At 53.3% G+C, this 115,343-nt stretch carries 107 protein-coding genes (1 of these 107 running past the window's edge); 24 read left to right on the top strand and 83 right to left on the bottom strand.

The window, feature by feature from the left end:
• On the top strand, window positions 1-1,010 hold the 3' portion of the coding sequence (locus tag NTU47_01195) for a putative Ig domain-containing protein (GenBank protein MCX6132401.1). 1,765 nt of this gene lie to the left of the window's left edge; the window shows 1,010 of its 2,775 coding nt (coding positions 1,766-2,775); the start codon falls outside the window, past its left edge; its stop codon occupies window positions 1,008-1,010.
• A 185-nt stretch (window positions 1,011-1,195) separates the two neighbouring features.
• On the opposite strand, the gene NTU47_01190 is transcribed toward NTU47_01195, so the two are convergent.
• Entirely contained in the window at window positions 1,196-2,032 is an 837-nt protein-coding gene (locus NTU47_01190; protein ID MCX6132400.1) for a hypothetical protein, read from the bottom strand.
• Between the two features lie 370 nt (window positions 2,033-2,402).
• Here NTU47_01190 and NTU47_01185 point away from each other — a divergent pair, with 370 nt between their 5' ends.
• Entirely contained in the window at window positions 2,403-2,639 is a 237-nt protein-coding gene (locus NTU47_01185; protein MCX6132399.1) for a VF530 family protein, read from the top strand.
• A gap of 158 nt (window positions 2,640-2,797) precedes the next feature.
• Here the strand turns inward: NTU47_01185 and NTU47_01180 are convergent, their stop codons facing one another.
• From NTU47_01180 to NTU47_01160, 5 genes are all read right to left on the bottom strand, one after another.
• Complete coding sequence (locus tag NTU47_01180; GenBank protein ID MCX6132398.1) at window positions 2,798-5,020, bottom strand: alpha-L-fucosidase; 2,223 nt, start codon at window positions 5,018-5,020, stop codon at window positions 2,798-2,800.
• A 112-nt stretch (window positions 5,021-5,132) separates the two neighbouring features.
• Window positions 5,133-7,859 carry a chitobiase/beta-hexosaminidase C-terminal domain-containing protein gene (locus NTU47_01175; GenBank protein ID MCX6132397.1) on the bottom strand — a complete coding sequence of 909 codons (2,727 nt, stop codon included), beginning with the start codon at window positions 7,857-7,859 and terminating at the stop codon, window positions 5,133-5,135.
• Between the two features lie 148 nt (window positions 7,860-8,007).
• A complete protein-coding gene (locus tag NTU47_01170) occupies window positions 8,008-10,602 on the bottom strand; it encodes a GH116 family glycosyl-hydrolase (GenBank protein ID MCX6132396.1) in 2,595 nt (864 codons plus the stop codon).
• Between the two features lie 155 nt (window positions 10,603-10,757).
• Window positions 10,758-10,937, bottom strand: coding sequence for a hypothetical protein (locus tag NTU47_01165; protein MCX6132395.1), 180 nt, complete (start codon window positions 10,935-10,937; stop codon window positions 10,758-10,760).
• Window positions 10,938-11,009: 72 nt separating this feature from the next.
• Window positions 11,010-14,591 (bottom strand): glycosyl hydrolase-related protein, encoded by a 3,582-nt coding sequence (locus NTU47_01160; protein ID MCX6132394.1) that lies wholly within the window; start codon window positions 14,589-14,591, stop codon window positions 11,010-11,012.
• Between the two features lie 249 nt (window positions 14,592-14,840).
• On the opposite strand from NTU47_01160, the gene NTU47_01155 reads away from it, so the two are divergent.
• Together NTU47_01155 and NTU47_01150 are read left to right on the top strand one after the other, a co-directional pair.
• Complete coding sequence (locus tag NTU47_01155; GenBank protein MCX6132393.1) at window positions 14,841-15,377, top strand: hypothetical protein; 537 nt, start codon at window positions 14,841-14,843, stop codon at window positions 15,375-15,377.
• 82 nt (window positions 15,378-15,459) lie between these two features.
• Window positions 15,460-17,607 (top strand): TonB-dependent receptor, encoded by a 2,148-nt coding sequence (locus NTU47_01150; protein MCX6132392.1) that lies wholly within the window; start codon window positions 15,460-15,462, stop codon window positions 17,605-17,607.
• 93 nt (window positions 17,608-17,700) lie between these two features.
• Here NTU47_01150 and NTU47_01145 read toward each other — a convergent pair whose 3' ends face one another.
• Window positions 17,701-18,063, bottom strand: coding sequence for a cupin domain-containing protein (locus NTU47_01145; GenBank protein ID MCX6132391.1), 363 nt, complete (start codon window positions 18,061-18,063; stop codon window positions 17,701-17,703).
• Window positions 18,064-18,417: 354 nt separating this feature from the next.
• Here NTU47_01145 and NTU47_01140 point away from each other — a divergent pair, with 354 nt between their 5' ends.
• From NTU47_01140 to NTU47_01130, 3 genes are all read left to right on the top strand, one after another.
• Window positions 18,418-18,717 carry an NIPSNAP family protein gene (locus NTU47_01140; protein MCX6132390.1) on the top strand — a complete coding sequence of 100 codons (300 nt, stop codon included), beginning with the start codon at window positions 18,418-18,420 and terminating at the stop codon, window positions 18,715-18,717.
• A 36-nt stretch (window positions 18,718-18,753) separates the two neighbouring features.
• Window positions 18,754-19,029 carry a hypothetical protein gene (locus NTU47_01135; protein MCX6132389.1) on the top strand — a complete coding sequence of 92 codons (276 nt, stop codon included), beginning with the start codon at window positions 18,754-18,756 and terminating at the stop codon, window positions 19,027-19,029.
• Between the two features lie 81 nt (window positions 19,030-19,110).
• Entirely contained in the window at window positions 19,111-20,136 is a 1,026-nt protein-coding gene (locus tag NTU47_01130; protein MCX6132388.1) for an acyl-ACP desaturase, read from the top strand.
• A 225-nt stretch (window positions 20,137-20,361) separates the two neighbouring features.
• On the opposite strand, the gene NTU47_01125 is transcribed toward NTU47_01130, so the two are convergent.
• From NTU47_01125 to NTU47_01080, 10 genes are all read right to left on the bottom strand, one after another.
• Window positions 20,362-20,667, bottom strand: coding sequence for a hypothetical protein (locus NTU47_01125; protein MCX6132387.1), 306 nt, complete (start codon window positions 20,665-20,667; stop codon window positions 20,362-20,364).
• A gap of 24 nt (window positions 20,668-20,691) precedes the next feature.
• Complete coding sequence (locus NTU47_01120) at window positions 20,692-23,379, bottom strand: glycoside hydrolase family 3 C-terminal domain-containing protein (GenBank protein ID MCX6132386.1); 2,688 nt, start codon at window positions 23,377-23,379, stop codon at window positions 20,692-20,694.
• Window positions 23,380-23,416: 37 nt separating this feature from the next.
• Complete coding sequence (locus tag NTU47_01115) at window positions 23,417-26,245, bottom strand: PD-(D/E)XK nuclease family protein (GenBank protein MCX6132385.1); 2,829 nt, start codon at window positions 26,243-26,245, stop codon at window positions 23,417-23,419.
• Window positions 26,242-29,394 carry a UvrD-helicase domain-containing protein gene (locus tag NTU47_01110; protein ID MCX6132384.1) on the bottom strand — a complete coding sequence of 1,051 codons (3,153 nt, stop codon included), beginning with the start codon at window positions 29,392-29,394 and terminating at the stop codon, window positions 26,242-26,244. The genes NTU47_01115 and NTU47_01110 overlap by 4 nt, the downstream gene beginning before the upstream one ends.
• 151 nt (window positions 29,395-29,545) lie before the next feature.
• Window positions 29,546-30,118, bottom strand: a complete 573-nt coding sequence (gene msrA / locus NTU47_01105; protein ID MCX6132383.1) for a peptide-methionine (S)-S-oxide reductase MsrA — start codon at window positions 30,116-30,118, stop codon at window positions 29,546-29,548.
• Window positions 30,119-30,281: 163 nt separating this feature from the next.
• Window positions 30,282-30,899 (bottom strand): TonB family protein, encoded by a 618-nt coding sequence (locus NTU47_01100; GenBank protein ID MCX6132382.1) that lies wholly within the window; start codon window positions 30,897-30,899, stop codon window positions 30,282-30,284.
• A gap of 161 nt (window positions 30,900-31,060) precedes the next feature.
• Window positions 31,061-31,948, bottom strand: coding sequence for a hypothetical protein (locus NTU47_01095; GenBank protein MCX6132381.1), 888 nt, complete (start codon window positions 31,946-31,948; stop codon window positions 31,061-31,063).
• Window positions 31,945-32,943: a hypothetical protein gene (locus tag NTU47_01090; GenBank protein ID MCX6132380.1), complete on the bottom strand. Its 999-nt coding sequence runs from the start codon at window positions 32,941-32,943 to the stop codon at window positions 31,945-31,947. The genes NTU47_01095 and NTU47_01090 overlap by 4 nt, the downstream gene beginning before the upstream one ends.
• A gap of 17 nt (window positions 32,944-32,960) precedes the next feature.
• On the bottom strand, window positions 32,961-34,244 hold the full coding sequence (locus tag NTU47_01085) for a hypothetical protein (protein ID MCX6132379.1): 1,284 nt from the start codon (window positions 34,242-34,244) through the stop codon (window positions 32,961-32,963).
• A 253-nt stretch (window positions 34,245-34,497) separates the two neighbouring features.
• Window positions 34,498-34,836, bottom strand: a complete 339-nt coding sequence (locus NTU47_01080; protein ID MCX6132378.1) for an STAS domain-containing protein — start codon at window positions 34,834-34,836, stop codon at window positions 34,498-34,500.
• Between the two features lie 225 nt (window positions 34,837-35,061).
• Here NTU47_01080 and NTU47_01075 point away from each other — a divergent pair, with 225 nt between their 5' ends.
• Entirely contained in the window at window positions 35,062-35,898 is an 837-nt protein-coding gene (locus NTU47_01075) for an RNA methyltransferase (GenBank protein MCX6132377.1), read from the top strand.
• On the opposite strand, the gene NTU47_01070 is transcribed toward NTU47_01075, so the two are convergent.
• The 23 genes from NTU47_01070 to NTU47_00960 form a co-directional block, all read right to left on the bottom strand.
• Entirely contained in the window at window positions 35,872-36,102 is a 231-nt protein-coding gene (locus tag NTU47_01070) for a CDGSH iron-sulfur domain-containing protein (protein MCX6132376.1), read from the bottom strand. The genes NTU47_01075 and NTU47_01070 overlap by 27 nt on opposite strands.
• A gap of 40 nt (window positions 36,103-36,142) precedes the next feature.
• Window positions 36,143-37,138: a DUF2911 domain-containing protein gene (locus NTU47_01065; GenBank protein MCX6132375.1), complete on the bottom strand. Its 996-nt coding sequence runs from the start codon at window positions 37,136-37,138 to the stop codon at window positions 36,143-36,145.
• Between the two features lie 88 nt (window positions 37,139-37,226).
• Complete coding sequence (locus NTU47_01060) at window positions 37,227-38,102, bottom strand: DUF1460 domain-containing protein (protein MCX6132374.1); 876 nt, start codon at window positions 38,100-38,102, stop codon at window positions 37,227-37,229.
• A 44-nt stretch (window positions 38,103-38,146) separates the two neighbouring features.
• On the bottom strand, window positions 38,147-38,932 hold the full coding sequence (locus NTU47_01055; GenBank protein ID MCX6132373.1) for a hypothetical protein: 786 nt from the start codon (window positions 38,930-38,932) through the stop codon (window positions 38,147-38,149).
• Window positions 38,916-40,346 carry a replicative DNA helicase gene (dnaB, locus tag NTU47_01050; protein MCX6132372.1) on the bottom strand — a complete coding sequence of 477 codons (1,431 nt, stop codon included), beginning with the start codon at window positions 40,344-40,346 and terminating at the stop codon, window positions 38,916-38,918. Before dnaB ends, NTU47_01055 begins: the two co-directional genes overlap by 17 nt.
• Window positions 40,347-40,379: 33 nt before the next feature.
• The gene (locus NTU47_01045; protein MCX6132371.1) at window positions 40,380-41,243 is read right to left on the bottom strand and encodes a DUF1684 domain-containing protein; all 864 of its coding nucleotides are present in this window, start codon (window positions 41,241-41,243) and stop codon (window positions 40,380-40,382) included.
• 67 nt (window positions 41,244-41,310) lie between these two features.
• Entirely contained in the window at window positions 41,311-41,685 is a 375-nt protein-coding gene (locus NTU47_01040) for a hypothetical protein (GenBank protein MCX6132370.1), read from the bottom strand.
• Between the two features lie 59 nt (window positions 41,686-41,744).
• Window positions 41,745-43,160: a M20/M25/M40 family metallo-hydrolase gene (locus NTU47_01035; GenBank protein ID MCX6132369.1), complete on the bottom strand. Its 1,416-nt coding sequence runs from the start codon at window positions 43,158-43,160 to the stop codon at window positions 41,745-41,747.
• 28 nt (window positions 43,161-43,188) lie between these two features.
• The gene (locus NTU47_01030; protein MCX6132368.1) at window positions 43,189-44,037 is read right to left on the bottom strand and encodes a hypothetical protein; all 849 of its coding nucleotides are present in this window, start codon (window positions 44,035-44,037) and stop codon (window positions 43,189-43,191) included.
• A 16-nt stretch (window positions 44,038-44,053) separates the two neighbouring features.
• Complete coding sequence (locus NTU47_01025; protein MCX6132367.1) at window positions 44,054-44,620, bottom strand: isoprenylcysteine carboxylmethyltransferase family protein; 567 nt, start codon at window positions 44,618-44,620, stop codon at window positions 44,054-44,056.
• Between the two features lie 24 nt (window positions 44,621-44,644).
• A complete protein-coding gene (gene sulP / locus NTU47_01020) occupies window positions 44,645-46,333 on the bottom strand; it encodes a sulfate permease (protein ID MCX6132366.1) in 1,689 nt (562 codons plus the stop codon).
• A gap of 45 nt (window positions 46,334-46,378) precedes the next feature.
• Window positions 46,379-46,996 carry a LysE family transporter gene (locus tag NTU47_01015; GenBank protein ID MCX6132365.1) on the bottom strand — a complete coding sequence of 206 codons (618 nt, stop codon included), beginning with the start codon at window positions 46,994-46,996 and terminating at the stop codon, window positions 46,379-46,381.
• 29 nt (window positions 46,997-47,025) lie between these two features.
• Entirely contained in the window at window positions 47,026-47,865 is an 840-nt protein-coding gene (locus NTU47_01010; GenBank protein ID MCX6132364.1) for a maleylpyruvate isomerase N-terminal domain-containing protein, read from the bottom strand.
• A gap of 28 nt (window positions 47,866-47,893) precedes the next feature.
• The gene (locus tag NTU47_01005; GenBank protein MCX6132363.1) at window positions 47,894-48,271 is read right to left on the bottom strand and encodes a nuclear transport factor 2 family protein; all 378 of its coding nucleotides are present in this window, start codon (window positions 48,269-48,271) and stop codon (window positions 47,894-47,896) included.
• 54 nt (window positions 48,272-48,325) lie between these two features.
• Window positions 48,326-48,760, bottom strand: coding sequence for a hypothetical protein (locus NTU47_01000; GenBank protein ID MCX6132362.1), 435 nt, complete (start codon window positions 48,758-48,760; stop codon window positions 48,326-48,328).
• Window positions 48,761-48,912: 152 nt separating this feature from the next.
• Complete coding sequence (locus NTU47_00995; GenBank protein MCX6132361.1) at window positions 48,913-49,170, bottom strand: zinc ribbon domain-containing protein; 258 nt, start codon at window positions 49,168-49,170, stop codon at window positions 48,913-48,915.
• Between the two features lie 24 nt (window positions 49,171-49,194).
• On the bottom strand, window positions 49,195-49,713 hold the full coding sequence (locus tag NTU47_00990; GenBank protein MCX6132360.1) for a YdeI/OmpD-associated family protein: 519 nt from the start codon (window positions 49,711-49,713) through the stop codon (window positions 49,195-49,197).
• A 44-nt stretch (window positions 49,714-49,757) separates the two neighbouring features.
• Window positions 49,758-50,912, bottom strand: coding sequence for a VIT1/CCC1 transporter family protein (locus NTU47_00985; protein MCX6132359.1), 1,155 nt, complete (start codon window positions 50,910-50,912; stop codon window positions 49,758-49,760).
• Window positions 50,913-51,000: 88 nt separating this feature from the next.
• On the bottom strand, window positions 51,001-51,822 hold the full coding sequence (locus NTU47_00980) for a uracil-DNA glycosylase (GenBank protein MCX6132358.1): 822 nt from the start codon (window positions 51,820-51,822) through the stop codon (window positions 51,001-51,003).
• 94 nt (window positions 51,823-51,916) lie between these two features.
• The gene (gene coaBC, locus NTU47_00975) at window positions 51,917-53,131 is read right to left on the bottom strand and encodes a bifunctional phosphopantothenoylcysteine decarboxylase/phosphopantothenate--cysteine ligase CoaBC (protein MCX6132357.1); all 1,215 of its coding nucleotides are present in this window, start codon (window positions 53,129-53,131) and stop codon (window positions 51,917-51,919) included.
• 8 nt (window positions 53,132-53,139) lie between these two features.
• A complete protein-coding gene (locus tag NTU47_00970) occupies window positions 53,140-53,487 on the bottom strand; it encodes a DNA-directed RNA polymerase subunit omega (protein MCX6132356.1) in 348 nt (115 codons plus the stop codon).
• 39 nt (window positions 53,488-53,526) lie between these two features.
• Window positions 53,527-54,105: a guanylate kinase gene (gmk, locus tag NTU47_00965; GenBank protein ID MCX6132355.1), complete on the bottom strand. Its 579-nt coding sequence runs from the start codon at window positions 54,103-54,105 to the stop codon at window positions 53,527-53,529.
• 92 nt (window positions 54,106-54,197) lie between these two features.
• Window positions 54,198-55,067: a YicC family protein gene (locus tag NTU47_00960; protein ID MCX6132354.1), complete on the bottom strand. Its 870-nt coding sequence runs from the start codon at window positions 55,065-55,067 to the stop codon at window positions 54,198-54,200.
• A gap of 238 nt (window positions 55,068-55,305) precedes the next feature.
• On the opposite strand from NTU47_00960, the gene NTU47_00955 reads away from it, so the two are divergent.
• The 4 genes from NTU47_00955 (at window position 55,306) to NTU47_00940 (ending at window position 59,494) form a co-directional block, all read left to right on the top strand.
• Window positions 55,306-57,009: an NFACT RNA binding domain-containing protein gene (locus NTU47_00955; GenBank protein ID MCX6132353.1), complete on the top strand. Its 1,704-nt coding sequence runs from the start codon at window positions 55,306-55,308 to the stop codon at window positions 57,007-57,009.
• 90 nt (window positions 57,010-57,099) lie between these two features.
• A complete protein-coding gene (locus NTU47_00950) occupies window positions 57,100-57,807 on the top strand; it encodes a hypothetical protein (protein ID MCX6132352.1) in 708 nt (235 codons plus the stop codon).
• Between the two features lie 122 nt (window positions 57,808-57,929).
• Window positions 57,930-58,529 (top strand): sigma-70 family RNA polymerase sigma factor, encoded by a 600-nt coding sequence (locus NTU47_00945; protein ID MCX6132351.1) that lies wholly within the window; start codon window positions 57,930-57,932, stop codon window positions 58,527-58,529.
• Window positions 58,526-59,494, top strand: coding sequence for an anti-sigma factor (locus NTU47_00940; GenBank protein ID MCX6132350.1), 969 nt, complete (start codon window positions 58,526-58,528; stop codon window positions 59,492-59,494). Before NTU47_00945 ends, NTU47_00940 begins: the two co-directional genes overlap by 4 nt.
• 114 nt (window positions 59,495-59,608) lie before the next feature.
• Here NTU47_00940 and NTU47_00935 read toward each other — a convergent pair whose 3' ends face one another.
• The 3 genes from NTU47_00935 to NTU47_00925 all read right to left on the bottom strand — a co-directional run bounded on the left by NTU47_00935 (window position 59,609) and on the right by NTU47_00925 (window position 64,787).
• Window positions 59,609-60,835: a PLP-dependent aspartate aminotransferase family protein gene (locus NTU47_00935; protein MCX6132349.1), complete on the bottom strand. Its 1,227-nt coding sequence runs from the start codon at window positions 60,833-60,835 to the stop codon at window positions 59,609-59,611.
• 158 nt (window positions 60,836-60,993) lie between these two features.
• Window positions 60,994-63,462, bottom strand: coding sequence for a prolyl oligopeptidase family serine peptidase (locus NTU47_00930; protein ID MCX6132348.1), 2,469 nt, complete (start codon window positions 63,460-63,462; stop codon window positions 60,994-60,996).
• A gap of 89 nt (window positions 63,463-63,551) precedes the next feature.
• On the bottom strand, window positions 63,552-64,787 hold the full coding sequence (locus NTU47_00925) for a M48 family metalloprotease (GenBank protein MCX6132347.1): 1,236 nt from the start codon (window positions 64,785-64,787) through the stop codon (window positions 63,552-63,554).
• A 280-nt stretch (window positions 64,788-65,067) separates the two neighbouring features.
• On the opposite strand from NTU47_00925, the gene NTU47_00920 reads away from it, so the two are divergent.
• Window positions 65,068-65,724 carry a TMEM175 family protein gene (locus NTU47_00920; GenBank protein ID MCX6132346.1) on the top strand — a complete coding sequence of 219 codons (657 nt, stop codon included), beginning with the start codon at window positions 65,068-65,070 and terminating at the stop codon, window positions 65,722-65,724.
• A 125-nt stretch (window positions 65,725-65,849) separates the two neighbouring features.
• On the opposite strand, the gene NTU47_00915 is transcribed toward NTU47_00920, so the two are convergent.
• Window positions 65,850-67,157 (bottom strand): TrpB-like pyridoxal phosphate-dependent enzyme, encoded by a 1,308-nt coding sequence (locus NTU47_00915; GenBank protein MCX6132345.1) that lies wholly within the window; start codon window positions 67,155-67,157, stop codon window positions 65,850-65,852.
• A gap of 911 nt (window positions 67,158-68,068) precedes the next feature.
• Between NTU47_00915 and NTU47_00910 the strand changes: the two genes are divergently transcribed.
• Window positions 68,069-68,521, top strand: a complete 453-nt coding sequence (locus NTU47_00910; protein MCX6132344.1) for an NfeD family protein — start codon at window positions 68,069-68,071, stop codon at window positions 68,519-68,521.
• A 15-nt stretch (window positions 68,522-68,536) separates the two neighbouring features.
• Window positions 68,537-69,445 (top strand): paraslipin, encoded by a 909-nt coding sequence (locus tag NTU47_00905; protein ID MCX6132343.1) that lies wholly within the window; start codon window positions 68,537-68,539, stop codon window positions 69,443-69,445.
• 55 nt (window positions 69,446-69,500) lie between these two features.
• Here the strand turns inward: NTU47_00905 and NTU47_00900 are convergent, their stop codons facing one another.
• From NTU47_00900 to NTU47_00795, 22 genes are all read right to left on the bottom strand, one after another.
• Window positions 69,501-70,481, bottom strand: coding sequence for a hypothetical protein (locus NTU47_00900; GenBank protein MCX6132342.1), 981 nt, complete (start codon window positions 70,479-70,481; stop codon window positions 69,501-69,503).
• Between the two features lie 182 nt (window positions 70,482-70,663).
• The gene (locus NTU47_00895) at window positions 70,664-71,686 is read right to left on the bottom strand and encodes a uroporphyrinogen decarboxylase family protein (GenBank protein ID MCX6132341.1); all 1,023 of its coding nucleotides are present in this window, start codon (window positions 71,684-71,686) and stop codon (window positions 70,664-70,666) included.
• Window positions 71,683-72,663, bottom strand: coding sequence for an ABC transporter permease (locus NTU47_00890; protein ID MCX6132340.1), 981 nt, complete (start codon window positions 72,661-72,663; stop codon window positions 71,683-71,685). The genes NTU47_00895 and NTU47_00890 overlap by 4 nt, the downstream gene beginning before the upstream one ends.
• Window positions 72,660-74,168 carry a sugar ABC transporter ATP-binding protein gene (locus NTU47_00885; protein ID MCX6132339.1) on the bottom strand — a complete coding sequence of 503 codons (1,509 nt, stop codon included), beginning with the start codon at window positions 74,166-74,168 and terminating at the stop codon, window positions 72,660-72,662. Before NTU47_00885 ends, NTU47_00890 begins: the two co-directional genes overlap by 4 nt.
• Before the next feature lie 16 nt (window positions 74,169-74,184).
• Window positions 74,185-75,150, bottom strand: coding sequence for a substrate-binding domain-containing protein (locus NTU47_00880; GenBank protein MCX6132338.1), 966 nt, complete (start codon window positions 75,148-75,150; stop codon window positions 74,185-74,187).
• A gap of 31 nt (window positions 75,151-75,181) precedes the next feature.
• Window positions 75,182-76,156, bottom strand: coding sequence for a substrate-binding domain-containing protein (locus tag NTU47_00875; protein ID MCX6132337.1), 975 nt, complete (start codon window positions 76,154-76,156; stop codon window positions 75,182-75,184).
• 107 nt (window positions 76,157-76,263) lie between these two features.
• Complete coding sequence (locus tag NTU47_00870; protein MCX6132336.1) at window positions 76,264-76,764, bottom strand: pyridoxamine 5'-phosphate oxidase family protein; 501 nt, start codon at window positions 76,762-76,764, stop codon at window positions 76,264-76,266.
• Window positions 76,765-76,818: 54 nt separating this feature from the next.
• Entirely contained in the window at window positions 76,819-79,086 is a 2,268-nt protein-coding gene (locus NTU47_00865) for a right-handed parallel beta-helix repeat-containing protein (protein MCX6132335.1), read from the bottom strand.
• A 271-nt stretch (window positions 79,087-79,357) separates the two neighbouring features.
• The gene (locus NTU47_00860) at window positions 79,358-80,056 is read right to left on the bottom strand and encodes an aspartate/glutamate racemase family protein (GenBank protein ID MCX6132334.1); all 699 of its coding nucleotides are present in this window, start codon (window positions 80,054-80,056) and stop codon (window positions 79,358-79,360) included.
• A gap of 13 nt (window positions 80,057-80,069) precedes the next feature.
• Complete coding sequence (locus NTU47_00855) at window positions 80,070-80,516, bottom strand: CGGC domain-containing protein (GenBank protein MCX6132333.1); 447 nt, start codon at window positions 80,514-80,516, stop codon at window positions 80,070-80,072.
• Window positions 80,517-80,649: 133 nt separating this feature from the next.
• Complete coding sequence (locus NTU47_00850) at window positions 80,650-81,063, bottom strand: NifB/NifX family molybdenum-iron cluster-binding protein (protein ID MCX6132332.1); 414 nt, start codon at window positions 81,061-81,063, stop codon at window positions 80,650-80,652.
• Between the two features lie 150 nt (window positions 81,064-81,213).
• The gene (locus NTU47_00845) at window positions 81,214-81,930 is read right to left on the bottom strand and encodes a peroxiredoxin (protein ID MCX6132331.1); all 717 of its coding nucleotides are present in this window, start codon (window positions 81,928-81,930) and stop codon (window positions 81,214-81,216) included.
• A 174-nt stretch (window positions 81,931-82,104) separates the two neighbouring features.
• Entirely contained in the window at window positions 82,105-82,575 is a 471-nt protein-coding gene (locus tag NTU47_00840) for a PaaI family thioesterase (protein MCX6132330.1), read from the bottom strand.
• A gap of 2 nt (window positions 82,576-82,577) precedes the next feature.
• Window positions 82,578-83,420, bottom strand: coding sequence for an arsenic efflux protein (locus tag NTU47_00835; protein ID MCX6132329.1), 843 nt, complete (start codon window positions 83,418-83,420; stop codon window positions 82,578-82,580).
• On the bottom strand, window positions 83,417-83,818 hold the full coding sequence (locus tag NTU47_00830; GenBank protein ID MCX6132328.1) for a DUF134 domain-containing protein: 402 nt from the start codon (window positions 83,816-83,818) through the stop codon (window positions 83,417-83,419). Before NTU47_00830 ends, NTU47_00835 begins: the two co-directional genes overlap by 4 nt.
• Before the next feature lie 129 nt (window positions 83,819-83,947).
• On the bottom strand, window positions 83,948-84,595 hold the full coding sequence (locus tag NTU47_00825; GenBank protein ID MCX6132327.1) for a class I SAM-dependent methyltransferase: 648 nt from the start codon (window positions 84,593-84,595) through the stop codon (window positions 83,948-83,950).
• A 45-nt stretch (window positions 84,596-84,640) separates the two neighbouring features.
• A complete protein-coding gene (locus tag NTU47_00820; protein MCX6132326.1) occupies window positions 84,641-85,837 on the bottom strand; it encodes a YeeE/YedE thiosulfate transporter family protein in 1,197 nt (398 codons plus the stop codon).
• 22 nt (window positions 85,838-85,859) lie between these two features.
• Window positions 85,860-86,372: a YeeE/YedE thiosulfate transporter family protein gene (locus tag NTU47_00815; protein MCX6132325.1), complete on the bottom strand. Its 513-nt coding sequence runs from the start codon at window positions 86,370-86,372 to the stop codon at window positions 85,860-85,862.
• 9 nt (window positions 86,373-86,381) lie between these two features.
• Window positions 86,382-87,041 (bottom strand): cytochrome b/b6 domain-containing protein, encoded by a 660-nt coding sequence (locus NTU47_00810; protein ID MCX6132324.1) that lies wholly within the window; start codon window positions 87,039-87,041, stop codon window positions 86,382-86,384.
• A 1-nt stretch (window position 87,042) separates the two neighbouring features.
• Window positions 87,043-88,611 (bottom strand): tetrathionate reductase family octaheme c-type cytochrome, encoded by a 1,569-nt coding sequence (locus NTU47_00805; protein MCX6132323.1) that lies wholly within the window; start codon window positions 88,609-88,611, stop codon window positions 87,043-87,045.
• A 723-nt stretch (window positions 88,612-89,334) separates the two neighbouring features.
• Window positions 89,335-90,315: an FAD-dependent oxidoreductase gene (locus tag NTU47_00800; GenBank protein MCX6132322.1), complete on the bottom strand. Its 981-nt coding sequence runs from the start codon at window positions 90,313-90,315 to the stop codon at window positions 89,335-89,337.
• Window positions 90,316-90,317: 2 nt separating this feature from the next.
• Window positions 90,318-90,674, bottom strand: coding sequence for a thioredoxin (locus tag NTU47_00795; GenBank protein MCX6132321.1), 357 nt, complete (start codon window positions 90,672-90,674; stop codon window positions 90,318-90,320).
• A gap of 241 nt (window positions 90,675-90,915) precedes the next feature.
• Between NTU47_00795 and NTU47_00790 the strand changes: the two genes are divergently transcribed.
• Window positions 90,916-91,476, top strand: coding sequence for a TlpA disulfide reductase family protein (locus tag NTU47_00790; GenBank protein MCX6132320.1), 561 nt, complete (start codon window positions 90,916-90,918; stop codon window positions 91,474-91,476).
• A gap of 101 nt (window positions 91,477-91,577) precedes the next feature.
• Here NTU47_00790 and NTU47_00785 read toward each other — a convergent pair whose 3' ends face one another.
• The 17 genes from NTU47_00785 to NTU47_00705 all read right to left on the bottom strand — a co-directional run bounded on the left by NTU47_00785 (window position 91,578) and on the right by NTU47_00705 (window position 109,979).
• Window positions 91,578-92,855, bottom strand: a complete 1,278-nt coding sequence (locus NTU47_00785; protein ID MCX6132319.1) for a hypothetical protein — start codon at window positions 92,853-92,855, stop codon at window positions 91,578-91,580.
• Window positions 92,855-93,583 carry an outer membrane lipoprotein-sorting protein gene (locus NTU47_00780; protein MCX6132318.1) on the bottom strand — a complete coding sequence of 243 codons (729 nt, stop codon included), beginning with the start codon at window positions 93,581-93,583 and terminating at the stop codon, window positions 92,855-92,857. Before NTU47_00780 ends, NTU47_00785 begins: the two co-directional genes overlap by 1 nt.
• A gap of 46 nt (window positions 93,584-93,629) precedes the next feature.
• Window positions 93,630-94,862 (bottom strand): FtsX-like permease family protein, encoded by a 1,233-nt coding sequence (locus tag NTU47_00775; protein ID MCX6132317.1) that lies wholly within the window; start codon window positions 94,860-94,862, stop codon window positions 93,630-93,632.
• Window positions 94,859-95,560: an ABC transporter ATP-binding protein gene (locus NTU47_00770; GenBank protein ID MCX6132316.1), complete on the bottom strand. Its 702-nt coding sequence runs from the start codon at window positions 95,558-95,560 to the stop codon at window positions 94,859-94,861. Before NTU47_00770 ends, NTU47_00775 begins: the two co-directional genes overlap by 4 nt.
• Before the next feature lie 53 nt (window positions 95,561-95,613).
• Window positions 95,614-97,893, bottom strand: a complete 2,280-nt coding sequence (locus NTU47_00765; GenBank protein MCX6132315.1) for a TonB-dependent receptor — start codon at window positions 97,891-97,893, stop codon at window positions 95,614-95,616.
• Window positions 97,894-98,029: 136 nt separating this feature from the next.
• On the bottom strand, window positions 98,030-98,641 hold the full coding sequence (locus NTU47_00760; protein MCX6132314.1) for a DUF2202 domain-containing protein: 612 nt from the start codon (window positions 98,639-98,641) through the stop codon (window positions 98,030-98,032).
• A gap of 398 nt (window positions 98,642-99,039) precedes the next feature.
• Complete coding sequence (locus NTU47_00755) at window positions 99,040-99,582, bottom strand: class I SAM-dependent methyltransferase (protein MCX6132313.1); 543 nt, start codon at window positions 99,580-99,582, stop codon at window positions 99,040-99,042.
• A gap of 367 nt (window positions 99,583-99,949) precedes the next feature.
• Window positions 99,950-101,965: an ATP-binding protein gene (locus tag NTU47_00750; protein MCX6132312.1), complete on the bottom strand. Its 2,016-nt coding sequence runs from the start codon at window positions 101,963-101,965 to the stop codon at window positions 99,950-99,952.
• Between the two features lie 107 nt (window positions 101,966-102,072).
• Window positions 102,073-103,200: a hypothetical protein gene (locus tag NTU47_00745; protein ID MCX6132311.1), complete on the bottom strand. Its 1,128-nt coding sequence runs from the start codon at window positions 103,198-103,200 to the stop codon at window positions 102,073-102,075.
• Window positions 103,197-103,508: a hypothetical protein gene (locus NTU47_00740; GenBank protein MCX6132310.1), complete on the bottom strand. Its 312-nt coding sequence runs from the start codon at window positions 103,506-103,508 to the stop codon at window positions 103,197-103,199. The genes NTU47_00745 and NTU47_00740 overlap by 4 nt, the downstream gene beginning before the upstream one ends.
• Window positions 103,509-103,630: 122 nt before the next feature.
• A complete protein-coding gene (locus NTU47_00735) occupies window positions 103,631-103,984 on the bottom strand; it encodes a hypothetical protein (protein MCX6132309.1) in 354 nt (117 codons plus the stop codon).
• A gap of 236 nt (window positions 103,985-104,220) precedes the next feature.
• Window positions 104,221-105,576 carry a sigma-54 dependent transcriptional regulator gene (locus tag NTU47_00730; protein MCX6132308.1) on the bottom strand — a complete coding sequence of 452 codons (1,356 nt, stop codon included), beginning with the start codon at window positions 105,574-105,576 and terminating at the stop codon, window positions 104,221-104,223.
• A 20-nt stretch (window positions 105,577-105,596) separates the two neighbouring features.
• On the bottom strand, window positions 105,597-105,959 hold the full coding sequence (locus NTU47_00725; GenBank protein ID MCX6132307.1) for a TSUP family transporter: 363 nt from the start codon (window positions 105,957-105,959) through the stop codon (window positions 105,597-105,599).
• Between the two features lie 252 nt (window positions 105,960-106,211).
• A complete protein-coding gene (locus tag NTU47_00720; GenBank protein MCX6132306.1) occupies window positions 106,212-106,487 on the bottom strand; it encodes a hypothetical protein in 276 nt (91 codons plus the stop codon).
• Between the two features lie 66 nt (window positions 106,488-106,553).
• Window positions 106,554-107,843, bottom strand: coding sequence for an FAD-dependent oxidoreductase (locus NTU47_00715; protein ID MCX6132305.1), 1,290 nt, complete (start codon window positions 107,841-107,843; stop codon window positions 106,554-106,556).
• Entirely contained in the window at window positions 107,840-109,159 is a 1,320-nt protein-coding gene (locus tag NTU47_00710) for a radical SAM protein (protein MCX6132304.1), read from the bottom strand. The genes NTU47_00715 and NTU47_00710 overlap by 4 nt, the downstream gene beginning before the upstream one ends.
• Window positions 109,160-109,334: 175 nt before the next feature.
• A complete protein-coding gene (locus NTU47_00705; protein ID MCX6132303.1) occupies window positions 109,335-109,979 on the bottom strand; it encodes a methyltransferase domain-containing protein in 645 nt (214 codons plus the stop codon).
• A 257-nt stretch (window positions 109,980-110,236) separates the two neighbouring features.
• Between NTU47_00705 and NTU47_00700 the strand changes: the two genes are divergently transcribed.
• From NTU47_00700 to NTU47_00665, 8 genes are all read left to right on the top strand, one after another.
• On the top strand, window positions 110,237-110,716 hold the full coding sequence (locus NTU47_00700; protein MCX6132302.1) for a MarR family transcriptional regulator: 480 nt from the start codon (window positions 110,237-110,239) through the stop codon (window positions 110,714-110,716).
• Window positions 110,717-110,727: 11 nt separating this feature from the next.
• The gene (locus NTU47_00695; protein ID MCX6132301.1) at window positions 110,728-111,831 is read left to right on the top strand and encodes a C-GCAxxG-C-C family protein; all 1,104 of its coding nucleotides are present in this window, start codon (window positions 110,728-110,730) and stop codon (window positions 111,829-111,831) included.
• Between the two features lie 288 nt (window positions 111,832-112,119).
• The gene (locus NTU47_00690) at window positions 112,120-112,431 is read left to right on the top strand and encodes a metalloregulator ArsR/SmtB family transcription factor (GenBank protein ID MCX6132300.1); all 312 of its coding nucleotides are present in this window, start codon (window positions 112,120-112,122) and stop codon (window positions 112,429-112,431) included.
• 28 nt (window positions 112,432-112,459) lie between these two features.
• Window positions 112,460-112,708, top strand: a complete 249-nt coding sequence (locus NTU47_00685) for a thioredoxin family protein (protein ID MCX6132299.1) — start codon at window positions 112,460-112,462, stop codon at window positions 112,706-112,708.
• On the top strand, window positions 112,705-113,727 hold the full coding sequence (locus NTU47_00680; protein MCX6132298.1) for a permease: 1,023 nt from the start codon (window positions 112,705-112,707) through the stop codon (window positions 113,725-113,727). The genes NTU47_00685 and NTU47_00680 overlap by 4 nt, the downstream gene beginning before the upstream one ends.
• 35 nt (window positions 113,728-113,762) lie before the next feature.
• Entirely contained in the window at window positions 113,763-113,999 is a 237-nt protein-coding gene (locus NTU47_00675; protein ID MCX6132297.1) for a thioredoxin family protein, read from the top strand.
• Between the two features lie 2 nt (window positions 114,000-114,001).
• Window positions 114,002-114,394, top strand: a complete 393-nt coding sequence (locus NTU47_00670; protein MCX6132296.1) for a thioredoxin family protein — start codon at window positions 114,002-114,004, stop codon at window positions 114,392-114,394.
• Window positions 114,395-114,397: 3 nt separating this feature from the next.
• Window positions 114,398-115,099 carry a cytochrome C biogenesis protein gene (locus NTU47_00665; GenBank protein ID MCX6132295.1) on the top strand — a complete coding sequence of 234 codons (702 nt, stop codon included), beginning with the start codon at window positions 114,398-114,400 and terminating at the stop codon, window positions 115,097-115,099.
• Window positions 115,100-115,343: the final 244 nt, after the last annotated feature.

Here is a 115,343-nt window from a genome sequence, read left to right as displayed (position 1 = left end):
AACTCAGCCGGGATACTTCTGGTATCAATTTCACACTGAAATCCATCAGTTCGATTGCGACAGGGAAGATCAGCGGGAGTGTCATAGACTCAGCCACCAAAGCCGGACTCCGTTCCAAGGTCATTGCCTATCGCGTTCAAGGGGCAAAGATCTATTTGGATGGACTAGGAGTGTATCCCGCCGAGGCGGATTCAACAGGGAAGTACACCATCGCCAATTTGCTGCCGGGGGACTACATCGTTCTTGCCCTGCCGTTGGGACCGTACGCACCGACGTACTACAGCCTGAACGGATCAACCACGAATTGGGAACGAGCCACAAAAATCGGCATCAACGGCAACTCTGTCACGGGTATCACAATCAGCGCGAAGCCGTTGGTGAGAAGGGTCCCGGGATACAATTCCATTTCCGGCTTGGTTTCAATAAGCGGAATGCCCGGGGATGGGGTGCAATCGGGCAATGCGGCAGGAGCAATTGTGTATGCCCTTCTAAACCCGGATGATGTTGCGGGATTTGGCATCACGGACGAAACGGGGAAGTTCTTCATCGAAGAACTGGCACCGGGTTCGTACACGTTGGTGGTGGACAAAGTGAATTTTGTTTCGGGCGCTTCAGCGAAAGCAAATTCGGTTTTCAATACCGTTGTCGGTGAAGCCTCTCCCTCTGCGACAGCATCCTTAACGCTGTCGCCCTTATTGCTGACGGCCGTTGAGGAGAAAACAAGCCACCCGGAAGAATTCGTCCTGGAGCAGAATTATCCCAACCCGTTCAATCCGTCGACAGCTATTAAATATCAGCTCGCAGCAAGCAGCTTCGTGACCCTCAGAGTTTATGACATGCTCGGCCGCGACGTTGCCACAGTTATCAACAGAATGGAAACATCGGGAATCCACACCGCGATGTGGGATGGGAAGGACGATCGCGGAGAATCGGTCGCATCCGGGATCTATTTGTATCAGCTTCGGGTTGGGCATTCGGTGATGACGAGAAAGATGCTTCTTCTCAGATAAGACCGGATGTTGCGATCGCGCCCAACGACGATTCATGAATACGTCGATCTGGCGTGTTTTCTGATCGGGTACATAAAAATCCCCTTTGTCCAAAGGGGATTTTTTGTTTTCGGATGGCCACGCGAACGATGGCCGCCAATACAATTAACGTTCTTTGAGAGGGGTGCAACGAGGTCAACAGCCTGCTACTGAACCTTCGCACCCTCCGTGACGGCATTCTTCACAAATTCATCTCCTGGCGGCGCCTCGCCGAGCGTGAGTGCTTTGTAAAACGCGTTCATCAGCTGCGTTGTGATTGCAGCCCCGGCAATATTCATTTGCGCATCAGGCTCCGATGATGCCACAAAAACAAATATGAGCGTTACCCTCCCTTTCAAAGAATCGGCAATTGCATAGTTTGTTCCATCAAGTGCTTTGAGTGGGATGGCAGGCACCTGCTTTCCCAGAAGCGTATAAAACTTGTCTTCGCTGCTGCCAAAACTGATGAGCGCTTTGGGCTTCTTTGCTTCATTGTCGCGTCCGAGATCAGTTTGCCATGGACTGGATTTGTCAACCGTAATAGCCTCCTTGCCGTCCAGATTGAGCAAAACCTCTTCTACGACCTTCGAGAAGAGCCGTGGGTCGATCATCATCGCCTGGTTGATGGCCCGGATAGTTCCTTTCCTGTCGACAAGGAGCATGCTGAAGGGGTTGGCGTTCAATTCCAGAAGTGAATCGGCACAGGTGAAGAACTTCTTACCGGTCGTGCTCTTGCCGTTCAGCGCGATGTCGAACATGCTCTGTTCCTTTAGCTTCTTGTACGTAGGATCGGCGATCACGGGGAAGAGGAGTTCGATTTTCATCTTCTCTTTGAAAACCTCTTTCAGCACGTTGTTCGCGGTTGCCAGATCCTCTGACTGAGCGATGCCGAGCACGTTGAGCTTCGGAATAGGATTGCTGCTGAAGCGTTCGACCGATTGCGCTGGCAGCAGTGATGAGAGGCAGCAAATCAGACAGGTAATGCACATGAAACGTGATTTCATGGGAAGATCTCCTTTCGGTAATGTGACGAAGGGCTCAATTCCGGGCTTCAGGATGATTGTGAATATTCGATGGAGCGCGCGGTGCGAGGTTGGATACACTGTAAACTTAGTTCAACGTCAGGTCATAATCAACCGAACGGGGCCCGGGGGGCTGCGCCAAGGTGCACACTTTGGCCGGAAGGTTCCCGTGTCTTCAGACGGAGAGGAGGGACGAGAATAGAGAAGCACCACGATCAGTAAAAATTGATTATTTTGTCATTCAGAAGCTCAGATGTGTTGCCCCGAGGGTTCGTTCTCGAATAGACACCAAACACAGAGCTCTTGCAGCGGCGATCAATCGTACATCAAAGGCGCTCTTCCATAAGACACGATGGACACAGGACAAGCGACCAAAGACCAGCCGAACAATCCTCTCCACGGCAAAACACTGGAGATGATCCTGCATCATCTGGTTGATCAATACGGCTGGAAAGAACTGGGACTGAGAATCAAGATCCGATGCTTCATTGAAAATCCGAGCATCCGGTCAAGCCTGAAGTTTCTTCGCAAGACACCATGGGCGAGAAAAAAGGTTGAGAGCCTCTATCTTGAGAGCATTGAGAAGTGATTCTCTTCCAACATGTTGACAGTCGTGCTGAGCGGGTGAGCAATGATTCCATCGCCACCCCCATCACGCCCTCCTGAGCATTGTCAAGTCTCCATTTCGCCAATCGAAAATTGGTCGGGACACGGCAAGCCGTGCCCCGACCGAACCTACAAAAGCAATTATTCCACCACGATCTCATCAACAAATAGCCACGCCTTATCTCCGGCGCCGGAATGCCACGATGGGCACACACCGACGTTCTTCGCAGTAACCCTCACAAATCTTGCCGACGCGTTCCTAACGGCCCGGGAATAATCTTCCACACGAACACTCTCTGTTTGTTTCACCGCATTGCTTTGGGCCCCCAGCGTTTTCCAGTTAGTTCCATCCTCAGATACAAGAAAAGTAACCTCCGTTGGTAAGAAAATCCACGAGCCCTGTTGCTGCAAGAAACCAATTGTGATCTTGTGAACGGGCTTTGATGTTCCGAGGTCAAGCGTCGCAACCACATCGTCTCCGCTGAACCCCAGCCATGCCTTGTCCTGAAAATCGATTGAACCGCGACGACCGTCAATAATCGTTGAATCACCCCGGCCCGGGTACTTTGCGTTGCACGGTTTGTCGAAGACCACCGATCGTACCTTTAAACACTTTGTGAACCGCGCTTCGGTGGACTCGACGGCCGGTTCATCGCCGATGGAGGCAGCGGCTCTGACCAGAGTGGAACGGGTCAGCCTGATTGGTCCCGCGTAGCGCGGCGATTGCAGCGTCGGTTCGCTGCCGTCGAGCGTATAGAAAATCGATGAGTTCTTCGCGTCGGACAAGAGCCGAACGCGGAGATCGCGCTCAAAGGTGCCGCCGTTGGGCTCGATAACCACCGACGGGGGTGATTTGTACAGGGCAAAAGCGGAGAGGGTCGGATTTGTACGTGATGAGTCGATTACGAGTCTCACGTTGCGGGACGTCACAGCGGGAAAACGGAGCAGTCGCTTGTAGCCAACCGTCGTTCCCCCCGCAATCGTCTTCCAGGCTTTGTCGGTCCAGGCATCAAGACGGAAAGACTCTATCCTCTGTCCGACAGCGATGTTCTCCTGCAGCATCAATCGATCGAACGTTTGTTCTTCCGGAAATCGGAATTCAAGCGTCGCGGATTCAACACCATCATCAGTAGTCCAGTAACCTGTCGGATGATGGTCAATGATTGCGGCAGCTTTGTGTCCGAGCTTTTCATTAGAAGCGATGATCGTTGCGCCAGCCGCAAGGTTGGATTTGAAAGTCTGATCGAGAATCTTGCGCATTCCCTGAAGGCTCTTGATATCGTGCTCCGTGATCCGCCCGCGCTTGTCAGGAGGAATATTGAGGAGGAGAACTGAATTGCGTCCGACGGAGCTGTAGAAAATGTCCACCAGCTTCGCGGGGGATTTGACCAGGTTGTCCTGGTTTGAGTGATAGAACCAACCGGGACGAATTGAAACATCTGTTTCAGAAGGATACCAGACCAACGCGGATGCGTTCTTGATTTTCTGCCTCCCTCCGAGGTCATCATCCATCAGATCCCGCGGCGTGAAAGCCCCGTCAACGGGAAACTGCTGTGAAGAAGCAGCGATAGATTCCAGGTTCTGTGTGATGTTCGGAACGACGCTCCACTCGGTTTCCCTCCCGTACCCCGATTCAGTGCCGACCCACCGAACGTCGGGTCCCATAATGGCGATGACTGCATTCGGCGCCAGGTCGCGGATCACCTTGTAATATGAAGACCAGTCGTAGATCTGCTTTTTCCCGTTCGGTCCCTCGGCGTTTGCGCCGTCGAACCAGACTTCAGAAATTTCACCATAGCTCGTGAGGAGCTCGCGCAGTTGATTGCGGAAATACTCGTTGTAGCGAAGAGAATCTCCGAATGTCGGCTCGTGCCGGTCCCACGGGGAGAGATACACACCAAATTTGAGCCCCACTTCTTTGCAGGCAAGAGCAACCTCACCCACAACGTCTCCTTTGCCGCCTTTCCACGGGCTGGTTTTGACGCTGTGAAGCGTGTACTTGCTCTGCCAAAGGCAAAAACCGTCGTGATGCTTTGCGGTGATGATGAGCAGTTTCATCCCGGCGTCTTTGATTACTGTAACCCATTGCCGTGCGTCGAAATCGCCCGGATTGAAAACGGAAGGGCTTTCGGTTCCTTTTCCCCACTCCTGATCCATGAAGGTGTTCATACCGAAGTGGGCGAAGGCAATGAATTCCTGTTGCTGCCACGCCAGTTGGCGTGGAGAGGGGGTGACGTTGGCGGCCTTGCGTACGATACCCGGAAGGGATTCGCCGGATTTGATGATGGCGAAGTTCCTTTCCTGCCGGCTGAGGGTGGTGGATACAAACAGTACAGTTATAGCCAGTAGTATATGGACTCGCATAGAAAAGGTTATCATCAGAGTGTTCATTCCCCGGGATGGCACATTGATGCCACAGATGGTGCGTGATTTACACGGATTTGTCTCTCTGGTTCTTCAGTGACATCAGTGTGCACTACTCAACGATAATCTCATCCGCGAAGATGTACGATTCGCTTCCTGCAGACTGATGCCACGAGGGAAGCTTCCCGGGATTCCTGGCGACGACCCTGATGTAGCGAGCGACAAGCTGCGGAAAACCCGCACTGAAGTCTTTGATGATCGCTCCATCCTCCTTCGGATCGACGTTGTTGAGAATCTCTTTCGCCAGGACAAACTTGTCCTGGTCGTCCGAAACAAATATCTGAACGCGATCGGGCATCAGGATCCAGGAAAAGCTATTCTGCAAAAACCCCACGCTGATGTTCTTGATGCTTGTGGGCTTCTGCAGATCGATGATGATGTCAAGATCCTGCCCCTGGTACCCCTGCCAGCGCCCGTCCGCGAAATTCTCCGAGCCCCGTACACCATCGAGTAAACCCATCTCGCCACCCGCAGAGTATGCACGATTGTACCGACTGTATGTGGAATTGAGTTTGAACAATCTCCCGATGGCTCTATGAATCAACACGAATTTCTCCGACGGTGGATACGGCTGTCGATCGATAAACACCCTCGCGCGAATGAGCGCGCTGCGTTCGATCTCAAATGCTGCGGTGTATTTCCTTGAGCGAAGCGTCGGCTCAGAGCCGTCTGTCGTATAGTAGATCGCCTGGTCATTGAACGCCGTCTTGAGTGCGATCGTCCTCTTTTCCCCGGCAATTGATACCGCTGGTTCGATGATCACGGTTTTGTCGAGATCGACGAACTGATTGCCAAGCCGGTCGTATTTGTCCAAAACCCTGTCCAGCCACCATGATCGGTTTTCCTGCTGCCACAATCCCACGTACTCAGCTTTGAGTGTATGCAGCGTGCGGAGCAGGCGGTTGAGTTCGGTTCTTTGAGACGCCGCCCCGTCGCCATTGCCGGACCTCATTGACCGTGCAAGGGCAATGCGGGCGAGATTCTTCTCTCCCGTAAAAAGTACACGTTTCGCAGCGAATGAGGCAAAATCCAGCACGCGGGCATTCCGCTTTGCGTTGTCTCGGAGAGCGCTCAATCGCCCGATGAGCATGTTCGCATCGCTCACGATATGCTCGTTTGCAGCCTTCGCCTGCTCACCCGTGGTTTCGGCATCAGTATCGAACATGCTGCTCCAGACACCGTAATCCCTTACAATTCCCTGAACCGGGTAACGCCGAATAGAATCGAATTGGAACAAGGCGTCTGCAACGCCGCTTGTTCCGAAGAACAGTTCATCAAAGGCCCGATTGAACCCGGCCAACCGCAATTCCCGGTCCTTCCGGGCCTCCTCGCCTGCAAGCGATAAAGCCGGATGCCACGAACACTCTGCACCCCAGAGAAGACCGTGCCAGTTGTACGAGAACAAGTTCTCACCGTCGTCGTCCCACGCGGTGTTCATCATTCCCATCGCGCCCAGCTTCACACCGTCGCGCACATAATTGGAGATATTGACAACAGCGGTGGACATGTTGGGCCACACTTCCGTCCAGCAGCTCACGCCGGGCGCAACCATGAAATCGAATCCCGTCTTCTTGAACGGAAGAATCGCCGGCTCAAAACTCTCTTCAGCGTCATATCCCCACGAAATCACAATGAGATCCTTCGGAAGTTTTTCGATGATGTCAGGGTTCTGAGCGGTGATGTCCCCCCACATCAAAATCCGCTTGCCATACGGCTTGATGAGATTGTTGATCCGGTTGATATGATACGCATAGACTGCGGGCATGCCCATCGAGTCGACCATCCGTTTGCTCGGGCCGCGTCCAAGACCATATACTTCGTCACAGTTGATGTGAAACATCATGCTTTGATAGGAAGGCACAATTTCGTCGTACTCCTCCTTGAGAAATCGATAGGTTTCCTCAACTGCAGGCGTGACGACGGAGGGGTTCTCTCTGATATCATTATAGAACGGGGACCGGAGCTGGTTTTCCATGTGCCCGAACGATTGCGCGTTGCCGACGAGTTCAATGTGGTACTTCCTCGCAAAGGATGTCAGCTCTGCAACCTCCTCTGATGTGATTCCGTCGGCGGGAGCGATTTCGGGATGAGATTTCAGCCGGAAGACATGCTCTGTGTAGAGGGTGAAGAAATTCTGCTTGTGCTCTGCCATCTTCCTGATGACTTCTTTGAGAAATGCGATCGTCGGTATGGGACCGCGGCTGATGTCATCCATCCAACCCCTGTATCGAAGGGCAGGCCAGTCGGTGATGGTGAGACATGGAAGGGCATTGCCCTCTCTGTTGGATCGGATGAGCTGCTTGAGCGTCTGCACGCCATAGAATACTCCGGCTCCTGAATTGGCGGCGATGAGGATTTGAGAGGGAGCAATATGGATGACGTATCCTTCATCGCCCAGCTCCGGCGGCATGGCAATTCCGGCCGCTTTCAACGCACCCTGAAGAACCCTATCTCTCGCGGGCCGACCGATGACGATGGCCTTTCCCTTCAACATCTTCGTGAGGGACGGATGAATATTCAGTTCTGACTGCAATTCATCAGACAGGTCCAACGCAGCAAAGATGTCTTGTTCATCCTTCTGATTGCCGAGGAGTATCCTGGTATCGGAAGTCAATATAAAGCGGCCGGGGCCGAAAATCACCTTCTGAGGGGTAGGGATCAACTGAAGCGTAGCCCGCAAGGAGGAAGACTCTTGCAGGGGGCTGGCATGAGAAGATTGCACCGACAAGAGCAGTACGGCACAGAGCATTCCAACAAAAGAGCGTGACCGAGTATCCATACGTGGAATCCTTAAGAGTTCAATTCAAAATGTCGTTTGCAAAGATCTGGTAACTCAGCGTGAGCACGCAGATGACACAGAAACAACACACGATCGGCACACATAGTCACATCAGCGTCGATCTTGTAACGTCTATGTGATCAGTGTGCTATTGTTTTCCCGACGGGGAGTACACCGGCAAGCCCGCTTTTGAATCGTTAGCGGTGACATCAAACCCGAACGTCTTCCCCGGCTCAACCCGAACAGGGACAGCGAAAACTTTCTTTCCGTACGCATTCAAAGTGAATGTTCTGAATGACGCTTGCCCTTTGATTACAGAGAGTGTAACAGACTTCTTTGATCCGGCCCTCTTCACAGAAACCATCCCGTACGCATATCCATTGGACCACAAATAGTTGCCGTCTTTCGCTGTCAACGACATTTCCTGATTGACTGCAGAGTAATGAAAGCCGGTAAGCGCCAGTATCTCCGCCCAGCTGATCATCGCCCTGCCGTAATGATGACCGCACTCGGCTTCGTCATACGGGTTGCGCTTCAAGCCGTCGTACCGGTTGCGCAAGCTCGTGATGCAGGTCAGTCCGTCCTCGCGCCGACCGTCGTACAGCATTCCAATTGCTGCCGTATATTCAAACCCCGTCATCACTTCCGTAAAATACGGGAAGGGGTTCTTCGGACGGTCTTTCGGATAGCTTGCCATCAAAAGCGCCGCTTCGTCTCCGAGCGCGAACGTCCGGAGGCAATTGAAATGATCATGCAGGGATTTCTTGTAGTTGTATTTCATGATGCTGGCGAGCGTGGTTTGAACATGTTTCGGATCCGTCAGATATCCGAGTCCGCTTACGTGAGCCATCATCTGGCCGATCAGCTGATCGACGAGACACGCGTTGCCAAGCTGATAGTCCGGATTGGCATAGTCGCTCGAGCCCATGCCGACGAGGAGGCTGGGCGCGATATTCGACTTGTCGCCTGGCGGCAGAATCTTGTGGATATAGTACTCGCCATTGAAGAGCGCACTGTCTATCCAACGGCTTCCATGTGAGAAGAGTGATTGGCAGGTTGAGGCAAATTCGGTGTCGTGCATGAAGAGCGCCATCTGTTCGGCTGATTTCAGTGCGCCGAGATACCAGATTCCCATCTGGGGATTGGGACCGTAGTATTCAACGTCCATCGTGTTATGCTGGCATCCTTCCATTACCCCATCCTTGTTGGCGTCCCATCCCCCTTTGATCCAGCAGAATTCAAGCGCTTTCTTGACGTTCGGCCAGAGAGAGGTCAGCATAGCGTTGTCGCCGGAGAGTTGCCAGTCTCGATACATTTTCATGATGCATCCCATCTGCCCGTCGGCAGCAGCTTTGCCCCACTGGCCGCTGTCAATGGGCAACTTCACCCGGAAACTCATCAACCCGGCATCGTCAGTCTCCTTGCCGAACTCGACCCCTCGCATCGATTTTGCGATGGATCCAAAAAGAAACGCCACAGCTTGTTCATAGTTCCAGACGTGGGTGCACGTTCCGAAACAACACCCATCCTTGTCGCCGCACCCCTCCCAGGCGAAGAACCGGCCATCCTCGCTCCTGAAGCAGGTCTGAGTTCTCAGCGTGCTGAGGTTGAACAGCGCGGACTCCATCACGACCCGCGGCAAATCACTTCCGGTGAGAGAGGACACGAACTGAACCGTCTCATTCTCCAGGCGAGCGAGTTCAGGAAGTGTTTTCTCGATGACATTCCATGCGTCTTTGTACTGAGTTGTATAATAGTTGCCGATCCGTGTCGGAGACCACGCATACCGGTTCGGGAAATGCCATGTCATGAAAAAAGTAAACTCCTTCATTCCTCGTGCAGGTAATGTTGCCTGAATCGCCAGCGAAGCCTTTGGTGTGTTCGCTCCGGGAGATCTGCTTTCAAGGCGTCCGTCATCGCTGAAATCGTCCCAGAAATCAAGTATCGACGTGCCCCATCCGGCATTCAGCCAGGAAGTGCGATAGCTTACACCATCGCTCGCCGTTGTCGTCAGAGCCATGGTTCCCCATCGCTCGTCATCAGGCTTCACGCTGTCCGACGACATGAAGATCCCCTGAAACCCCGTTCCCTTCCTGAAATCATTCCGGTTTTTCGACGAGACGTTCTTGACGCCGTCGTTTCCGACAAAATTCTCCATCGTTCCGCACACAGCGACGTCCAGCTCGGAGGCAGTCAGGTTTGTGACCTCGTATGTGACCGAGACGATCGGGATTCCGCTCGCGTCGGGATCTGTCGGTACCAACGGATTAAATGCTTTGATCCTGATCTTGACGGGCATATCAGGATCCGCGAGGTTGACGATCCCGAATGGATAGCCGGCATCGAAACTGCAGTTTCTGAAGCAGGGGAGGGCAGAATTTGTCGCGTCCTTGACCCCGAACGCACCGGAGTACTGATGTTCATCAACCGGTCCCTGCGCGGCGCGAACCTTCACCTTACCATCAACGGATGTTGTGCGAATTGCGAAGAACGGCGCTCCCGGATTGAATCCTTTCGCCGGTCGGTTTACGATTTCCCAATCCCTCCAATCTCCTCTGCCGCCAAGCGAGATTGTCCCTGTTCCAATTCCTCCGATGGGCAGAGCGATTTGACCCAGATGCTTCTGATCATAGTGTTTGATCATAGGCCAGGATTTGACGGGGTTTCCGGCGAATGCGGCGGAAACCAGGAGGAGCATCGCGAAACACAGACTGCGGGCGGAGGAGAAAAGGAGAAGAGTCATGGTGCACCTCGTTTTGATGTCGAAGGAGGATCGATACCGAGAGCAGCAGAAGAGGCGAACAGTGAAAACAGAGACGTTGTCCGGTTATCATGGCTGGTCGTTCTGTGGTCATCACGTAGACATTCAGTGCTATCTGTGTGCGCCACTGAAACAAACTAGGCTCTCGGGACCAGGCACTTGTTGTTCTTGTTGTTATACTTTTTCAGAATCGCACAGTACACCGCCTGCTCGCGTCGGCAGGCACCGGAGACATCCCGCTTACCGAATGACGCATACGTGCAGCTGTAATCGCAAAACATCGGAACATCTTTTGGCGTCTCTTTCGTTCTCTTCATTTGAACATCTCTTCAGCAATCAGCGCGCGGACAAACTCAAAACTTGAAACCAACACAGTTCAACCATGAACCTCACAGGCCATATTTTGGTGTAACCTTAAACGTTTGAATCGACCAATGCATCAGCGGGAACTGGAGTTCGTCGATCTTGAACGACGCCGGAAGGCCTTCCTCTTCTATGATGTTGGTGCTCTGCGCCCGCTGCAGCGGCGTGGGGAATCGCAGCCGAACGAGACCATTCTTTCCCGCATCTTCATAAAGCCGGATAATCACGGCATCGTCATCTTCACATTTCTTCATGGTGCTCAACACGGCGTTGTCAACGCCGATTGAAAAGAACCCCCGCTGCTCGGGAAGCGTTGGCTTCGCTGAGGGAGTCGGATTGAACACGACACCCAGCGGATTATTTGCCGCAACGCCAAAGCGTCTCCCATTTCGCCATCCGGGCCGGTGTGATGTCAGCGAGAACCGGAAGACATGATCCCCCTCCTGCAGATACCAGGGGCCAAGTCCGTGACAGCTCCGTCGTGAAGCAAGCAGCACCGGCTGCAGCATCGGGACGCCAATCGGCTGGTCGGTCGGGTCCTGATAGTCCCACACGGCTACGCTCGAACTCATTGTAACACCGATATCGTTGTCCGAAACGCCGATCCAGTTCTGTATCGACCTTGGGCGAATGACCGCTGCGTCAGTTTTATACCGCTCGCCGGCCGCGCCTTTCATCTCGTCCTTTCCCACTTCGACTGCAGCAAACGGGGTTTCATACGTCACCTGGCCGTTCATCATTTTCATGGGAAACGCGAGCCTGAATTCGCGGTATTTTGTTCCGTCCCACTTCAACAGCGACGTTTCAAAATCAATTTGCTTCAAGGTGCTGTACACCATGATCCGCTGCACGACGGTTGCGCGGCCAATATCCTGACGGAGTTCAACAACCTGCCGCACGGGCCCTGATTCCACAAGCTGCCACACGGGCTTGTAGTTGCTCACCTTGTCGAATCCTTCCATCGTGGGTTGCTGTGGCTCGGACCACTCTCCCGCATCCTGTCCGACGGATTGCATCGTGAACAGCTCACCGCCAAGAAACTTCTCTGTGCTGAGAAGATCCTTCCGCAGCTCAACATCGGTAATTTGCCGCACGCCGCCTGGAGCGAGCAAAACCCTGTAGTACCTGCTCTGCAGATCTTCTCTGGGCAACGATGTCGTGTCGGGTCTCAATGGAGCCGTGGATTGGCGGATGTAAAACGTGGCGTAGCCAACCGGAGGAATCTCTTCGGCAATGAACACAAGGGAAGCGGATTTCGCGCTTCCATCAGGGTGCTTCTCAACGGAAAGCACCTGGCAGGGGAGTGTCCTGCCGGTGGCATCGTGAAGCGTGAGCCCTCTCTGGAACGATCCCTGCGGAAAGGCCGCCGTGAACTGAACCGGCGCTGTTCGGCGCCAGGAGAGATTGTTAAACACCACGAGGGGAAGACCTTTGTTCTTTGTTGTTTTCACCTGTCCGGCAATAGCGCTGGTTGCGCGGGAATACACGTTTCTTGCAACGTCGCGCGCGTATTCAAACTTTGCACGGAATGTGCTGTCGGTGATTTCTCCATTCTTTCCTCCCCACCCATGATCGGGGTATAGCTGCGACTCCCAGGCGGCGGTGAGCTCGCTCTGCGGATAGCGACCGAACGATTTCGCGAGCAAAGAACCTACAGTCGAGAAGATTTCTGCGGCCGGCAGATACACGTCGGCCTCACGTTTGGCTGAGACCGCCCGATGGTGCGTTGGCCCATGGATATAGAGCCAGATATTTGGCCGTTCTCCATGGACCGTAGGGAGCTGGAGGTTTTCCGCTGCAACGGAATCGAAAAATTGCTGGACCGAGGAATAGTGAATCGTTGGTATGGTGAGCGGCCGGGAAGTGCCCCGGGTATCGAAAAGAGATGTTACGCCATTCCACTTGTTCATGATATTGTCGTATCGGACAGGAGTGCTCATGTCGCTCATCGAGACAATGGGGACGTTACGGCTCCCATTCTTGATGCGGCTGCTCCAGTCAGTAGAAAATGACGCGATGTATCCGGCGATCTCGGGAAACCCCTTCTTCCCGACACGTTCAGCGAAATCGCCATAGTGGCCCGGGCTCAGTGTGAGAACCTCCGAGCCATCGGGGCTTAGCCAGTTATAGAGGCCTTTCTCAAACCGGCTGATGAAAAGGTATTTGACGCCGGCCTTGCGCATGACCTGCGGCATCTGCGCGGATCGTCCCGGAATATCGGGGTTCCAATACGTGCGCGTATCACACCCGGGGAAATTCTTCTTCAGCCACTTCCGACCGGCGTAGAATTGACGAATAAGCATCTCGCCCGAGCACAAATCTTCGTAGGGCTGATTGTAGGAAGCGCCGATGCCAAGTCGTCCTTCCAGCATGAACTTATGGAGATCGTCCTTTCGATCTGGATGACGCTCAAGATACTCACGGAGGAAAAGGACATCTTCAAGGTCGAAGCGGTACTGCGGGTCTTCTTTCATGATCGCGAGTGTCGGGGTGAGAATCTTCTCGTCCCGGTCCTTGATGCACTGCTCGGGAGAATCCATCCACGCAATGTCCTGGTGCGTGGAGAGAATAAAATGAACTCGACCGTGCCCCTTCGTGCTATCAGAAAGCTGCGCAATCGACTTACCGACGTAGGGGGCGTAAATCGATTCATACTCCAATCCCCAGGCTCCTGACGGCGTGGTCCGGCTCTTCAAGGAAACGAGTTTTTCGTCGAACACCCTGGTCTCGTTGACATCGCGGAACAACCCTTTGACGTCAATGATGGGATTCCCCTCGACGAACAATTGAAGACGATCGTTCTTGTTTGCCTCAACAGAAAAAATTGATTCAAGTGTGTCGTTTCGACCTGTGAACACAATAGGCCGCAGAGGTGCGTCGTTGATACCATAGGACACGCGCTTCCCGATCCAGGGGGCCGGAGCGATGAGCGCGGCGGTCAACCGCTTGCCGGTTGGCTCGAGAGTGATGGCGCAATACCCTTCATGAGCGACGCGGTTTCTCAGGTAGGAGAGAACCTCATTGTCTTTGAAAACCATACACCAACCGTTGGATCCGGCCTTTTCGCCTACAACCTTGAACCGCACCGCTTCGCCGGGAACAATGAAGTTGGACGGGACGTGGATGCGCAGGTAGCCAAACGCATCGGTGTGCTGGTCGCGCATGACGCCGTCGAATGTCAACCGCACGCCGCCGGGTTCACCCGCCTGCCACGACGAAGTGTCGCACGAGGAGAACACAACACGCGGAATATCGTTCACAGAAAGCTCGAACTTCAGTGTAATTCCCGGCCGGGTCAATATTCCCGCACTGACGACAAAAGTGACTTCGTTGCCGCTAAGACTGGAGGGGACTCTGGCGGACTTCCATTCAATAGCCATCGTGCCGGTCGTGGCTCTCGCGATCAGCGCGTCGGCGCGATCCTCTCTGAGGCGCGGATAATTGATTGCGTCGCCGCTGATCGGCCCCTCATATCCCTCGATGCATCCTTCGAGCATCCGAAGAAGGAGGGTGTTCCGCTCTATGGACTCTTTGAGCTGAGCATCCGAACTGGAAATCAGCAATAATGATGCAAGAAGCGGGAGAAAAAGACGGCAATAGGGTTTCATAGAGTCTCTTCGGGGGATCGATAGCATGGACCGCCTTGGGATGAACGTTGTGTTTTGCGGGACTACGACTGTCGGTAAGATAGCAAAGTGTTGGGAATAATGGAGCGTGAAGTGGGCGTTCCAGACTGCAGAGAAATACGGAAAACGGTCAAGGAAACCGTGAACGGTGTTCGGTAAATATTCTTGACCGGTTCAGCGAACGTCTTGCATCATACCCCGGCCCCTCCTATCTTGAGTTTGACAGACCCCATGAGACGAACCATCGCCATATTCTTCCTTTTTTTGTATCTCCACAACTTCGCAGGATATCTGGCGGTGTTCTTCATTCTCCAGCATCGCACACAGAACGAGATGAGGAACAGAATTGCGGCTGAAATTCCTGACGGTCAGCTCACATTGCTTGTCTTTCATGTTGATCTCCTGAAGCAGGAGTCGGATCTCTTTCAGTGGATTGAAGAAAACGAGTTCCGCCACGATGGGGCGATGTACGATGTCGTTCGCACACGGGTGGCTGGGGACTCGGCCTATTTTCTCTGCATCAGGGACACGGACGAAGAGCGTCTCGTGTCAGGCCTCCATCAGCACACACAGCGCGAAATGAATCATTCAGGTGTGTTCAACAATATCGATTCCTTCAAGGATGTTTTCAAGAATTCCTTCAGCAATCCGGCAGCAGGCCATGGACTTCTGGCTGATTTCGGATATTGTGCCGTTCCCGACCTGACTCTCCCCTTGTTTAGCATTTCTGACGCCCCCTTTCACCCTCCGAAATCCATAGAATCATAGCGTACTGAATCTCAACACGCACAATCAATGTGTGTGTGCACCCATCGTGATCAACCATTTGCTTTCGATGAAAGGAATTCACATGTCTGTACTCTGCAGGGTTGGTGTATTCGTTTTTGTGATTGGAGGATTTCTGTTTCCTTCACGGTGTGACGCGCAGCAGGCGGGCGATAGCGTCAAGTATCAGCTTCCTCTCGTGACAACCATTGGAACCCGCATTGCCGAACCATGGCTCGAGGTCCCTCTGGCATTGACGGTTCTCTCGAAAAGCAGCGTTGCCTTGACGAAGGGATACGGGCTCGATGAGGCATTGACCCTGGTCCCCGGAGTTTTCGCGATCTCCCGATATGGTAATCAGGATATTCGCATCACCATCCGCGGATTTGGCGCACGCGGTGCAGGTGAGCGGTCGAATTCAGGAACGGCGCGCGGAATCCGCGTTCTCTCTGACGGTTTCCCGGAAACTGAACCGGATGGCCGCACAGCTTTCGATCTGGTCGATCTTGCCGGAGCGGGCTCCATCGAGGTCATTCGATCCAACGCATCGTCCCTGTGGGGAAACGCGGCAGGCGGGGTTGTAAACATCAGATCGAATACATCGTTCGACGAACCGTATGCGGCATATTCGTCGGCTTTCGGCGACTTCGGCTTCCACAAGGAAATGGTGCAGGCGGGCGCGCGGCTCGGTACAGGAAAACTGGCGGTTTCATTTTCGAACACAAACGCAGACGGCTGGCGATGGCATTCCAACAGCTCTCTTTCACTTCTGAACATCGCTCTCCTGTCGCAGCTAGGGGAGCAAACGTCGCTCGGTGTGTACCTGGCCGGGGCAAGCAATCTCTTCCGGATCCCGGGTCCGATGACGCAGCTTCAGTACGACGACAATGCTCAACAGTCTGATTCACTCTACATCAAGCGGGATGAGCGGCGTTTCAACCGATTGGGCCGGCTCGGCGCGGCGCTTTCTCACAACATCGGCAACGAACATTCGTTCTCGGCGTCCGTCTTCGTCAACCCGAAGTATCTCCAGCGGTCGGAGCGTAACACGTTTCGCGATTTTACACGCTATCACGCCGGCGGCAATGTAGCGTATCAGAACAACACCACACTGGGAGGAGACATCAAGAATATCATGCTTGTCGGAGCGGATGAGGCATATCAGGATGGAGCAATCCTGTTCTACAATCTGACCGCTTCGGGCGGAAGGGGATCGACGTTGAGCGACAACAAGAGAGAGGGGGCAAACAACTTCGGGGTCTTTCTGCAGGACGAAATTGTCCTCAGCGAGCGCTGGAGCGTGTTGCTGGGCGGACGGTATGACGATATCACCTATTATGGCCAGAGTTTTATCAAGCCATGGTTGAATGACTCTCGTTCGTTCACACACTTCACCCCCAAGGGAGGGGTTACATTTCGCCTGACACCGACACACAGCTTCTATGCTAACATTGGCGGTGGTGTCGAAGTGCCGGCGGGGAATGAAACAGATCCGGTTCCGCCCGACACCATTCATGCCGTGAACCTGCTTCTCGATCCGATCACATCATCGACAATTGAGGTCGGGACAAAGCAGCTGATTGAGCTTGGGAGCGGTGGATGGAAGGGAACGCTGGTTTACGATATCGCTCTGTATTGGCTGCAGGTGACCAACGATATCATTCCCTACAGGAATGGGCGGTTCTATTTCACAGCCGGCGAGACCCGACGGATGGGGGCAGAGTTTGGCGGAAAGCTGCACCTGCTCAACGGACTCTCCATCGAAGCCGCCCTGACGATTTCGGATAACAAGTACGTCGAATACAAGGTGGATTCGGTCTATTATAGTGCGAGCAAGGCGAACATCTTTGCCGACTACAAGGATAACAAGGTTGCCGGAGTGCCGAACGCCCACTACAGCGGCGCAGTGAAATTCTCTCCCTCATTTGTTGAGAGAGCGTATATGCGGGTAGGCATCCAGGGCTCGGGCGGGTACTACGCGGATGATCCAAATCAGGTTTGGGTTCCTGCATGGCAGATTCTGAATGCATCCATCGGACTTGATCAGTATCGTCTGGGCGGGAGCGCGTTCTATGTGTCGGGGTTCTTCAGCGTCCAGAACCTGCTCGATAAAAAATACGTCGGCTCCGCCTGGATCAATCCAGATCTCAACGCCCAGGGAAAACCGATGTACATAGAGTCGGGATTGCCAAGAAACATGATTGCTTCGTTTACGTTGGGGGCGATGTTGTAGGTGTTTGAGTGTCACGCCCTCCGTTGAGAAGTCCGATTTCTTTGCATGGAAAACCAGGGAGAGGTCGGATTTCTACCCCGCGGGGGCGTGATGCTACAACCGATCCCCCATCGGAGCCGTGAGCTTTGGATCGACGACGTTTCCCGTGTTCCGGACGGCTGCTGGCTCGAAGAGCAGCACATGCGCTTCCTCTGTCGCCACAGTCCGATGTTCAACACCATGGGGAACAATGATGAACTCCCCGGGCTCAACGGAGACGCTGTGATCGCGAAATTCGACCCGAAAACTGCCACGGATACCAAGAAATAACTCGTCTTCAAGCTCATGATGATGCCAAACAAACTCTCCCCGAAACTTGACAAGCTTAACCTCCTGCCCGTTCAGCTCACCGACAACCTTTGGTCGCCACTGTTCAGAAATCTGATTTAGCTTTTCGGCGATGTTGACTTTGTTCATCTCCAATCTCTCCTCGCGAGGGTAACTGAATTCTGGCAGCCCGTTTCTCAGTACAAGATAATAAAGTGCACAAGAAGATGGACTATCGAACACCAGCGCGAATTTGGGTGGAGTGAAGTGGATTGTGCATGAAGGTGCGTTGTTCTGGACGGATCAGAGACGGCATGGGGAAAGCCGTTTCCGCCGATCACAACCGCCTATAAAACAAGGGTTTTCCCTCTCATTGCGAAGAGGGGACCCGGCTTTTTCGACGAGGCAAAGAACAGAACTATCTCCCGCAAACAGATGTTAAATGTATAACCGGGAGGGCCGATCAGTTCATCGATTCCTGTCACCAATCCAAAGGAGCGAGCAATGATACTTGTCCGCAACGTATTCCAACTCAAGTTCGGTAAAGCCCGGGAAGCCGCGGCGTTGATAAAAGAAAATGAAGCAGTCATCAAGCACCATGGCGGAGCGCCCACGCGATTTCTGACCGATCTCACCGGACCGTTTTATACACTCGTCATGGAGATTACCTACCAGAACCTGGCGGACCTTGAAAAGTCGCAAAAGGAAATCATGAGTTCGAAGGAATTCTCGGAGTGGTATCAACGCTTCATGCCGATCGTGGAATCGGGTCGCCGCGAGATATTCAACATCGTCGGCTCGTGAGCGCAGCCAAAGCAATCTTGCACTTCACAGCACACCATGACAACAATAAGAGGAGGCAACCATGGACAGATTTCTCGTGATCTCTCCCCATACGGCCGGCGATTGAAGCATGCGTTGAAGGAAGTGAACGCCACCGGCTACATCACACGTTTCGATTGGGGTTGCATGGATGGTGACTATACAGGATGGGTCGTGCTCGAGGCGGAGAGCGCGACGCAAGCCCTGATGGTTGTCCCGTCCCTGCAGCGGAACAGCGCAAAGGCAGTCAAACTTGTGAAGTTCTCGCCCGCCGATGTGGCAACCATGCACTGATGATATCTATACCAACGGGTTTCGACCCCTCTCCAAAAACGGTCAACCAGAATTACCAACAATCAAAGACAGAAGGATCCCATGGTGGAGAACAACAAGATCAACGTCACATCGACTCAGCTCGAAGTCGTCAAGAGCATGGAAGGCTTCGTTGAGCAAAACCTCGGTACCTTGCTGAAACCCGTCAACGAAAGCTGGCAGCCGTCTGACTTCCTGCCGGACCTCACAAAAGATGACTGGAAGGAGCAGGTCACGGCCTTTCGCAACCGGGCGAAGGATCTCCCGGATGATGTGCTTGTGATACTCGTGGGGGACATGGTCACCGAGGAAGCGCTTCCCACGTACCAAACGTGGCTGAACCGTCTTCAGGGTATCACCGATCTCACTGGGGCTAGTGCATCACCGTGGGCGCGATGGAGTCGCGGTTGGACGTCGGAGGAAAATCGCCATGGCGATTTGTTGAATAAGTATCTATACCTCACCGGCCGGGTTGACATGCGAGCGGTAGAGACAACCATTCACCATCTTATCAACAACGGTTTCGATCCGCGAACCGGAGATGATCCATACCTGGGATTCGTCTATACGTCGTTTCAGGAACGTGCAACCAAGATCTCTCATCGCAATGTGGGAACACTGGCCTTGCGTGCGGGTGAAGATCGGCTGCACAAGATTTGCGGCATGATCGCAGGGGATGAAGCACGGCACGAAAAAGCGTACAAGCTCTTCATGTCAAAGGTCTTTGAACTCGATCCGGCCGGAGCGGTTGTGTCGTTCGCGAAGATGATGAAGGCGAAGATTGCGATGCCCGCAATATTGATGCATGACGGAAAAGACGACAACTTGTACACGAAGTTCTCTCTGGTGGCACAGAAAGCCGGAGTGTACACGGCGAAGGACTATGCAGAAATAATCCACGCCCTGGTCGACGAGTGGAAGATTGCCGGATTGGAGGGACTCTCGGATGCTTCGGCGAAGGCCCAGGAATATCTGTGCGGCCTCGCCGAACGGTATCAAAAGCTGGCAGAGCGGGTGAACATTTCCGGATCGGAGAAGTTCAGCTGGATATATGACAGAGAGGTGTCGCTCTCGCCGACCTCGGTCTGAAGCGCCTCAGCAGACCAGTATGCGAATTGAGGGACATCAGAACGGCAGCAGCATTATGCGGGAAAGCAGACCGCCCACGTGGCAAAAGTTCGAGGCAAGGAAGAGCGCAAAGGAGCATTGAGAGAATGGTCAACATTCAATCTCGTCTGGAACTTCAATTCCTTGGCGCACTTGGCGGCTTTGGCGGTTTACCTTTGCTTTTGAATGTGGAACCTCAACAACCCGCTAGTACCCAAACAGTCCCATCGCAATCCTCACGAGGATCAACGCCCACGCCACGACCACCAGGATCCATGCGATTTTCTTCGCCACTTGAACCAAGATGAGAAACGCGGTAAGCAGAGCAAGATAACCAATGGGATCGATCAAATCCGCCGGAACTCTGGCTGCCGGCAGGACGCGTCCGAGAAGATAGACAACAAACATACCCACGTAGTGTGCGATCGAGTACAGATAGGTGAGAATTCCCGAGAGGATTTCTTTCCACGGAATGTCGAGATCGGTATTCCAAAGCCCCATCATTCCAATCATGATGTTCCCTTCCTGTGTGGTGCATCAATTTGGTTTTTCGCCTATCTGAATTCTCGATCCCGTCATCGTAAATTGCCCGACGACAACACCCGACGTGGGTGCATCCGCCATTCCCTTCAAGCCCGGTTGTTTTCCCCCAAGGCTGACCTCAACGGTACCCGGCTCAACAACACGCTTCATCGAAGCATCAATGAAAGAAAGTTGCCTCGGCGTGAGCGTAAAGGAGACCGTTTTTGTTTCTCCCGCTTTGAGCTGCACCCGCCGGAATCCCTGCAGAGCACGTATCGGAACAGGAGCTGATGCTTCAAGCGCGCTCACGTAGAGCTGTACAACTTCTTCGCCACTCCTGTTGCCGGAGTTCTTGACGTCGACAGAAACAGAAGCGTTCTTGCCGACAGGCACAGTCGACGGAAGTTTCAAATTGCTGTACATGAATGTCGTGTAGCTGAGTCCATGCCCGAACGGAAAGAGCGGCTCTCCTTTGAAATAGCGGTAGGTTTTTCCCTCCATAGTGTAGTTGGAGAACGGGGGAATCTGGTTGGCCGATTTATAGAACGTCACAGGAAGGCGTCCGGCGGGATTGTAGTTACCGAAAAGGACATCTGCCAGGGCTGTCCCGGCGGCCTGACCCGGATACCATGCTTCAACAATTGCGGGAATATGTTCGGCCTCCCAGTTCACGGCGACAGCACTGCCGCTCAGAAGAACGAGAACGACGGGCTTTCCGATGGCAGCGACAGCCTGAATCAACTCCTCCTGGACGCGCGGCAGCCCGAGATCCACCCTATCACCGCCTTTGAACCCCGGCACTTCCACCGGCATTTCTTCCCCTTCGAGTCGCGGCGACAGGCCCATCATCAGCAGAACTATATCTGCCGACTTCGCTGCAGCCAGGGCTTCGTCTCTGAGTTTCGGTGCCGGCGGCGACCAGACCAACTGCATGCTCGCGTCTGCCCGAAGGTCCCAGTACTCAATGCGCATCGCGTATGCGACACCCGCCTTCAGTGTCGTAGTGCTTGACTGCGTTATCACGCCGTGTTCGTTGGATGCATCGAAGAGAAGCGAATCGGCTATCCAAAGTCGCGCCCCTCCAAATGCCCGCACGCCGAGTACATATCGGCCATCCATCGGAGGGACGAGCACTCCTTTCCAGCGAATGCTGAAGCTGTCTGCTCTCAAACCTGGCATCGGCGGGTCTTCCCACCAATTGAAGTTGATCGACGGATCCACCCGGGTAACGAAGGGCCTCCCATCGAATCGATCGTTGTTGAAGTACTCGCCTGTCAGCCCGGCCTTCCTGCTGCCGTTTTGTTCCGTGAAGAGCATGCCTGGCGGTACAATCTCGAACGACGGAATGCTCTCGGCAACCGGGCATCCGCGGGCGTAGAGTATCTTCGTTCCCCTGGGGGCACCGCGTCGTATCCCCGCCAGCGGGGTGACAGGATCTGACGGCAAGCCGTTGTAGTTGCCGAGCAGTAAATCCACATCATCAGCGTTGGGACCGATGACGGCGATCGTCTTGATGCCTTTTCGCAATGGGAGCAGATTTCCATCGTTCTTCAGAAGCACAATCGATTTTCGTGCGGACTCAACGGCGAGCCGCTGATGCTGCCTGGAATCGTTGTTGCTGATGGGGATGTTCGCGTAGGGGACGAACCTAGGAGGATCAAACATACCGAGTCCGAACCGTGCACGAAAGAGCCTCTTCACGGCGACGTCAACAAGCTGCTCGCTGACCAATCCCTGCCTGACGGCGACACCGAGGCTGTCGTAGGTAACGCCGCAGTTGAGGTCTGTTCCGGCAACCAGCGCTCTGGCCGCCGCTTGGGGAGCCGTCTGATCCACCTTGTGCGTGGTGTAAAAGTCCATGATTGCCCAGCAGTCGGAGACAACATAGCCGCTGAATCCCCACTCGTCTCGCAGAATTTTCTGCAGCAGCTCGCTGCTCCCGCAGCATGGCTCGCCGCGAAAACGATTGTAGGCACACATCACCGATTGGGCATTCGCCTCGATGACTGTAGCGCGAAAGGCAGGGAGGTACGTCTCACGCAGATCGCGCTCGTTCACCACAGCATCAAAAACGTGCCTGTCGGGCTCCGGTCCGCTATGGACTGCAAAATGCTTGGGAGTAGAAATCGTCTTGAAGTACTTCGGATCATCCCCCTGCAGGCCCTTGACGAATTGGACGCCGAGCCGTCCTGTGAGGTACGGGTCTTCGCCGTACGTTTCCATGCCGCGGCCCCAACGGGGATCGCGGAAAATATTGATGTTCGGAGACCAGAAGGTGAGGCCTTCATAGATGCCACGTCTCCCTTTTCGCAACGCGTCGTGATGCTTTGCCCGCGCCTCGTCGGAAATAACCGTCGCAACGCGCAGCATGAGATCTGTATCCCAGGCAGCGGCAAGGCCGATGGCCTGGGGAAATACGGTTGCTTTGCCGGCTCGGGCGACGCCATGGAGAGCTTCTCCCCACCAATTGTATTCCGGAACTCCGAGGCGGGGAATCGCGGGAGCACCGAACAGCATTTGCTTTACCTTTTCGTCGAGAGTCATCCTCGAAACGAGATCGCCGACCCGTTCATCGATGGTCAGAGAAGGATTCTGGAAGGGAAAACCTCCTGATGCCGGCATGGATTTGTTCTGTGACCCAGCGACCCCCGCCGCGAAGAGGGTGACGAGCAACAACATGTGGATCTGTTTCAATACGCGCATACAACCTCCGGGATGAAGGCCAACGTTACCGCCAGATTTATCCGCCAACCCACGATGTACCACAGAGAGCCCGATAGGGACACCGGGGACATGCTTTGTGCAACTCTTCGGTTGGTTCGAAGCGCTTTGTCGGATCGAGGATTTGTTGAATGGTGCCGAACAAGACCGGGCGCACAGCCTCGTACACTTCCGCTGCGGTGTGGCTCGCTCCGCCGATGCCGGTTTCAATGTCGGGTGTGATTTCGTTGCGCCCGAGAAACAAGAAAGCCGGCAGGATCGATGAGATCGGAACCTGCTTGGCCTCCGAATAAAGGAGCATGTACATTGGAAGCTGGAACGACCCTATAGCCGCATGCCAGGTCGAAGCTTCGCCAGCGATCAATTTGTCTATGTTGATCTTGACGTGCGAATCGTCGCGGCCGGTTTTATAATCAAGGATTACGTGCCTGGCGCCTCGTTGCTCGATGCGGTCTATTCGTCCTGTGAAACTGAACCCACCTGCGTTGACCGCGATGGATTCTTCAAGCCCGAGGATCTTGACAGAATCCTGCACGATCCGGGGCATTTGGTAGCCGCTGATGAAGGCCTCAAGCTGGCGAATGAGCTGCTGCTTCACGAGATACGATGCGCCGACGAGATCGGAGCCGTACTTCTCTTCGTAGAGGGTATCGATGAGCTGCCGGAGCCGCTTGAGATCAAGATCGGCTGGAGTCAACGTGTTGCCCACGGTCTTCTTGAAGAACGCTGACAGTACGTCGTGCACGAAACTCCCGACCTCAAGCTGATCAATGTCATCTGCGACCTCGTCCTTCTCCGACAGCTTCAATACATGCGCATAATAGAATTTAAGCTGGCAGGTGAGCCAGGTATCAAGCGACGTGGCCGTATACTCGAACCCCTCGAGGTGTTCGAGCACCGCGTGCGTTTTCTCGATCGCGTCCGGCGACGCTGTTGCCAGCTGCACGTTGTACCGAACGACCTGAATAAGGTCCTTGATATCCAGGCTCTTCTTCTTTTGTTGTTCTTCCCACAGGAGCTTTTCCAGAAACCGGCTCTTTTCGTGATTGCCGGACTCGGTGAAGAAACAGTGCACCGTGCGCGCACCGGCAAACAAGATGCTCACATAGTATTCGATCAGCCGTTCGCGCTGACGGTAGGTCTCGAGGCCGAGCTTCTCGCGGAATGGTTGGGGGAGAAGAACATCGTTGCCGCGCGTCCCGGGAATCACATCGTCCGTCGCGTTGAGAAGGAAGACGGTATCGAACGAAAGGTTGCGGGTTTCCAGTAGTCCGAGCACCTGAAGGCCGACGAGCGGCGTTCCGGAGAACGGGACCTCCTCGGAAGCGACCGCGTTGCGCAGGAACGCGAAATACGATGACGGATCGCCGAACCGGTGCGGCGCGAGAAGGGACATCCGGATCGATTCGAATAGCTCTATGAATCTCTGCGCATACGGATGGAAGAAGCGGTGGCGCGTTGCCGTGCTTTGTTTGTAAATGTACTGCAGGATCTCGACAGCTCTGGCCGCAAAATCTCCAAGTGAATGAAGATCGAGGAATTGCCGGATCGTCCGGTCGTGGATCGTCTGCAGGTGGTTCTGAAGGTCGCTCAGGCTTGCCTCAATGCCGGCGGCAGCAAGGGAACGACGGACACCGTCGAGAAGAACGTTGTTCTTTTCGAGTGATTCAAGGGACACGAACGTTCTGGACTGCGTCTCGGCAAGGAACTTCTCCAGAGCATGAAAGAGAACCCTGGTGACATCAGACCGTTGGCCGAAACGAATATTTTTTGTGTATGGATGCAGCACAAACGTCGTGTATTCTCTGGCCGGCACATCACCGCCGCGGGCTCCGGCTCCGAGGTCCATCAGATTGCTTAGAAATCCGAACAGCGGCGTCCGCTGCAGCGGGTAACCAAGAGCAATATTGTACCGATCCGGCGGGAGCAATGGAAGTGTCTGGTGGACCACCGGGAAAAGCGCATCAGCAGTGGGGAGGATGATCGCCGTTTTTTCGTCAATCGGTGTGCCCGAAGCAAGCATGGCCTTGATCTTGTGGCTCACCGCAAAGACTTGTCCATGCGTATCGGATGCCTTGTAGAAATAGCAGGCTGGAGCGGAAGGAGTGTCCGGGGATTGCACATCGTCAGCATCGATCCCGAGTGCCTGAACATGTTTCTTCAATCCGGGCCCCTGCTGTGCGATGAACGCGCTGTTTTTGCGCCGCAAGAGGCTGGTCAGGATGCGTTGCTCCAGTTCCGTGTATGCATAGAAACCGGCGAAGAGTATGTTCTGATGGGACGAAAGATCGATCGAATCGATCTGCTCGGCGGCTTTCCTGTAATATAGCGCACGGGTGATAGACCCCTTCTCTTCAATGACGGCGTAGAATCGACCGAAATAGTCCGGCAGAGCCTGCATTCTGCCAAGCGGGGCGGCCTCCAGCGCCTCGAAAACGCGGCGCATACTTACATCGGCCATCACCAGTTCCTCGAGTTCGGTGTACAGCTTCAATCCAAGACCGATGAACCGATCGATGGAATTGAAATGTTCTCCTCCCAGGTGCTCCGCGAGGGAAACGTGAATGTCGAATAAAAGCGCGACGGCGTCGAAGTTGTCGAGGGGCTTATGAACAAGACCGAGCTTGTCGGAAACAAGATACTCGACAAACGAATCGATGGAGAATATACGAGGAGGAATGAAGCTTCCCCTGATCCGTTCGGCCAGAGCCTTCCGCACAAAATGCGCCGGTCGCTTTCCGGGGAACACCACAATCGACGAGCTGAAATCGTTCGTACTGCTCTTCAGCCGCGAAGCAACCTCATGAATCAGGTTCTGTGCGGGGGATATGATGACGTGCCGGCTCACGAGACAGTCCTGACCAATTTCTGATCGATGTACACGAGCAGCCCGCGAACAAATCTGCCCGCATAGTAACTTCTGAGAATCTTCATGTACTTGAGCACTTGTTCCGTGTAGTCGGGTTTTTCTTCGCCTGTCTTGTAATCAATGACGGTCACGGTCGCCGGATCAACTACGACGCGATCCATGCGGAGAAGCGCTCCATCTGGTCCCGCGAATTCCTGCTCGTTCAGGATGGTCCGCCCCTCGCTCTTCAGGAAGTACGGACTCAGCTCGTTCAGCGCGATGACGTTCAACAGGAGATCCCGCAGCTGCAGCGGGTCGGTCTCGTAAGGAACGCGCACCAGCGCACGCTCGATTGCTCTGTCAAGACGAGGCCCGAGATCATCTCCCGCATACCCGATGGCCTCCAGAACTGCGTGGACAAACTCCCCTCGTCTGGCCTCGGTGACAGCAATTCCAGCGTACTCCACCTGCAGCAGTGCCGTTCGGGGCAGATCGTGAGAGAGTTCAACGCTGGTCTCGGGTTCCGGCGCCACGCGGTGAGCGGCAGGTTTCGGCTCCGGGCCGTAACCGCTCTCAGGCAGATATTCGGAAGGGGTCTTTGAACGCTTCGCCTGTACACTGATGACGTACATTTCCTCTTCGGCTCGCGTGAACGCAACGTATAGCTTGTTCAAATCGTCGACCGTCTGCCTCAGCGTTTTTTCCCGGTACAGGCCGGACAACTCCTCTACCTCTTCTGCGACATCTTTCGCGAGACGAACCAGCCGCACCTCGTCTCCTGCCTCCTCGAAGTAGAGACTGTCGCGGCGGGGCGTGGAATCATAGAGAAGCACAATGACAACCCTCGATTCCAATCCCTTCGCCTTATGAATCGTCATGACCCTCACGGCGTCGACATCAGTCGGAATATCGATGTTCCAATCAGCATCTTCCGAAGAGTCCACCGCAAATTGGAGAAACCCCTTGAGGCTGTTTTCACCCTGCTCTTCGAAATCCTTTACAACTTCGAGTATCTTTGCCAGCGTCGCTTCCTCCTGACGCAGCAGCCCGAAGATGTTGAATGTGTTGAATACCTCAGAGATCAGATCGTAGACTGGCAAATAGCCGACAACGTTAAAGAGGTTCTCAAAGTACATCCGCCATACATCCGGGTGTGTCTGGCGAAAGGTGATGTAGAGAGGATGCTCACGGCGATGAGCCAGACGGTGTTCAAAGAGGAGGTCGAGAAGGTTCTGCCTGGATATTGTTTTGTTGTCGCGCTGCAGGAGTCCGCCGAACACATTCCCGAGCAGGAATGTGGCAAAGGATAGATCGTCAATCGGCGAATCGAGGAAGCGAAGCAGCGCCAGGAATTCCCCCGTCACTGCGCGGCTGCGGACATCCAGACTGCTGTGTGAGATAAATGAAATGCCCCGTTCATTGAGCCACCCGCTGATCTCGATGATGTCACCATTGCGAGGCGAGAGAATCGTGATATCAGATCGCCGGTAGCCGCGGGAGAGGCAATCAGCCACGATATCGAGCATTTTCTCCTTCTGGGGGACTTGACCGGATTGACCATCGACAGCATCAACAGGGACTGAAATGACTTCGACGTATCCTTTACCGACAAAAGAATCACGGACATGCTGCTCGTCTGTGGCAAGCCCGCTTGCACGTGCGGCGTCTGCATCAACCTTCTGAGGGACGATTGTCTTGAACACGTCGCGATTGAAACGGAGAATCTTCTCGAAGCTGCGATAGTTGGTGTCGAGAGACTTGAGGTCCTTCGTCGCAGAAGGGAAGACGTCTTCCGACTGCAGGCGTCGCATGATACGCCAATCGGCTCCCCGGAATCCGTAGATCGATTGCTTCGTGTCGCCCACGACGAACAGGCTGCCCGTTGTCGCGAGCGCATTGCCGACCAGGGGTTCGAGAGTTTCCCACTGAATTGGATTTGTGTCCTGGAATTCGTCGATCAGGTAGTGACAAAGGGTCTCTCCGAGACTATAATAGACCTCTGTGACGATACCCGGCTTCAGATACTCGGCAAGGCGTTTGACCGCGTCGCCAATGTCCACTTGTCCCCGTTCGCGCTTGACGGCTTCGATGGATTGTGCCAGAAGGGCGTGCGCTTCTGCGTACGGTTGATAGTGCTGGCGTGCTTTCAGAAGAATCATGTGTGACCGCAACGCGGCGATTTCATCGCAGAGCGGCTGGCATTCGAGGAGTGAACGCTGGAATTGCTTCGGATCGCTCTCTGTCTTCTTCATCGGTGATGAGGGGAACTTGTAGCCGATCAGGCGGTCCACATCATCCGCTTGTGCATACCCGACATAATCCTCAAATCGCTTTGCCTTCGCAATGTTCGGGTGACTGAGAAGCCTGTCAAGTTCCAGCACCTTCTTCGGAAGTTGCCCGCCAAGTTCCCGGATTTCATTGGAGTGATCTTCCAGCCGCAATTGTTTTGATGTAAGGATGATCCTCTTGTAGAGATCCTTCACCTTATCGGCCAGTTCCGGGTATGGATTCCAGAAGAACCTGTCGTCGCCGCCCCGGCTTTCGAGAAACAACTGAATTAATTGATCGAAAAGACGGGCAGAAGATGTCCCTGCGTGCAGCTCCCGGGCAAAAAGTGTGAACGCTTCATCCAGGATTGCGTCACTGTCGAGAGCGATCTCAAGGTCGGGAGAAAGGCCGAGTTCGAGGGCAGAAGCCTTGAAGACACGGGCAAGGAAGCTGTCAATGGTGCGGATCTGAAAATCCGAGTAGTTGTCCAGAATCTCTTCGACGAGTGTACCGGCCCTGAGCTGTATTTCAGATGGCGTCAGCGAGAGGAGGTGCTGAAACTCTTCCAGTGTTTCCGGCATTCCGAGGGAGGCCGATTTCAAGCCATCCAGGACGCGCTGCTTCATCTCGCGGGCAGCGTTGTTGGTGAACGTGATTGCGAGGATGTTCTTCAGGCTGTTGTTCGGTATCGTTTGTGCCAGGAGCAGTTGGACCACGCGCTGTTTGAGTGCCCGGGTTTTCCCCGCTCCTGCAGACGCAGAGACAACGGTGTACTTCGGCAGTTCGAGGACGAACTGACGGTCTTTTTCGAGAATGGTAAGAATAGGAGAGGATTGCGCCACGGGGACAATGTAGGAAATATTCTTTAGAAGCCATCTCAAAAACAGGTCGACAACATGAGAATTTCATCCGATGCCAGCCAAGTCAAGAACGTTCAATTCACAAGTTCGACTTGGCCTGACCGTTATGGAGATGCGTTCTAGTGTTCGAGAGAAATACAGACGAGGAGGGAACGAATGAGCGCCGTGGCGCTCATTCAAGTTTCAGCTTTTTCAGTTTTGGTTTGATCACGAAGACGCAATAGGGCGCGTTCGCGTGGTTCTTGTAATAGTCCTGGTGATAGTTTTCGGCCGGATAAAATTCTTTCAACGGCTGGATCTCTGTGACAATCGGGGAATCAAAGTTCTTCTGGGCTGCCGCCTTCGACTTTTCGGCGGCTGCTTTCTGTTTTTCGTCGTGATAGAAAATGACGGATCGGTACTGCGTTCCGGCATCAGCTCCCTGGCGGTTCAAGGTCGTGGGGTCATGAGCTTCCCAGAGCACCTCCAGCAGTTTTTCGTAGCTGATCCTGGCAGGGTCGTACGTAATCTGGGCGACTTCGGCGTGCCCCGTTGTGCCCGTACAAACTTCTTCGTACGTCGGGTTTGCTTTCGCTCCGCCGGCGTACCCGGCGACGACCGATTGAACCCCGTTCGACCGTTCAAAGACCGCCTCGACACACCAGAAACAGCCGGCCCCGAATGTAGCCTTTTCCATATGAACTGCCTTTCCTCCCTGTTGGGCAAATGCGGAGAAACAGATAAAAAGTGGTATGAAGATTTTCATGCGAACTCCTCTGACTTCTCCTTTAACAATCTAATGGGGGAAAAAGTTGCAAGATAACCATGGATGGCTGTGGAGCGGCTGGATCTGAGGCACGGCTCCCTGGGCGAAGCGTCGCTTCGCCCAACGGAACCGGTCTCTGCAGTTCTTGCTTGTTATGCAGGCGCTACGCGCCGTTGCCGACCCGTCTGAAGATCACAAACTGCCGCCCACGCTTCAAGGGTTTAGTATATTCCCCGGGATGAAGCGCAGCAACCTGGCGCGAGATATGCAATGGCAGTGTGTGAAGATCGATTTCACCGAGAACGCCTCCGCGTGTGCGCGAATCGGAAACCGAATGCTGGCGCGCGAGGGAATCGAACGAGGCACCGGCAACCAGCATGGCGTACACTGAATCGGCGGCCGTCTCTTCGGAGCAGGCCAATTCGGCGATCTTCATATAGAGAGGATTGTCGAAATGCATCGTGATCAGCTGCCGGAGCCAGAGTGCCGTCGGACGACCATTCATCAATGCAGGGGAATACTTCCATCTGCGCACCTCAGCCAGAGCGAGAGAATCCCATGCTCTGCTCCCGCTGGGAGTCTCGATTTGCGCTCTTCCTACGGTCCCATCAAGAGCGATATATACCCGGAATACCAGGTTGATCGAGGCGTGATCAGTATGGAATGGCCAGGGGGGAAGAGAAGACTGGTGTATTACTTCGGGAAGCGAGTAACTTGGATCGGGCAGTTCAAAAGTGGCGCAGCCGCATAGGAGCAAAGCCGCGAATAGGATAAACCTCATGATGTCCACCTCTCTGCGGGGGGAAAACCTTACAGCGTTCGGAATCCCCACACACAAACGTACAACAGAGGGCATTGAATGTCAACCAGTTGGACGGGCGGCAATGAAAATAGGGTGTTGGTGACTTTCCGCCTTTACGCGAGACTGTCCGGTTCCACCCCTCAACGATTTCCGAGGCCGCTTGCTTTCAAGTACTCGCGGAATTGCATCCGGCCATGTAAAACCATGTCATGTTCAAGAGCGGAGTGAATGAACACCAGCTGGTTGTTCAGAAGATCGACACGGAGAAGCGCTGCTTCATCCTTTGCGCAGTATGGGATGCCCCAACCCCGGAGATCTTCCATTAGACTTTCCGTTTCGTCTTTCGTTCCACCGGAGTCCGTATACACAGCGACCATCTTTCCTTTGAAGTGATCGATCCAGTACGCGTACTTTTCTGTTTGACCATAGAGCGCATCGAATAGATAGACCTCGCTGATCTTCTCCGGTATTCCACCCCTTAGGAGCGTGAACGAAATCCCGTGGTATGCTCCGCTGTGGCCGGTAAGAATGACTTTTCCGAGCGCGGTGGTCTTGATTTTCCCTTTTTGAACAAGAAACGCGCCAACATCGTCTACGAATCTCTTGAATCCTCCTGGGTCTTCGAATTTTCCCCCGAAAGAATCAGGTGCGTTGCGCGGACCTTCGGGCACGACAAGGATAGCGTTCTTTCCGCTTTCGAAAACTTGCTGCGGCAGCTTGTAGCGTTTCAGCACAGTATCGATATTGTTCCACCACCCGTGGAGATGCACGATGATATCAACGGCATCCGTCTGACGGAATCCGTTCGGAATAAAAATGGCGACGCTGCTGTCGCTATAGTGTTTCTCCGCCGGGAATTGTTGATTTCCGTACACGTGCCCCGAGGCGCGCCGGGGATGCGGAAACGGGGCAGACGAAAGGCGTATGAAGAGAAGCTCCCCATATTCGGGATACTGTTGATGGGTTTCCTGAGCAAGAGCTGTCATGAAGGCTGAGAGGAGGAGTACGCCAAGCGCGAATCGATTCATAAGGATTCACCCGAAAGAGGTTTCCCGTTGTTGAATGTCAGCGTGCAGATTTTGTGGAGATCCGCCGCATTGAAGAATTTCCCCTCGCGCTGATGCAGCTCCGAAGAGGCAATGTCGATTTCCATGAACGGGTACAATTGCGTGTGACCGAAACTATCGGCTTCGATACCAAAGCAAACGGTGTGTATGCGGTCGAAGAACTCCGAATACCATGCCAGCCAGGGATCTGTATGGAGGACGGAGAGAAGATGATACAACTCCTGTTTCAGTTGATACACAAATATTGGATCTTGGAGAGCCTTTTCCGTCGCCTGCGGAATATTGAGGTTGAATTGCAGAGCCCTGGTGTTGGGATCGATCAGCATCAAAGATATTTCGGGGTAATAATCGTGCGACTTGTGGTCGAATGTATAGACTTTCCAGGCATCAGCGATGCTTGTGGCTGCGCCGGATTTGAGGGATGCAACCTCTTCGTCATATCGGCGGGAGCGTGTCGGGCGCTCGCTGGCTGCAATCATTTCTTGTCTGTGCTGATGGATCTCCTTCTCCGTCAGAAGACGCTTCTGCTTCCCGGCTGTCGGGAACGGTTTATCCGAGGTCTCGCGGTGGACATCCCGGATCTGCTTCTTGTCCAACTCTTCCTGGATATGAATGCTGTGGCGTCTGACGGGTCGAAAGAAAGCGGACTCGCGAAGGAAGTGCAGAACGGTTGCGCTGTCGAGTGTTTCCTTTGTTACGAAAATGAATCCCGTTGCCATGAATAGAAACATGAGCGGGAACAGCGCACCAAGACTCTTCATGGCGAGCAATGTGTAGATCAGGTAGAGCGGAAGCAACACCCAGACAGCCGACGAGAGAATGAAAACCCAAGTCACAACGCCGATCACAAAAAGCGAAAGCCGTGACGGCTGCTGTTCTACCGGCTTCAAGAACATCTTCCGCAAGAGAAGGAACGAACCTGAGAGTATGAAAAGCGGAATGAAAACGATGCTCATTGGCAACCCGTCATTGACTAGAAGTGTGTGCCGGGAGGAGTGGATCGTTGGAGCTCAAGGAGCCGGCGATTTTCTTCTTGGAGACTCTTTGCTCGTTCCTCTGCAATACGTCTTTCTCCCGCGAGCTTGGCTATTGGTAGAACAAATCCGCACAGCAGGATGGGGACGATGATGTAAATGGGTTCGAAGAGCACATCATGGGAGTTGAACAACCAGGCGCTGGTGGCTGCGGCAGAGACGCTGAGAGCGAGGGAAAGAAATACCATGAACCCGTTGCGCAGAACGTAACTGACAACGGAAAGCAGGATAACCAGCGTCGTGATCAACAGTACATTCCACTCGTTGTGCACCTTCACGAACGAGCGATCAAAGAACGAGTTCACGATACTGGAATACGCCAACCCGTGGGTTGGAAATCGATACGCGCCGGAGCCGTTCCAATCGATGATAACAATTTTTCCTTCGTGCGCCTTCCATGCGGAACGTACCGCGGCTGTGTCGTTCGCCCGGTTTGCGAACGCCGGCCAGTACATGAGTGAATCCGACGTCGGATTGAGCGAAGCGTACATTTCAACCGTTCGCCGCTTTGGCAATCGAAAGCGGGTGTAGGTAAGCCCATCACGTTCGATCGGGAACGCGTACGTCCCGATATGGAGACGGGAAGGCGAAACAGGAAGCTCCGCATTGTCGGGGATGTCAAAAAAACGCTTCAACGCGAGCACGATGACTTCCGGTACCGGCTCTCCTGTGGTCTCATCGCGGATTCCGGTCGGCACGAATCGCGACAGCCGGCTGAAATCCTTCGTGTATTCGGTCATCGCGCCCCAGTGCATTTCCACACGATGATACAGCGGGTGCTGCACCCACCAGTACTGCTTGTCTTCGGGTGTGGGATCGAAGCCGAAATAAGGCGACGGTCTCGTCGATACTCCAAAGATTACGATGCTGTCTCGGATGAGCCTGCGGATGGAATTCAGGTTCCGACCGGTGGGGCGAATGTTTGCGGGGAGGGGGACGATGACGACCTTTGCCCCCGCCTCTCTTAAACGATGCGTAACATCGTGAGCCAACTCGAGGAAAAGCTCATGCGGAATCTGCTCATAGAATGGAACAGACATGACAGGCGCATCGACGTCCTTGCCTGTCTTCTCATCCGCATCAAGGTAGTAGCGCCTGCTGAAGGTAAAATCGGTCGATCGTAATTCCAGCGAGCGGAGAGCGCGAAAACTCAAGAGCCCCATCGAAACTGCAAAAATGAGCATACTCCAGATGACATAACGGAGCACAAGGGGTGTCTTCATGTCTCGAATTCTCTCGTAGTCATTGTTTCGCTTTGGTTATGAATGCGTCGACGTCTGTTTCTGACGCGCTGATCACACAAGGCATTCCTCAACGACAGAACACCCCAGTGCAGGTTGAATGCAGGGATTGACCGAACAATCTTGATTTGAAATGCAGACATCGCCGGGGATGCCGGCGATGTCTGTGTGATTGTCTGCAGGATTGAGTCTGCCACGCAGTGTTGCTGGAAGATTCGGCGGCGAGAAAAAACGATTACTTGAAGCTCGACACAGCGCGATCGACTGTTTCGTAGGTCTTGAAGACCTTGACAAGCTGTGTAATGGCAAACAGGCTTTCCACCTTGTCTGTCACGCGCGCGAGCCGTAATTCCCCCCCCTTGGTCTTCACGGAGGTCATGGCGGCGATCAACGTTCCGAGCCCGGAACTGTTCACCCACTTCACCTGGCCCATATCGAGCACGATCTTGCCGAATCCCTCCTGCAGCAGGTTGTAGATCTTTTCCCGAACCTCTGTGGTATCCGGCTCACCCATCAGGTTGCCCTTGAACGTAAGAACCGCAACGTCGCCGTGCATCTTTTCTTTGATCGTCATACAAGATTCTCCATGTGGAATTCTATCCAAAGCACATAGCTACCGGCACTCATTTCACCGCTAGCGGGCTCTCTGAAGAAAAATAGTACTGCCTTTTTTACCGAATGTCAACACGGGTTGCAGTGAGCGAGCAAGGGTGATTTCAAAGGCGGAAGGCCGTTCTTCTGTGCCGAACAAGAACATTCGACGGTTGATTTCCAATCACTCTCCTTGTATCATTCGTGTATGACCATCATCCCAATCGACTCGCTCGATGAAACCGATCTTCATCCGTACCGCACGCTCCGTCGTCCGCTTGATCACCAGCGGAATGGCATCTTTGTTGCCGAAGGGGAGAAGGTTGTACGGAGGCTCTTCGCGAGCTCCCTTGAAATTCTCACGGTGCTGCTGACACCGGAATGGCTCGAAGCGTACCGGCCGATCCTCGAACAACGCTCCGGTGATGTGCGCGTGTTCGTCGCGCAGAAGCCGCTTGTGGAAGCCATCGTCGGATTCAATCTTCACCAGGGCATCATGGCTGTCGCCCGCATTCCCCGTCCGTCGTCGCTCACGGAGACCCTCGCAAACATCCGGCGTCCCGCCCTGTTGGTGGCAGTTGACGGTCTCACCAACGCGGAGAATCTCGGCGTTCTTGTGAGAAACTGTGCGGCGTTCGGTGTTGACGCGTTGCTCGTTGGCGAAACGTCGAGCAGTCCATACCTTCGCCGTGCAGTACGCAATTCCATGGGAACTGTCTTCACGCTGCCGGTGGTGCATCGTACGAGTCTGGTAGATTCGTTGAACGATTTGAAGTCACACCGCGGCGTGCGCGTCATCGCAGCACATCCACACGCAGAGCAGATCGCACTGCCGCGGGCGCGCTTGGACGGGGATTGTTGTATCGTGTTCGGCAGCGAAGGAGAAGGAATCAGCGGTGCGGTGCTTGCAGCATGTGACGATCTGGTGGCGGTTCCCATGCGACCGGGTGTGGACTCGCTCAATGTGGCCAGCGCAAGTGCCGTGTTTCTCTACGAGGCACGGAAACAGAGGAGCGACCTACACTTTGGGGACGAGAGGCGGTAGGGCGCGGGCTGTCACGTCCGATTGGAAGCCGCAGGTCTTGTGGGTACCGTCGCACAGCGGTTGATTCTTGCTCTGTCCGCAGCGGCACAACTTGATCAGCGTACGACCGTTTAAATCAAATTTCCCGCCGTTCAGATCGAACAGTTCAAAATCCCCATCGACATGGATACTTCCGTTGCTCCTGACTGTCACCTTTGTGGGCATAGCACATTCCTTCTCTAAAATGAGAATCCGCCGGGCGTTCTCATTTCCTCTTAAGTGTCATCGGGACAGACAGCGAAGTCTTTTCCCACTCCAACTTCAACACACCCGATTGGTTGTCAGTCTTGTCCAGCGAGATCGTGAACCGCTCCTTGTAGCCGGGGAGTTCGCGCCTCTGGAGTTTGATCCGTGCGAGGTCAAAACGGGGGTGATACACAAGCCCGTTCTGTCCTGTCTCTTTGTTGATGATCAGCAGCCACGATTTCTTCGAAGGAAGCGTGAACAGCGAGTACATTCCCTTCGGGATGTTCACCCCGCCAAGCGTAACATCCAACTCTGTCTTCAACGTTGTCACTTCGTTCGCGCCCGTCCGCCATACCTGATTATAGGGAACAAGACTGCCGAAGATCTTTCTGCCGCGGGCTGCCGGTCGGCCATAATTGATTGAAACCGCTTTGCCCCCAAGCGCCAGCTGCACAGAATCTCTCGGGCTCGCGATGATCGGTATCGGGCTGACTCTGAATGGGACAGAAAGCGACGTGTGCTCCCATTCGATCTTCAGAATTCCTGTGCCGTTGTTTCCACGTTCAATTCCAATAGTCAGTTTCTCCACTGTGTTGGCCAGCGTTCGCTTGTCGAGTACAATGCGAGCCAGGTCCCGTTGAGAATCGTACACCGTTCCCCATTGCCCGACTTGTTTGTTGATGATGAGCTTCCACTGTCCGTCCGTTGGAAACGTGTAGAGAGAATACGAACCCTTTGGTATCTCCGTCCCGCCGAGTTCGAGGTCTGCGTCGGTAACAAGTTGCGTCGCCTGGCCCGCTCCGGTTCGCCACACCTTGTTATACTGGACGTAGTCTCCCATAATTTTGCGGCCATGGAGTGAGGGGCGGCCATAGTTGACGGAGATTCTCTTTCCCGCGATAAGAGCAACTGTGGAATCACGGGGCACCTGGATGGGCTGCTGGGCGAGCACGTCACAGGAAAGCATGGCGCAAGAAAGAAGAACCGCCCGGCAGAAGGAGACGCGTGTAATCATAGGTGTAATGAAGGAGTCATGAAACAATGCCCAATCTTACAGAATTTTGTTCCTCGCCGCAATATCTTCCGCTGTATTGCCATGGCCGTTACGCCGGCTCGAGCGGGCGGGCGACCATAATTCCCAACCGTTTGGGACTGGACGCAAGATACTCAGCGAGCGATTTCTCCGTGATCTGAACCTTCGAGCCGCTCAGCGGTGCGTGCATGAAGTGAAGCGTTCCGCTCTGCCAGATCGCGATGCCGGTGTGCGCAACATCCATACCCGGAATGTCAGCGGTTATGGCGATGATGTCGCCGTCATGGATTTTCCGAGCAACTTTCGGGATAACAGCGGTGGGAATATGGTACAACCGCCGGCTGTTGATCACCGCTTCCTGCTTCTGAATTACGGCCAGAAACTCCGGCCGCTCTTTGATCTGGCGGTACGATTCCGTGTGGGTGGACATGAAATTAATCGTCTTCTTATAGCGCGCGCCCCCGAGATCTTTCGTGACAACAATGAATACATGTTTCTTTTCGTTGTCGTAGAAATAATCACTGGAGTAATGAAGCCGGCTCGGGTATCCATCGATAATGCCGCCGCGATAGCGGATATACTGGAGCTCCTTCTTGTAGTCCTCGAACGTAGTCTTGTTCTTTTTGATACAGCGGGCAAAAACGAGGGCGTTTTCGTAGAACGACACACAGTCTAATCCGCTCAGGTTGATAACCAGACGCTCTTCGCCCGGCTGTTCGAGGGTGTTGGCAACATACTCCGTGCCCAGGAAAGATTTGCCCATCTCGACGATGACTTGGCCAATCGGTTTGGCCCGGAGCTGGAGGGAAGCCGCGAGCTCGAACTTCTTCGAGCAGAGCTGGGCATCGTCATCGCCTAAGACAAATGATCTGAACGAAGGAATGCCTGCAAATGCCGGAACCCCGGCCGCGAGAGGAAGAGTCTTTAAGAAATCCCGCCGATCCATTGAAAAACCCTTTCAGATCCAAACGTGAGCGAAACGAAACAAACTTAGAATTGAAAACGAAGCCCGGCGCTCACCTGAAATCCGGAATAATCAAACGTAATCGTGGAAGTCTGAGTACTGTGTTGTCCCAGCTGCGTCACATCGCCTTCCATTGTGCCGAATTGGGCGAATCGATAACCCGCTTCTGCCTTCACCGAGAGTCCGCCGGCCAGGGGCATATCGGCCCCGGCGAGGACGCCGACAGTCACCTTTGATTTTGTAAACGTCGCGTCAGTATCGACAAACAGCTCCGGCACGAGCACGGAGCCGGTTTTCACCATCTGCCAGCCAACAGCTTTCGCAGGAGCACGAGCGATGCAAACACCAAGGTTCGCTTGAAGGTACCACTCGAGAAAATAGGGCCGAGCGGAGGGATAGTACGAAATCCCTAGCACCGCGTCAGTGGATCCGACGCCGCGTTCGAGTTGCAGCGTGGCACCCGAGCTGTTGTAGGAAGATGAGACAGTCTTTGACCAGTACGAAGCGGCAAATAAAAAACCAAATTCACGATCGAAACGATATGCAATCCCGGCAGAAACAGATGGTGCTTGTTTCACAGAAGCGAGTGGTCCGACAGGATATCCCTGTTTCGCCCAGCCCTGAACGTCGGCCTCATTCTTTTCGTCGACAGCGTCCAGATTGAATTGATTGTACCCTATGGCCGCTGCGACCGACCATTTCCGATACTGACCATACATCAGCTGGGGAGAAGCAACGAATCCGACAACAAGTATAGCCCAAACGAAACGTCGTCGCGCCGCCCGCGGAAGCATGTCAGAAAGGCGTCTCATCTGTCGGCTCTGGGGGCAGGAACGCAGCCTCACGGAACCGGGTCAGGTTTTCGAATCGGGCATACTGCTTGACAAATGCCAGACGCGCGCTCCCCGTCGGACCGTTACGCTGCTTGCCTATGATAATTTCTGCCATGCCCTCGGTCGAGTCATTGTTTTCATCGGTCGTGATGCCGAACATTTCCGGGCGATGGACAAACAGTACAACGTCAGCATCCTGTTCGATGGCTCCGGATTCGCGCAGATCGGCCAATACCGGCCTCTTGTCGCCGCGCAATTCAACTGCACGATTGAGCTGCGAAAGTGCCAGAACAGGGATATTAAGTTCTTTTGCGAGCGCTTTGAGCGATCGGGAGATTGTTGAAATTTCCTGCTCGCGGCTCTGGACGTTTTTTGGTCCCTGCATCAGCTGGAGATAATCGACCACAACGAGTCCGATGTTGTGTTCTGCCTTGAGACGGCGGGCCTTCGCCCGGATTTCCAGAACAGTGAGAGCGGGAGTGTCGTCGATGAAGATCTTTGCTTTGTAGAGCTTGCCGACGCTTGTGCTGAGTTTACGCCATTCATCCTCGGGCAGGCGCCCGGTGCGGACGCTGTGCGCATCGACTCGGGCTTCAGCGCAGATCAGACGGAGAACCAGTTGCTGAGCGGACATTTCGAGGCTGAAGAAGCCCACGGGAACATCGTGGAGAATCGCCGCATTGCGCGCGATCGAGAGGACGAGTGCCGTTTTGCCCTGGCTGGGGCGCCCGGCAACGATAATGAGATCTGACCGCTGAAATCCTCCCGTATAGTTATCAAGCTCTGTGAAAGCGGATGGGACTCCGGTGACTCCACTGTGCTTGCCGTGAATACTTTCGAGCATTTCCATGGTTTGATGAACGGCCGTGTTCATCGAAATGAAACTCTTCTTCATCCGCTGTTCGGAGATCTGGAATATCTTCTGCTCTGCTTCGTCCAAAAGATCGAGTGCGTCTTCAGTTTCGCTGTATGCCCGGCCGACCACTTCGGAGGAGGAAGAAATCAGCTGGCGCATCAACGCTTTTTCCAGGACGATGTGCGCGTGGTACTCAATATTGGCCGCGGTGGTCACCTTTGTTGTCAGCTCGGTGAGATAATACTCACCGCCGATCTGATCGAGCTGGGCGCGCCGCCGTAGTTCCTCAACGAGCGTAATAAGATCGACAGGCTCACTCTTTTCAAAGAGAGCGGTCATGGCGGCAAAGATGCGCAGGTGTGCCGGCTTGTAGAAGGATGTTTCGTCAAGAATTTCGATCGCTTTGGCAATAGCCCCCTTATCGAGCATCATAGCGCCAAGGACAGCCATCTCGACATCCACCGCCTGCGGTGGAACGCGGCCTTCGCCCAAGCCGTCACGCTGGTCGCTATTCAACATCCGTCGTGGATCTGTCATACCATTACTCCTTTGGCTCAATGTACGCGAAAATCAGTGATCTCCAAAGCTCTTCTCCCCAGCCTCAATGCGCACCGGCAGAGAGTTTGTTTCCGGAGGAAGCGGACAGGTTGCATAGGGCGTGAAGGCGCACGGAGGATTGATTGCCTTGTTGAAATCTATCACGACCTTGCCATCCCTTGGAGGGTCAGAATACAGGAACCGTCCCGCTCCGTACGTTTCTTTGCCGTTTGTCGCATCAGCAAAAATGTAGAACAGGGTCGTCGGACCCGATCCCACCGGTTCGAGCCTGTACTCTTTGCCGTCAATCGAGAAAATTGCCACACCCGGAACCGTATAGTCCTCCAGGTAGCCCGAAATCACGGAGGGGACCTTGATGGGTTTTGGTGGAACGTATGGTTCCCACCGCGCTTCTACCCTCCATCGTCTTTGCACAGGAAAGGTCTCGATGCCCGGGAATTTCTTGAGCGTTTCGGCGTTGATGTCCCACATGCGCACGGCAAACCGGGTTCCGCGCTTAATGACAGTGAACACCCGTGAACCGATTTCGACTCGATCTGTACCAGCACGAAGAGATCCGGAAGTGAACACGTTGCCACGAACAGTCGGCTTGACGGCGGGAAGCGCTTCAAAGGTCAACGCTTCCTGCGCGACTGTAATTGTCCCGATCGAATCGAGCGGGTTCTTTCCCTCCACGAGCCAATCCAGAGCGACCAGTGAGAGCCATCCAACGGGCTGCTTCAAGCCCTCGATCCGCTTGTTGTGCCATGAACCGATTTCGGCCTCGTAGGCGAGTGTTGCGCTGTCCTTCTTGATGCCGGAAGGCTGAGCACAAACGCCATACGATAAGATCATCATGAGTATAGACACATAGAGAACGGTTCTTGTAATAGCCATAATCGTTCTTTCAACGGTGATGGGAGGGCGAGTGAATATCTACGATGACCAATACCATCCAATGCAGCTACGATGGCGTCTTCCCCGCTTTCACCTGACGCTCGCGTAACCAGCCTCCAAGAACAGCCGAGGGCGCCATGAAAACAATGGCTGTAATTTGCGACCAGTGTGTCGGAAAACCCGGCTGGGCGAATATCGAAATCAGTGCAGCGACCGCAATGATTGCAGCGACGATCCCGGCATGCATCAGTTGTTTCCGCGCCGCAATTGCTGCAGAAACGTAGCCGCCCGAGATTGCAAAAACAACGCCATAGATCGTGCTTCCAATCATAAAACCAACGCCTGGCTGCTGATGCGGGTCGACACCGGAGAGCTGAAACATCGCAACAGCCGAAACGGCGAAGACAAGATAGCCGACGAGGATGGCAAGGAATGACCTCATGATGAGCACCGGAGAATTGTTGTTATTGGAATGTTGAATGTTAAATGAAAACGGAACAGCTACTGATTCAGGAGTCGGAGGAATCTGTACATGAATTCCACGCCGTCGTAAAATTCCTTGGCACCAAGCCGCTCATCCCGGCCATGAGCTCTGACGTCGTCGATGTCTGCAAACATACCGGATACACCATACACCGGTATGCCCGCCTGGCGAAGAAATTTCCCGTCAGAGGCGCCGGTAGACATCACCGGAGTCACCGTGACACCCGGCCACATCGATGCAGCCAATTGATCGACTGCGTCCATGACATCTTTTCTCAGCGGCGAAAGCGGTCCGGGGCGCGCCGGAGCAATCTGGGTCACAGTAATCTGGCTGTCGGCAAGGAAAAGATGAAACATCGCAAGGACCGTTTCGACCTTTTCGTCAGGGAGCATACGGCAATTTACCACTGCCCGCGCGCTCTGTGGCAGAGCATTTTCCGCATGGCCGCCGTTCAGCATCGTCGGAACCCACGTAGTCCGCATCAGTGCGTTATAGTAGGGCTTTGATGCGGCCAATCGATTTGCAGCCGCTTCGTCGATCGGTGTCTTCAAAATTGCCAGCATGTCGGACTTCGTCTGGCCTTCCTCGCGCTGGGCTGTCCGCCCGAAAAAAGTGCGCGTCGTTTCGTTAAGCCTGACGGGGAAATCGACCTGTGAGAGGCGGGCAAGCCCGGCGGCGAGCCTGTAGATCGCGTTGTCTTTCACGGGAATCGAACTATGTCCCCCTTTGTTTTTCACCTCAAGCTCAAAGCTCACGTACACTTTTTCGCTTGTCTGGACTTCCAGCAAGATTGGTTTTCCTTTCTCAATATCTCCGCCTCCTCCTTCCAGGTTGATGCCAAATTCCGCATCGATCAAATCCCGCCGGTTTGCGAGCAGCCACTGGACTCCGTTAGCGTCTCCATTTTCTTCATGCTCTGTCAATGCCAGAATGATGTCGCGGCTCGGCACGAATCCCTCGTTCTTCAATCGTATGAAGGTTGCGACGATGTCTGCAACCTCACACTTCATGTCGGACGCCCCGCGGCCGTAGAAGAATCCGGCTTTTTCCAGAAATGTAAAGGGATCAAACGACCAATCCTGACGCAGCGCCTCAACGACGTCAAGATGCGCAATAATAACGATCGGGCGATGGATTCCTTTGCCGCGGTATCGCACGACGAGATTCTTGTTCTGCGGGCGGGGCCCCACGAGCTCCATATCATTGTCCACAAATCCGGCTGCTTTCAGGCGCGCCGCCATTGCCTCTGCAGCCTTTGTGCTCCCGACGTTCATCGTCGTGTTGATTTCAACCACTTCACGGAAAATCTCACGTGCCAATTGCTGGTGCGGGGAAAGTCCCCCGGCTGAAGATTGTGCAAAGACCGTACGAACGGAACACGAGAGCGCAAGAACGAACAGGGCGGCGAAGGTACTGAGGGCGCGGTGTTTCATTGTGACAAGAGCTCCTTTGATATGATGCTCATCGAGCAATGTGGGTTCGGTGTCGCATGAGACGCTTCGATACCGCTGCTACCAGAATCAGAAGGAAGACGAGATTTACCCAGGCAAACCAGTCACCGGCAGCAGGATAGAATCTATGGCTATTTCCGGGTCTCGCATCGCTGAGAACTGAAATCGGCTGATTGACGGAGGCAGAGTTGCTCGACACGAGTCCAACGCGAACGGATTGTTCGGACGCGGGTGCCGCGAGTTGGTTCCAACCGTACACCAGAGTCCCAAACGCGACGGCCAGCACAACCGAGAGTGTCAGAAGAAATTCTCTTCGGCTGCGAACATTGAGTGCTGCAACAATGCCGGCGGGGACAAGAGTCACGACGAACGTGATGCCTTGAATTCCCGCAAGTGAAGCAATCTGGATAAGAGGGAGAAAATCGGATTGCGTGTATGCGATGCTTCCAGCGCTCCCATGGGAAGAGACGCTTGCGAGGATGAATTCATAGGCAGTCCAACCCACCGGAAATGCGAGGAACGCAAGCGGATGCCGGAGGTGCACGATGGCATCTCTAAAAGCGACAACAATGACGGCAAATGCGAGCGCAGGAATCAGGAGTGAACCGATGACAACACCGATTGATGCCGCTGCTGCCATAGACCCGACAAGATTTAGTTCGCCCAGGATGTAGGCGCAGAAGGCAATCGCGACTGTGTCCCGTCGTGAAGATCGCATCGAAAGAAATAGAACCGGAACGGGAGCAATCCACACGAGCGGTCTGATGCCGGTCAGTCCGGTGGAAAAGAAATAAAGTGCACCGGTCGCGGCTACCGCGGCGAGGGAAAACAAACGGCTGACCATTGCCTGTCGGTTCATGGCTCGTTGAGTCTGATCAATACATGCGAGGAATTAGGCGCCACGTTGAGGCACAATAGCGGCGATAGGATTCGCCAAAATGTTCCAGCAGTGCGCGCTCTTCGATACGGATCCTGTGAAGAAAGGCCGCTGTGATCGGGACAACGATCACGACGAACGACACCCAATTCGAGTATGTTATCGCGAGCCCCACAAACGAAACGAGGATGCCCGTGTACGATGGATGTCGCAGATGTTTGTACACTCCGGCGGTTATGATTTTGTGATCGCTGAGGATCGCGACGTCGACGGTGAAATATTTCCGCAGGGTCAACACTGCTACCCATCGCAGTATAAGGCCCATGACGATCAGCATCAACCCGCCGAGATTCATCATGGCGTGGTTGAACGGTAGGTATCCTACCCCAAGGAAGCGAACGACGATAGCCGCGGGGATTGAAAGCGAAATAGCCAGCCACAGAATGATGATGGAGCGGCGATCCCGGCTCGGGCCTTTCTGATCGGAATGCTTCAACCTCGCGAGGAGAATTTCGGAGCCTATCCAGACAATGGATACTGGCGCGAGGACAAACGAAAGATCCATGACGTTATTGTCCTTTTGCTGTGGTCAATCCGGCTGCAATGCGGGCGGTTCACGCTGCTCTGTGAGAACGCTGGCTCTTTCCAGTGCTTCATCAAGGTCTCCGCAGATATTGTCTTCGCCGACGCGATCGAGGAGGCCCGACCCTTGCACTGCAAACAGAGGCTGCTTGTGAATTCCTGAGATAATAAAGTGCGTTTGCTGGTGCGAGAGTTGAGAGTAAAGCTCATCGAGTGCGCGCAGCCCGGTCGCGTCAACGGCAAGGAGATTGCGGGTTTCAAGGATGAGGACCGAGGGTTTTTTCTCGATGAAGCGTATCGATTCGGTGAATTGATCGACGGCCCCAAAAAAGAGCGTCCCGTACACTTCGAAGACCTCAACTCCTTCCGGAATTGCACGCTTCGGGCCTGCGGTTTCTTCTTCTTCCCGTTCTTCCTGTAGATCCCGTGTGATGGCGTTTACCTGGCTGACCTCCGACATTCGTTTCATGAAGAGAAGAGCGGCCAACACGATGCCAACTTCGATTGCCACGGTGAGGTCAACGATCACGGTCAATGCGAACGTCACAAGCAGGACCGCGACATCGCTCATCGGGCTTCGGAGGACTTTCATGAACGAATGCCACTCGCTCATGTTGTATGAGACAACGACGAGGATAGCGGCCAGCGCGGGAAAAGGAATCAGCGATGCCCAGCGGCCAAAGAAAATCATGATGAGAAACAGAGTAACTGCGTGGACGATGCCGGCGACAGGAGTTCGACCCCCGTTTTTCACGTTTGTCGCCGTTCGCGCTATGGCGCCGGTGGCCGGAATACCGCCAAACAGCGGCGACAGGATGTTCGCTGCTCCCTGTGCTATCAATTCCATGTTGGATCGGTGGCGCGTGCGGATCATGCCGTCGGCCACGACAGCGGAAAGCAACGACTCAATTGATCCGAGGAGCGCGATGGTGATTGCGGGAGAAACGAGACTGGTGACCATGTGCCATGTCACCTTTGGGAAATGAGGCGCGGGAAGTCCATGTGCTACGCTGCCAAACCTGGATCCTATCGTCTCAACCGGAATTTTGAAGATCTGAACCACAGCGGTGGCAGCAAGAAGGGCCACGAGGGGGCCCGGGATCCGGTGCGAAACACGGGGCCAAAACACAAGAATGAGAAGAGAGCCCAGCCCCACAAGAAGTGAATTGACATCAATGACGCGAAGACTCTGCGCGTACACATACCACTTCTCGAAGAAATTCGAAGGTAGGTTCCGGATGTGCAGGCCCAGGAAATCGTTGATCTGCGACGTGAAAATGATCAGGGCGATCCCGCTCGTGAAACCGACCGTCAGCGGGTATGGTATGAACTTGAGGAGTGTGCCCAGCCTTGCAAGACCCATGATGATAAGAAAAACCCCGGCCATGAGAGTTGCAACGGCCAGGCCGTCGTATCCAAATTTCTGCACAATGCCGTAGACGATAACAATGAATGCGCCTGTCGGTCCGGCGATCTGAACACGGCTGCCGCCGAACACCGAGACGACCAGTCCCGCAATGACGGCAGTGTACAACCCCTGCTCCGGTTTGACGCCCGATGCAATGGCGAAAGCGATGGCAAGCGGCAATGCAACGATGCCGACAATGACACCGGCCACGAGATCTGATGCCAGCTCTTTTCTCGTGTACCCCTTGCGGAGAATAGAAAACAGTTTTGGCTCAAGACGTTGGTGCAACGGTTTCCCTTCCTCTCAACTGCATGATGATCCAATGAACCGGGATTATAACCAACTGCCAGTGGTTCCCTGCCAGAGCTGATACAAGCCAAGAAGCGCCAGGCCAATTGCCGAAATGCCAAGCAGAGACCGGTTCAATTGCGGCCCGAGTGCCCTAGCTGAAGAAAACAGGATGACGATTGCAGCACCTCCCAGCACGATGGTTCCGTAGAACCCGATCATCAGGGCTATTCCATGTGCAGGTGCCTCGCGCCAGCCCTTCATGAGAAGAGGTCCCATGACGAGCATCCAACCCAGGTACGGGTTGGGGTTCAGCACATTGACAAGAGAGGCCTTGAGCAGGCTCATTCCTCCCGACTCTGCCACAGGAGAGGATTTCATACTGAAATCACGCCACGACTTGAATGTCCCGAACGCGAGATACAGCAGAAATACTCCACCGGCAGCTTGAAGTATCCGTTCCCACCAAACGGGAATGCTGTTCAATACCACCAACACGAGCAGAATGATCGGTCCGTCGCTCACGAGCGGCGCGAAGGCTGCCGGGAGGGTGCGTCGCCATCCATGGTGCAGCGCCCGTGACAGAAGGTATGTCTGGAACGGTCCGGGCTGGACGGCGGCGGCGAAGCCAAATGTTATTCCCTGAATCAAATAAAGAAGCATCTCACACTCTCCGGTTGCTGCTTCCAAACCTATGCCATCACCGCGATCATGCCGAGAATATGGTTGCCGAGTTTGTGCTCCCCTTCAATATGAACATGAGATTGCGCTTCGGATGTACTGATGCCTTTCGTAACAATTCTCCAGGCTACGCTCTTGTCGATTTCGACTGAACAAGAGATATTCGTGTCACACGCCGAAAACAATTCCCATCTGTTGTTGGCGCGAACGAGATACCACCGTGCCCCGATCAACCCGCTGACGGAAAAGCAGATCGTCGTCCCCTCCACGGCGTTCACACCCCGATAGTGATGCGGCAATCCTCTCATGGAAGTATCCAGATACGGCAGATAGAGTCGTTCCGTCAGGAGAACGTGCTCATCTCCGATTGAGAAACGTATCTGCTGCTGGTGATGCCATTTTTCTGTGTATTCACGAGCCACATGGAACCAGTTCTGTGATTGCGATTCTCCCGCCCACGCAACTGACCACACCGCCGGGGCAGCCGGGTCAAGGGACTGCATATACTCGCAAAACTGTCTTCCTGAAATCTCCAGCAGATCTGTCAGGACTGCCGGGCTGACTCGCCGAAAAGCCCTGACCCAATCTGCGTTGAGCTTGTTGAGAAAGACAACGAGGTCATCGTACGAATCAGAACTGCCCGGATTTCCACTCCGGTATCCATCGCGAAGCATGGACAATGAACGGAAATTACTGTCAAGCAGATGCGCTGCCACGTCCTTGACGCTCCACTGTGGAGCGACAGTCCGGCGTTCCCAATCGCCCGGAGAGAGATTCCTCAGGCACTCGAGTAGCAACCGGTCGAGCTCAGGAAGAAGATGAGCAATATGAATTGGGTCAATCCGTTTCATTGCATTCTGCGGTTGCTCCGGCAACGTGTTATGCATCCCACTGCGCGATGGTGTGATGAGAAACCAGCTGCCACAACCCGGTCCTCATCGAATAGACACGAACATACCGAATACCGTATTTTGCATCGCCATCCTTCGACTGCCGGTGCACGTGCAGTTGTCCTGTGACCTGGGCGGTGTCACCATGGAATTCGATGGACGGCGGATCCAGCTGCCGGGAAAGAAAGCGGGTCTCGTTGCTTGTCAGTGAATCGAGCCACTGGTGCTTGGTCTGGACGAGGCCGGTTCCATGGGTGAACACAAAATCATCAGCATACAAAACGCTGAGGGAGGCAAAGTCCTTTGAGACCACCGCCTCCTCGATTCTCTCGTTCACGGCTTCTATTGTAGCAGTTGCTTCGTTCATAGTGGCGTCCGTCGAATTTGCAGCCCCCCCAGGGTATGCCATGCTCTGCGCGCCTCAGTGTTGAGGCAGCGTGGTCCCCGTCTTCAGATAGTAGTTGATCGCCTCTTCCCAATCACTGAGATTGTCCTTGTACATGTTCTCGATTGCCTGACGATTGATCTCGTTTCCCAAATCATTCAATCCGGTGTATATGTACGTAATCGTCGCCATCGTCTCATGCTCAGACACGCCAGCACATTGAATGTGTATGACCCAGTACCGGTTTGGGGTTGAAACAACGTACTCGACGACAAAGTTTGCCGGCTGATACTTTGAGACAATCCAGAAAAACTGGTTCTCATGTTCCTCATGTCCGGGTGTTCTGAAAACCATCCCTTCCTCCAGATTTCCCGATGCCGGGTACAGAGCGACAGGGTCCCAGCCGTCCGCCCATTTCTTTTCTTCAATCGGACCGAAGAGCGGAAATACCAGCGCGATGGCGTCATTCAACGTGATTGTCGCCCTCCTCGAAACCGCTCGGCTTTGAAATTCTTCTGATTCAACGTCTCGGCTCGCCAAGATCCCGTCATGAACCGTTCACTGACCAGGACTCGATTTATCTATTACTCCACTACTCATCGACTTCTATACTCCACTACTCCTCACCCCGCCCACCGCTTCAGTTTTGGGATCTTCTTCACAATGAAGTACGCCAGGAAACCCGGAATGTGCATCTCTTTCATCTTTCCCCTCACCAGATCGATCATCTGCTGTGCGGTGATATCGGGGCGAGTGAACGTTCCACGTTCATAACAACGACTGCAGTACATCAGACTCTTGCTGCCATCCGATTCGGTACCGCCCCCCTGCGGGTCTTTCGACCTGGGCATCCCGCAACTCTGGCAATTCGTGTACGTCATCGCACTGCGCTCCCTTCAGACGAATTATCGGCGTTTCAACGATTGGTTCAACTGTTTGCGGTTCACCTTTCCGTTGTTGTCCTGAAGGTGCCGCACGATGATGCTGGCTGTGCGTGCTCGTTCTTCAGAATGGCGAGCCGATCCAACGATATACAACAAAGTGCGCTGGCGTCCGGGTGTCAATGCGTGAAACAACCGGTTGCCTTCTGCGTCCTGCCGAAACAACTCCTTCAATTCCGCCGGGACGGGGAGGCCGTATGCGCTTTCGTCCCGCTGCAACCCGACTCTCACGTCGGAACCGATTTCCAGGTTCAGAGTCTTGCACCATTTATTGTTCACGGAAAGCACAAAGGCGCCATCACCGTACGGCAGCAAGGCGCACTGATGTGATTCGGAGCCGTTCAGCGTGCGAAGGACCCGGCGCGAGCCCTCGCGCACCAACTTTTTCGCGACCGATTGCGGTACGCACAGATGAGAACCCCAAAGCTTGTTGGTGGACTTTTCCAGAGTCGCGATGAATCGCAGAGGTTTTGATTGTGTCATGCGTGTACGTCCATTCCGTCTCGTCGAGCCCTTCTGGAAATCGCCTATCGAAGCGCCGGGGCGACAAGCAATCCGATTGCGTAGGTAATTGCCGCTTCACCAAGACCGACCAGAGTCATTTCGAGGCCGCTCTTCACCCATGACCGGCCGGTGACAAGGACCTTCGACGCGCCGACGAGAAAATGGGCAAGGGTGCTCACGATGAGCGAAATGATCAAGGCTGTCGTTCCCGAAGTGAAGAGGAACGGAAGTACGGGAATGGAAGCTCCGATTGCCGTGCTTACGGTCGCGCTGATTGATGCGCGCCATTCGTTCGGGAACGATTCTTCTGAGAGACCCAGTTCTTCGTGTACAAGGGTCTTGAGGAATTGATCCGGCTTTTCAGACAGCCGTAGCGCCATGGTCTTCGCTTCGGCTTCGGTAAAACCCTTCAACTGATAGAAAAGTTCAAGTTCCTCGAGTTCCTCCTGAGGGTTGTTCTCGATCTCGAGTTTTTCGCGCTCTACCTCCGCTTCATATACTTCCCGCTCAGACTTCATAGCGAGGTACGCGCCGCTGCCCATCGAAAGCGCCGACGCTATCATGGTTGCGAATCCGCTGAGGAGAACGAACTCACCGTTCGCCTGGGTTGCGCCGGAAACGCCGCTCACCACGCCGAATGCAGCTCCGAGGCCGTCGTTGACGCCATAGATCGCCTGACCGATCCATCCTCCCGCACGGACGTGCCACGTTTCGCGCCTCAACATAGTGTCAAGACGACCCTGCGGTTGGGCAGGAGATCCTTCAAATTCTTCGAGCATGCGGGTGTGCGAACGTTCTTCGCGTTGTGCCTCGAGAAGAGCATTGCGGTCGTTTTGCGACGTTGCGGATGTCATCAGGACGTCGTACAGCTTGTCCGCTTCGCCTTCTCCCGCTTCGAGCATTTTGGCTGCGACGGTTGAGTCGCTTTTCAGCAATGTCCAGCGGCGGAGCCGGTCGACAAGAGACTCCTTGTACTTTCCCGGGTCGGCACCGAGTTCGCGGAGGCGCGCCCGCCAGCGTTCCGCATGCCGTTCTTCCGCTTCGGCCATCCGCACGAGGATTCCCCGTTTGTCGGGGTTGGTTTCGATCTTCGCGAGCTCGTGGTAGTTTTTGGCTGCGCGCATTTCATCGCGCCATGCCTGTGTAAGGCCTATGATAAACTGTTTGTCTTTGTCCATAGCGTGTGGTTTGTGAGCGCTCACGGCGTCGCCGTCGTGCCGGCATTCTGTTTGATAGTGATGCAGGGGACCAACAGGAAAGTTGGTTCTAAGGTTGTTCCGCCTTCATTTCGTCATGCATTTTCTTAATCCACTGGATATCCTCCCACGTCGGTTTCTTCCAGTTAGGATTGCGAAGAAGAGCCGCAGGGTGATACGTCACAACCAGCTTGATACCGCGGTAGTTGTGGACCTTCCCGCGGAGATTACCGAGGGTTTCGTTTGTGCGGAGGAGCGTTTGCCCTGCAATCCGGCCCAAGCAGACAATAATTTTCGGTTTGAGGAGCTCAAGCTGCTTCCAAAGATATGGTTCACAGGAATCGACTTCCTCAGGCAACGGGTCGCGGTTGTTGGGAGGCCGGCACTTCAAAATGTTGCAGATGTACACGTCTTCCCGTTTGAAATGGATAGCCTCCAGAATCTTGTTAAGAAGTTGTCCCGCACGGCCGACGAACGGCTCTCCCTGCGCGTCTTCATCAGCACCTGGCGCCTCGCCAACGAACACGATATCTGCATTTGGATTTCCCACGCCGAACACGAACTTGATCCGTGTGCTCCCCAAGGCGCATTTCATGCACGTGCATATCTGGGCGTTGAGGCTGCTCACGTCTTGCGCGGCGATCCACGGTTCAGCCGGAAAATCCGGGAGCTTCTCCTCCATGGCTTGCGGAGCAGGTGCACCGCCAAACAGGTCGAAACCATTTGCGACGTGGACAACCTTCTTGCGTGATGGCATACCATCTCCTGCCTGTGTTAGGGGTGGGGGTTCCGGATTCGTGTACAGGGTGTTGCCGAACAATTCCTGTTCCTGGACAAGCGCTTTCTGAATATCGCTCAACAGTTTGGTCAGTTCGGTGTTGGCGTGTGACATAGGGCGGACGGTCTGAAGGTAAGGCAAAAAAAATGGATGAGGCCTTCTTCCGCTTCCGGACAACGAGCGGTGTGGGTCGACATCCCGTTGCGGACTACAGTAATGTTCGTACGCGGTTCAAAATCTGGTTTGCGACATCGAACTTCGACATCAGCGGCAGCTTCTCTACCCTACCCTTCCTATCCACAATCGTCACAACGTTGGTGTCGCCCGAAAACCCCGCTCCTTTGTCCTTCAAGGAATTCAGGACGATGAAGTCGAGATTCTTCCTTCGTAGTTTCTCCTGTGCGTTGCGGAGTTCGTCCTGCGTTTCAAGCGCAAACCCTACGAGGAGAGTCCCCTTCTTCTTTTTCTGACCGAGGGAGAGGAGAATGTCGGGAGTGCCGGTGAGATCCATGGAAAATTCTTTCTTCGCCGCGCCCTTCTTGATCTTGTTCTTGGAGGCCGCCTGGGGTGTGAAGTCCGCAACTGCCGCGGCCATGATCACCGCGTCAACGTCCTGGGCGTGCGTGGTGACGGCTTCGTGCATCTGCGCGGCGGATTCGACATCGACGCGTGTCACGTTGCGGGGCGTCTCGAGCTTTACGGGTCCCGAGACAAGTGTGACATGTGCTCCGCGCATCGCGGCAGCGTTCGCAAGGGCGAATCCCATCTTGCCGGACGACCGGTTGCCGATGAAACGAACCGGGTCAATGGCTTCATACGTGGGGCCGGCAGTAACGAGGATGTTCTTTCCTTTGAGATCCTGGGTCGACGAGCCCACCATACGCTCGATCGTTTCAATGATGATCTGGATTTCGGGGAGCCGGCCGGGGCCTTTCAGTCCGCTGGCAAGCTCTCCTTCATCGGGTGGTACAACAATGTACCCTCTCTCCTGCAGCTTGGAGACATTCTGCTGAGTTACGGGGTTGAGGTACATGTCGGCATCCATCGTCGGTGCAAGAACAATAGGGCAGCGGCTGGCGAGTGCAACAATTGTCAGGAGATTGTCCGAAAGACCGTAGGTTAGCTTGGCAATGGTGTTTGCCGACGCGGGGGCAATCACAAACGCGTCCGCCCAGTTGGCAAGGGCGATATGCTGTGTTCCGATGTCCGAACCCGTCGACTGGTGATGAGTCCAGAGATCACTGACGACATCGTGCCCAGACAGGGCAGAAAAGGTCAGGGGGGTCACGAATTTGGCCGCGGCCTCGGTCATGACCACCTGCACATCGGCCCCGGCCTTGCGGAGATCGCGCACGAGGTAGCAGATCTTGTATGCCGCAATACCTCCCGTGACGCCGACCAATATGTGTTTACCGCGAAGCACGCAGTACCTCAGGCCTCAGGTTCTGGTTCTTCCGGTTTCACTTCGGGTACTTCCGTTACCTTGTAACGATACTTGACCTTCCTGGCGATGACTTCCTGCGTTGCCGTGTCGGTTGGCTTCGCGCGTTTTTCAAACTCCAGGCTGATCCTCAACTGATCCGGATTCGCCGTAATATCGGTCTCTTCCTCAGTCTCAGGTGTATTCGTGAGCTGATTCAGGGTTTCAATCCGCTGATTGAGCTCGATCTTGATGTCCTGGTGAATCTGGCGCGCACGCTTCGATGCGATGACAATCGCTTCGTACACGTCCGTTGCAGCCAGGGAAAAATCTTCTATCTCTACTGGTTTAACAGGCACAGTGCGGTACTCCTTATAGGTGTTGATGGAACATGATTGTTATACTCGTTGCGCTTCCGTGGTATGTTCGACGACGAGCGAATCGACGTCGGCGATGGCTCGCTCCAGGTTATCGTTCACAACCTGAAAATCAAATTGTGAAGCCATACCGAGTTCCATGGCGACCCGGTCCATACGCCGTTTGAATGTCGCCTCGTCTTCGGTCTTTCGGTTAAGCAAGCGGTCCCGCAGTACCTCAATGCTGGGGGGGCGAATGAAAATAATGACCGCATCGTGAGGGTACATCCGCTTGATCGACAACCCGCCTTTTACATCGATGTCGAACAGCATCGTCCTGCCGCTGGTCAGAGCCTTATCGACCTCGGCCTTCAGCGTTCCGTACAAGTTTCCGTAGATTTCTTCGAACTCCACAAGCTCGCCCGCCGCGATGCGTCGCTCAAAATCCTGGCGCGGCAAGAAAAAATAATCCCGTCCGTCGACTTCGATCTCCCGCTTTGGCCGCGTGGTGGCGGAAACGGAGAACAACATCGAAGGATACTTCGCCAGAAGGGCTCTTACGATGGTCGTTTTCCCTGCGCCGCTTGGAGCAGAGACAACGATAAGTTTACCTCTGGACATCAAGAACGGTGATTGGTTAATTGGTGATTGGTTAACCGGCAAGTGGTTTGCGAACCATGGAGCCAATGAGCCAGAGTTTCTTGTTCGCGTCTTCACTCAATATTCTGCAGCTGCTCACGGATCTTTTCCAACTCTTCCTTCATCTGGACGACCAGATGCGCGATCTCGGAGTCGTTTGTCTTTGAGCCGATGGTGTTCGTCTCGCGGTTGATTTCCTGTACGAGGAAATTCAGCTTTCGACCGGCGGAGTCGCTGTTTGCGATCGTGTCGAGGAAGAATTTCGTATGACTCCGGAAGCGAACGCATTCTTCTGTAACATCAAGCTTGTCTGCCAGGAGGGTGATCTCGAGTTCGAGGCGATTCTGGTCAACAATGGATTTGTCATCGACCAATTGAGCGATGCGCTCATGGAGGCGCTTGCGCTCTTCCGGTATCCTCAGGCGTGACAACTGCTCGACTTTTTCGACTGTGTCGCTTAACCAATGAGTCCGGCGTTGAAGATCCTTGGCCAGCTCGCCCCCTTCGTTGCGGCGCATCGTGTTGAACCCATCGAGGGCGCTTCGAAGAGCTTCTTCCACCAGCTTCCATTCCTGTTCGTCCGTTTGCTCATCCTTAGGAGCCTCAAAAACCTCGGAGAATTTCAACAAATGCTCCAACCGGACTTTTTCCTTGATCTTCGCAGCTTTGCGAAGGTCGTTAAGAAGCTTGATATACGCCTTCGCAGCCACTTTGTTTACGGAGATCGGCGCAGTACCGCCTGAATCCTGCTCAACCGAAACGGAAATCACCAGGCTTCCGCGATTGACGCATGAGCGGACGATTTCCTTGACGTCCTTCTCCCGTTGAGATAGCAGGCGGGGAAGGCGGGTTGTCACGTCCAGGTAGCGGCTGTTGACAGCGCGTACTTCAACTGTTGCAGTAATTCCCTGCCGGGCAACTTCTGCTCGGCCAAATCCTGTCATGCTGGCAATCAATGGTCCATCCCGAGTATAAAGAAAAGTCCAATGCGCAGGGGCACGCTGCCTTTGCCTGCGTTTTCCTCTAAAGGTTCAGTCCAATTCAATCAAATTTACGGAAATTTTGAAGGGCGGGCAAGACAAAGTTCAGAACATGCTATCCACAGAGTTATCCACACCCCGTTGGCTCAAAATTGATTTTGGAACGAAATTTCTCAACCTTTTCTTGAAGTGTTGACAACCTATGATCAGTAACTACTACACATTGCGATATCTTGCTGCCGATCTCGATGCGTCGCTGCGCGGCAGTGAAGTCAAAGAAATCTTCTGCCAGTCGAAAAACGAACTTCTGATCTCACTGAAGACGGAATCCGGAGAGCGATGCCTCACGGTTTCATGCGAACCATCGATGAACTATCTCTTTCTTCGTAGCCAGTTCAATCGGGCGAAGAAAAATTCGGTTGATGTGTTTCAGATTCTCTCCGGGAGGCTCATCAGCGACGTGAGCATGCAGCCGGCCGACCGCGAACTCGTACTTCACTGCAGCGGCGATCTGTTGGTGTCGGTCCGCATGTTCGGCTCGAAAGCGAATGTCCTGCTCCTCAACAAAGAGCGGACGGTTGTGGATTCCTTTCTCCACGCAAAAGAACTTCGGGGATCAGTCCTCCCGAAACGAAGCGAACCCGAACAGCAATCAGAACTGACCCTGGAAGATTTTCAGACCCGGCTGCGGTCGATCGGTACAATTCTCCTTCCGGCGGCCATCAAACAACTCCTTCCCTTCTTCACCACACCGCTGACGCGCGAAGCCTGCTACCGGTCACACATCAGCGAGGGCAAGGTTGTGGCAGAGCTCAACGACATCGATCTCGGGCGGCTCTTCGTTTCGTGTGGAGCGATCCAGAAAGAAATCCAGACTTCTCCCCGGGCGCGCATTTATAGCCAGAACAATCTCCCCGCGGTATTTTCCATTATTCCACTCGAACATCTAGCCGGTGTAGAAGCGGAATACTTCGATTCCGTTCATGACGCAATCAGGGTGTTCGTGGGGAAGAACAGAAAGCAGAAATCGCTGCTCCAGGAGAAGGAATCATTGGTGCACTTTCTGCTGCAGGGAATCGAAAAAGCGGAACGAACACTTCAGAAAATGGAACAGGAAACCGAGGCGCTGCAGCGCGCAATGCGGTACGAGCACCTCGGGAAACTGCTGATGGCCCAGCTTCCTTTGCTCCAAAAGGGTATGAAGGACGTGGAGGTGGAAGATATCTACAGCCCCGAACGTCCGACGGTCGTCATCAAGCTCGATCAGAAATTGACGCCTGCCCGGAATGCGGAATACTATTTCGACAAGGCAAAAAAAGCGCGGGCAGGTGCGGAAGAAAAGCTTGAGCACCATGACGGGGTGCGTGTGCGATGGGAAATGCTCCGGGAATTCCATGACCGCGTGTCCGACCTGCAGACCTACGATCAATTCGCGGAATTCATGACGAATTCCAGCAAAGAGTTGAAGCAGCTTGGCTACAAGGGACTTCCCGGCGCGGCAGCCGAAAAACGAGAAGAAGCTCCATTCCGAATCTTCACAGTCACCGGAGGATTCCAGGTCTGGGTTGGAAAAAACAGCGAGAACAACGATCTGTTGACGCTTAAGTTCGCGCGCCCCAACGACCTCTGGTTCCATGCGCGTGGATCGAGCGGATCACATGTTGTTCTGCGCACCGGTACCGGGAAGGGTGAGCCAGGCAGACGAGCGTTGGAAGAAACCGCAAGCATCGCTGCCTTCTATAGTAAAATGAAGAACGCGAGAAACGTTCCCGTCGCCATGACAGAGCGGAAATACGTCCGCAAACCGCGCGGTGCGCCAGCAGGTACCGTGACGATCGAACGTGAGAAATTGTTCTTCGTCAATCCGAAATTGCCCAGTGAGGCTGAGCAGGACTCTGTACGGTGATGCGGGGCCCTGAGCGGGCAAGGCACATACACGCGAAGACGCTGTGATGAGCGTCGAGCGACGAACTCATTCATACAAGGAGCATATTTCATGGCATTGACCTGGATAATCGGTTATGTGCTCGCTGCAGGCCTTCTATGGGGTGGACTCTCGAAGCACACCAAACTCCGATCATCGTCAAAGCAGTTGTCAACTGTTGTGGGAGCCTTTGTCCTGCTCTTGACGATTGCGATCACGCTGGATGATCTTTTCAACTGGTGGAGCAATTTTCCGAGGGAATTGTTGGGCGTCGTCGGCATCCTGATCGTCCTCGAGCGCACTGTTCGACTCGTTCAAGCGCGCAGTCGTGGCGGTGCGCTCCTTCTCGACCTGGGAAGAGTTCCTTTGCAGGACATGATCATCAACCTTTTCGCTGGAGCGGGGCTCGCGTGGATCGCTGCGATGGACATTGTGGAAATTGTTCAGAAACCACAGTGGGCATTTCGGGACCTTTCCCTGCAGGTTCTTGGCTTATCGATTGCCTATGCAGTCCTGATCCAGGGGCTCAGCAAACGCGGACTGACAGAGCATGGAGTTTCCTTTGGAACAGGGTTCTGTCCGTGGAAGTGTATCCAGAGCTTTGGCTGGGAAAAGGAATCTGCCACATCATCAATGCTGGTGTTGCACAAACGCACCAAGATACCGGTGCTGCACTTCACGGCTCTTTCGGTGAAATTGGAACTGACAGGGGCTGTGGAAAATGTGCTGCATCAACATTCCATTACCCGAAAAGAAGAAGTCCCGAAGTCTGTACAATGAGGTGAGGAAGGAAACCCGCGTCAATGCACGCTGCGGTTGCTTTTCCTGACGGTTCTCCTTAGATTCATCAAGTGTACGAGGCCGGACAGGCCTCTCCGTATTTATTGAAGAAGGGGATTGTTGTGGAGCAAAGCGTAATCAACCAACGACAGCAGCATGACCGCGAGGACGCAGATCTTCTGAAGAAAATCCAGCGGGCCGATCAACGTGCTCTCGCATCGCTGTATGATCGTTATGCCCCGGTGTTGTATCCTTTTGGTGTGCGGATGACCGGTTCGCACGAACTCGCCGAAGTCCTCCTCCAGGACGTGTTCGTTCAGGTCTGGGAGAAGGCAGGCAGCTATGCCCAGTATCATGGATCGGTTTATGCATGGCTGATGGCTCTATCCAGGGCCAAAGCGATGGAAAAGATCCGGCCAGCGGCCCAAAAACGAAAAGGGAATGAGAACGAGAATACGCCTCCGCGCGGTTCGTCCGAGGGAGAACAACATACGCCCGAAGAGGAATCGATCGTGACCCTCAAAGGAATTACTGAAGAAACGCGAAACTCTCTGCGATCGCTCTCCAAACTTGAACTGCGCTTGCTCGAACTCAGTTACTTCGAAGGACAAAGCCAATCGGATCTCGCTCGCATGCTGAGAATTCCGGTCGGCACCATCAAGGCAAAGATGCGCCGTGGAATTCAGAAGTTGCGCCAGGTTGCCGCGCCGGAGGCGAAATGACCACGAAGGCAGAAGAACGGCACGCGCAACTCGAGTTGTGCACCCCGTACGTGTTCGGACGACTGAACCCGGGAAATCGAAAACAGTTCGAAGCTCACCTCGCCGCCGGCTGCGAACAATGCCGGGTGGAGCTCTCTGGTTTGTACGAAGCGACAGCCTTGTTGCCGCTCACCCTGAAGCAGGAAGCCCCCTCCTCGGGGGTACGCCAGACTCTCCTCGATCGAATCGCCTCGATTAAACCCGATCAGCAAGCGGTCGACGTTCCCCAGCAGCAACGCAGCGAACGCCCTCAGCCGCAACGTGGCGAGCGCTCCCAGCAACAACGCGGCGAACGACCTCAGCAACAGCGCGGCGAACGCTCCCAGCAACAACGCGGTGAACGACCCCAGCAACAGCGCGGCGAACGCTCCCAGCAGCAACGCGGTGAACGACCCCAGCAACAACGAGAAAAACCTGCGACTCCCTCGCTTCGTCCGGAGCGGCCATGGTACCTGTACGCGTCCATCGTAACCGGCGTTCTCCTTATCGCAGCCTTGTTCGTTTTCCTGTACCAGCTTATCGGCACTGCCGGTGCACAAGAGAAGAGAATCTCGGAATTGCAGAGTGCGATCGGCATCTTGCAGGCCGAACATGTCGAAATCCTGGAGCTAGCCGGCATTGTTCCCGGAGCCGCGATGTACGGGAAAGTCCTCTGGGATCCTGCGAAACGCAACGCGGTGCTCCAGACGTCAAACCTGCCCATGCAGCCGGAGGGAAAACAGTACCAGTTCTGGATCCTGAAAGACAAGAAATTTTACAGTGTCGGTCTCTTCGACGTAACCTCCGAGAAGTCAAGCACGTTACACACCATGTCCCTTCCGGTCAGTGATACAAAGGAAATCGAAGGCTTCTCTGTGACATTGGAGCCTAAAGGCGGAAGTCCGCAGCCAACAGGGGCAATGCAGTTGCGCGTATCTGCGAAGTAAGCAAACATCGCCGCGCGAAACAGAAGACATCGATGTGATTTACATGGAATGAAAAAGGGAGAGCGATGCTCTCCCTTTTGTGTTCTATAGCCCCCTCAAAAAATCCCCGGTCCGCTACGCCAGTGCCAGCGCTTGCTCGAAATCACCGATCAGATCCTCGATTCCCTCCACACCGACTGAAATCCGGATCATTCCTGACGTTACACCATGCTGCTTGAGTTCGTCATCAGACATGAAGACATGCGATGAATAGACCGGAATACTCACAAGCGTTTCAACCCCGCCGAGAGACATTGCATTGACGGCTATCTTGAGATTGTCGCATACGCGGGCAGCCGCTTCGACGGGCGAGCGTCCCTTGGAGGGCTTTACTTCAATTGTCACCATACCGCCGAAGCCGGACATTTGCTTCCTGGCAAGCTGATGCTTCGGGAATGAAGGAAGCCCGGGATACAAGACGCGTTTCACCTTCCTGTGTTGTTCCAGGGCTGCCGCCAACGCGAGTGCGTTCTCATTCTGTTTCCGGACGCGGAGCTCATATGTCTTCAAGCTCCGGGACAGCAAGTACGCCGCAAAGGGGTCAGCACACCCCCCATGATACTTTGCCAGTCCACGGACCTGTTTCAGGAAGTCCGACGTTCCTATGACAGCTCCCGCAATGATATCGCTGTGACCTCCAAGGTATTTCGTCGCGCTCTCGAGAATCACGTCAACGCCGTACTTGAAAGGGTCCTGATTCAGAATCGAAGCAAATGTATTGTCGATCATGATCAGAATCTTGCGGCCGGTTTTTCGTTCAGCACTTCGCGTTTGCCTCACGACTTCTGCGATGTCGACAAGATCCAAAGTTGGATTGGTCGGCGTCTCAAAATAGACGATCGTCGTCTTCGGTGACGCCAGCTTCCCGATCTGATCCAGGCGGTCGGGGTGCACATACTTGACTGTAATGCCGTTTTTGGGGAGCTCGTCGCGAAACCACCGGTAGGTTCCCCCATACAGTGCGGGTGTGCTGATGATTTCGTCTCCCGGCTTTGTCACTGCGAGAATAGCTGTTGTGATTGCAGCCATTCCTGAAGAGAAAAGGGCGGCAGACTCGCCCCCCTCCATCAACGCGAGTTTCTCTTCGACGTCATGCACAGTTGGGTTGTGATAGCGCGTGTACACATATACCGATGGATCCCCCTTCGCAAAGCGGATCGCATCTTCCGACGTCTCAAACCGATATGTCGAGGTCTGATAAATGGGTGTGGACACGGGGCCTTTGTACGCATACAGTTTGTTTCCATGGATTGCTCGAGTCGCGAGCGAAAGAGGTGCTTTCATCGGTTGTTTCTTTTTCATAGAAGTGCCTTCCTATCGTAGCGGGATGTTGAAGAACAAACAGCCAGCAGTTTTTCGACAGTTCAACTGTCGAAGGTGGCCCAGATGTTCTCTTTCGTCAAATAATTCAACCCCTTGGCGGTTCATCGTAGTCTTACAAACCAGGCTTTCAACAACGGCTAGTGTTTTGCAAGGTTTGTATCAAAGAGTTTCAGAATTCGCCGGTATTCATCAGTCCAGCTTGTCGGTTCCTTGAAGCCGTGATCTTCCACGGGGAACACAGCGAGCTCCCAGTTTTCCTTTTTCAGTTCTATCAAACGCTGCACGAGCCTCACGGCGTCCTGGAAATGTACATTTTCATCCACCATGCCATGACAGATGAGGAGAGCCCCCTTGAGGCCGGAGGCAACGTAGATCGGCGAACTGCGGCGATACGCAAGCGTGTCGTCCTGGGGAACATTGAGGATTCCCGACGTGTAGCCGTGGTTGTAGTGTGCCCAGTCTGTGACGGGACGAAGGGCGGCTCCTGCGGCGAAAACATCAGGCGTTGTGAACATGGCCATGAGCGTCATGAAGCCGCCGTACGAACCGCCGTAAAGACCAATGCGTCTGGCATCCACCCCGTGGTTTTGCACGAGCCACTTGGCTCCATCGACCTCGTCGTCAAGATCCTTCCCTCCCATGAAACGGTAAATTGCTGTTCGCCAATCCCGCCCGAGACCCGCGCTGGCGCGGTAATCCATGTCGAGCACAGTATATCCCTTGTCTGTCAACAAATTGTTGAACATGTACTCATGGAAGTAATCGCTCCACCACTTGTGTGCGTTCTGCAGGTAACCGGCTCCGTGGACAAAGATGACAGCGGCACCGTTCGGATGATCCGGTTTATAGAGACGCGCCGGCACCTCTGCGCTGTCACGCGCCGTGAAGGTGAGCACTTGCGGAGCCCGCCACGCATACGATCGAAATTGTTCAGAAGGAGAAGCCGTAACCTGGACGGCCTTAACGCTTGGCTTGTTATCCATCAGAAACAACTCGGGCATGGTGTTGCTGAATGAAAAGAGCAGCGCGATGCGGTCTTCGGCGGGTGAAAGTGTGACTTCGTTACCCCCCTCCATGGAGGTGATGCGCGTTGGTGGTCCCCCCTCCAACGGCATGGAATAGAAATGGTGCTCGCCGAAATGTACTTCGTTGGAAGTGAAATACCAGCGCTTTTTGTCCTTCGAGATCCGCGGCGAATAGATTTCGAACTTTCCTTTTGTCAGCTGTGTCTTGATCTTTCCGTCGAATGTGACTGTATAGAGGTGAGACCAGCCATCTTCTTCGGATTGGAAATAGATGCGCCGGGAATCGGGAAGCCACCCGACGGTCTGGGAAAAGCCAAAGCCGCGGATACCGGGGCCGCCGAGCCACGCATCATCGTGCTGGCGCTCCACGACCGTTGTGAATTTCGCTCTCTCGACATCGAGCATGACAATCCACCGGTCTTTGTTGTCTTGCGAGAACAACTGGACAAACGCGAGCTTACCATCCTCGGACCAGAAGGGGGTGCTGAAGGAGACCGGACGCGGTCTTGGTCTCACCCGGCTTGTGTCACCCGGCGCTTTCTTACTCATGACGCCGGGAACCTCGTCTATCTTAACCTGCACAACCGAATCGAGTGCAATATTGTAGACGTAGAACTCGCTTGTCGAAAGGGGTTCGCCGACCTTTGTCCGGCCGGGGATGTCTTCCGTGTAGCCACTTTCGGTAACGTAGTTTGGGACGATCGTGCGTTTGGCGTCCGTCGGCATCTGAGTGAGCGTGAAGGTGATCGTTCGTTGGTCAGGTGAGAGAACGAAGGATCCCGCGGTTTTCTGTCCGAGAGAATATGGCTTTGGCCGTTTCAGTTCAAGTGCGTCCTGGAGTCGTTTGCCGGCCTCGCGTTCCTCCTTGCGTTCCCGCAGAACATCGAACAGTGCGAGCTGGTCGCGTTCGAGAGTTTTCTGTGCAGTAGATCGTTGTCCGTCTCGTGCGCCGGCTCCGGACTGCATCCCCGTGGATTGTCCTTCGCGTGATCTGCCCCCGAACTGAGACGTTATCGTCTGCTCTTCACGCGAACTTCCGCCGGATTGAAAATTCGTAAGCTGAATTTCCGCGCCGGTTTTTAAATCATGCGTAAACAGGTTCCCGGTGCGCTCAAAGACGATCTTCTGTTCGTCGAATGTGAAGCGTGGTCCCGTCTCGGGCGTCGAGGTGCTTGTCAGCTGAAATTCTTTACCCGAAGGGATCTCAAGAACGAATATGTCGCCGCTCTTGCTGTAGGCCTTTTTTGTCCGCTCCTTGTTGTATGACCCGGACCGGCCGGGGAGTGCTTTGCGTTTCTCCAGAGAGACGCGCGTTGGCGTCCCGCCCTTTGCGCTGACGACGTAGAGCGAATCTCCCGCATCCCCCTTCTGCCGCCAGTCGAAGTAAAGGAATTCTCCGTCTTCCGACCAGAAAGGACGGCCGGGGGAAGTCCCCATCCACTCAGGGTCCCGCATGATTGTCTCAACGGTGAGCCAGCCGCGTGTTGGGTTTACGGGTGTGCCGCGTTGTTGTGCAGAGGAACTCGCGAGCGCGACGAGTAACATGACCGACACGAACAGGGAGAAACGAATAAATCGCATAGACATAACTCCACAAGTAGATAAAAGAATGGATCCGTCGTGTCAAAGTAAAGAAAAGCAGAGTGGAATTCAACGCACGATAGATGGACTTAGCTGACGGACGGCGAGGATGTGAAACGAGCGCCCATCGAGCGGAGAACAAGAAGGCGCTTTGCCGTAGGAGGATGTGTTGCCAGCAGGTCCGCAAGCCACCCCTCTTTTGAAGTGAGGTCCCGGTTGAGCGGATCGATAATACAAAGATGCGCGATGTTGCCCCTCAATACCGTCGCATCGCCGGCGGCGTGTTCGATTGTGTTGAGCGCGCGGGCCAGAGCGCCTGGATCATGCGTCAGTTCTGCGGCTGATGCGTCTGCCAGAAACTCGCGATGTCGAAAGGTGAGGACAACCAGAACATATGTCACGACCGGAACCACCAACATGGAGAGAAGCCAAAAAACAAACACAAGGAACTTCCGCACGGCTCTGATTCTCGAAAGCACGATGCTGGATGTGCCACCTTTGATTGTGGTCGGCCTGGACCAACGGGTCAACAACACGACAGATCCAAAAAGTGCCGTGGCTGCAGTCCGGAGGCGAATGTCATAGGATCTTATGTGGCTTATTTCGTGTGCGATCGCACCTTTGATTTCCTCGGGGCTCAGGTTCTCGATTAGTCCCTGGGATACGACAAGTGAGGCATGTTTCGGGCTCCGGCCAATGGAAAACAGATTTGGGGCATCGTCTTGCACGACAAAAACCCCCGGTGCTGAAATTCCTGCTGCTTTGCTGACATCTTCGACAATGTCAATTACACGGCGATCGCCTTCAAATGAGCGATCGGCTGGAGAAGCCCCGACAGATCTGAGAATGGAATAAGCCCCCCACTGAAGAGCCGAAAATGCGGCACCGACACCGAGACATGCTCCGACGATAAGGCCGTACGGTGAAGTCTCTCCGATGACCAACAGTGCCGTTGGTTTTGCGAAATTACGAGGATCGATGTAGGCCAATTCCAGGAGGACCATCCAGAACATTATGATACATGATGTTGAAGCCATCCAAATGGTGACTTTGTTCGAATAGTACTCCACGGCGTCTTTAGGATCATCATGATCCGAGAAACGCTCGTTGAGACCGTCAAGCCAATTGAAAATCAGGGAGATGATAATCACTGCGGCGATCGGAACCGTCAACAATTGATAATTGTTGAAGGTCGTCATCATGTAGTCGAAGAGGCAGCCAAGCAAAGCAAAGGAAAGGGAGAATCCGCCCATGACGAGAAGCGTCTGGGTTTTGTTTCTTCGTTTCTGTGCAGCAACATCTCTCGACTGAAGGATGAGGTTCATTCGTACTCTGGGACGAGGTCTGCCCTGAGGGGGCGATGAGAACTGTGGGGAAAAGATGACGGCGCTTTGTTGGCCACAAGACTCCAGCGAAAAGTAGGGAAAAGCGCTACAGAATTCAACCGGTAGTGATGGTCATGCGGAGTGTCGGCGATCGTGGGAAGTTCATTGTGTATCGAAGGCGATTGTGCTATTTTACCGGCTCGATGTTCATCGGTCAACCGTTCCAGTGCATATATTGGCACGGAGGCAGAACGAATCGCGAAAGGAGAACGAACGTTAAATGAAATCAGCCCACCACGATTCACGCAGGGCGCTCCAGCTCGAGCGCGTAATCCTTTTCAGCGACGCGGTTTTTGCTATCGCAATCACACTGCTGATCATTGAAATCAAAGTGCCGTCCATGCACGATGGCATAACGAACGAAACCGATCTTCTCTGGGCCGTCGCACGTCTGGCCCCGAAGTTTCTCGGTTTCCTTATCAGCTTTTTGCTGGTCGGCATGTACTGGACGAGGCATCACGTGCTGTTTGGGTATGTGATCGACTACACATCCAAACTACTCTGGCTCAACCTTCTTTTCCTGCTCTCCATAGTGCTGATGCCATTCAGCACAGGCATTTTCGGCGAGTATTCCACACCCAAAACAATTCACTACATCACTCCTCTTGCAGTCTACGTTCTGAATTTCTGCTATTCGGGATTCACGCTCTTTTTACTCTGGCGGTACGTGGGGAATCCCGCAAACAGAGTCAGCGATGATTCCCTCACGCCTGAAATCACACGAGCCGCCAAAACACGCGCGGTCGTCATCTCCAGTGTTTTCGCGTTGACGATCCCCGTCGCTTTCATAAATCCCTGGGCGGCCAGGTACGTGCCCATCCTGATTCCTTTTGTTCTCCGGCTGGTGAATCGGGGGAAGAGGAAAGAGAAACGGTAAATGAGAAGTTAATTGGTTTGGAAATAACCCGGTTAACCAATCACCAATTAACTAATCACCAGTATGCCGCTCACCAGTCCATTACTCCATATCTCCACTACTCCGATACATCCCTGCTTTTTCCCTCACCCCTTCCCATTTGAGTCCAGGTGCCCGGAAAAGTACGCGTCATAGGCGGCCATGTCAAAATGACCATGCCCGCTGAGATTGAAGAGAATCGTCTTTTTGGATCCTTCTTCCTTTGCCCTCAGAGCTTCGACAATCGAAGACTTGATTGCATGTGAAGACTCCGGGGCAGGTATGATCCCTTCGGTGCGCGCAAATGTCACCGCAGCGGAAAACACGTCGTTTTGTTCATAGGCCTGGGCTTCGATGAGTTTGTCTTTGTAGAGCCAGCTGACAATCGGCGACATACCGTGATAGCGGAGACCGCCCGCGTGAAGCGACGGCGGCATGAATTCGTGTCCGAGAGTATACATTTGAAGGAGCGGCGTCAAGCCCGCTGTATCTCCAAAATCATACCGAAATTCGCCTTTTGTCAACGACGGACAGGATGCCGGTTCGACGGCAATGACGCGAATCTGCTTGCCACCGATCTTCTCTTTGACAAACGGCAGCGCAAGTCCGCCGAAGTTTGATCCCCCGCCCACGCATGCGATCACCACATCCGGAAAAGCACCGGCCAGCTCCATTTGTTTTATGGATTCAAGACCGATCACCGTCTGGTGAAGCAGAACATGGTTGAGCACGCTGCCGAGGGAATAATTAGTGTCGTCATGCGTTGCAGCGTCTTCGACCGCTTCACTGATTGCTATGCCGAGGCTTCCGCGTGACGAAGGATCTCTTTCCAGGATTGCGCGACCCGCATTCGTATCGCGGCTGGGGCTTGGCACCACTTCGCTTCCCCATGTCTGGATCATCGACCGGCGATAGGGCTTTTGCTCGTAGCTTATGCGGACCATATACACTTTGAGTTTAAGACCAAACATGTTGCATGCGAGACTCAACGCGCTTCCCCACTGGCCCGCCCCTGTCTCTGTTGCCAGTCGTTTAATCCCTGCCATCTTGTTGTAATACGCTTGTGCGAGAGCGGTATTCAGTTTGTGACTCCCCGCAGGACTCACCCCCTCGTACTTGTAGTAGATTTGGGCGGGCGTGTCCAGGGCTTTTTCCAGCGCAAGGGCGCGATACAAGGGTGTCGGCCGGAAAGCAGCGTATGCCGAGCGGACTTCATCGGGAATCTCGACGAACCGCTCTGCGCTCATCTCCTGTGCGATAAGTGTCATCGGAAAGATTGGCGCGAGATCCTGGGGTCCTATCGGCTGATTCGTGGCTGGATGCAGGGGGGGGGCCAGAGGTGTCGGAAGGTCCGGGAGGATGTTGTAGTAATGAGTTGGAATTTCCCGTTCTTCAAGTGTGAATGAGCGTTGCATGAAACCTCCATGTGGTGTGCAATGAATGAAAGGGTGGAAAAAGGAAAAGCGTGGGTGGAGGTTCTCGCAGTGTTCAGGGTAGCCATAAACGAAAATGGTGGGAACGCTCCATTCCGCGTTTCCACCGTTGTGTTGAATTCAAATTCTTATGAATGCACGACAAGCAGTAAAGCGCGGGCTAGTGCCGGCGCCACCACCAATAACCTGCTGACAATTGATATGCCTGTTCGTGTTTCATGTTACTAAACTATAGGAATCATTTATGAGTTTGTCAAGTAGTCTGGGATTGAAGTCGACGTCTTTGAAAATGAGGCTGTCCAAAATGTAGGTCGACCTGCCCGCCCAATCTGTTCGATGTGGTCAGGCGGGAATGTCATTTCGACCACGTTGAGTTTCAAGAATAATTGATTTATCAGAATTTCCGAGGTAACCGTGAAGATCAGTCGCTTCCGCGTTGGCAGCCTGTCAACAACGATGGCGAAAGCATGATAAACATGTGGAGACATCAAGCCCTTAAGAATTACCGAGTTGACTGTCATCAAGAATCATTCTGAGGGCATTTTGACGAGGGTTCTGGCAACAAACAGCAGGATTCAGGCCGTCAGTTCTTTGGAATCCCACACCGGATACTCACTCAAGTCTCCATGCGAGGCATTTCGGTTGAATGCTGCTCGTTATTCGTGTAGATTAGCGGTGAGCCTACCTGAGAAACCATGAATACTATCCGAATTTGACTCCAAGATGAATGCTGTGGTGACGGTATTTGTGTTCGAAAGGATGCAATGGCAAAAATCAAGAAAATCGAAATAGAAGAACCCCTCGAAAAGAAACTCTCCCGTTGGTCGAAATGAAAATACTGGTTTAGGTAAGATTGTTCAGAGGCATTCATATCAGGGAAAGGAACCAACGCCATGTATGAAACATTTGTGTCTCCAGTGTTTGTCTGGGCGATAATCGGAATCATCCTCTTCATCGTCGAACTGATGAGCCTCACATTCGTCTTCGCGTTCTTCGGAGTGGGTGCCTTGATCGTCTCGCTCACCACGTGGGCCGGCATCACACCTGGAATCAATAGCCAGCTTGCGGTCTTCGCCGTTTCTTCCCTGCTCTTGACGTTCGTGTTCAGAAAAACTGCGAAGAAACGGTTCTTCGGCAGTCACGACGTGCCACCGGACTACAAAGGGGAAAAGGTCAAGGTTGTTAAAGCAATCCCCGTCGGTCACGAAGGGGCCATTTCATACAGGGGATCCGAATGGATCGCCTTCAGCGACTCTGCCGAAACGATTGGCGAAGGGAGCATGGTCGAAATTGTTTCACTAGACGGTATCCGGGCGAAAGTCAAATACATCGAACAGGCTATCTAACAGAAAGGAGTTCTTATGGATATATTCTTTCTTGTCCTTGCTGCGCTCGTGGTCCTCATGGTCATCACAGGCGTCCGTGTCGTTCCACAGCAGAGCGCATACGTCATTGAGCGTCTCGGCAAATTTCACGTCGCTCTGCAGGCGGGAATCAGCTACATCATTCCATTCATGGACAAAGTTGCCTATAAGCATACGCTGAAAGAACAGACAATTGATATACCTGAGCAGGTCTGCATCACCAGAGACAACGTGCAGGTGGGGGTCGACGGTGTGATTTTCGTGCAGGTGTTTGACCCGCAGATGGCATCGTACGGTATCAGCAATTACATGTTTTCGATCGTGCAGTTGTCACAGACGACGATGCGAAGCGAAGTCGGTAAGATCGATCTTGATAAGACATTTGAAGAACGGACCTTGATCAATTCGGCAATCGTCAGTGCGATCAATGAGGCCTCCCGTACATGGGGCGTGAAGATCCTTCGGTATGAAATCAAGAATATCGTCCCTCCGAAAACCGTACTTATAGCAATGGAAAAACAAATGCAGGCGGAACGCGAGAAACGGGCGATCATCTTGCAGTCAGAAGGAGAAAAACAGTCGGCCATCAACGTTGCCGAAGGGCAGAAACAGAAGGTCGTTCTTGAATCCGAAGCAGTTCGTCAGAAACAAATCAATGAAGCAGGTGGTCAGGCTGAAGCAATCCGTGCGGTGGCAAATGCGACGGCAGATGGCGTCAAAGCGGTAGCGGCTGCTGTTCAGTCCAACGGCGGAATGGTGGCAGTGCAATTGCGCGTTGCAGAAAAACTGGTGGAACAATTCGGTAATCTGGCGAAGCAGAGCACGACATTGATACTACCGGCGAACTTTGGCGACATTTCGTCTCTGATCGCTACCGCAATGTCTGTAGTGAAGAACACAAAATAGGATCCACAGTGGAAGGCAACCTTCACAATGCTCGCGCGTGGAAGAAGGTTGCCTTCTACATAGTCTGGCGAATCTTCGCTGCCCGGTCGAAGATTTCTTCTTTGCTCACTCCCGCCTCAGCATAGAGCGCAAAAATATTTTCATCCGGAGTTTCCGGCGGAATGGTGTGTGAAGCCGCGAGAATATATCCGCCTCCGTCGGCGGTCATTCCCTCCAGAAGCCGTGCAGTTGAGCGCCGGACTTGTTCGACGGTCCCCATGGGGAGAAGGTCCACGGTATCCACCCCTCCCATGAAAGCCAGCTCGCGTCCGAATTCCTTCTTTAATCCGAGCGGGTCCATTCCGGGACAATTGCATTGAATCGGGTTCAGAACGTCGACTCCCATCTCGATAAGATCGGGAATAATGGGGCGCAGAGAACCGCAGCAATGGTGGGCAACCCACAGATTCGCTGCTTTCCCAACATCGAAGACACGTTGCAGCTCGGGCCTGATCTGCTCGCGCCACATCTCCGGGCTCATCATCAATGCATTTTGAGCAGCGACATCATCCCCCGACCAGAGCCAATCGAGCGGAAAACGCTTGCAGGCTTGCTCGGCTAGTGCGACTGAGAAATCCACGCTGCGTTTGAACATCTCGCATGCAAGCTCTTTGTCGATGACCATGTCCATCAGTGCATTCCTCATCCCGCGTAACCTGAAGTACATCTCGAATACGCATGGGGAGACGTCACAGCCAATGAACCAGTTCGAAGAATTCTCGAGCAGAGGAAACATCTGGCTTAGTAGTTCTTCCTGATGGCGCGATGGAAATTGATAGGAGAGGATCTTCTCGCGTGATGCGTTTTCGAGCGGAAATTCGGCGATCTGATTGAAATACCCGCTCTTCTTCCACCGGATTCCCCAAACGTCTGTGTGCCCCTCCCCCTCGCGCTCATGGACGACCCCCTCCATAGCGTAATTGTTGTTCACCCATGTCTGGCGGACATCGTTTCCCATCGCCTCACCGACATAGGAAGAAGGGATCTCAAGGAGCATGGAGAGATGCCTCGTTGTCTCGGGGTGAAACCACATAAAGATGGGAACGCGATCGACGGGTTTGCGCTCCAAGGCTGCATGTACGCGTTCTTTTGAGGTCATGTGTGTCGATTTTTGGTAGGACGGGCTCCGTTACGTCCTGGTGAGTTTAGTCACGACGGAGCGTGACCCACCACCGGAAACTAGAAACTCCTCGCCGCGCCGATCATCGCCTTCAAATTCTCGGGTGGTGTGATGGGTGGAATTGCACAGCCGGCGTTGAGAATGAAACGGGGGGTATCAGCAAAGATGGTCAACAGCTCCCGCGTTTTTTCTTCCACAAGCTGAGGAGTCCCAAGTGCCAGAACGCCGCTGGGATCGATGTTCCCGATAAACACTGTCCGATCCTTCATCTTCGCATGTGCCAGAAGTGCGTCCGTCTTGTAGTCGAGTTCCAGGCCGTCTGAGCCTGTCTCGAGCATCGCATCGATGATCCGGCTCGTGTTGCCGCAGATATGAAGGAAATAGGGAAGCCCGACCGAGTGGGACTTGTCGACAATAGTTTTTTCATACGGGAGCGCGAACGTCCTGAACATCGCGGGTGAAATCAACTCAGGACCCGCGACACTGTCTCCGTTCGACGTCATATGAGCGCCGGTTTCAGACATCAACTGAACGAATTGAAGCGTGATGGCGGTGGAGTACTCGAGGAGCTTATGGATAAGTTCATGGCAACTCTCGTTTGCCAGATCGAGCATCCACGGCTCGAGTCCCCGGATCAGGCTGGCGAGCGTGAAGGGAGACTGGTCGCAATTGCCCCGCACAAAAATCTCGTCGCCGAAATAGTTGCGGAGAATAGTCACCGCTTCAAGCCAGACCTGCACGCTGCGGTAGTTTCGAATATCGACAGGCGGGAGATCGTTGACCTCTTCGAGCGTGTGGATGCGGACACCGGCTGCCTGCGAGGGCTGATCAACCGGAAAGTCTATCGGTACACCCGCAGCCCCGGCAAGCGTCACGGTATCGACATCGACAATGATGCCGTCGTATTCATATTTCTCGACCGACTCGATAAATGCGCGGGCCATTGTGTTCGGATCGCTCCGGAACTGCTCCATCGTCAGGCCCGCCTCGCGTGCCGCCATCATGAAACTATGAAGCATCACCGGGGTCGTGTCCGCTTGCTTCCCCTGAAGCGCCGCCATCATCCGCTGGTATCCGTTCATCGTGCACCCTTTTCTTTTTGAAGGAGGTTCAGGAGAACGGCGACAAGGATGATTGTTCCTCGCGCAACGTGCTGCCAGTATTCACTGACATTCAGAAGGGTCATGCCGTTCATCATGACGCCGAGGAACACGACGCCGATCAGCGTCCCCCAGATTCTTCCAACCCCGCCCAGAAAGCTCGTGCCCCCGATGATAACAGCGGCAATCACATCCAATTCCCAACCCTTGGCGGTCGTGGCGGTCCCCGACATAATTTCCGACGAGACCATGACGCCGCTGAGAGCCGCAAGAAAAGCCGTAATCCCGAACACCATTGTCTTCACACGCCGTACGTTGATGCCGCTGAGCCGTGCTGCCTCAGCGTTTCCCCCGACCGCATAAACGGAACGGCCAAACGAGGTGTAGTTCATCAGGAATTGCAGGACTGCAAACGTGAGAAGAAAGAGAATCGCGGGGAAAGGAATGCCGAGCACGTAGCCCCCGCCGATGAAATTGTACCAGGCGGGAAACGGTGTCAGCGGAAAACCGTTTGTGATCAGCTCTGCCGCACCGGAAAGCCCCGTCATGAGAGCGAGGGTGGTGATAAAACTAGGCACCTGATAGCGGTTGCGCATGAACCCGGTAAACGCCCCGAAGAGAAAACCAATACCGAGGGTCACAACAATTGAAACGGTGATCGCAAAAGAGATCGGAAGTGATGCCCATTCACCCCCCAGCTTCTGCGTGAGAAATGCTGTAAGGCAGGCAGCGAATGCCACCGCAGAGCCGACACTCAGGTCGATTTCTCCGGAAATGATCACCATGGTCATGCCGAACGCAATGACCCCCTGCATCGATATATTCCGCAGAATGTTAAGAAGGTTGTCTGCTGTCAGGAACCCGGAAGCCGTGAAGGCAAGTATGATGCAGAGCAGGACGAGAATGACCTCGAGAATGCTTGAACTGATGAATAACCGGAGTCGTGGAGAGATGATCATGCTTCCTCTTTCATACAGGCGGCAAACAAATTCTCAAGGGATATTTCATCGGGCCGAACGCTGGAGACGATCTCCCCTTGCCGCATGATCAGAATACGGTGACAGATATCGAGCAGCTCCTCGAGCTCGCTGGACACGACGATACAGCTGATTCCCCGTTTGCTCATGTCCCAGATGATCTGAAACATCTGCTGCTTCGCTTGGACATCGATGCCGCGCGTCGGCTCATCGAGAAGAACAAGACGAGGCTGTGTGTTGAGCCATTTTCCGATGACCACCTTCTGCTGGTTCCCGCCGCTGAGGAACGCGATAGGGGCTTCAGGGTCTGCAACGGCAATGTCGAGCTCGCGGATATTGCGCTCGACAGAGACCTGTTCGCGTGCGCGCGTCAGGAAGCCGTGTGAAGAAATTCGGTTCAGGCTCGCAAGACATGCGTTGATCCGGGTATTCAGTATCTGCACGAGGCCCTGGTCTTTTCTGTTTTCTGGAGTCAGAACGACACCAAGGTCTTTCATCTGGCGGGGGTTCGAAGGGCGGATGCTGCGTCCGTCGATGAGCAGATCGCCCGCATCAGCCGGATCCGCTCCAAAGAGCGCCCTGAGGAGCTCTGTTCTTCCCGAGCCGAGAAGCCCGGCAATACCAAGTATTTCCCCCTTGTGGAGGGTGAAATTGATATTCTCGAAGGCGCCTCGCCGTGAAAGCGAACGCACTTGGACAAACGGCTCGGTACGGGGAACGAGATCCGCGGGCTTGACTCGCTGAACAACCTCTCCGAACATCATATGGACAATCGTTGAAGGCGTTGCTTCCGCGATGCCAATGGTACCGACGAGTGAGCCGTTACGAAGGGCCGTGATGGTATCTGCGATTTCCCGGAGTTCCTGCAGCCGGTGTGTAATATAGAGCAAGACAACGCCGCGTTTCTTCAGTGATCGCAGCAGTTCAAAGAGGCGCTCGGTTTCTTGCTGGGCAAGGGCGGAGGTGGGTTCGTCGAGTATCAGAATCGACGGTTCGTACGACATCGCTTTCGCGATCTCAACGGATTGCTGCTGTGCAACGCCGAGCGTGCCTGCGTGCGCGTTGACGTCGAGAGCGACTCCAAGACCGACAAGAATTTCTTCCGCGCGCGATTGTACGCGCTTCCAATCGACCATTGAAGCGCCAAAACCTGATTTCTTCGGGAGGCGACCGAGGAGGATATTTTCCCCGACACTGAGCTCCGGGACAAGACTGAGCTCCTGGTGCACGGCGACGATGCCGCGCTGCAGGGCGTCCCGGGGTGATTGAAGCGACACTTCCTTGCCGTCAACAAGAATGGAGCCCCGGGTAGGTCGCGTTGCGCCGGCAATGAGCTTGACGAGCGTGCTTTTTCCCGCGCCGTTCTTTCCGATGAGGGCATGAATCTGCCCGCCGGCAAACGAAACAGTTACGTCGTTCAGAGCGACAGTTCCCGGGTATTCCTTGCGAAGGGAAAGCGTCTGGAGAGTGTGGATCTGAGTACTCATGCCGGAGGATGCGCCGCTATTTGCTCAGCTCCTTCAGACGTTCTTTAAATTGTTTCACCTCATCAGGTTTTTCGCGCGTCAGCAAGAAACCGGGAAGAGATACCTTTTTTTCGACCTTCTCTCCCTTGAGGACTTTTACAGCGAACTCGATTGTCATCGATCCGATTTCAAACGGACGCTGGCCGGTGGTTGCCTGGAGAATGTTGACGTCATCGAGCAGAAATTCCGCGAGCTGTTCGCTCGTATCTGTGCCGAATACGGCTACTTTTCCAGCCTTTCCGGCGTTTTTCACGGCCATCACTGCCCCCACGGTGCCCCCCTCGTTCGCAGCCCAGATGACGTGAACATCAGGATTGGCGGTGAGGATATCTCCCACCTTCTTGACCGCTTGCTCAGGAAGCCACGCGTCTTGTTCGGACACAATCGTGACGCCGGGGAGCTTTGTGATCTCGCTCTTGAACCCGTTCGAACGCAATGAGCTCTGTTCGGGGAGTTGCGACTGAAATGCCAGGATAGCGACCTTCGCCTTGCCCCCAAATTTACTTTCGATGTACGCCCGAGCGGCCCTTCCTGTTGATACCCCGATATCGAAGTGATCACTTTGGATGGAAGCGACGGCGACATCACTCTCGAGTATCATATTATGTGCAATCACCGCGATCCCCTTGTCGCGAGCCCGTTCGAGAGCGCTCACAGACGATTTTGAGCTCAGGGGGGCGATTGCGATCGCATCGACTTTGTTGGCGATGTAGGTGTTGATCAGCTGGACTTCCTTGTCCGGTTTGTTGTCGCTGTTTGCTTCGAGCAACTCGACCCCGTTCTTCTTTGCCGCATCACGCATGCCGAAGACAACAAGGCGAAAGAATTGATCTTCCTGAAAAACGATTCCCGCAATTCGTTTTTGGGATGGCTGCCTGCTGCAACTGAAGAGCACCAGGCCGGCGGCAAGGAGGAGTACAGGGAGAATGACATTTCGGTGCATGGGAGAGGCGCTTTCTGTATTGATCTCTCTGCTATTGGGTCAACTCTTTGAGGCGCTGCTTGAATTTCCTGATATCATCCGGTTTCTCTCTGGTGAGAAGGATCCCGGGAAGCGATGTCTTCTTTTCGACAGGTTGTCCTTTCAGAGCCTTCACGGCCGCGTCTGCGGCCATGGAACCGATTTCGAACGGCTGCTGGCCGGTGATCGCCCGGAGCACACCATCGTCGTCGAGCAGGAAATTCGAAAGTTGATCACTGATATCGGTGCCGAACACACAGACCTTTCCCGCTTTGCCGGCATTCCGCACAGCCATCACGGCTCCAACCGTTCCCCCTTCGTTCGCGGACCACACGATGTCAATATCCGGATTTGCGGTCAGGATGTCCCCGACCTTTTTCGTTGCCTGCTCGGCAAGCCAGGCATCCTGTTCGGAGACGATCGAAACGCCGGGAAGCTTGAGGACTTCGTCCCTGAAGCCATTGATCCTCATGATCGCCTGCTCCGGAACCTGCGATTTGCCCGAGATGATCGCGATTTTTGCCTTCCCCTTGAGAGTATGTTCAATGTAGGCGCGAGCGGCGCGCCCTGTCGATGCCCCCAGATCAACCTGGTCGCTCTCGACAAATGACGCAGCAAGGTCTCCCTCGACGGGCGTGTTGTAGGTGATGATGGTGATGCCTTTTTCATGAGCGCGTGTCAGCGCTGCAACCGAGGCTCTTGCGCTGAGGGGCGAGATGACAATGGCATCCACCGCATTCGCGATGTAGGTGTTGATGAGCTCAACTTCCTTGTCTGGTTTGCCGGCGCTGTTCGCCTCAAGAAGCTCAACGCCGCTCTTCTTCGCAGCGTCGCGCATCCCGAACAACACGAGACGGAAAAACTGGTCTTCCTGAAAAACAATCCCGGCGATCCGTTTTTTCGGTTGTTCCTTCTGTGTCGTGCTGCACCCCGCAACTGCCAGGATCGCAACAATGACAAAAGTGCAGACAATACATGTTTGTCTCATATGCCAGCCATTACTCATGAGGATTGTTCCGTGGTCTTTTGCTCGACGCATTGACAATTGTCAATTGACCGTTCGCCATTGACAATTATGTCTCCTCACGTGACGCCTCATAGTTGATCTCGTGCGGCGACCTCCACCCACGCCCCGTCTTTCTTCTCCAGTCCGTTGGGTTTCAAGCCGTACGGCTGGGGGAGCGCCGCGTTCGAGAAATCCATGAACTCGATGCGGTACGGGATGATCTTGATGAGAATGTACTCCGCGTTTTCCGGTCCGCCGGGATACATATCGCTCCAGTACGACCTCCAGTACTTTCGCTTCAACTCGGTATCGCTGTCGAGTACGGCCTTGCCGACGATCGAGACATAGGCAGTGCTGCGCGGGTTGAGAAACGTGAGCGTCACTTTGTCTTGCTTCAGGATCTCGCGGACTTTGCGCGAATACGGGCTTGCACCGAGCCACAGATTGAAATCCGCATCGGGCGGGAACGGATGCATCAAGCGCGCGTTGATTTCACCCGATTCCCCATGGCTCATGAAGAAGCAGTAGTCGGCTTCTTTCATGATCTCACGTGCGACTGCGAGCAGCTTGTCCGGTTGTTGAGCTCCCATACACGGGGCCTTTCTTCTTGTTCGTTAATGATATGTCGTTGTTTTCAAATTTTCCTACGGCCGATCCGGCACGATCCGCCGGAACGAATCCTTATACAATCCGATTTTGTCGATGGGAAGAGGCTTGAATCCAAGGGCAAAGGCTCTGGAGCTGCTCTTCAGGCGGAAATCGTTCCTTGCCAGGTTTTCGAAGCCGGGATCCCCGGTGATGAAGGTGTTCTGCCTGAACTCCTCTTTAATGCCTTGATCTGCACTGGTATAGAGTACATAGCCATCTTTTCTGTCAATGTCCAGATAGTATGTGTCCCATCCCTTTTGATCCTTTTGCTGACGGCGGCAAATGGCGGTATCTGCGATGAGGTTGTCTCGCATGGTCACGACAGAAAAATCAAACGCGTTGGAATCATAAAAGTCGATCCAGCGCCCGCCATACGAAATGTTGCGGATTACTTTGTTGTTCAGGGGAAAAGCGGGGTTTCCCTTGTCGAGCGTCAAGAGCTCAGGATAGCGTGTGCTGTAGGGAGGCTCCTGATACTTCATACTCCTCAACTCTTCGAACAGGAGTGGCTGCGTTCCGTTGAAAAAGTAGCCTGCCCAGCTGAGCCCGCGGGCATCGAGGTGTACGGACGGCGCACACTCGATAAAGATGTTGTTCTCCACGGTGTTGTCGCGCCCGCCGCCGATCATCGCCGATCGACCGGATTTGTAAAATACATTGCCGTAGACGGTGAACCCGCTTGCCCAATCATCAAGGTACACAGCCATCACACCGTGCAGTCCCGGCCCCAGCAGGTGATGAAAATAGTTGTACCGGATAACGTTGCCGCGCCAGGTCCAGTCCCGCCCGGTGTGCAGCGCGCCCGCATCTCCAGATTCCTGACACACACGATACACTTCATTGAATTCAATCAGGTGATCGTTGCCTCTCAGATAGATGGCTTCAAACGGAGCGTCGTGAATGACGTTGTGCTGGACTTTCGCTCCCACGCCGTCCACAAAGACAGCGTACTGTCCTGTTCGAACCCACGAGCTGTAATGGTGAATGTGATTATTTACCGCAAAATTGTTTCCGGGGACGAGCGTCCTGCGATCGCCCCCTTTGAGGCGGATAGCTGCGAGTGAGAGATTGTAAAGATCACAGCTCTGCACTCCGTTCTCCGTCCCGCCATCGATGGTCACGGCCTCGTTGCCAAGGAAACGAAGTGTGCAACCCGCAATAAGATTGTGGCTGCCCCCCTTAACAACGACACCGCTTGATCTTCCCTGTTCGAAAGTGAATCGGGCAAGCGTAATGAAGGAGGTGCTGTCCAACGACACGATCGGCTCTTCGAGCATGGAGACAGACGAAGATCCTTCCGTCATCGCGTCGGGAGGCCAGAAGTACAAAAGTCCGTGCTTCCGGTCGATGTACCATTCACCCGGCGAATCGAGTTCCTCGAGTATATTCAGAAAATAGTACCGCTGATTCTTGGTGTACCCGTAGTGATGGTGGGGTTCCTGCAGGGTGATTTCGCTGGAGATGGTATCGATGGATTTCACTTTCTGGAACGCGTCGCTCCAGTCCCACGTCCAGTACCCATGAAGATAAATCTCATTCTCCGATGACCATCGCTTGGGCCGGTCGCCGTCGTAGGTGATCCTGCCGTAGTGTCTGCCGACCGGAACGTTGTTGAATCTCTTTTCCCGTTCAAGCCCTTCGTTGAATCGCTTTGTCCCCGTCTGCGGAACATCCGCAATGAGAAGCCATTCCTTGTTCGGCCATCGCGCGAGGGCCATGCGGGCCCCCTTGAAAAACAGCTCCATGCCCGCGCTGCCGCGTTGGGAGATCTCACCGTACTGATCGATTCCCTGCGCTTTCAGGTCGGTGACAACAATCTTCTTTCGGTAGTTTGGATCGATTCGATTGAGAACGGATGGGTCGGTGACGGGATGAAAGCCGCCGATGTCTTTTCCTCCGGTCAAGACAACCTCTTCGCCGGTATAAGCTTCCCACACGAGGGGAGCGTTCTTTGTTCCTGAATCTTCAGTGGAAAGGGAAAGTGAGCGTGAGAGGCGATACAGACCTCCCCGCACCCGTACGGTGACGCCGCCCGCCGGCAAGCCTTCGCGTTGTTTGAGTTCTCTGATCGCGTCGCGTACGCGGGTGAATGTTGCAAATGGCCCGTCCGTGAGATTTCTGTTTGAGGTGGCCAATAATCCGGACCAGGAGTCATCTCCGGTGGGGGCAACGTAGAAGACCCGCGGTTGTGCCTGGCCGACGGCTTGAAGACTGAACATGAGGCACAGAATGGCTGTGTTTGTCAGGTACTTGAAGGTGGTCATGAGAGATTGCCTCGGGACGTTTATACTGTCTCGAATTTACATTTTCTTAGGTGAGAGATGCAAGCAGAGTAGCCCGAAATTCATTTCGACGATGTTGAAAATACTGTGGGTGGGATGCAAGCAGAAGGGAGGTATTTCGACAATGAAATTTCGCTTCAGGCTGTGGCATGCAAAACGTCATCCGGGTTGTTCGGATGGCATGTACGCAAGTACCGACAGCCATGAAGATTGCACTCTCTCTAGTAAGGGGACCTTCTTGCGGAAGAAATCCCTATCCTGCCAATGCCACTTCCACAGCATGCTTCGCATGAATACTCGTCGTGTCAAACATCGGCACGGCGACATCTTTTTGTTTCACCAGCAGCGGGATTTCAGTGCATCCCAATACAATTCCTTGCGCCCCTCGCTTCACGAGGTTACTAATGATGCGGACGTATGCGGCCCTTGACGGTTCCTTGACTTCTCCCTGGCACAGTTCATTGTAAATGACGCTGTGGACAATTTCCCTTTCATCGTCCCCTGGAGTCAAGACCTTCAGTCCGAACTTCTCTGACAATCGCCCTCTGTAAAAATCCTGCTCCATGGTGAATTTCGTGCCCAACAGACCAACGGTGTGCAGGTTTTGCAGTTGGATTTGCTTTGCCGTTGCGTCCACGATATGGAGGAGCGGAATGCTGATGCTCGCCTGTACATCATCGGCCATTTTGTGCATCGTGTTTGTGCAGATAACAAGCAACTCTGCTCCGGCTTTCTCGAGGCTTTGTGCGGCGCTCACCATGAGCTCTGTCAATTCATCCCACTTGGCCTGATGTTGAAGTCGTTCAACCTCCTCGAAGTCCACAGAGTAGAGGATGCTTTGTGAAGAATGGAACCCCCCGAGTTTTTGTTTCGTCGTCTCATTGATGATTCTGTAGTATTCGAGCGACGACTCCCAGCTCATGCCACCGATCAGGCCTATTGTTTTCATCATGGTATTTCCTTTGTCAATCGTACGCCAGCCGTGTCTTTTCATCCGTCAACGTCGGCTGAATCAACTCTCGCCATTCGGGTGTATCCCAGGTTCCTAACACCGTATGAACCTTGTAGTATTTTTCGGGGATGGGATGCGTGCCAACCACCACCTTCAGGCCGTACTTCGCAGGAATGAAGTCACGAAAGTGAGCAACGTGGGGGCAGGGGGGATAGCCTACGATCATACCCGTTGCAAAGTGGATGACCTGCGCTCCATTTTTCTTCATCTCTTCAGGAGCAGATTCTATGTTGCCACCAGGGCAGCCATCGCACGTGGTGAATCCAACGAGCTCGACTTCTTTGTTTTCGTACACACTGAATGCCCCTTCCCTGTGGGACAGGGCGCGGAAGCACTTCCCGCCGGCGCACGTATGATAGCGATGACAAATGATGATCCCTATTTTCGTCTTGCCGACCATGGTGTTTTCCTTTGATTGTGACTTGCTTACCATCTCGGAATGCATGTGACACACGAAGATTTGTATCTGTCAGGATAAACATGCCTTGACGACCTGTTCAGCCAAAACCCGGCATCGATCTTACCGTGGGACGTCAGTGCAACCGCTCTTCGTGATTGACGATCGTGCCACTGATGATTTCGCGGACCGCATCATCAATATTCTGGGTGTGGGTAATGATCGGCTTGATCTTTTCGTCTGTGATATGCTGGTACGCGCCGAATCCCATCCCGCGGGCGACCAAAATCTGGCAGTCCACCACATTCGCCGTCATCGTGCGGTGTTTCCCTTGTGAATGTTCGTCAAGGCCATGCCCGGGTCCATGATGCTCGTGCTGTTGATCTCCCCCGGCAAACGTGTGATGCCCCGCCTTCTCCCGGCGTTCGCGATTCGTCACGGCCCCATTGGCAACCGTGAGAACTTCGTAGTAGCGGGCCCGCCCGAAATGCTGACTTATGGTGGTCCCGTCGTCAGTAACGAATGCAACTTTCATATTTTTCGTGTCCATCGCACTTACCCCTTCTGATTATCCTTCATTGTTTGTTTTCTTGAAAAGAAAGCGGGCACAGCCGTCCCACCAGGAATCATTGAAGCCCTTTTCTCGCAATGTCCAGAATTCTATCAGCTCAATTGTCGCCTGAGAGAACTGCCCTGGGCCTTACTTCTTCAACACGGTCGCCAACACCTTCTCTTTGTCTATCTTTTTCGTACAGAAGAACCAATCGTAACACGTCATGTCCTGCTTGTTTTCCATTCGCTCTTTCGCCACCCCGCACGATCCAGCGGTCGGGACGATGACATCGTCGCCGGGACGCCAGTCGGCAGGCGTCGCAACGCCAAACGCGTCGGCTGTCTGTAGGGCGATAATCACGCGATATAGTTCATCAAAGTTTCTTCCCAGACTCAAGGGGTAGTATATGACGGCGCGGATCATTCCCTTCGGGTCGACGACAAACACTGCGCGAACCGCCTTGGTGGAACTCTCACCCGGCTGGATCATACCATACTTCTTCGCGACCTCCATCGTGATATCTTCGATCAGCGGGAAATTGACCTCCACGTTCTTCATGCCCTTATACTCAATCTTTTCCTTGATCGTGCGCAGCCAGGCGATGTGGCTGTACAGGCCGTCGACTGAAAGCCCCACCAACTTACAGTTCGCTTTCGCAAACTGAGCCTCCATCGACGCGAATGTCATGAACTCAGAGGTGCAAACAGGCGTGAAGTCGGCAGGGTGACTGAACAGAATGACCCAACTCCCTGAATACTGTTCCGGAAAATTGATTTCCCCCTGGGTAGTGACAGCTTTGAATGCAGGGGCTTTTTCCCCTATGCGAGGCATCGTTGCTGGCTTTCCTTCGGTGTTCGTTTCCATGAATTTATCCTCCTCAATGATATGCGCCATCGGATGTATATTAGGCAAATGGTGGCGTTACACAGTTGCCCTGGATTTAGAGACTCCTGGATCCCCCAGCGGGTGCCCTCTCCCTCGAATCGCTCAGCTTCGCTTGCTAATTCTGGCGGGGATGTGGGTACGACTCGCGCTTGCTCATGGTTCGTTCAGCCGTGTTGCCCGCGCCGGCATTGACCCGACCAGCTTGAAGGTACCACGTGCGGTGACGCAGAGGCGGTCATTTTGCGTGATCGTCGCATGCACCCAACAATGAGTTCCACGCCGGGAGGTAACACATGCGCTGATGGTTATCCCAGTATAGATGGGAACCACTTCGCGGTACCGAATATCCATTCTGCACGTCAGCGGATTGCCTCCGAACGCGCTGTGCAGGCATCGGATCATCGTCGCGTCAAGAAGCGTCGCAATGATACCCCCATGCACGATCCCATCGTAGCTTTGATGCACACTCCCGATCTCAGCCCGGCAGGTCGTATTGATCCCGTTCGAATCGAAATGGAGTCTCAAACCCTGTTCATGAGCCGGAGCACATGCAAAACATTCGGCGTGGAAGTCTTGCGAGCCGCGCTTTGTTGTCGAGGCGGTACTGTGTGCGAGGTCTTTCATTTTCACCATCCCAACAGATTAACCACAAGTCCGATCATCAATCCGAACCCCAGGTTGAAGCCTTTTATTTTCAGCGAGTCTTTGACAGAATACGCCAGCATGGGCAGCATGCCATGACCATCCTGCACAATTGAACTCGTCAACAGAATCGAAAAGGGGATGAGCCCGCTTGCATACATGGTCACGACGATGAGGTGAGGACCGGATTCCGGTATCAGGCCCACGAGCGCTACGAGAAACAACATTGTGAGCGTGTGCTCGGAGACGAACACCTGGAGATCCCAGTACTGCATCCCGAACTCGATTGCCATCAGAGCGAAAAACGTCCAGAGAACTGTTTTCCAGAGATGTCGTTTGATAATATGCCGCCAGACGTGCTCTTTGAGATAGTGGGCAGCCCCCTCGGCGTTTCTATGGATCAATTCCGTTCCGCAGTCATGGCATGTGCGGATATGCCACCGCCGGACAAGCTGATCCGTCATCCATCCAATCAAGATCCCCAGCACCAGCAGAATTCCAATGAGAATCACTGCAGTCCTCGGGAACATTGCAAGCATGACAAAGGCCTCATCGCCCGAGACTGCCGCCATTGCCCCGGCAAGGGCGCCGAAACTGATCATGCCATGCATGTACAGCGAGACGTTTGTGAACGCCCCGGCACAGCCAGGGATTGCTCCGACCGCCGAAGCAAGGACATACTGCCTCCAGTGCTTTCCCCTCATCAAGAACGGCCCAACCCGTCCCCTGGTCCAGAGATTGACAAGATCCACCCCCACCATCATGACGAGCACAAGGACCGAAACCTGCACAGATTCGAGCGCCACCCTCACAACCAGATCACTCACTGCGACCACCCCCTCCGTTTGCATTTGGGGCAGTCTTTCTGTTCAACCGAAGATCTTGAGAACTGCCAGCTCCGGTTACAGTTTCTGCATTGGAATTCGGACAGCTGATCCGTCCGGAAGTTGCCCCCCTCAATGCGGATCGCTTTGCCGTTCACAATTGCCCCCACCAACGTTTGGCGCGCCTTTTCAATAATTCTTCCAAATGTCGCGCGCGAGATTTTCATTTTCGCCGCGGCTTCTTCATGCGAATGCGCCTTCAGATCGGCCAGGCGGAGCGCTTCAAACTCATCAATCGTGAGGACAACTTCATCGAGCAAGGACATTGGTATGCCCTGAGGTTTGAAGTATGTGAACCCTGGAGTATGTGTCACACGCCGGAATTTCGGGGGCCGGGCCATCTTATGATCACGAGAATATTCTGAGAAGAGGTGATTATGGGTATATGCTCATAACCAATGTAAGCGATTTCTCCCTTGGTGTCAACTCAAGACAACACACTGCTTGTGGAACACCGCATCGATCCCCGTTTACCAACACACATCGGCAGGGCTGATCAGCGTCCCGGCCAGAACGACCGCGTGGGTTGCAGGAGGATTGTTCTTTTCCTCTTTGATGATGCTGAGCCCCGACGAATAGGCTAATCCTGTCAAGCCTTGTGCACGGAGGAACGATGTGAAATTCCTGTAATGTTCGGGCCCGGCGACATACTCGATCAATTCATTCACAAAGCCGGCAACAGTCCTCGGCTGCGGGGCCAGATAGTCAACAATGATGATCTCATGAACTGCTTTCGCAAGCTCTACCAGGATGGCCTGCCGCAGGCTCTTGTCCATTTCGTGTACTACATACGTGAGCACCGCGTAATCAAAGCGGTTTGTCTTCTGCTCAAGGAACCGGAAGATATCGCAGTGATGAAACGATACGTTTTCCGCCGGGTGTCCTGCGATTTTGCTGTTTGCTCTGTCAATATTCCTCTTCGAAAGATCGACGCCATCGATTCGCTTGCATTTGTCCGCAAGCTGGAATGCCATGCGCCCCGTCCCGCACCCAACATCTAATACCGTCGACTGAGGTCGAACGATATCTCTCACCCTTGCGAACAAATCGTCCTGGTGTGGGGCGATGACAAGGTCGTAGAAACACCCGTCGTACCAATGATCTTTGTTTTCAGTCATAGTGAAGTCCCTGATGCGACTGACACTTTGAGATCCCTCTGAGCATCAGCATCCTCCCTGGGCCTTCTTCGCTTTCTTCGGTTCCTTCGCCCCTTTCTTCTTGTTCTCCGCGATCAGCTTGAGAATATCTTCTCGCGCCTTTTCACGGAAAGCCTTGACATCTCCATCCCATCTGCTTCCAGTCATAATGAAAGATCCGGGTGAGAGGATGGTCCTGTCAAATGCACCAAACCCTCCCTGTAGCACGGCGAGATTCTCGTAGCCAAGTTCCCGCAGTAGCAGATAGGCAGTGCGCTCTTGTCCCTCGTCATCGCCAATCAGGACCTTCTTGATGTGCCGCCGAGACAGAGTCGGAATCAAATCCTTGCCGAACAGGTCGCGGAGCGCAATGTTGTCCGCACCTGGCAATGAATGGCTCGCAAATGCGCCGGGGGAGCGGAGGTCGATGATCCGAATGTTCGGCTCACGATCGACGATCCGGAACGCAAGCTCGTCGACATCCATCACTGTTACAGGATGTGAGGCGGCATACTTGGGATCGGAGACTTTGTTGACGAGATGGGTCTTTCTATCCGGTAGCACAATAAAGAGTAAGCCCAGGGCGAAAATGCCGGATCCTGCGGCGACATGCTTCCACGATTTGAATTCGAAGGAAGGCGCAGAAGTCCTGTTGACCCGTTTTTCGATGAGCGTCGTTACTGCAAACGCTCCTACAGCGATGGCAATGAGCAGGAAGGCGAACAACCCCTGAGATAATCCAAGTGAATCGAACACCTTGATGGAGCCGAGAGATGTCGAGTCGTAGAAGCTGCCATACAGTGAGAAGAGCTCTCCAAATGCAAACACTCCGACAAGGCCCCCGCCGACAAAGAACATCGCATCGATTTTGCCGATGGCAGCGGCACAGATGCTTGTCCCCGGACAATAGCCGCCAAGAACGAAGCCTATGCCCATGACAATTCCGCCAACGATCGCCGGAACGAGCCATGTCGGGTTGACAAAAATTGCTTCAGTGTCCAGCAGTCCCCAATAACCCAACAGTAGAACGCCACTCATCGCTGTCACCGTCGCTGTGAAGAACACCCGGAGAACCGTGAAGTCATAGCCATAAAAAACGCCGGCGAGTCGCCGGGACGAGGAAAACCCCGCCTGTTCGAGGACGGCGCCGAAGGCAATCCCCAGCAGAAGCGCAACGACCAGATTCAGTTGATCTGATATTAGTTCAGGTACGAATGGTCCCATGAAATCACCTTCTTGCTTTCTCTTATATCCACAACTTTCGGGCAAAATATGCAACCGCATACCCCGAACCAAAAATGGCGAGCATTGTAATGAATCCAGCGGTCGAGAGCACTGCCATACCGCTCAACGCAGCGCCACTGGTGCACCCACGCGCAAATTGTGCACCAATCCCGAAGAGTGCTCCACCAATGGCGGCAAACAACCAGCGGAGCTTTGGTCGAATTCTCGGTCCCGATTCAGTTACAAACTTCACCCGGTCGGAAGCCAACCCGGAAACAAACCCACCAATAAGAACTCCGAAGACTTCAAAGACCAGCCATGATTTCATGGGGTTGTCTTTACCAGGCCCGACATACGTACCATAGAAGTGCGATCCTTCAGTGTGTTTCGATGCGACAGCGTCGACTGTCGCGACGACGATGCTTTTAATTGCGCCGCTTGCCCCCAACCCTCTTCCGGTGATAAAGATTGTCGCTAACAGTACAAGGCCGAGGAGAAAGCCGGCGAGGTAAGGATTCATGTATTTTGTATTCATGATCATTGCTCACTTTGAGAGAACAGGTTCATTGACTTCAACGCTTGCTTTCTTTTCATCCGGCTCTTTGGGCAGTTCCTCGTATCCGGTAATCATCGCTTTCAGATTTGAGGTAACGGTATGGCCGGTCGTGATAAGATACAGGTGGGCGACAAAGAACGAGATCAGGAAAAACGCCCCGATCGTGTGAGCGACGGCGATTATCTCCAGGCCTGCGACGTTCAACCCGAGCACCTCGTACCTATGTGGGTAGCGATAGAACATATAGAGCAGCCCGGAGACGACCATTACGGGGATTACAAAGGCTTTGAGCCCCGCATACACGAGCTTTTGAAGCGGATTCAGTTTGCTCAGGACTGTCTTCTTCGTAGGATGTGGTGCATTGCGGAATATGCCGAAGATATAATACTCGGCTTGAGCTCGCAGGTTCTTCCACGTTGGCAGATACTGTCTCCATTCGCCCGTCGTGAAATGCCAGAAAATCGAGAAAGCGATGAGCACCAGGAAACTAACGGCGGCAAGGTTATGGTACTTGACCGCCTGGTCGTATCCAAAAAATCGGATCGAGCCGTGTATCTCAAAACCCGTTACACCAAGAAAGACAATGAGAGCCGCCTGCATCCAGTGCCAGAATCTCTCGAATCCCCTGTAGACATATTCTCTTTTCATGTTATTTCATTTCCTTTCGTCTCCGGCTCATTACCAATCGCGCACCTCCGTGGAGAACAACGCCTGCAAGTGTAAGCGCCAGCATCCCCCCACCAAGATACTCCACCCACGGATTATGGTCTCTGCCAGGCAGGTAGAACCCCCCAAGTCCGGCCAGCCGCCCGTTCTCGCGTGAATGGCACTCGGTGCACTTCACAGTATGCTCCTTGGGTGAGACCATGTGATTGATGGGCCAGTACATCTCCGTCTCGACAAAACCGTATTTACCGCTATAGGGAAGGTTGATTTGCTTCATCCCCTCTTCAGCAGCGCGCTGCCAACTGAATTCTTTCCAGAAGCCGCCATCCCCCTGCGTGTTCGACACGGTCTTCGGTTGAATCAGGTAATGGTTTTCCGTGTCATAAATTTGTCGTGCGCGATGAATTTTCACGGGGTAGATTTTCGCGTCCAGATCCTCGTAACTTCCAAACAACTCATTGATTTTTAAGGGTTTCGATGGGTCGAGTGTATCGCCGATCAGATAATGTGACGCGGTCCCGTTGAACCAAACGTAATCCGGCTTCAACTGCTTCCCCCATCTGAACGATCCCTTGATCGACATGTAGACATCCGTCCCAGCCGAGTCTTTTTCTTCATACGGTTGTCCATCCTTCAATTTGCCTGCAGTGGACCAGTCCCAATACAGTTTTGTTGGGTTCACTTTGGCATAGATCGGGATGTGGCAGGTTTGGCAGGCGACCTTGTATGTATGCTCATTGAGAACATCATCTGCGTGAGGCATTGCCGAATGGCAGCGTTCGCATTCAACCCGGTTGCGGTTCATCGAGGAGACTGAATATGCCTTCCCCAGCATCTGATGTTTTTGCGCGGTGTGGCAATCGACACACTGCATATCAGGTCCACCAGTGGCCATGTGAACATCGATGTCCCGCGTCGGATCAAAGAGAGATTGCTCTAAATCGCCGTGCTTCACATTATTGCCACCGCCGCCAAAGAAGTGACAAGTGCCGCAATTCGTGCGGTCAGGCTTACCGACATGCTGTGCAACATAGTTGAGATCGACGGATGGATCCGGCATCCCGGCGCCATCCGTCTTCTTTAGATATGTTGAGCTGTTGTCGTGACACGCAAGACAATCGACGTTCAACGGATCCTGGAAATTGAACTTGGGGTCAGAATAACCATAACCAACATGGCACCTGTTGCAGCTCTGCTCGTTACCGGAGATGCCGATGCAGAAGTTGTTCAGGATATTTCGTTTCCCGAGGGTGCGGATGCCCTTCCCGGCGATGTATTCGGTTCGTTCCCAATTCCAATGAGTCGATTGCATCACTTCGGTATGTCGGCTATTGTGGCATGAGATGCACGCATCAGTCACATCCTGCGGCTTCGCGAATCGCTTCTTCAGTTGCGAAAACATCGAGTGGTCAACCGATGCCTTGGTCTTCTTGGCATACTGTTCGTTCAGCTTGGCAAGCGGTGTGCTCTCTGTCCCTTTTCCATTGAGGGCCAGGATGATCATACCGAGAACGAGACCAAAGACCAAGAGCCCAAAGAATAGACGTTTCATTCTTCATTTTCCTTCTTGCAGAACATCTGTCGTGTCAGTCAGGCGGCTGGGCTGATGATGGACCAATGACTTTATTCGTTCGCAGTCCCCAGCGAGCAAATACACTTTGCAGTGCAGGCAATCGCGACCCGCGCAAACATTTGTTTTGTGCTTGTATGTCCAGCAGCCCGAATCGGACGCGGTGAATGCGGGACACATTGATCTCTGTTCCATGGGACACTGCACGTTCTCCCAACAGGGGACCATGGATTGTATCCGGCGAATACCCTCGATGGAGATCTTGTGCTTACTAATTGAAGTGCGAATACACTTCAACCTCTCAATGTCCGATTGTGAGTAAATGCGTTGATTCCCGCTGCTTTTATGCGCCAGGATGAGGCCCCGGCGCTCGTAAAGCCTGAGCGTCTGTACTGAAATCTCAAGCATCCGCGCAACCGTGCCTATCGAATACAGGGGCGTTTCTTTGTTGTCAGTGTCATTCATACCTATATTTATAAATACAAGTATAGTGCCATCCATAAATCCCACATTTTAGGGACTTTCGACGGAAGATCAGATTCGATATCTCGCTCTTGGGAAATCGGACCCGAGCATTCGTCACAGTTGGCAGAATGCTGGATTTGGGAATTGGCAGAGTTCGGCAGGAAGCCTCCGAAATGAAGTCAGTGGCTTTCATGGTCGATTATCTGAGCAACCTCATTCAGCTTCAACGAACGCGGGGTATTAGCCGGCGCTTTGTACTGACTCCCCATGAACAGATTGATCCTGGAGACCTAATTTGTGCAGATACTCGATCGCGGTGAGCGCAGCGACAGTTCCATCAGCAACCGCTGTTGTAACCTGGCGATACTTCTTCTGTATCGAATCGCCGGCCGCAAACACTCCTGGAACATTTGTCTCCAGCGACGAGTTGACGACCACCTCGCCCGCCGAATTCAACCGGATCTTGCCTCCAAATCCTTCGGTGTTCGGCACATACCCGATGAAGATGAACGCACCATCAATCTCCCTTTCGGTGATTTCGCCTGTGACGAGGTTCTGGATCCTTGCTCTCTGGAGTGATTCATTGCCCATAAATTCAGCAACGGTCGACTCCATGATGAAACTTATTTTCGGATTCTGCCTGGCCTCTTCGATGGCGTGAGGAAATGCTTGAAAGTGGTCGAACTGATGAATGATTGTGACGGACCGTGCATACTTTGTCAAAGACACCGCTTCTTCGAGCGCTGAATTCCCACCACCAACAACGATGATATCTTTGTCCTGAAAGAAGTCGCCGTCGCACGTGGCACAATAGGAAATCCCTTTTCCCTTGAACTTCTCTTCCCCCGCAACACCGAGCATTCGCGATCTCCCCCCCATTGCCAGAATGACCGCAGGAGCAGAGAACGTTTCCTTACCGTTGATTTCGACGTTTTTAATCGTTCCACCAAATTCCACGCTCGTGACCGCTACGTTGGAACGGATTGTGCATCCGAATTTGGCCGCCTGCCTCTTCATCGCCGCTGCAAGTTGATAACCGCTGATACTCTCCACGCCAGGATAGTTCGCAATCTCATGGGTCAGAACCATCTGTCCTCCGACCGTTCCCTCGTTGAGGATCAGCGTTCGTTTTTTAGCCCGCGCAAGATACATTCCCGCGGTCAAGCCGGCCGGACCTGCACCAAGAACAATCACGTCGAATGAATATGCATTGTCTTCCATTGTCACTTCGCCGCCTTTGTCGCAAATTCGGCATCAAGGATTTCGGTGATTTGGCTTTTCGACTGGATGCTCGTCGTCGCGCGAACGACCTTTCCTTTGTTGAAATACACCGTGAACGGTAACCCTCGAAAACTGCTGCATTCGGGAAGGTTGCGGATCAAGTGACCGATCGGTCCATCAAACTCCATATCGCGAAATGCGACATGTTTATGTTCTCCCTGCAGTTCATCCATGGCGTCATAAACTGGAATGCACATCGGTCCCATCCGACCGCAGCAAATCATAACGTTTTCGTCGGTCTTGAGGGTGTCCTGAAATTCCTGTTCAGTGAGTATGTGCTTCAAATTCGTTTGTAGCATAGAATTCTCCTTTGGTTGGGTTTCGGATCTCATGAAGTGAGATGCACCGGGACAGAGAAGGATTCCGGATAGGAGAGACCAGCACGTCCTGTTTTCCTGAACCTTCCTGCAAGTTGCAGCATCATAGTAGAAAGTTCTGGAATGACAACATCCCATCCTGTCGATGAATACGTTCACCGTTCGTGATCTCGCGATCAGTTCAAAGAGCCTTCGGATGGACACAAATCGTTGAGGGAAACCAATGAAGAAAAGAGCGCAAGCAAAGAAGCTATCAAGTGTGTATTTGTGGGCTGCTGCTGGAATCGTCTTGCTCGCGGCCACATACTTCATATTCGGGAAGAATGAGACCCAAGCGACACCGACGGCAACACGTTACGCGTTGCCACCAGCTGAAGTATCCGGTGTAGCACCGGGATTCTCGTTGGCCGACATGAACGGACGCCAGGTTTCACTTTCTGACTTCAGAGGTAAAGTTGTTATTCTTGATTTCTGGGCGACGTGGTGCCCTCCCTGCAGGCGAGAAATTCCGGACTTCATCAAACTGCAATCGGAGTACGGTTCAAAAGGTGTTCAGATCGTGGGCATCGCACTCGATCAACCGGAAAAGGTAAGAGCTTTTGTGCAAGACAATGGGATGAACTACCCGGTTCTACTGGGAACTGACGAGGTCTCCTCCCGCTACGGCGGGGTCGAATCTATCCCCACAACTTTCATAATCGACAAGGCCGGCAGGATTGCAGCGAAGTACGAAGGTTTTAGATCGAAGGAAACATTCGAGAGTCAAATCAAACAACTTCTGTAGGGTGTTTCGACGTTTCGCAGAGCCTTCACGGGCAATCGACTGAGAGCAGATCCATGAGCTCAATGATCGTACTTACATGGAGTCGCCGCTCGGACTGATGTTCAGTAATACACTCTCATCCAGAGTTCCACTCGTTCCTGTATCTGCTTTCCCCCGTACTCCGTTGTTGTACCACCCACAAGAATCGTCGGCCAGACTATGAACTCCATGTTCGTAATGGGCTTATAGCTAAGTGACACCGAGAGCAAGAAACTCTTATCGGTAAGGTTACAGATTGAGTACATGGAAGGAGTAAAATACAACCAGTCGAAGGGCTCTGGATGTATGAGTTTCACATAGAGATAGTCCTTCATCGTGTTACTCCCCCTGAAATACGTCTGCATCGTCCCAAGCGTTTGCTGCATGACCGCTGGATTCGAACTCTTTGAACCATTCATCACGAAGCCATAATACTGCTCGTATTCCCTCCTGCCCAGGCCGACGCCATTGTGGAAGTACTCGGCAATAATGGTGGTGTTTGATGCGCTCAGGAATCGCAAACCGAGGAGATACGAGAGGGCTTCTGTTTGTTCATTGGCGAGCAGGCCGTCGCGGATGATGTGCCGTTGAACATTCTGCGCGTAGCTGAATTCTCCGTGAATCTCAACGTTCTCCCGAAGGTTGCGAGCAAAGTCCACCCCGTAACTCCTCGGCTTGTCTTTGCTCTGATACGTCATCAGATCGATATCCATATCCCAAATTAGAAAGTACGTCTTCAGCGCCAGGTCCATGGATGCCACCTCTCCATACCGGCTGTTGAGAGCTGTCGGCGAGGGAAGGAGAACCGCCGTCAGAGCAACACTCTGCAGCGCCCTGGATTGAAGGCTCTTGATGTATTCAATGTTTGCAGAGAGAAGGCCTGCCTGAGCAAGTTCGGGATTTTCGGGATCCTTGATGGAATTCACAAAACCAACGGGATTGAATGCGTACCCCTTTCCCCAGTTGTAGACTCTCTTGCCCGCCTGCAGCGTGGTGTTGAACGAAGGGCTGAATGACCCATACGCCTCGAAAAGATCAACCCGGGCATCAGCATCGTTGTAGTACGTGGCGTGAGTTTTCAGGACGAAGCTGAGGTCGCTGGTGCGGTACTCTGCATTAAGATAAGGTTCAAGCCGGTACTGCGTCAGGAACGAACTTGAGGGTCGCTCTGCAAGAAACTGAAGCGTGTAGAAAGGGGAGAACGCATCCATGTGAAACAACGCATACTTTGCGTCGAAATTGCCACTCCATTCGAGCTTTCTTTCTTTCCCCGAAAGAACATCGGGGCCTTCTTCCTGTCCAACCAGGACACCAGATGATGCGACTAACAGAATGAGTATCAACCATCGGGGGCGCCCCATTATCTCAAATCTCCCAATCGGCTCATGTAGTTCAGCGTAAACACTTCGTCAGGGAATTGCCGCTTCTTGATTGTTTGATATATCATCAGCGAACGGTAACCCTTGTATAGCGGACTGTACGTTTCAATGACCGAAGGACGACTGAGGCCGCCGCCAAAGTCCTTGTCGTCTTTGAACTCGAGCGTCTTGATCAGCATGTTCGATGACGAGTACGCCTCAACCTTTCGGAGTATCCTCCTGTCTTTCGTGATCCACATCTTCAGCTTGTCGTACGCGACTGTTTTGTTCTTGGCTTTCAATTCGAGGAGATACTCTTTGTCTGTCCCTTCAGCATACGTGGCGTCGTACTCCACCGCATACTCCAACTGCATGATGTCCGCGTTATTGAAAACGCCCCCGACGACGGATTGCAGGCTCGTGATGCGTATCGGTTTGTTCGCGCTCGGGATATACAGCCACATATTCTCCCCGAGGCGCAGCGTAGAGCGGCCTTTTTCGCTGGCCGGGAGAAGGTACAGCATTGCAATCTTGTCTTTGCCTTTCTTCACGGTGTAGAATGTGAACTCCTTCTTGGAGCCATTGGGTTCTTCATTGATGAGTTTGCGGTTCGCCTCGTATGATTCGGGCAGAAGATTCTCGTCAACTTGCTTCAGAAGCTTGTTAGCATCCTGTGCAACCGTGGAAGAAGCAAAGAGAACAAAGATCAGAAACGCAGAGAGGGTTTTCATTCGCGTACCTTCGTCTGTATGTACAACCGTTTGTGCATCGATTGCTTTAGACATGCCCCAGCGCATCCACCGGCTCCATTTTCGATGCCTTGTACGCTGGCTGGAATCCTGCAAACAGCGACACAAGCATGACGATAACTGTCACCCAAACGACCTCTCCGGCCGGGATACTCGGCGCGAGCGATACGTTCATCTGACCGAAGGTGAACTCGATCTTCGTCATGTTCATGATCCACAGGGTGCCGAGTCCGACGACCATGCCCGCAACCGTGCTCAGCAAACCCATCGCGAAACCCTCGACCAGAAAGAGGGAGAGAATTCGCCGGGGCGGCGTTCCGATTGCCGCGATCGTTCCGATTTCACTGATCCGCTCGTACACAGACATCGTCATGATATTGAGGATGCTGACCAGCACGATGGAGATCAAGATGACTTTTACGACAATGATGAGCAAATCCACGATCCTCGTGATGCTCGCGAACGGTGAAAGCTGTTCCCACGTGTGGACTTCAAGGGATGCCCCCGACCCGGCGGTAGCGTTCTTCAATTGGATAGACGCTTTGCTGAGCTCATCGAATCGTTTCAGGTGAATCGCGATCTCCACAATCTCCGGCTGATCCATACGCAGGAGTGCCTGCGCATCCCGTATGTGGATATAGCCATCCTTGCCGGACGGACCAAACACATTCTCCGTCACCGCGGCAATACGCAATGTTACAGCATTGACCGATCCTTCTTTGTTCGTTGCGACCAGGACTATCTCATCACCGGTTTTCAACGAAAGTCCCTTCATGAGGTTCTCCGGAACCAGGATTTCTCCAGGGGCGAGAAATTTATCCGGGTCAGGAACATGCCCTTTGATCCGTTTGACAAATCCCGTCACCGTGCGATTCTCCATTTCCGGGTCCACAGCGCTCAACCGGATGTTCGAAGTTTGCGCGTAGTTGCTGATCATCGCCCCAAACTTGATCCTCGGACTGTACGCGGCAATTTCAGGCATGTCTTTCAGCATCTTCTCGACCTTTGCCAGCTCCGCCCCCGAAAGAGTGAGGTTCAGCGGCAGATTATCGATAGATTCGACGTATCCCTTTCTGTGGATTTGCAGATCGCCCATCGCTGTGTTCGTCAGAACTCCCACCATTTGTGATTTAAACGAAATTGCCAATCCCCCAAAGACCACAACGAGGACTACGCCAAAAGCGATGAGTGATGAAGTAAGAAGCGTTCGCCGCTTGTTCCTAAATAGATTGCGAAGTGCAATCACGATCACGTTTCTCATTGCCTGTTGACCTTTCTCTGTTCCGTTCCGACGATGGTACCGTCTTCCAGCGTGTATATTACTTCTGCTTCTCCAACAATCTTGGGATCGTGCGTCGAGAAAATGAACGTTGTCCCAAATTCGGTTGTCATCTCGTGCATAATGTTGATGACTTTGAACGCAGTGGCATGGTCGAGATTGGCAGTTGGCTCATCTGCGAGAACAATCTGCGGATTGGTCACCAGGGCGCGGGCAACGGCGACGCGTTGCTTCTGCCCACCGGAAATATGGTTCGGGAATTTCTCCTTTTGGTCCGTCATGCCGACCTTGTCCAACAATCGCAGCACACGGTCACGACGCTCTTTTGACGGGAGCCGTTCGAGCATAAGAAGGGGGTACTCGACGTTCTCATATACCGTTAAGACGGGAATAAGATTGAAATTCTGGAACACGAAGCCGATCGTCTTTCCACGAAATGCGGCGGCGCCGGCTCTGTCTAAGGTCTTCACGTCAGTACCATTGACGATAATTGTCCCTTGCGTCGGTTTGTCGAGTGCACCGATGAGGTTCAGGAGTGTCGATTTTCCGCTTCCCGATGGACCGATGAAGGAGATAAAAGACTTCTTGTCGAGCTGAAGAGAAATTCCTTTCAGCGCTTTCACCTCCACTTCGCCGGTCTGATACACTTTCGTGACATTCTCTAATTCAATTAAGCTCATCATCTCCCCGATTTCAGTGAATGCAGACGTTTCCCGTTAGGTGTAACTCACTCTCAAAATTGTACCGACAAGCCGACGATTGGCAGTATTCCAAAATCGTATCTTGGTGTTTCCGTGATGATACCGCGGGCATCTACCTTGTAAGAATAATCGAGGACGTTCTGCCGATTATACACATTCCAAAGATCAAGGTATGCAGTTAAGGTCCACGAACCAAACACTACCTTTTTGTCGATTCGGACATCGAGTTTGTGGTAGGCGGGAAACCGGGCTGAATTGTATCCACCGTCAACAGCGTAATACGTGTTATTCTTCTGCACGACAGCGACCACCGGGGTAAACGGGTTTCCGGATGCGTACTGGAACTTCGCCCCCAACTGCCAGTTGTCACCGAGTTCCAGACCCGCAATCAGGTTCAAAATATGCGGCCTGTCGAACTCGAAATAATACTCAGCACTCCCCTGTGCATCGCGTCGCCTCGATTCCGAATATGTGTAGGAAGCCGTGCCTACAAAACCATCAGTAAATTTCTTCTGGAGCGAAAATTCGATCCCTCGTGCAAACCCGCTTCCGGTATTGTACAGAATGCTGTTTGTATCACTGGCGACAATGACATTCGACAGATCTTTGTAATATACTTCGAGTGTTCCGCGGAGATCATCGCGTAGCAGGTGCTCAACGCCGAAGATGTAATGTGTTGCGCTGCTGCTGCGAAGCTGCTGGTTAAGCGGGTCGAGCGCGATTTGATACGAAGCCGGCGTCTGATAGAACCTGCCATATGCCGCGTTGAATGCCGTCCGGCTTGTCACTTGATACGAAGCAGACAGACGTGGACTTATGGTAGCCTCTCTTGTAAATGAAAAGTAGTCGTATCGCACACCAGCGGTGACCGACATCTGAACCCACGGTTTCCATGTGCTTTGCAGGAATGCCGATGGTTTGTTGACCACCTTGGGCAGATAGGCAATTGAGGATGCTGGAACAATTTGCCCGCTCCGCGTTGTGTCAGCGGGTTTCCAGCTTTCCTGCTTCGACTCTATGTAACGCATCTGGGCACCCCCCCTTATTTCAGCAGAGGGGCTGACTTGATACGTTAGTTCGCTTTTCAAAGTATAGCTCTTCTCAAGAATGTCTTCTCCGATCAAATCTCTTTCTGCTTCCGTCCCCCGTAGTGTGTTCCAGCCATTGTCGGAATATGAAAGAGTAGTCAGACTGTACGCGTTCGGAGATATGAGATAGCGCCAGTTGACGCCAAACGCGGTTCCATAATCGTCACGCATCAAGTAATTATACCTGCCGATATCGGTGGAACTCTTCATACTGACACCCCCCTCACGCTTTATCTGGTCAAGATAGTAGAACCCGACAAAGCTCAATCGGTTCTTGGGATCCAGATCATACGTGAGTTTTCCAACTGCATCATAATAACTTGGAGCAGCGGGTCGACTCAGCAGAGATGTAAGCAAGTCGAAAAAACCACGCCGGGCGGAAAACACCATTGTGCCGTTATCCAAAACCGGACCATCTACCATCGCCCCCAAACCTGCTACATTCGCATTGATGTCTGTGTTGTGCAATTCCTTGTTGCCATCAACCATCGTCATATCGAACACCGACGACATCTTATCCCCGTACTTCGCCGGGAAGCCACCGGTCAGGAAGTTGACTTCCCTCAACAAGGACGGATTGATGATGCTGATAATCCCCATCGATTCACCCGTTCGGGCGAAATGGATAGGGTTATAGATTTCGATATTATCAAGGAGCGTGAGATTCTCGTCCGGACTTCCACCTCGCACAATGAGCTGTGCGCTCTTGCCGCCTGCGGTCGCGACGCCGGGGAGTGATTGCATCACTCGGAAAATGTCTTCCGCCGAGCCCGGCGAACGTCGAATTTCCTGAGGTGAAAGCGTACGGTAACTGACCGTGTGTTCGGTCGGTTTCCGGAAATAGCCACCCGTCACTGTTGCTCCTTCTAGTTCAATCTGAACCGGTGCGAGTTCAAGATGCACTGTAGTGTTGCGAGCACGGACCACGGAGATATCTTCTTGTGCCGTAGCCTGATAGCCAATGTATGACACCTTCAGTTGATAGGTCCCCGGGGGAAGACTCTTGATGACGAAGTAGCCCTTTTCGTCTGTAGCCGCGCCACGTTGGATGCCAACCACAACCACGTTTGCGCCTGGGAGAGCCTGTTTTGTCACTGCATCGCGGACTTCGCCGGAGATAATACCGGCTTTTTCTTGTGCGGCCAGAGTGGTTGCCATCAGAACAATCAACCACGCTGCGCGAGCTCGGCCGATGAATGTGAAGCATGGATACTGAATTTTCATTTATCGACCCTTTATGGATGGTGAAGCGGATTCTCAAATACGATGCTCGATACTATGGAACGGTTCGGAAACGCAAGGGGCGACGTTATCTCCTCGTCGCCCCCTCGTTTGATATCAACCTGATCGGGTCGCTATTTCAGTTCATCCCGACGCTCTGGGTGAAGGCCCGCAAATGGTTCTGGGATCCCTTGAGGAGATTATTGTAGACTAGGGTGACGTCCTGGTTATCATTCGCGAGAAGTCCTGCTTTCAAGTCACGAATGTCGGTCTCTTCTATCAGAACACCGACCCTCAGAGCTTCCACAAGTGAACTATTGCCCCGGGCGATGAGTTGACTGTACAAATCTTGCAGAGCCGGATCGGTGAACGCGCCCACGCCGTTTTTACCAACCGGGTCAGGAATGCTATAACGATCGAGCAAGATCAGGAGAGCACGCATGTGTACATCTTCGCTGCGGGAAATGTTGTTGAACGTCCTGTGTCCCCATCGTTGATACATGGTGGCATACACATCTCTTGCAAGTTTTTCTTCTTCACGCATTAAAACGAGACTTGCCCGCTCCTCGGGACTGATTTCTGCCAGCTGGATTGCAGCAAGCCCATCAGTGATTACTCCGGCTCCCGTCATCATTTGATCGCTGTTATCACCGAATGAAGGAGTTGTTGGATTCGATTCGCTGCAGCCGATGAACAATGAGCCGCACAGAAGCACGGGCAAGAGTCCACGAAGAATATTCATGCTTGACATAATTGTATCTTTCATAAATAGTGAATGTATGAGAATCGGGATTACGTTCCCCTCTGCACTTGCGAAAGTCGTGCCAGGATGGACCTTGTCTTTTGGGCTCAGAATGATAGGATCAGCTTGAGGGTGTGAAAGCGCTCGACAATCTTGTCGAAACGGCTCGACGAGATTGTCGAGCAGGCACCGGGGTCGGATGCGCGGTTAGGTCAGGCATGGCAAATCCCGATTAAGCGGAGTCACCTGCATTTGACCAACTGTTTCTTACAGCTCAATGCCGCCACAAGCTTCATTATCGACAGGGCAGGCAAGATTGTAGCCAGGTACGAAGGCTGTAGATCGAAGGAGACATTCGAGAGTCAGATCAAAATGCTCTTTTAGATCGTTTCGACGTTTCTCTTGACTCACACGAGGAATTGGTGTAGCACCAGAACCTTGAGCGGGGTAATCGTAAGCGCCTTGAATCCAACTTCCTTTGCCATGGCAGCGATGTCCTCAGATTTCAGTCGATGTTCCAACGGCGGGCCCATCTCTTCCTCTTTGTAGGGCCATTCGAGCACGGCCACGCTTCGCTTTGCGCATCTCCTGGACTCTGACAGGGCCTTCTGAGCATCATCGGCTTCGTGTAACACGAGTCCCAGGAAGACAAGGTCGAACGTCTTGTCCGCATAAGGGATCGACTCAGCCGTCGCCTTCTGGAAACTCGCTCCGGGGACAAGTCCCTTCGACACTTCTATCATCTCCGGATTAGCATCGATACCAACAACGGTCGCAATTTTCTTTGCGAACGCTTCCGCGAATATCCCGCTTCCTGTCCCCACATCGAGAACCGATCGCACCAGTCCCCCCTCCAGCGATAGACCGATGACGCGCTGAACCTCGAGGCGTTCAATTCTCTCGGGTGATCGCAGGCGATCGATCTCCGCTTGATATCTCCGTTCGTGCATATTTCCCCTTTGCGTTACTTGCTTGACTGAACAGTACATCGATAGAAGCATCACCGCAGGCTCATCCGGATGAGCACAGTAAATTATTTTGTTCCCCAACGTTGTTCCACCATGTCCCGAACACGTAGGACGAGCCCTCTTCGGATCATGTCGCTCGGACAATCAGTTTCAAATTTGCCGCAAGATTCTTCAGCAATAGTCTCAGCTACTTCCCTTGATTGTGCATCCCGAATGCGCTTCTCGATTCCGGCACAATGTCTCGCGATCAACTCCAATTGCTGGCTCTGATTGAGCTGGAGAAAACGACCCTCATTCAGAAGTTCTTCGTTCATCATCGTCATCTGTGTTCCTCGGCTACAAAGTGTGTTCAGATTGGAATGCTGATAGAGAACGTCGTTCCCTGCGTCGGTCCGCTCTCCACATCCATCGTCCCGTGATGCTGCGTAACAATCTGTTGTGTGATCGCCAGGCCCATTCCTGTACCATTGGGTTTTGTCGTGAAATAGAGATCGAAAACCCGTTCGATTCTGTCCGCCGGGATACCGACGCCATCATCTGTGACCTCAAAAACAATGTATCCCCCGTTTCGGTTCACTTCAAGAGATATCGCTCCACCCTTCGGGGTCGCATCGAGAGCGTTCTGCAGAAGATTGAGCATAGCCTGCGTCATTTGAGCCGCGTCCACGCGTATGACCCCATCGAGGTGCGCATGCGAGCTGAACCGGACACCCTTTTCCTTGGCTTGAGCTCCAAAAAGTGTGGAGACATGAGCAATGAATTCCCCTGCAGGAGTCTCCTTCAATTCCACCTTCGGAGGGCGAGCAAACTGAAGAAACTGTTGAACGATACCGTTTACCCTGGCAGATTCTTTCTTCAGAACGTTTGTCAACGCCCTATATTCCTTCACATCGCTGCGCGGCACAAATTCGCGTTCGAATCTCTGCGCGATCATCGAAATGGCATTCAATGGGTTTCGAACTTCGTGCGCTACCCCGGAAGCAAGTCCTCCCATCGCGGTCAGTTTGTCTTTTCGCTGTATCTCCCGCTCCAACCGCCGCGCCTCGGTGAGGTCTTTGATTACCACAGTATGACTTTCCAAAGATCCATCGGGTTTCCGCGTGTGTGAGTGAGTCAGATAGACAACGCGGGTTTGACCGGGTGAACATTCCAGGACGAGTTCTTGATCTGCTGCTTCAAAAATGGGTTGTAGGCACCGGGCTCCAATTTCCGCCAATCCCTCTAATCGCTTCCCCGTCACGCTCTTTGCATCAACGGCAAATAGCTCCTCTGCCTCCCGGTTGAAAATGGTGATCCGGTTCTCACCGTCAACTGTCACCACTGCATCCCTCATGTTCTCCAGGATATTACCCGTAAACGATTGAATGAGCGCATATTGATGGGACACGAGCTTGTAGTTCTGACTTACAACAATCGCAGTGAATACGAGCGCCCCGATCGCTATAAGCACGATGGAGATGATCAACAGACGGCGCTTCATTCGATCCTCTGATGATCGGAGCTCGTCCATTGAAAGTCCAATCCTCAGCACGCCTGCAGTCGACCCTTCGATGGTGAGTCGTTTCACCACTTCAAAAGTCTGATGTCCCTGGAAGTCAACTTGTCGCGTGAATACCGTATCGCGTTCAGCAGCCAGTGTCAACACACTATCGCGGTCAACACTCGACATCTCTTGAACCTGGCTTGTTGCAGCGAGGATTCCTTCGCGATCCTGCAACACGACGTAGTCAATTCCATTATTGTCGCCAAGGTCCTTTACCAGTTTTCCAATGCCGATGCGCTTCCGGAATTCAACGAGCTCGGCAGCGTCGAGGTTGAGCACAATCGCGCCGCCACCAGGCTTTGTCCGCCGGATTGCCACCGCGTAGCGCTGCCCTTCTTCAAACCGTGCCTGTCTCAAGCCGATGATGAGAGTTTTTTGCCTTCCTCCGAGAATTGGCTTCAATATTTCTCTCGGTGAAAACTTCTCTCCCGGCGCTGTCACATGCGGTATCGAATCGTGACTACCGAGAAGCCTCTCCCCGCGCCCGTTGAAAATGTTGATACGATAGATATCGTTCGCCGCGGCAAACGTCTGGAGATCCCGGCGGGTGAGAAGATTGAGGCTGTCCAGGCGCGCAATATAGTACGCGTTGTTGAGCAAGCGAGCGCCCAGCTGATGTTCGATTTGTTCTGTCGACAAAACGACATTGGCGCTGCCTCGCTCGATGGTTTCCGCGAGAGAGAGTGAGTGTTCCTGGAGAACGTGAAGCAGTTCGCTGCGACTTTGGCTCAACTCAAGATATGCCGAGCCGAACATCAGCAGAGCAACAGCGAGCGTGCTTGCTATGATATATCGGGGCTGAATATTGGTAAGGAATCTCAAAGGAGGTCACTTCTCATCATCATGTATAAGATGCCGGATCCTTGCGAAAGATGCAGGAAGGAGGGTCCGGCCATCAGGCAAGCGCGCGATACACTCTCCGATTTGGCTTAGAAAGGAAGGCTTAGTTCAAGCGCTAGGGCACTATTCCGATAATTGTAGTATGGATCGTTTGAATAGTTCCGTATGAAGTCAACGGCGGCCTTGAGCGTGAATCCCATTTGAAAATCTTTCTGAAGCAAGACGCTCAACGAGGTGCGCAGGTCGGTGCGTTGGCTTGAGAGCACATTCCCATCGAGATCATATGCTGCGAGGGACGAGTAGAGCCTGTTCTGTACACCACCAGTGACTTTCATGACCATCGACTCTGGCAGAAGCTGTGTGAGCATCAAACTTGTGTGCAATCCCTCATGACCATAGTGGTCGTCGAACAGCTCGTCGTCGGAAACTGAGCCGTAACTTGTACTGATATAACGCGCCTGCTTCTGGATATTCCATTGGTATTTCGTCGTAAGGCTCAGCCCTGTCCCCTCGAAGATGCTTTGGCCGATTCGAATAAGCGGGCCGAATTGAATCACACCCGGAGCAAAGGACATCCCCCCCTTGCGCATTCCTTCGGCCTCACCTGTTGAGCTTGGTGTCGAGTAAAACTTCGCCCCCAGATCTGCCTGGACGATCAGCGTGGTCTGCGTTGGCAGCGCAAAGCTGAAGCCGCCCGAAAGTGCGTGCTCGGAATAGCTGAAATCACTCATATCAGAAAAGCGTATCGAGCGGAATGCATATCCAAGATTGTTGATGATGAGGTCGCTGAGGAATTGTTTGTATTGAACAATTGCCGTCACCTGATCGTGATTGTAGAATGCGGAACTCCCCCGATAGAAGCCCTGGCCGTAGGAGACTCCAACATTGAGGACATTCTCCTGGTCTTCTCCCGAGTAGAGTGCGAACGACGTCTGCAAAGAGTGAAATTGATTTGTCCTGTCTGTGACGCTTTGATAATAGTTGAGTGTGCCATCGTAGAATACTCTTGCGTCCCAATGGATTCCACCGAAGCCGTATCCCGTATTGAGCGTAAGCGTTGAGACTTTGTCTGAAATCTGCTGATAATTATTGAGAATGTTGTCGTCATACATGGTCGAGATGTGTGATTCAAACCCCACCTGACCGTAGGCGTTGCTTGTCACCACAGTCGTGACGATAAACCAGGCCGCTCCGAATGCTTTTCTGAGTTTCATCATTTTCCCCTTTGCCCCTTCCCCATTGCTTGTTTTCCAAGTTCTGTCTGCTGCATTCTTCCACGGCGAAATCCCAAGCCACATTCGCGACTGTCACTGATCCCGTCTCCATTTATATCGATGAAGCGGTCCATGCCTGGGCCCAGCCGCTGCTGCCGCCTGACGGTCCTGTCGTTGATGCCGTCACCATTCTCGTCCATCGCCTGACGTGACCGTTGACGATCGCGAGTCCTCGTGCTGTCTCCCACCGTCTGGCTCAACGAAATGGCTGGCAGCAGAATCAACCCGAGAAGTGTTATCATTGTCTTCATAGTCGAATCCGAAACATCAAGTGCGTTCAGAAAGCCCGGCTGTTGATCGTTTCGAGTCCGCCGGCGTACAATAATTGAAAGAAGAGAGCTGAGATCGAAGGACCTCAGCTCTCAGAGTCAGCTTACTTATTACCACGTCGCATCTGTCCGGCTTTCGGTCCTGTTCCGTCACATACACCCGTGCCGGTGCAGGTTCCCGTCTTCGCTCCATAGCCAGTCCCGTCTTTTGGTCCTTGACCCATGTTGCCGGTGCCATTTCCCGGGCCATAGCCCTTCCCCTGTTGGCCGTTGCCCATCTTCTGTCCGGCCTTTGTGCCGAAGTTGTCGCACACGCCATCGCCGTTTTGATCGATGAAGAGTGCGCCGCGTTTGCGAGTGCCCGTTCCCTTCTGCTGCGCAACTGCGTCGTGGGTGAACATCACACCCAGCGCGCCCATAAGTGCAAGAGCCAGAGCTGCATTGATGATGCGTTTCATTGCGACCTCCATTATGATTTGTGATTAATGTCTTTGACCTGTGCGTGTCAAAGCTCTGACCTGATCATCGCAATCAGCGTGCCAGGAAACGGCTTTGATGAAGGCCTGAATTCTACACTAAAACGCACTCTGATGGAGGCCTGTGAACGATGAGGCAGAAGTTCGACGAATTTGTCGGGTTTGCTCGACGAAATTGTCGAAGTAAGCAGTAGGTTTGGCAGGATCGAAATCGGGTGCTACTTCACACCCCACTTCCCGAGACGATAACGTAGGTTACGTTCGGAAAGTCCGAGTTTCTTCGCGGCCTTCGATTGATTGCCGCCATTCGTGCGAAGAGCATCGAAGATGAGATCTTTTTCGAGCTTTTCTACTTGATCTGCAAATGAGAGGGGAGAGTTCGTCTCAGGAATCATGGATTCTGTCTTGAGTGAACGAACCACCTGCGGCAAATCGTCGGTCGAGACATGCTCACCGCGTGACATGATGACGGCCCGCTGAACAATGTTCTCGAGCTCGCGCACATTGCCCGGATAATCATAGCGCAAGAGCATGTCCCATGCTTCTTTCGTGAAGCTGAGTCTTTTTCTTTTGTTCTCCTTGCCAAATCGAATCAGGTATAGCTCCAGGAGAGGCGCAATATCTTGACGTCGTTTTCGCAGTGGTGGGATCTCGATCGCAATCACGTTCAGACGGTAGAACAGGTCTTCACGAAACGTCCCGTGTCCGATCGCATCTTCAAGATCCTTGTTCGTTGCAGCGATGACTCGAACATCGACTTGAATGGTGTCCGATCCGCCCACGCGTTCAAATTGATGTTCCTGCAGCACGCGCAGGAGTCTCACCTGAGTCGCGGGTGGAATATCTCCAATCTCATCGAGGAACAGCGTCCCCCCATTTGCCATCTCGAACCTGCCGCGACGCTGTCTGTCTGCACCGGTGAACGCCCCCTTTTCATGCCCGAATAGCTCGCTTTCCAACAGGTTTTCGTTCAGCGCTGCGCAGTTCACCGCAACGAATGGTTTATCCTTGCGGTCGCTGGCGAAATGAACTGCTTTTGCGATGAGTTCTTTCCCCACACCGCTCTCACCACGGATTAACACTGCGGCGGAACTCTGGGCAACCCGAGCTGCCGAACTGAGAATCCCCTCCATGGCCGCTGACTGCGAAATGATCCCGGCAAAGGAATGTCTCTCAGCCAGCTGCTCCCGCAATAGCTGGTTTTCCGACTTCAGCTGGTGAAGTTCTTCAATCCGACGCAACAACACATCGAGTTCATCGAGGTTGATGGGCTTCGTAAGATAGTCGAATGCCCCTTCCCGCATCGCAGTCACCGCACCTTCGATGGTTCCGAATGCCGTCATGATGATCACGGCAGCTTGCGAGTGAACATTTTTCGCAGCCTTGAGCAGATCAACACCTGTCCCGTGCGGCATTTGAAAATCCGTCAGAATCGCGTCGACAGAGCTTGCTGCGAAACGCTCGATCGCACGGGCGACACTGTCGGCTTCGTAGACAACGTGACGCTTCTTCTTCAGATAGCCCGACAAAATGCTGCGTTGGGAAGCTTCATCATCGACAACGAGAATATTCATGCACTTTGCCTGTTCATTCTTCATTTCCCAATAATCATCTTAAGACCGATGAGCACGAGTGCAACCCCAAAAACTTTCTCAAGCGTTTCGTTCGATACGGTCATCGCATACCGGGCACCAAGAAGACTCCCGACTACAAACCCAACTGCAATCAACGCGGCGACCCTGATATCAACAAACCCTTGTCTATAGTATGTCCATGCTGCAAGGAGCCCTATTGGTGGTACCAGCAAAGCTAGTGTCGTTCCTTGCGCCTGATGTTGTGAAAACCCGAAAATGAAGACGAGCGCAGGCACGATCACGAATCCACCACCCAGACCCACGAGTCCGCTCAGAACGCCAGCAAGTAAACCCAGAATGACAAACCCGGCCATGTCACCCATGATTTCTTCCTTTGAATTGTTCACGATCAATCGAAAATTGCCAAGCACAGAACGACTCGCCAATGAGATCAGGCGGGCAATTCAGGCGCAGTTCATCAAATTCAATCAAGGCCATCCCTCGATTTCCCACGCGACGGAATCGCTGCAAAGTACGCATTCGTCTCAAGCAAACAAAGAAGCCCCTACAGGAGGGGCTGAATCGATGGAAAAGCGGCCGTGCTCCTCACACCAGATCAACGATGTTCTGCGCACTCAAGAGGGTATGTTCTTGCGATCGCCTTCGCTGGTCTCTTTGACGGTCTGCACTGACAGAATGGAGGGCTTCGCTTTGGAGCTTATTCGATAAGCCAGATGGCGCACAGAAAGAATCAAGGGACACTGTCGACCAAAGTCTGTCACTCCCATGAACAGGGCCAAGAGGCCGAACGTCAGGAACCATCCGCTTCCCCTTACTCCAACGAGAAACATCAGCGCCAGGATTACACCAACGCCGTTAAGCACATATCTGACCACGGATCTGCTTTGCATCCACACATCCTCTCTTGAAAGTCGTACTCCATGCCGCACTCCGGTTGATGGTTTATAATCCCGCCATCAGGCGGCTTCCAGCTCTTTCGAAACAGCTATTGCTGCGACCGTTCCATCCGATACTGCAGTAGTTATCTGCCGGAATGATTTGCTCGCGACATCACCAACCGCGTACACGTCCGGGATGTTGGTTCGCGTGTTCGAATCGGTCTTGATATATCCCCACTGGTCCAACTCAAAGTAACGGCTGAATTCATCGAGGTTGGGTTTCATTCCCGCGAATATAAATACTCCATCACACTCAATCGTCTTCAGATGTTTCGTTTTCAAATCTTCGATCACAACCTTCCGGACACTTGTTCCCTCTTTAATGAACTCTCTCGGTTCGTGCTCGAAGACAAACTTGATTTTCGGGTTGGCAAACGCTTTTTCCTGAGCGGTTTTGTTCGCCTGCAGCGTATCAAACTGGTGTACGATGGTCACGCTCCGCGCGAATTTTGCAATGAACAGCGACTCTTCAATTGCAGAATTGCCCCCACCGATGACAACGACATCCTTCCCCTCATAGTACTTTGCGTCGCAGGTGGCGCAATAGGAAATTCCCTGCCCGCGGTATTCTCTCTCCCCCTTCACACCAAGAATCCGCGGGGAAGAGCCGGTCGCAATAATAATCTTCTTCGCTTTGATCGTCTCAAAGCCATCCACGACAATGTTCTTGTGGACAAGGTCGATTGATGTAATTTCAACTGCAGTGCGAAAATCCGCCCCCGCGCCTTTGGCTTGCTCAGACATATGGTGCATCAATTCGTAACCGGAAATTGGCTCCGAAAATCCGGGATAGTTGCTCACGAGGTGTGTCACCTTCACCTGTCCGCCAGGCAGTTCCCGGTCCACTACGATCGTCTTTAACTTTGCCTGTGCGGTGTAAATGGCTGTCGCCAGTCCAGCCGGACCCGCCCCCAGAATAATCACATCGCACTCCGTCTTCACCGGCCGAATGCTCCGACGAAGCTCCTCCGACCGTTCCTGTGTCAGGAACAACCCCAGATTTCTGACAATATCGGATCTCTTGATACCTCCGGTCAGTTGTTCACCAATGCGCTCACCGTTTCGGAAAAACAGGAGTGTCGGCGAAGAGGAGACTCCGAGTTTTGTTGCCAATTCTCTGTTTTCCTGACGGAAGATCTTGAGAAACGTGATGTCGCGGCCGTAGATCTCGCTGAGCGGTTCAAACTTTGCTGCCAGCGCCTCACACGGCGGGCATTCGGATGAATAGAAATCGAGCACCACGTCACCCCCGTTGAGCACAGTGTTCTCGAAGTCTTCTGTCTTGATGTATCGAATCAGATCACTCATGGCTGAACGAACTCCCTTTTAAAGTATGTGGACATCCCCATTTCCAGCAGTTCCTTGATGGGACGGCAATCGGGTGAAAGGATGTTCCCCGTTCCGTTGAAAGCGACCGACGCACAGCCCCCGCCGCAAGCGAGACGCACGTTGCAAGATTCACATTTCTTGATTGACGTAACGTCACGTTCTTGCCATCGCTCAATCAGTTCTTCCCGTTTCGACACCGTGGGATAGAACGTGCCAAGGGCCTCTTCTTTCTTCCCTACGGTTGCTGTACACGAGTAGATAGTACCGGTGTAGTCAAATGCCCATTCCGTCTTCGTGCCGGGACACGAGTCGTACAGCGGGCTGGGGAGTTCTCCATTCTCGAAGAGAAATTTGGCAATTGAAAATGCTGGTTTGTGAAATTGAAGAACCTCCGGGTGTGCTTGGATGAGCGTGTAGAGCTCCTGGAACATTTCCACGCGGGTCAGCAATTTGGACCGATCGGTCTGGCAGTAATGAAGCTCATAGTTCCGCCCGAGCTGCGTCTTAAATTGCGGGTGTTGTGTCCACCCCTTATCGATCGCAAATTGTGCAAGAGCAGGAAGAGCTGTGATGTTCTGCCGGTCGACAACGACGCGCAGGTTGATCGTGAGATTGTGTTCAAGGGCTTTGTCGATACCGGCGGCGATGTGTTCGAACGTCGAGCCGCCCCCTTTCAACGGACGACGGATGTTGTGGAGCTGTTCCGGCCCATCGAGCGTCACCTGAATTTCACGAATACGGTATTCCTTCAGAGTGTCGACATATTCCTGAAGGTTATAGCCGTTGGTCACAAAGGCGGTCTCCAGGCCGGCCTCTTGTGCTCTGTCGAGCAAGCGCCTGATTGTGTTCCTGTATTTTGTGCCTGAAAGCAGCGGCTCCCCGCCGAACACCGTGATGTACTTCTTTCTGCCGGCGAACTCCTTCTGCACATACTGGAAGAAAGAATCGACGATCTCAGCGCCAGGCTCGCCGTGCTCGTTTTCATACCCTTCCTGGTAACAGTACCCGCAAGCGAAATTGCATGAATACCAGGGGACGAAAAAGAGCTGTACTTCATCGTTGTCACGCTCATCAAGAAAGTCCGCGTATCTCTTCCGAAACAACGTGGTTTCCTCTGCCTCGTCGCTCAAGTATCCCTTGGCGACATACTCGTCGACATCTGTGTACCGCTGATCGAGAATCTCCAGCGCTTTGTCCGCTGAGAGGATGTCTGCGTTGCCGGAAAGCAGGTTCACGATGAAGTATTCATCGGAATCCGCAATCTTTGAGAAGATGTTGTGTTGTGAGAATTTCATGGGAGGAGAGAAAGCTAAGCCATACTGATGAGAATTGTCGCTCGTGAATTAGTCGTGACAACCTGCCGCGTTTTTTGACGTTTTTGCACAGCACTGCGCTGTGCTCGTTGCAGTGGTCGTGTTTGTTGTGATCAGAGATTTCATAGAGACCTCCTTTCTGAATGCACGGACCCGATCAGGATCCGCAATTGCACGATGACTTCTTCGCTTGTACCGTGAAGCTTACCACGGTGACTTTTCCCTTCGCGTATGGCTTGCTCTCTTCAACTATGCTGATGTCTTTGAATCCTGCCTCAGTCAGAATCTTCATGTATTCTCCCTTTGTAATCGCTCCGGCCCAGCATTCGGCGACAGCAACCGGATCGTTTGCATATTCCGCGGGGACCGGATCGCTGGAGTAGATGTCGCTCACGACGAATCGCCCCCCCTTTTTCAGGATCCGATGAATTTCTGACCACACCGCACGCTTATCTTTGGCGTGGTTAATAGTGCAATTGGAGATGATAAGATCTGCGAGCTCCCCCTGCAGTTGTATACTCTCGAGCTCCGATCGGACAAGTGAAACGTTCGTGTACCCGAATTTCTCGATGTTCTTTCTCGCCTTCGCGAGCATTCCGTCAGAAATGTCGACACCATAGACAGAGCCGCCGTCTCCAACCGCCTCACGCAATCGTATCAGATCGGTCCCCTTGCCACATCCCAGATCAACACAAACTTCCCCAACCTTCGGTTGGCTCAGGTCCAATGCCCCGCCGCAGGAAAGACAGCATTCCTGCTCCGCCAATTGTGTGTATCTCTTGTCTATTTCGATTGTGTCCATGTTTCCCTTTGTCGGTTGTCTTATTCAGGATATCAGATCATTCGATCCGCCGGTGCATAGGAGTGAACTCTCGCTCAGTTGAGATGCGCAAAAACTGAAGAAGATTCACAAATGCAGAGTAAATCTACAGTCGTTGAAATACTCAACGCATCAAACATGCGAATTTTGAAAAAAACGCCCATTACGCTGAGAAAACGCCAACTGTAAGTATGGAACAAAAGTTGCATTTATATAACAATTCATCTTAGGACAGAATCATGGAAGAATACAAAAGAGCGGCGGTTGAGATCATAAGGCTTGGTCTCTGGAATCATCGCGTTCAGAACACATTGGCAAAGACAGCGGCTCTCCCGGTCTATCAGTTGGAGTGCTTGCTGTTTCTGTACCTCGATCATCCGGAATCGGCCGGCAGTCTCGCCGAGAAACTCGATGTTCACAAGAGTACTCTCTCAAAACTGTTGTCCGCACTCCAGGAGCGGGGCCTCATTGAAAGGGCGCTTGGTGATCCGGATCGTCGAACGGAACGATTGACGCTTACTGACGCCGGTCTCAAGTTAGTCGAAAGCGTCCAATCAAGGGCCGAAGAAATTGCTATAGCTCTTCTGCAGCTCCTCCCTGAAGAACGACGATCTCAGTTTATGGGTTGTGTCCGCACGATCACCTCGAACGAGGTTCCTGTCCATACCGAAACTGCACGCAGTACCACAGAATCGTCTCACGTACAAACTAATACTTGAAGGAGGTTCTCATGAAGATTTCACGAAAAGATTTTCTATCATCAGGGTCAAAATACGCGGCAGGAGCCGTCGTTGGCGTGGTGGCTGCTGATTCCCTCATGAACAAAGCGATGGCAGGCACCAATGCTGCCTGGCCATATCCGTATCAGGCACTTGACGTCGAGAAAGTCCGGATTCTGGGACACGATCTGTACTACGACGCCACATACGGCGGATGCTGCTTCGGCGCATTCGCAGCGCTTGTGAAAGCAAGCGCGGATGTCGCGGGAGAACCCTACACATCATTCCCAACCGGACTTATGTTATGGGGTGGCGGTGGTGGAGCGAGCTGGGGTGGGACGTGCGGCGCGGTGGCTGGTGCAGCGGCGTTCATCGCACTTGTCTCCGTGAAAGCTGATGGCTCTGCATTGGAGAGCGAGGTATTCGGATGGTACACGCAGACAAAATTCCCCACAGACATCAGCAACCAGTACGGTGTTCAATCGAAATACACGCAGAACAAATACACACAGACTCTCGCCCAGAATACCTCCGGCTCCATTCTCTGCCACGCCTCGATCGCAGAATGGTGCAAGAGCGCCAAGTTCACTGAGAGCTCAACAGAGCGCAAAGAACGCTGTGCCCGCCTCACGGGCGACGTTGCCGCATACGCCGCAAAGATCCTGAACGACAAATTGGCTTCGAAGTTCACTCCGCTCTTTGCTTCGCCGGCGATCATTGCCGAGTGCAAAGGCTGCCACAGCGGCACCATCACTGCAAAAATGGAGTGCACGCAGTGCCACGGCGACCACAGGACAGGCACGACGCATGTTGCGGAGCTTGAAGGCGTCCCGGCAGGCTACGAGCTCGAGAACAACTATCCAAACCCGTTCAATCCGCAAACGCGGATTCAGTTCGCAATTCCGGCTGCAGCAACCGTAGATATCGCGATTTACGATATCCACGGGCGTCTGGTGCGCAATGTGGTTGCGTCGGAACATCACGAGTCGGGCCGATACGCAGTTGAATGGGATGGAAAAGACAATGCTGGAGGACGAGTGGCCAGCGGACCGTATTTCTGTCGCATGCAGGCGGGACGTTTCTCCGCAACAAAGAAACTCACACTTCTCAAGTAATACCTGCACGTCGTTTTGGCATCAAGGGGGACCTCCCGGGGTCTCCCTTGTTGTCTTGTCGAAAACGATGGATGAACCTCACCTCACCTCACATTGACTGCCTTCCTTTTCTGTTGTATGTCGAACCATCATGCAGCGTCGTTCGCTTCGTCCTAATTGCTGGAAGTGATTCTCACACGCGGGAAGCTGGCGGAGTGTTTCGACGTTCCGTGGCCCAAATTCGTGGGCATTCCGTCTGGCATACTATATGAGCATATACTCATATACTCTACTACTCACGGAGAAACGATGAAGAAATCGGCAGACTTAAAGGCAGAAATCCTGGTCGCACTCGCACATCCAAATCGCATTCGCATCGTTGAGCTCCTCCGGAAGGACGTTCTCTGCAATTGCGAGCTCGCTCCCGCGCTGGAGCTTGAACAGTCGAACCTCTCCCGCCATCTAAAAATCCTTGTCCATGCAGGCATTCTCACGTCGTGGAAAGACGGATTGCGGGTAAACTTCAAGGTAACTGACGACCGCATCTTCAAGATACTTGACGTTGCCGCTGCCATTGCCAGGCTTGAATCAGAAAAAAAGGCAGAAGCCCTCAAAGCATAACGACGTGTCCATAGGAGAACAACAGATAATGAATATCAAGGTTCTTGGATCAGGCTGCATGAACTGCAAGACACTCCACCGTCGCACAGAGGAAGCGTTGAGCGAACTTCATCTTCAAGCGACAATCGAAAAAGTGGAGGCCTATCAGGATATCGCCGCGTATGGCATTCTGAAGACGCCCGGTCTGGTCATTGACGAGAAGGTAGTCCTGGCGGGTTTTGTGCCGCCTGTGGAAAAGCTGAAAGAAATTCTCCTCGCCCACCAGAGCCCGCAATGAAACTTGTTGAAAAACATCTTCTTGGCTCAGTTGTAGTACTTCTTCCACTCTGGATCGCGCTGTATGCCGTCCTGCAACAAGCGGCAGATGCACTCGTGCTCGTGACAGGACTGCCGCAGGGGGAACGACTGACCGAGGCCGTGCGCTTTTTCGTTTACGAAGTCCCCAAAGTGTTGCTCCTGCTGACGCTGGTTGTGTTCGTCGTAGGTATCGTGCGCTCGTATTTCTCACCTGAAAGTACACGTGCCATGCTCGGCGGCAAGTCTTTGTTCGCAGGGAACATGCTCGCAAGCTTGCTTGGAATCGTTACGCCCTTCTGTTCCTGTTCAGCGGTTCCACTCTTTATAGGATTTGTTGAGGCAGGCATTCCGCTGGGCGTCACGTTTTCATTCCTTATTGCTGCGCCGATGATCAATGAGATAGCGGTTGTTCTGCTGTGGGGACTGTTTGGATGGCAAACTGCGCTGCTGTATGTCGGCACAGGTCTCGTCATCGCAATCTCAGCCGGGTTCGTGATTGGAAAACTCAAAGTGGAAAGGTTTGTGGAGGACTGGGTCTATCAGATCCACTCAACCAATCCTGGAATGGAGGAAGCCGCGCCTGACTTCCGTGACCGGATTCAGTCGGGATATTCCGCGGTCAGCGATATCGTGGGAAAGGTATGGCCCTACCTGCTTGTAGGTATTGGAGTAGGAGCGGGCATCCATGGCTACGTGCCGGAAAACTTCATGGCAGGATTGATGGGAAAATCCGCCTGGTGGTCCGTTCCCGTGGCCGTGCTGATCGGTGTGCCGCTGTATTCGAACGCAGCAGGAATCATCCCGATTGTGCAGGCGCTGCTGGCAAAGGGGGCGTCGCTCGGTACCGCCCTGGCTTTTATGATGTCTGTGATCGGCCTTTCGCTTCCGGAAACCATCATACTACGCAAAGTCCTCAAGCTACCACTGATTTTTATCTTCGTCGGCGTAGTTGCGTTCGGCATCATCATCGTTGGCTATCTTTTTAACATCGTCTATTGACGATCGGACGGCAGTCGAATCATCGAGGAGGATATATGAATGTCAAGGTTCTCGGATCCGGATGCAGCAAGTGCAAGGCGCTCGAGCAAAAAGTGCGTCAGCTGGATGAAGCAAATCAACTGCACCTGGAAATCGAAAAGGTCACCGACCTGAAAGAAATTATGCAATATGGAGTTATGATGACGCCAGGATTGGTTATCAACGGCGTCCTCAAAAGTTTCGGCAGTGTACCCAAGGATGAACAACTTCTACAATGGTTGAAGAAAGAGTGAATATGAGAATCCATTATGTCATAGCAACAATTGCACTCGTCATTACAGCACAGACTACCTTATCCCAGAAAAAACCCTCTGCAGCAGTTGACAAGAAAAGTCCTGTCACATTTGTGGAGCTTGGCTCGGTCAACTGCATTCCATGTCGTCAAATGCAGCCCGTGATGAAGGCCATCGAGAAAAAATTCGGCGAACAAATCAAAGTAGTGTTCTATGACGTTTGGAAGTCCGAGCAGCGAAAATATGCGGAACAATACGGTATCAAGCTTATTCCGACACAGGTCTTCCTGGATGCCGCGGGCAAGGAGTTCTTTCGTCACGAGGGATTTTATCCCGAATCCGAGATCGACAAGCTCCTTCAGAAGCAGGGACTGAAGATCCAAACGGGGAGGTGAGAAATGCTTGACAGCCTCTTCACATGGTTGACAACAGCCCTGAGTGAGCCGTTCGGAATTGCGCTCGTAGCCGCGTTGGGATGGGGTGTTGTAAGCATTCTGCTCAGTCCATGTCACCTCTCCAGCATTCCCCTTGTCATCGGATATATCAGCAGCCAGGGACAGCAAGGGGTGAGGCGCTCGTACTCGCTCTCCCTCGTCTTTGCCCTCGGTATTCTCATCACGATCGGGCTCATCGGTGCGGTCACAGCATCAGCAGGTCGGATGATGGGAGATGTCGGCGTGTGGGGCAATATCATCGTGGCAGGAGTGTTTTTCGTTGTTGGTCTCTATCTCATGGACGTCATCACTCTCTCATGGGGCAGGTTTGTCCCGCAAACATCCTATGCTCAAGGATGGAAAGGCGCGTTGCTTCTGGGCCTGATCTTCGGCATTGGGCTCGGCCCTTGCACCTTCGCCTATATGGCGCCGGTGCTTGGCGTTGTGTTCAGCATTGCATCCACGGATCCGATGCGTGCTTTCTCGTTGATCGCGGCGTTCGGGGCAGGGCACTGTGCCGTCATTGCCATTGCCGGAGGCGCAGCGGGAACAGTCCAGAAGTATCTCAATTGGACAGAACAGTCAAGAGGCGCGACGTACCTTAAGCGGGGTGCGGGCGCGCTCGTAGTCTTGGCTGGAGTGTACTATCTTTACACCGCATTTTGAGATCAGCCCACTTGAATCTATCGATTCAAGGTGAGGGAAATATTGCGATGGGGTTGCTTGTTACAACAGCTTTATCTCGAATGTTCATGTTGATCGTATTGCAGAGAACAGAGGTGTCTCATGCCAGGGTCATGCTGTGGAAAGCCGGTCGCGAAAATCATTAGGGTGGCGGATTTTGAAGCAGGACTGATCGGTCTAGATCAAGCCTTTCACAATGTATACATTGCCGGTCTGAGCGGTGAAG

The organism is Ignavibacteriales bacterium, assembly GCA_026390595.1.
Taxonomy (GTDB): Bacteria; Bacteroidota; Ignavibacteria; order UBA10030; family UBA10030; genus UBA9647.
Note: the sequence above shows the minus strand (reverse complement) of the source record. Positions and strands in the feature narration are given on the sequence as shown.

Excerpts from the sequence above, each read along its gene's own strand:
- NTU47_01180 (MCX6132398.1), bottom strand. The coding sequence starts at position 5,020 with ATGCGAGTCCATATACTACTGGCTATAACTGTACTGTTTGTATCCACC.
- NTU47_00990 (MCX6132360.1), bottom strand. The coding sequence starts at position 49,713 with ATGACACAATCAAAACCTCTGCGATTCATCGCGACTCTGGAAAAGTCC.
- NTU47_00930 (MCX6132348.1), bottom strand. The coding sequence starts at position 63,462 with ATGCGATTTATTCGTTTCTCCCTGTTCGTGTCGGTCATGTTACTCGTC.
- NTU47_00830 (MCX6132328.1), bottom strand. The coding sequence starts at position 83,818 with ATGGCCCGGCCCCCGAAATTCCGGCGTGTGACACATACTCCAGGGTTC.
- NTU47_00715 (MCX6132305.1), bottom strand. The coding sequence starts at position 107,843 with ATGAGTGATCTGATTCGATACATCAAGACAGAAGACTTCGAGAACACT.
- NTU47_00850 (MCX6132332.1), bottom strand. The coding sequence starts at position 81,063 with ATGGACACGAAAAATATGAAAGTTGCATTCGTTACTGACGACGGGACC.
- NTU47_01060 (MCX6132374.1), bottom strand. The coding sequence starts at position 38,102 with ATGGATCGGCGGGATTTCTTAAAGACTCTTCCTCTCGCGGCCGGGGTT.
- NTU47_00680 (MCX6132298.1), top strand. The coding sequence starts at position 112,705 with ATGAAACTTGTTGAAAAACATCTTCTTGGCTCAGTTGTAGTACTTCTT.
- NTU47_00885 (MCX6132339.1), bottom strand. The coding sequence starts at position 74,168 with ATGAGTACTCAGATCCACACTCTCCAGACGCTTTCCCTTCGCAAGGAA.
- NTU47_01120 (MCX6132386.1), bottom strand. The coding sequence starts at position 23,379 with ATGCGCGTATTGAAACAGATCCACATGTTGTTGCTCGTCACCCTCTTC.
- NTU47_01015 (MCX6132365.1), bottom strand. The coding sequence starts at position 46,996 with ATGCTTCTTTATTTGATTCAGGGAATAACATTTGGCTTCGCCGCCGCC.
- NTU47_00795 (MCX6132321.1), bottom strand. The coding sequence starts at position 90,674 with ATGCTACAAACGAATTTGAAGCACATACTCACTGAACAGGAATTTCAG.
- NTU47_00870 (MCX6132336.1), bottom strand. The coding sequence starts at position 76,764 with ATGGGAGCTCAACAACCGGACAAGCTGCTCGCAGTCGCACGTGAGATC.
- NTU47_00775 (MCX6132317.1), bottom strand. The coding sequence starts at position 94,862 with ATGAGAAACGTGATCGTGATTGCACTTCGCAATCTATTTAGGAACAAG.
- NTU47_01045 (MCX6132371.1), bottom strand. The coding sequence starts at position 41,243 with ATGGCTATTACAAGAACCGTTCTCTATGTGTCTATACTCATGATGATC.
- NTU47_00900 (MCX6132342.1), bottom strand. The coding sequence starts at position 70,481 with ATGCTCCTTGAGATCCCTTCTTCCTATGTCGGTGAGGCGATGGGAAAC.
- NTU47_00910 (MCX6132344.1), top strand. The coding sequence starts at position 68,069 with ATGTATGAAACATTTGTGTCTCCAGTGTTTGTCTGGGCGATAATCGGA.
- NTU47_00845 (MCX6132331.1), bottom strand. The coding sequence starts at position 81,930 with ATGGAAACGAACACCGAAGGAAAGCCAGCAACGATGCCTCGCATAGGG.
- NTU47_01135 (MCX6132389.1), top strand. The coding sequence starts at position 18,754 with ATGACAACAATAAGAGGAGGCAACCATGGACAGATTTCTCGTGATCTC.
- NTU47_00700 (MCX6132302.1), top strand. The coding sequence starts at position 110,237 with ATGGAAGAATACAAAAGAGCGGCGGTTGAGATCATAAGGCTTGGTCTC.
- NTU47_01125 (MCX6132387.1), bottom strand. The coding sequence starts at position 20,667 with ATGATTGGAATGATGGGGCTTTGGAATACCGATCTCGACATTCCGTGG.
- NTU47_00670 (MCX6132296.1), top strand. The coding sequence starts at position 114,002 with ATGAGAATCCATTATGTCATAGCAACAATTGCACTCGTCATTACAGCA.
- NTU47_00955 (MCX6132353.1), top strand. The coding sequence starts at position 55,306 with ATGATCAGTAACTACTACACATTGCGATATCTTGCTGCCGATCTCGAT.
- NTU47_01010 (MCX6132364.1), bottom strand. The coding sequence starts at position 47,865 with ATGAAACGGATTGACCCAATTCATATTGCTCATCTTCTTCCTGAGCTC.
- NTU47_01140 (MCX6132390.1), top strand. The coding sequence starts at position 18,418 with ATGATACTTGTCCGCAACGTATTCCAACTCAAGTTCGGTAAAGCCCGG.
- NTU47_01035 (MCX6132369.1), bottom strand. The coding sequence starts at position 43,160 with ATGAAACACCGCGCCCTCAGTACCTTCGCCGCCCTGTTCGTTCTTGCG.
- NTU47_00940 (MCX6132350.1), top strand. The coding sequence starts at position 58,526 with ATGACCACGAAGGCAGAAGAACGGCACGCGCAACTCGAGTTGTGCACC.
- NTU47_00895 (MCX6132341.1), bottom strand. The coding sequence starts at position 71,686 with ATGAACGGATACCAGCGGATGATGGCGGCGCTTCAGGGGAAGCAAGCG.
- NTU47_00805 (MCX6132323.1), bottom strand. The coding sequence starts at position 88,611 with ATGAAACGTCTATTCTTTGGGCTCTTGGTCTTTGGTCTCGTTCTCGGT.
- NTU47_01130 (MCX6132388.1), top strand. The coding sequence starts at position 19,111 with ATGGTGGAGAACAACAAGATCAACGTCACATCGACTCAGCTCGAAGTC.
- NTU47_01090 (MCX6132380.1), bottom strand. The coding sequence starts at position 32,943 with ATGAGCATCGTTTTCATTCCGCTTTTCATACTCTCAGGTTCGTTCCTT.
- NTU47_01055 (MCX6132373.1), bottom strand. The coding sequence starts at position 38,932 with ATGAGACGCCTTTCTGACATGCTTCCGCGGGCGGCGCGACGACGTTTC.
- NTU47_00705 (MCX6132303.1), bottom strand. The coding sequence starts at position 109,979 with ATGGACACAATCGAAATAGACAAGAGATACACACAATTGGCGGAGCAG.
- NTU47_00755 (MCX6132313.1), bottom strand. The coding sequence starts at position 99,582 with ATGCACGAACGGAGATATCAAGCGGAGATCGATCGCCTGCGATCACCC.
- NTU47_00995 (MCX6132361.1), bottom strand. The coding sequence starts at position 49,170 with ATGACGTACACGAATTGCCAGAGTTGCGGGATGCCCAGGTCGAAAGAC.
- NTU47_01040 (MCX6132370.1), bottom strand. The coding sequence starts at position 41,685 with ATGAGGTCATTCCTTGCCATCCTCGTCGGCTATCTTGTCTTCGCCGTT.
- NTU47_01175 (MCX6132397.1), bottom strand. The coding sequence starts at position 7,859 with ATGGATACTCGGTCACGCTCTTTTGTTGGAATGCTCTGTGCCGTACTG.
- NTU47_01170 (MCX6132396.1), bottom strand. The coding sequence starts at position 10,602 with ATGACTCTTCTCCTTTTCTCCTCCGCCCGCAGTCTGTGTTTCGCGATG.
- dnaB (MCX6132372.1), bottom strand. The coding sequence starts at position 40,346 with ATGACAGATCCACGACGGATGTTGAATAGCGACCAGCGTGACGGCTTG.
- NTU47_01095 (MCX6132381.1), bottom strand. The coding sequence starts at position 31,948 with ATGAATCGATTCGCGCTTGGCGTACTCCTCCTCTCAGCCTTCATGACA.
- NTU47_01190 (MCX6132400.1), bottom strand. The coding sequence starts at position 2,032 with ATGAAATCACGTTTCATGTGCATTACCTGTCTGATTTGCTGCCTCTCA.
- NTU47_00760 (MCX6132314.1), bottom strand. The coding sequence starts at position 98,641 with ATGTCAAGCATGAATATTCTTCGTGGACTCTTGCCCGTGCTTCTGTGC.
- NTU47_01025 (MCX6132367.1), bottom strand. The coding sequence starts at position 44,620 with ATGGATCTTTCGTTTGTCCTCGCGCCAGTATCCATTGTCTGGATAGGC.
- NTU47_00980 (MCX6132358.1), bottom strand. The coding sequence starts at position 51,822 with ATGTCACACGCCAACACCGAACTGACCAAACTGTTGAGCGATATTCAG.
- NTU47_00915 (MCX6132345.1), bottom strand. The coding sequence starts at position 67,157 with ATGCAACGCTCATTCACACTTGAAGAACGGGAAATTCCAACTCATTAC.
- NTU47_00960 (MCX6132354.1), bottom strand. The coding sequence starts at position 55,067 with ATGACAGGATTTGGCCGAGCAGAAGTTGCCCGGCAGGGAATTACTGCA.
- NTU47_01065 (MCX6132375.1), bottom strand. The coding sequence starts at position 37,138 with ATGATTACACGCGTCTCCTTCTGCCGGGCGGTTCTTCTTTCTTGCGCC.
- NTU47_00720 (MCX6132306.1), bottom strand. The coding sequence starts at position 106,487 with ATGCAAAGCAGATCCGTGGTCAGATATGTGCTTAACGGCGTTGGTGTA.
- NTU47_01075 (MCX6132377.1), top strand. The coding sequence starts at position 35,062 with ATGACCATCATCCCAATCGACTCGCTCGATGAAACCGATCTTCATCCG.
- NTU47_00865 (MCX6132335.1), bottom strand. The coding sequence starts at position 79,086 with ATGACCACCTTCAAGTACCTGACAAACACAGCCATTCTGTGCCTCATG.
- NTU47_00875 (MCX6132337.1), bottom strand. The coding sequence starts at position 76,156 with ATGAGACAAACATGTATTGTCTGCACTTTTGTCATTGTTGCGATCCTG.
- NTU47_01070 (MCX6132376.1), bottom strand. The coding sequence starts at position 36,102 with ATGCCCACAAAGGTGACAGTCAGGAGCAACGGAAGTATCCATGTCGAT.
- NTU47_00745 (MCX6132311.1), bottom strand. The coding sequence starts at position 103,200 with ATGATGAAACTCAGAAAAGCATTCGGAGCGGCCTGGTTTATCGTCACG.
- NTU47_00740 (MCX6132310.1), bottom strand. The coding sequence starts at position 103,508 with ATGAAGACAATGATAACACTTCTCGGGTTGATTCTGCTGCCAGCCATT.
- NTU47_00820 (MCX6132326.1), bottom strand. The coding sequence starts at position 85,837 with ATGGGACCATTCGTACCTGAACTAATATCAGATCAACTGAATCTGGTC.
- NTU47_01185 (MCX6132399.1), top strand. The coding sequence starts at position 2,403 with ATGGACACAGGACAAGCGACCAAAGACCAGCCGAACAATCCTCTCCAC.
- NTU47_00765 (MCX6132315.1), bottom strand. The coding sequence starts at position 97,893 with ATGAAAATTCAGTATCCATGCTTCACATTCATCGGCCGAGCTCGCGCA.
- msrA (MCX6132383.1), bottom strand. The coding sequence starts at position 30,118 with ATGAAAATCTTCATACCACTTTTTATCTGTTTCTCCGCATTTGCCCAA.
- NTU47_01160 (MCX6132394.1), bottom strand. The coding sequence starts at position 14,591 with ATGAAACCCTATTGCCGTCTTTTTCTCCCGCTTCTTGCATCATTATTG.
- NTU47_00890 (MCX6132340.1), bottom strand. The coding sequence starts at position 72,663 with ATGATCATCTCTCCACGACTCCGGTTATTCATCAGTTCAAGCATTCTC.
- NTU47_00905 (MCX6132343.1), top strand. The coding sequence starts at position 68,537 with ATGGATATATTCTTTCTTGTCCTTGCTGCGCTCGTGGTCCTCATGGTC.
- NTU47_01080 (MCX6132378.1), bottom strand. The coding sequence starts at position 34,836 with ATGACGATCAAAGAAAAGATGCACGGCGACGTTGCGGTTCTTACGTTC.
- NTU47_00840 (MCX6132330.1), bottom strand. The coding sequence starts at position 82,575 with ATGAAAGACCTCGCACACAGTACCGCCTCGACAACAAAGCGCGGCTCG.
- NTU47_00815 (MCX6132325.1), bottom strand. The coding sequence starts at position 86,372 with ATGAATACAAAATACATGAATCCTTACCTCGCCGGCTTTCTCCTCGGC.
- NTU47_00695 (MCX6132301.1), top strand. The coding sequence starts at position 110,728 with ATGAAGATTTCACGAAAAGATTTTCTATCATCAGGGTCAAAATACGCG.
- NTU47_01155 (MCX6132393.1), top strand. The coding sequence starts at position 14,841 with ATGAGACGAACCATCGCCATATTCTTCCTTTTTTTGTATCTCCACAAC.
- NTU47_00710 (MCX6132304.1), bottom strand. The coding sequence starts at position 109,159 with ATGAAATTCTCACAACACAACATCTTCTCAAAGATTGCGGATTCCGAT.
- NTU47_00730 (MCX6132308.1), bottom strand. The coding sequence starts at position 105,576 with ATGAATATTCTCGTTGTCGATGATGAAGCTTCCCAACGCAGCATTTTG.
- NTU47_00780 (MCX6132318.1), bottom strand. The coding sequence starts at position 93,583 with ATGAAAACCCTCTCTGCGTTTCTGATCTTTGTTCTCTTTGCTTCTTCC.
- NTU47_00800 (MCX6132322.1), bottom strand. The coding sequence starts at position 90,315 with ATGGAAGACAATGCATATTCATTCGACGTGATTGTTCTTGGTGCAGGT.
- NTU47_00855 (MCX6132333.1), bottom strand. The coding sequence starts at position 80,516 with ATGGTCGGCAAGACGAAAATAGGGATCATCATTTGTCATCGCTATCAT.
- NTU47_01150 (MCX6132392.1), top strand. The coding sequence starts at position 15,460 with ATGTCTGTACTCTGCAGGGTTGGTGTATTCGTTTTTGTGATTGGAGGA.
- NTU47_00685 (MCX6132299.1), top strand. The coding sequence starts at position 112,460 with ATGAATATCAAGGTTCTTGGATCAGGCTGCATGAACTGCAAGACACTC.
- NTU47_00935 (MCX6132349.1), bottom strand. The coding sequence starts at position 60,835 with ATGAAAAAGAAACAACCGATGAAAGCACCTCTTTCGCTCGCGACTCGA.
- NTU47_00725 (MCX6132307.1), bottom strand. The coding sequence starts at position 105,959 with ATGGGTGACATGGCCGGGTTTGTCATTCTGGGTTTACTTGCTGGCGTT.
- NTU47_00880 (MCX6132338.1), bottom strand. The coding sequence starts at position 75,150 with ATGCACCGAAATGTCATTCTCCCTGTACTCCTCCTTGCCGCCGGCCTG.
- NTU47_00985 (MCX6132359.1), bottom strand. The coding sequence starts at position 50,912 with ATGGACAAAGACAAACAGTTTATCATAGGCCTTACACAGGCATGGCGC.
- NTU47_00920 (MCX6132346.1), top strand. The coding sequence starts at position 65,068 with ATGAAATCAGCCCACCACGATTCACGCAGGGCGCTCCAGCTCGAGCGC.
- NTU47_01085 (MCX6132379.1), bottom strand. The coding sequence starts at position 34,244 with ATGAAGACACCCCTTGTGCTCCGTTATGTCATCTGGAGTATGCTCATT.
- NTU47_00770 (MCX6132316.1), bottom strand. The coding sequence starts at position 95,560 with ATGAGCTTAATTGAATTAGAGAATGTCACGAAAGTGTATCAGACCGGC.
- NTU47_01145 (MCX6132391.1), bottom strand. The coding sequence starts at position 18,063 with ATGAACAAAGTCAACATCGCCGAAAAGCTAAATCAGATTTCTGAACAG.
- NTU47_01100 (MCX6132382.1), bottom strand. The coding sequence starts at position 30,899 with ATGAGGTTTATCCTATTCGCGGCTTTGCTCCTATGCGGCTGCGCCACT.
- NTU47_00735 (MCX6132309.1), bottom strand. The coding sequence starts at position 103,984 with ATGAAACGCATCATCAATGCAGCTCTGGCTCTTGCACTTATGGGCGCG.
- gmk (MCX6132355.1), bottom strand. The coding sequence starts at position 54,105 with ATGTCCAGAGGTAAACTTATCGTTGTCTCTGCTCCAAGCGGCGCAGGG.
- NTU47_00665 (MCX6132295.1), top strand. The coding sequence starts at position 114,398 with ATGCTTGACAGCCTCTTCACATGGTTGACAACAGCCCTGAGTGAGCCG.
- NTU47_00785 (MCX6132319.1), bottom strand. The coding sequence starts at position 92,855 with ATGGGGCGCCCCCGATGGTTGATACTCATTCTGTTAGTCGCATCATCT.
- NTU47_01165 (MCX6132395.1), bottom strand. The coding sequence starts at position 10,937 with ATGAAGAGAACGAAAGAGACGCCAAAAGATGTTCCGATGTTTTGCGAT.
- NTU47_00860 (MCX6132334.1), bottom strand. The coding sequence starts at position 80,056 with ATGATGAAAACAATAGGCCTGATCGGTGGCATGAGCTGGGAGTCGTCG.
- NTU47_00790 (MCX6132320.1), top strand. The coding sequence starts at position 90,916 with ATGAAGAAAAGAGCGCAAGCAAAGAAGCTATCAAGTGTGTATTTGTGG.
- NTU47_00675 (MCX6132297.1), top strand. The coding sequence starts at position 113,763 with ATGAATGTCAAGGTTCTCGGATCCGGATGCAGCAAGTGCAAGGCGCTC.
- NTU47_01005 (MCX6132363.1), bottom strand. The coding sequence starts at position 48,271 with ATGAACGAAGCAACTGCTACAATAGAAGCCGTGAACGAGAGAATCGAG.
- NTU47_00690 (MCX6132300.1), top strand. The coding sequence starts at position 112,120 with ATGAAGAAATCGGCAGACTTAAAGGCAGAAATCCTGGTCGCACTCGCA.
- NTU47_01030 (MCX6132368.1), bottom strand. The coding sequence starts at position 44,037 with ATGAACCGACAGGCAATGGTCAGCCGTTTGTTTTCCCTCGCCGCGGTA.
- NTU47_00825 (MCX6132327.1), bottom strand. The coding sequence starts at position 84,595 with ATGACTGAAAACAAAGATCATTGGTACGACGGGTGTTTCTACGACCTT.
- NTU47_00950 (MCX6132352.1), top strand. The coding sequence starts at position 57,100 with ATGGCATTGACCTGGATAATCGGTTATGTGCTCGCTGCAGGCCTTCTA.
- NTU47_00925 (MCX6132347.1), bottom strand. The coding sequence starts at position 64,787 with ATGAACCTCATCCTTCAGTCGAGAGATGTTGCTGCACAGAAACGAAGA.
- NTU47_00810 (MCX6132324.1), bottom strand. The coding sequence starts at position 87,041 with ATGAAAAGAGAATATGTCTACAGGGGATTCGAGAGATTCTGGCACTGG.